Annotated in this window: 98 protein-coding genes, 1 tRNA gene and 1 pseudogene (1 of these 100 running past the window's edge); 49 read left to right on the top strand and 51 right to left on the bottom strand. The window is 33.6% G+C overall.

The annotated features are described in order from the left end of the window. The first annotated feature begins 178 nt into the window (after positions 1-178). The 12 genes from ATE84_RS08450 (at position 179) to ATE84_RS08510 (ending at position 13,105) form a co-directional block, all read left to right on the top strand. Positions 179-1,063: an RDD family protein gene (locus ATE84_RS08450; protein ID WP_101447549.1), complete on the top strand. Its 885-nt coding sequence runs from the start codon at positions 179-181 to the stop codon at positions 1,061-1,063. Positions 1,064-1,196: 133 nt separating this feature from the next. Further along, positions 1,197-1,859 carry a suppressor of fused domain protein gene (locus ATE84_RS08455; RefSeq protein WP_101447550.1) on the top strand — a complete coding sequence of 221 codons (663 nt, stop codon included), beginning with the start codon at positions 1,197-1,199 and terminating at the stop codon, positions 1,857-1,859. A gap of 217 nt (positions 1,860-2,076) precedes the next feature. After that, entirely contained in the window at positions 2,077-3,090 is a 1,014-nt protein-coding gene (locus tag ATE84_RS08460; RefSeq protein WP_101447551.1) for a DUF5700 domain-containing putative Zn-dependent protease, read from the top strand. A 558-nt stretch (positions 3,091-3,648) separates the two neighbouring features. Continuing rightward, positions 3,649-3,789, top strand: a complete 141-nt coding sequence (locus ATE84_RS26085; RefSeq protein WP_158237211.1) for a hypothetical protein — start codon at positions 3,649-3,651, stop codon at positions 3,787-3,789. Positions 3,790-3,845: 56 nt separating this feature from the next. Beyond that, the gene (locus ATE84_RS08470) at positions 3,846-4,103 is read left to right on the top strand and encodes a hypothetical protein (RefSeq protein WP_143273598.1); all 258 of its coding nucleotides are present in this window, start codon (positions 3,846-3,848) and stop codon (positions 4,101-4,103) included. 124 nt (positions 4,104-4,227) lie between these two features. After that, positions 4,228-5,901 carry a peptidase domain-containing ABC transporter gene (locus tag ATE84_RS08475; RefSeq protein WP_101447554.1) on the top strand — a complete coding sequence of 558 codons (1,674 nt, stop codon included), beginning with the start codon at positions 4,228-4,230 and terminating at the stop codon, positions 5,899-5,901. Beyond that, complete coding sequence (locus ATE84_RS08480; RefSeq protein ID WP_101447555.1) at positions 5,894-7,246, top strand: HlyD family secretion protein; 1,353 nt, start codon at positions 5,894-5,896, stop codon at positions 7,244-7,246. The genes ATE84_RS08475 and ATE84_RS08480 overlap by 8 nt, the downstream gene beginning before the upstream one ends. Beyond that, a complete protein-coding gene (locus ATE84_RS08485) occupies positions 7,247-8,659 on the top strand; it encodes a TolC family protein (RefSeq protein ID WP_101447556.1) in 1,413 nt (470 codons plus the stop codon). Positions 8,660-8,936: 277 nt separating this feature from the next. Beyond that, positions 8,937-9,560, top strand: coding sequence for a bifunctional 2-polyprenyl-6-hydroxyphenol methylase/3-demethylubiquinol 3-O-methyltransferase UbiG (locus ATE84_RS08490; RefSeq protein ID WP_101447557.1), 624 nt, complete (start codon positions 8,937-8,939; stop codon positions 9,558-9,560). Between the two features lie 387 nt (positions 9,561-9,947). Beyond that, a complete protein-coding gene (locus ATE84_RS08495) occupies positions 9,948-10,892 on the top strand; it encodes a tryptophan 2,3-dioxygenase family protein (protein WP_101447558.1) in 945 nt (314 codons plus the stop codon). A gap of 574 nt (positions 10,893-11,466) precedes the next feature. Next, positions 11,467-12,333, top strand: a complete 867-nt coding sequence (locus ATE84_RS08505) for a zinc-dependent peptidase (RefSeq protein ID WP_158237212.1) — start codon at positions 11,467-11,469, stop codon at positions 12,331-12,333. 70 nt (positions 12,334-12,403) lie between these two features. Beyond that, on the top strand, positions 12,404-13,105 hold the full coding sequence (locus ATE84_RS08510; RefSeq protein ID WP_025665008.1) for a Bax inhibitor-1 family protein: 702 nt from the start codon (positions 12,404-12,406) through the stop codon (positions 13,103-13,105). Positions 13,106-13,156: 51 nt separating this feature from the next. Here ATE84_RS08510 and ATE84_RS08515 read toward each other — a convergent pair whose 3' ends face one another. From ATE84_RS08515 to rpsO, 11 genes are all read right to left on the bottom strand, one after another. After that, entirely contained in the window at positions 13,157-14,119 is a 963-nt protein-coding gene (locus ATE84_RS08515) for a YpdA family putative bacillithiol disulfide reductase (RefSeq protein ID WP_101447561.1), read from the bottom strand. Positions 14,120-14,269: 150 nt separating this feature from the next. Next, the gene (locus tag ATE84_RS08520) at positions 14,270-16,036 is read right to left on the bottom strand and encodes an FG-GAP-like repeat-containing protein (protein WP_101447562.1); all 1,767 of its coding nucleotides are present in this window, start codon (positions 16,034-16,036) and stop codon (positions 14,270-14,272) included. 95 nt (positions 16,037-16,131) lie between these two features. Further along, positions 16,132-17,262: a helix-turn-helix domain-containing protein gene (locus tag ATE84_RS08525; protein WP_101447563.1), complete on the bottom strand. Its 1,131-nt coding sequence runs from the start codon at positions 17,260-17,262 to the stop codon at positions 16,132-16,134. A 10-nt stretch (positions 17,263-17,272) separates the two neighbouring features. Then, on the bottom strand, positions 17,273-17,935 hold the full coding sequence (gene rpe / locus ATE84_RS08530; RefSeq protein WP_101447564.1) for a ribulose-phosphate 3-epimerase: 663 nt from the start codon (positions 17,933-17,935) through the stop codon (positions 17,273-17,275). Positions 17,936-18,116: 181 nt separating this feature from the next. Beyond that, positions 18,117-18,524, bottom strand: coding sequence for a BLUF domain-containing protein (locus tag ATE84_RS08535; RefSeq protein ID WP_101447565.1), 408 nt, complete (start codon positions 18,522-18,524; stop codon positions 18,117-18,119). A gap of 247 nt (positions 18,525-18,771) precedes the next feature. After that, positions 18,772-19,635, bottom strand: a complete 864-nt coding sequence (locus tag ATE84_RS08540) for an RNA polymerase sigma factor RpoD/SigA (RefSeq protein ID WP_024772554.1) — start codon at positions 19,633-19,635, stop codon at positions 18,772-18,774. Positions 19,636-19,888: 253 nt separating this feature from the next. Continuing rightward, positions 19,889-21,364 carry a hypothetical protein gene (locus ATE84_RS08545; protein WP_101447566.1) on the bottom strand — a complete coding sequence of 492 codons (1,476 nt, stop codon included), beginning with the start codon at positions 21,362-21,364 and terminating at the stop codon, positions 19,889-19,891. Next, positions 21,357-21,911 (bottom strand): RNA polymerase sigma factor, encoded by a 555-nt coding sequence (locus tag ATE84_RS08550; RefSeq protein WP_101447567.1) that lies wholly within the window; start codon positions 21,909-21,911, stop codon positions 21,357-21,359. Before ATE84_RS08550 ends, ATE84_RS08545 begins: the two co-directional genes overlap by 8 nt. A gap of 223 nt (positions 21,912-22,134) precedes the next feature. Beyond that, positions 22,135-23,193 (bottom strand): hypothetical protein, encoded by a 1,059-nt coding sequence (locus tag ATE84_RS08555; RefSeq protein WP_101447568.1) that lies wholly within the window; start codon positions 23,191-23,193, stop codon positions 22,135-22,137. Positions 23,194-23,387: 194 nt separating this feature from the next. Next, positions 23,388-25,574: a polyribonucleotide nucleotidyltransferase gene (locus tag ATE84_RS08560; RefSeq protein WP_233195771.1), complete on the bottom strand. Its 2,187-nt coding sequence runs from the start codon at positions 25,572-25,574 to the stop codon at positions 23,388-23,390. Positions 25,575-25,791: 217 nt separating this feature from the next. Next, positions 25,792-26,061 (bottom strand): 30S ribosomal protein S15, encoded by a 270-nt coding sequence (gene rpsO, locus ATE84_RS08565; RefSeq protein ID WP_024772559.1) that lies wholly within the window; start codon positions 26,059-26,061, stop codon positions 25,792-25,794. 165 nt (positions 26,062-26,226) lie between these two features. On the opposite strand from rpsO, the gene ATE84_RS08570 reads away from it, so the two are divergent. Continuing rightward, positions 26,227-27,054 (top strand): hypothetical protein, encoded by an 828-nt coding sequence (locus ATE84_RS08570; protein ID WP_101447569.1) that lies wholly within the window; start codon positions 26,227-26,229, stop codon positions 27,052-27,054. Positions 27,055-27,144: 90 nt separating this feature from the next. On the opposite strand, the gene accD is transcribed toward ATE84_RS08570, so the two are convergent. From accD to ATE84_RS08585, 3 genes are all read right to left on the bottom strand, one after another. Beyond that, a complete protein-coding gene (gene accD / locus ATE84_RS08575) occupies positions 27,145-28,002 on the bottom strand; it encodes an acetyl-CoA carboxylase, carboxyltransferase subunit beta (RefSeq protein ID WP_101447570.1) in 858 nt (285 codons plus the stop codon). Positions 28,003-28,069: 67 nt separating this feature from the next. After that, on the bottom strand, positions 28,070-29,137 hold the full coding sequence (fbaA, locus tag ATE84_RS08580; RefSeq protein WP_101447571.1) for a class II fructose-bisphosphate aldolase: 1,068 nt from the start codon (positions 29,135-29,137) through the stop codon (positions 28,070-28,072). A gap of 184 nt (positions 29,138-29,321) precedes the next feature. Next, entirely contained in the window at positions 29,322-31,802 is a 2,481-nt protein-coding gene (locus ATE84_RS08585) for a BamA/TamA family outer membrane protein (RefSeq protein ID WP_369828512.1), read from the bottom strand. A gap of 137 nt (positions 31,803-31,939) precedes the next feature. Between ATE84_RS08585 and ATE84_RS08590 the strand changes: the two genes are divergently transcribed. Beyond that, positions 31,940-32,671, top strand: a complete 732-nt coding sequence (locus ATE84_RS08590) for an RNA methyltransferase (protein ID WP_101447572.1) — start codon at positions 31,940-31,942, stop codon at positions 32,669-32,671. Between the two features lie 11 nt (positions 32,672-32,682). Here ATE84_RS08590 and ATE84_RS08595 read toward each other — a convergent pair whose 3' ends face one another. Together ATE84_RS08595 and ubiE are read right to left on the bottom strand one after the other, a co-directional pair. Next, on the bottom strand, positions 32,683-33,390 hold the full coding sequence (locus ATE84_RS08595; RefSeq protein WP_101447573.1) for a porin family protein: 708 nt from the start codon (positions 33,388-33,390) through the stop codon (positions 32,683-32,685). A 54-nt stretch (positions 33,391-33,444) separates the two neighbouring features. Next, positions 33,445-34,173 carry a bifunctional demethylmenaquinone methyltransferase/2-methoxy-6-polyprenyl-1,4-benzoquinol methylase UbiE gene (gene ubiE, locus ATE84_RS08600; protein WP_101447574.1) on the bottom strand — a complete coding sequence of 243 codons (729 nt, stop codon included), beginning with the start codon at positions 34,171-34,173 and terminating at the stop codon, positions 33,445-33,447. A 314-nt stretch (positions 34,174-34,487) separates the two neighbouring features. On the opposite strand from ubiE, the gene trkA reads away from it, so the two are divergent. Both trkA and ATE84_RS08610 read left to right on the top strand, forming a co-directional pair. Then, positions 34,488-35,837: a Trk system potassium transporter TrkA gene (gene trkA / locus ATE84_RS08605; protein ID WP_101447575.1), complete on the top strand. Its 1,350-nt coding sequence runs from the start codon at positions 34,488-34,490 to the stop codon at positions 35,835-35,837. A gap of 1 nt (position 35,838) precedes the next feature. After that, entirely contained in the window at positions 35,839-37,335 is a 1,497-nt protein-coding gene (locus ATE84_RS08610) for a TrkH family potassium uptake protein (RefSeq protein WP_101447576.1), read from the top strand. Between the two features lie 6 nt (positions 37,336-37,341). On the opposite strand, the gene ATE84_RS08615 is transcribed toward ATE84_RS08610, so the two are convergent. The 3 genes from ATE84_RS08615 to ATE84_RS08625 form a co-directional block, all read right to left on the bottom strand. Next, on the bottom strand, positions 37,342-37,629 hold the full coding sequence (locus ATE84_RS08615) for a hypothetical protein (protein ID WP_101447577.1): 288 nt from the start codon (positions 37,627-37,629) through the stop codon (positions 37,342-37,344). A gap of 223 nt (positions 37,630-37,852) precedes the next feature. Beyond that, positions 37,853-39,040, bottom strand: a complete 1,188-nt coding sequence (locus ATE84_RS08620; protein ID WP_101447578.1) for a pyridoxal phosphate-dependent aminotransferase — start codon at positions 39,038-39,040, stop codon at positions 37,853-37,855. A gap of 40 nt (positions 39,041-39,080) precedes the next feature. Beyond that, the gene (locus tag ATE84_RS08625; RefSeq protein ID WP_101447579.1) at positions 39,081-40,181 is read right to left on the bottom strand and encodes an acyl-CoA desaturase; all 1,101 of its coding nucleotides are present in this window, start codon (positions 40,179-40,181) and stop codon (positions 39,081-39,083) included. Positions 40,182-40,319: 138 nt separating this feature from the next. On the opposite strand from ATE84_RS08625, the gene rsmG reads away from it, so the two are divergent. Beyond that, positions 40,320-40,949: a 16S rRNA (guanine(527)-N(7))-methyltransferase RsmG gene (gene rsmG / locus ATE84_RS08630; RefSeq protein WP_101447580.1), complete on the top strand. Its 630-nt coding sequence runs from the start codon at positions 40,320-40,322 to the stop codon at positions 40,947-40,949. A gap of 65 nt (positions 40,950-41,014) precedes the next feature. Here the strand turns inward: rsmG and ATE84_RS08635 are convergent, their stop codons facing one another. After that, a complete protein-coding gene (locus tag ATE84_RS08635; RefSeq protein WP_101447581.1) occupies positions 41,015-42,862 on the bottom strand; it encodes a PQQ-binding-like beta-propeller repeat protein in 1,848 nt (615 codons plus the stop codon). Between the two features lie 184 nt (positions 42,863-43,046). On the opposite strand from ATE84_RS08635, the pseudogene ATE84_RS08640 reads away from it, so the two are divergent. Beyond that, a pseudogene (locus tag ATE84_RS08640) lies at positions 43,047-43,221 on the top strand (16S rRNA (guanine(527)-N(7))-methyltransferase RsmG); the annotation flags it as partial. Positions 43,222-43,284: 63 nt separating this feature from the next. Here ATE84_RS08640 and ATE84_RS08645 read toward each other — a convergent pair. Then, positions 43,285-44,349 carry an alkene reductase gene (locus ATE84_RS08645; RefSeq protein ID WP_101447582.1) on the bottom strand — a complete coding sequence of 355 codons (1,065 nt, stop codon included), beginning with the start codon at positions 44,347-44,349 and terminating at the stop codon, positions 43,285-43,287. A 136-nt stretch (positions 44,350-44,485) separates the two neighbouring features. Here ATE84_RS08645 and ATE84_RS08650 point away from each other — a divergent pair, with 136 nt between their 5' ends. Continuing rightward, positions 44,486-44,851, top strand: a complete 366-nt coding sequence (locus ATE84_RS08650) for a helix-turn-helix domain-containing protein (RefSeq protein WP_101450938.1) — start codon at positions 44,486-44,488, stop codon at positions 44,849-44,851. An 85-nt stretch (positions 44,852-44,936) separates the two neighbouring features. On the opposite strand, the gene ATE84_RS08655 is transcribed toward ATE84_RS08650, so the two are convergent. The 3 genes from ATE84_RS08655 to pruA form a co-directional block, all read right to left on the bottom strand. Continuing rightward, positions 44,937-45,404: a GNAT family N-acetyltransferase gene (locus tag ATE84_RS08655; RefSeq protein ID WP_101447583.1), complete on the bottom strand. Its 468-nt coding sequence runs from the start codon at positions 45,402-45,404 to the stop codon at positions 44,937-44,939. Positions 45,405-45,464: 60 nt separating this feature from the next. Beyond that, the gene (locus tag ATE84_RS08660) at positions 45,465-46,562 is read right to left on the bottom strand and encodes an FAD-dependent monooxygenase (RefSeq protein WP_369828565.1); all 1,098 of its coding nucleotides are present in this window, start codon (positions 46,560-46,562) and stop codon (positions 45,465-45,467) included. A 115-nt stretch (positions 46,563-46,677) separates the two neighbouring features. Continuing rightward, positions 46,678-48,306 (bottom strand): L-glutamate gamma-semialdehyde dehydrogenase, encoded by a 1,629-nt coding sequence (gene pruA / locus ATE84_RS08665; protein ID WP_101447585.1) that lies wholly within the window; start codon positions 48,304-48,306, stop codon positions 46,678-46,680. 311 nt (positions 48,307-48,617) lie between these two features. Here pruA and ATE84_RS08670 point away from each other — a divergent pair, with 311 nt between their 5' ends. Together ATE84_RS08670 and ATE84_RS08675 are read left to right on the top strand one after the other, a co-directional pair. Beyond that, the gene (locus tag ATE84_RS08670) at positions 48,618-49,334 is read left to right on the top strand and encodes an NRDE family protein (RefSeq protein ID WP_101447586.1); all 717 of its coding nucleotides are present in this window, start codon (positions 48,618-48,620) and stop codon (positions 49,332-49,334) included. A 26-nt stretch (positions 49,335-49,360) separates the two neighbouring features. Then, complete coding sequence (locus ATE84_RS08675) at positions 49,361-50,353, top strand: DUF6695 family protein (protein ID WP_101447587.1); 993 nt, start codon at positions 49,361-49,363, stop codon at positions 50,351-50,353. Here the strand turns inward: ATE84_RS08675 and apaG are convergent. The 4 genes from apaG to ATE84_RS08695 all read right to left on the bottom strand — a co-directional run bounded on the left by apaG (position 50,346) and on the right by ATE84_RS08695 (position 57,550). Then, positions 50,346-50,732, bottom strand: a complete 387-nt coding sequence (apaG, locus tag ATE84_RS08680) for a Co2+/Mg2+ efflux protein ApaG (protein WP_024772812.1) — start codon at positions 50,730-50,732, stop codon at positions 50,346-50,348. The two genes, ATE84_RS08675 and apaG, sit on opposite strands and share 8 nt — an antisense overlap. A gap of 1 nt (position 50,733) precedes the next feature. Then, complete coding sequence (locus ATE84_RS08685) at positions 50,734-51,888, bottom strand: DUF3667 domain-containing protein (RefSeq protein ID WP_101447588.1); 1,155 nt, start codon at positions 51,886-51,888, stop codon at positions 50,734-50,736. A gap of 164 nt (positions 51,889-52,052) precedes the next feature. Then, positions 52,053-55,955 (bottom strand): PQQ-dependent sugar dehydrogenase, encoded by a 3,903-nt coding sequence (locus ATE84_RS08690; RefSeq protein WP_101447589.1) that lies wholly within the window; start codon positions 55,953-55,955, stop codon positions 52,053-52,055. A 335-nt stretch (positions 55,956-56,290) separates the two neighbouring features. Further along, positions 56,291-57,550, bottom strand: a complete 1,260-nt coding sequence (locus ATE84_RS08695) for a DUF5103 domain-containing protein (protein ID WP_101447590.1) — start codon at positions 57,548-57,550, stop codon at positions 56,291-56,293. A gap of 187 nt (positions 57,551-57,737) precedes the next feature. Here ATE84_RS08695 and ATE84_RS08700 point away from each other — a divergent pair, with 187 nt between their 5' ends. The 7 genes from ATE84_RS08700 (at position 57,738) to ATE84_RS08730 (ending at position 64,809) form a co-directional block, all read left to right on the top strand. Then, positions 57,738-59,093 (top strand): Na(+)-translocating NADH-quinone reductase subunit A, encoded by a 1,356-nt coding sequence (locus ATE84_RS08700; protein WP_101447591.1) that lies wholly within the window; start codon positions 57,738-57,740, stop codon positions 59,091-59,093. A 4-nt stretch (positions 59,094-59,097) separates the two neighbouring features. Beyond that, the gene (locus tag ATE84_RS08705) at positions 59,098-60,324 is read left to right on the top strand and encodes an NADH:ubiquinone reductase (Na(+)-transporting) subunit B (protein ID WP_101447592.1); all 1,227 of its coding nucleotides are present in this window, start codon (positions 59,098-59,100) and stop codon (positions 60,322-60,324) included. Positions 60,325-60,326: 2 nt separating this feature from the next. Then, entirely contained in the window at positions 60,327-61,082 is a 756-nt protein-coding gene (locus tag ATE84_RS08710) for a Na(+)-translocating NADH-quinone reductase subunit C (protein ID WP_101447593.1), read from the top strand. Positions 61,083-61,085: 3 nt separating this feature from the next. Further along, the gene (locus tag ATE84_RS08715) at positions 61,086-61,778 is read left to right on the top strand and encodes an NADH:ubiquinone reductase (Na(+)-transporting) subunit D (protein ID WP_101447594.1); all 693 of its coding nucleotides are present in this window, start codon (positions 61,086-61,088) and stop codon (positions 61,776-61,778) included. A gap of 11 nt (positions 61,779-61,789) precedes the next feature. Beyond that, a complete protein-coding gene (nqrE, locus tag ATE84_RS08720) occupies positions 61,790-62,506 on the top strand; it encodes an NADH:ubiquinone reductase (Na(+)-transporting) subunit E (RefSeq protein ID WP_101447595.1) in 717 nt (238 codons plus the stop codon). A 1-nt stretch (position 62,507) separates the two neighbouring features. Next, positions 62,508-63,815 carry an NADH:ubiquinone reductase (Na(+)-transporting) subunit F gene (nqrF, locus tag ATE84_RS08725; RefSeq protein WP_101447596.1) on the top strand — a complete coding sequence of 436 codons (1,308 nt, stop codon included), beginning with the start codon at positions 62,508-62,510 and terminating at the stop codon, positions 63,813-63,815. Positions 63,816-63,930: 115 nt separating this feature from the next. Then, positions 63,931-64,809: a DUF4846 domain-containing protein gene (locus tag ATE84_RS08730; RefSeq protein WP_101447597.1), complete on the top strand. Its 879-nt coding sequence runs from the start codon at positions 63,931-63,933 to the stop codon at positions 64,807-64,809. 904 nt (positions 64,810-65,713) lie between these two features. Here the strand turns inward: ATE84_RS08730 and ATE84_RS08735 are convergent. The 3 genes from ATE84_RS08735 to ATE84_RS08745 form a co-directional block, all read right to left on the bottom strand. Continuing rightward, the gene (locus ATE84_RS08735) at positions 65,714-66,457 is read right to left on the bottom strand and encodes a LytTR family DNA-binding domain-containing protein (RefSeq protein WP_101447598.1); all 744 of its coding nucleotides are present in this window, start codon (positions 66,455-66,457) and stop codon (positions 65,714-65,716) included. Positions 66,458-66,554: 97 nt separating this feature from the next. Continuing rightward, positions 66,555-68,282, bottom strand: coding sequence for a tetratricopeptide repeat-containing sensor histidine kinase (locus tag ATE84_RS08740; protein ID WP_101447599.1), 1,728 nt, complete (start codon positions 68,280-68,282; stop codon positions 66,555-66,557). 1 nt (position 68,283) lies between these two features. Beyond that, complete coding sequence (locus ATE84_RS08745; protein WP_101447600.1) at positions 68,284-68,778, bottom strand: hypothetical protein; 495 nt, start codon at positions 68,776-68,778, stop codon at positions 68,284-68,286. Between the two features lie 531 nt (positions 68,779-69,309). Between ATE84_RS08745 and ATE84_RS08750 the strand changes: the two genes are divergently transcribed. Both ATE84_RS08750 and ATE84_RS08755 read left to right on the top strand, forming a co-directional pair. Next, a complete protein-coding gene (locus ATE84_RS08750) occupies positions 69,310-69,687 on the top strand; it encodes a Na(+)-translocating NADH-quinone reductase subunit F (RefSeq protein WP_101447601.1) in 378 nt (125 codons plus the stop codon). 4 nt (positions 69,688-69,691) lie between these two features. Then, positions 69,692-70,687, top strand: a complete 996-nt coding sequence (locus tag ATE84_RS08755; protein ID WP_101447602.1) for an FAD:protein FMN transferase — start codon at positions 69,692-69,694, stop codon at positions 70,685-70,687. Positions 70,688-70,690: 3 nt separating this feature from the next. Here the strand turns inward: ATE84_RS08755 and ATE84_RS08760 are convergent, their stop codons facing one another. From ATE84_RS08760 to ATE84_RS08770, 3 genes are all read right to left on the bottom strand, one after another. Next, positions 70,691-71,458, bottom strand: coding sequence for a class I SAM-dependent methyltransferase (locus ATE84_RS08760; protein WP_101447603.1), 768 nt, complete (start codon positions 71,456-71,458; stop codon positions 70,691-70,693). Positions 71,459-71,505: 47 nt separating this feature from the next. Then, a complete protein-coding gene (gene map / locus ATE84_RS08765; RefSeq protein ID WP_101447604.1) occupies positions 71,506-72,324 on the bottom strand; it encodes a type I methionyl aminopeptidase in 819 nt (272 codons plus the stop codon). A 115-nt stretch (positions 72,325-72,439) separates the two neighbouring features. Beyond that, a complete protein-coding gene (locus ATE84_RS08770; protein WP_101447605.1) occupies positions 72,440-72,901 on the bottom strand; it encodes a RidA family protein in 462 nt (153 codons plus the stop codon). A gap of 304 nt (positions 72,902-73,205) precedes the next feature. Here ATE84_RS08770 and ATE84_RS08775 point away from each other — a divergent pair, with 304 nt between their 5' ends. After that, entirely contained in the window at positions 73,206-74,057 is an 852-nt protein-coding gene (locus ATE84_RS08775; protein ID WP_101447606.1) for a hypothetical protein, read from the top strand. Positions 74,058-74,186: 129 nt separating this feature from the next. Here ATE84_RS08775 and ATE84_RS08780 read toward each other — a convergent pair whose 3' ends face one another. From ATE84_RS08780 to gpmI, 4 genes are all read right to left on the bottom strand, one after another. Continuing rightward, a complete protein-coding gene (locus ATE84_RS08780; RefSeq protein WP_101447607.1) occupies positions 74,187-75,170 on the bottom strand; it encodes an IS110 family transposase in 984 nt (327 codons plus the stop codon). Positions 75,171-75,569: 399 nt separating this feature from the next. Next, entirely contained in the window at positions 75,570-76,664 is a 1,095-nt protein-coding gene (locus ATE84_RS08785; RefSeq protein WP_101447608.1) for a FecR family protein, read from the bottom strand. Positions 76,665-76,689: 25 nt separating this feature from the next. Then, complete coding sequence (locus tag ATE84_RS08790; RefSeq protein WP_101447609.1) at positions 76,690-77,256, bottom strand: RNA polymerase sigma factor; 567 nt, start codon at positions 77,254-77,256, stop codon at positions 76,690-76,692. A gap of 229 nt (positions 77,257-77,485) precedes the next feature. Then, positions 77,486-79,003 carry a 2,3-bisphosphoglycerate-independent phosphoglycerate mutase gene (gene gpmI / locus ATE84_RS08795; RefSeq protein ID WP_101447610.1) on the bottom strand — a complete coding sequence of 506 codons (1,518 nt, stop codon included), beginning with the start codon at positions 79,001-79,003 and terminating at the stop codon, positions 77,486-77,488. 312 nt (positions 79,004-79,315) lie between these two features. Between gpmI and ATE84_RS08800 the strand changes: the two genes are divergently transcribed. Together ATE84_RS08800 and ATE84_RS08805 are read left to right on the top strand one after the other, a co-directional pair. Continuing rightward, on the top strand, positions 79,316-79,699 hold the full coding sequence (locus tag ATE84_RS08800; RefSeq protein WP_101447611.1) for an ankyrin repeat domain-containing protein: 384 nt from the start codon (positions 79,316-79,318) through the stop codon (positions 79,697-79,699). 217 nt (positions 79,700-79,916) lie between these two features. Beyond that, on the top strand, positions 79,917-80,297 hold the full coding sequence (locus tag ATE84_RS08805) for an ankyrin repeat domain-containing protein (protein WP_101447612.1): 381 nt from the start codon (positions 79,917-79,919) through the stop codon (positions 80,295-80,297). A gap of 45 nt (positions 80,298-80,342) precedes the next feature. On the opposite strand, the gene ATE84_RS08810 is transcribed toward ATE84_RS08805, so the two are convergent. From ATE84_RS08810 to ATE84_RS08825, 4 genes are all read right to left on the bottom strand, one after another. Continuing rightward, positions 80,343-81,113 (bottom strand): M48 family metalloprotease, encoded by a 771-nt coding sequence (locus ATE84_RS08810; RefSeq protein WP_101447613.1) that lies wholly within the window; start codon positions 81,111-81,113, stop codon positions 80,343-80,345. Between the two features lie 160 nt (positions 81,114-81,273). Then, on the bottom strand, positions 81,274-81,759 hold the full coding sequence (locus ATE84_RS08815; RefSeq protein ID WP_101447614.1) for a CAP domain-containing protein: 486 nt from the start codon (positions 81,757-81,759) through the stop codon (positions 81,274-81,276). 111 nt (positions 81,760-81,870) lie between these two features. Continuing rightward, positions 81,871-82,596, bottom strand: coding sequence for a M15 family metallopeptidase (locus ATE84_RS08820; RefSeq protein ID WP_101447615.1), 726 nt, complete (start codon positions 82,594-82,596; stop codon positions 81,871-81,873). Positions 82,597-82,632: 36 nt separating this feature from the next. After that, positions 82,633-83,217, bottom strand: a complete 585-nt coding sequence (locus ATE84_RS08825) for a ClpP family protease (RefSeq protein ID WP_255412053.1) — start codon at positions 83,215-83,217, stop codon at positions 82,633-82,635. A gap of 119 nt (positions 83,218-83,336) precedes the next feature. Here ATE84_RS08825 and ATE84_RS08830 point away from each other — a divergent pair, with 119 nt between their 5' ends. After that, positions 83,337-83,762, top strand: a complete 426-nt coding sequence (locus ATE84_RS08830) for a GNAT family N-acetyltransferase (protein ID WP_101447617.1) — start codon at positions 83,337-83,339, stop codon at positions 83,760-83,762. Positions 83,763-83,765: 3 nt separating this feature from the next. Here ATE84_RS08830 and ATE84_RS08835 read toward each other — a convergent pair whose 3' ends face one another. From ATE84_RS08835 to ATE84_RS08855, 5 genes are all read right to left on the bottom strand, one after another. Next, complete coding sequence (locus ATE84_RS08835; RefSeq protein ID WP_101447618.1) at positions 83,766-85,199, bottom strand: hypothetical protein; 1,434 nt, start codon at positions 85,197-85,199, stop codon at positions 83,766-83,768. 181 nt (positions 85,200-85,380) lie between these two features. Continuing rightward, on the bottom strand, positions 85,381-86,526 hold the full coding sequence (locus ATE84_RS08840) for a gliding motility-associated C-terminal domain-containing protein (protein ID WP_101447619.1): 1,146 nt from the start codon (positions 86,524-86,526) through the stop codon (positions 85,381-85,383). A 452-nt stretch (positions 86,527-86,978) separates the two neighbouring features. Continuing rightward, positions 86,979-89,123 carry a Calx-beta domain-containing protein gene (locus ATE84_RS08845; RefSeq protein ID WP_101447620.1) on the bottom strand — a complete coding sequence of 715 codons (2,145 nt, stop codon included), beginning with the start codon at positions 89,121-89,123 and terminating at the stop codon, positions 86,979-86,981. Positions 89,124-89,144: 21 nt separating this feature from the next. Beyond that, positions 89,145-89,795: a hypothetical protein gene (locus ATE84_RS08850; RefSeq protein WP_233195773.1), complete on the bottom strand. Its 651-nt coding sequence runs from the start codon at positions 89,793-89,795 to the stop codon at positions 89,145-89,147. An 84-nt stretch (positions 89,796-89,879) separates the two neighbouring features. Next, positions 89,880-97,061: a hypothetical protein gene (locus ATE84_RS08855; protein WP_199176866.1), complete on the bottom strand. Its 7,182-nt coding sequence runs from the start codon at positions 97,059-97,061 to the stop codon at positions 89,880-89,882. Positions 97,062-97,358: 297 nt separating this feature from the next. Between ATE84_RS08855 and ATE84_RS08860 the strand changes: the two genes are divergently transcribed. From ATE84_RS08860 to ATE84_RS08905, 10 genes are all read left to right on the top strand, one after another. Continuing rightward, a tRNA-Gly gene (locus ATE84_RS08860) sits at positions 97,359-97,431 on the top strand. 122 nt (positions 97,432-97,553) lie between these two features. Next, complete coding sequence (locus ATE84_RS08865) at positions 97,554-98,273, top strand: glycosyltransferase family 2 protein (RefSeq protein ID WP_101447621.1); 720 nt, start codon at positions 97,554-97,556, stop codon at positions 98,271-98,273. Positions 98,274-98,294: 21 nt separating this feature from the next. Then, complete coding sequence (locus tag ATE84_RS08870) at positions 98,295-98,636, top strand: DUF2304 domain-containing protein (RefSeq protein WP_143273599.1); 342 nt, start codon at positions 98,295-98,297, stop codon at positions 98,634-98,636. A 2-nt stretch (positions 98,637-98,638) separates the two neighbouring features. Further along, positions 98,639-99,334 (top strand): WbqC family protein, encoded by a 696-nt coding sequence (locus ATE84_RS08875; protein WP_233195774.1) that lies wholly within the window; start codon positions 98,639-98,641, stop codon positions 99,332-99,334. Continuing rightward, positions 99,331-100,275, top strand: a complete 945-nt coding sequence (locus tag ATE84_RS08880) for a glycosyltransferase family 2 protein (protein WP_101447623.1) — start codon at positions 99,331-99,333, stop codon at positions 100,273-100,275. The genes ATE84_RS08875 and ATE84_RS08880 overlap by 4 nt, the downstream gene beginning before the upstream one ends. Next, positions 100,241-100,855, top strand: a complete 615-nt coding sequence (locus ATE84_RS08885; RefSeq protein WP_101447624.1) for a methyltransferase domain-containing protein — start codon at positions 100,241-100,243, stop codon at positions 100,853-100,855. Before ATE84_RS08880 ends, ATE84_RS08885 begins: the two co-directional genes overlap by 35 nt. A gap of 7 nt (positions 100,856-100,862) precedes the next feature. Next, a complete protein-coding gene (locus ATE84_RS08890; RefSeq protein ID WP_101447625.1) occupies positions 100,863-101,522 on the top strand; it encodes an acetyltransferase in 660 nt (219 codons plus the stop codon). Between the two features lie 195 nt (positions 101,523-101,717). Next, the gene (locus tag ATE84_RS08895) at positions 101,718-103,298 is read left to right on the top strand and encodes an HTTM domain-containing protein (protein ID WP_255412054.1); all 1,581 of its coding nucleotides are present in this window, start codon (positions 101,718-101,720) and stop codon (positions 103,296-103,298) included. Positions 103,299-103,313: 15 nt separating this feature from the next. Next, positions 103,314-104,444 (top strand): dTDP-4-amino-4,6-dideoxygalactose transaminase, encoded by a 1,131-nt coding sequence (gene rffA / locus ATE84_RS08900; protein ID WP_101447627.1) that lies wholly within the window; start codon positions 103,314-103,316, stop codon positions 104,442-104,444. Continuing rightward, positions 104,445-106,676: a tetratricopeptide repeat protein gene (locus tag ATE84_RS08905; protein WP_101447628.1), complete on the top strand. Its 2,232-nt coding sequence runs from the start codon at positions 104,445-104,447 to the stop codon at positions 106,674-106,676. It abuts the gene before it with no gap. 33 nt (positions 106,677-106,709) lie between these two features. Here ATE84_RS08905 and ATE84_RS08910 read toward each other — a convergent pair whose 3' ends face one another. The 4 genes from ATE84_RS08910 to pepE form a co-directional block, all read right to left on the bottom strand. Beyond that, positions 106,710-107,132 (bottom strand): tetratricopeptide repeat protein, encoded by a 423-nt coding sequence (locus tag ATE84_RS08910; protein ID WP_101447629.1) that lies wholly within the window; start codon positions 107,130-107,132, stop codon positions 106,710-106,712. 1 nt (position 107,133) lies between these two features. Continuing rightward, the gene (locus tag ATE84_RS08915) at positions 107,134-109,458 is read right to left on the bottom strand and encodes a tetratricopeptide repeat protein (RefSeq protein ID WP_143273600.1); all 2,325 of its coding nucleotides are present in this window, start codon (positions 109,456-109,458) and stop codon (positions 107,134-107,136) included. 69 nt (positions 109,459-109,527) lie between these two features. After that, entirely contained in the window at positions 109,528-110,442 is a 915-nt protein-coding gene (locus ATE84_RS08920; protein ID WP_101447631.1) for a glutaminase, read from the bottom strand. 10 nt (positions 110,443-110,452) lie between these two features. Then, entirely contained in the window at positions 110,453-111,160 is a 708-nt protein-coding gene (pepE, locus tag ATE84_RS08925) for a dipeptidase PepE (protein ID WP_101447632.1), read from the bottom strand. A 103-nt stretch (positions 111,161-111,263) separates the two neighbouring features. Between pepE and ATE84_RS08930 the strand changes: the two genes are divergently transcribed. The 5 genes from ATE84_RS08930 to ATE84_RS08950 all read left to right on the top strand — a co-directional run. Further along, positions 111,264-112,052: a hypothetical protein gene (locus ATE84_RS08930; protein WP_101447633.1), complete on the top strand. Its 789-nt coding sequence runs from the start codon at positions 111,264-111,266 to the stop codon at positions 112,050-112,052. A 101-nt stretch (positions 112,053-112,153) separates the two neighbouring features. Then, entirely contained in the window at positions 112,154-112,909 is a 756-nt protein-coding gene (locus ATE84_RS08935; protein ID WP_143273601.1) for a hypothetical protein, read from the top strand. Between the two features lie 178 nt (positions 112,910-113,087). Continuing rightward, on the top strand, positions 113,088-113,783 hold the full coding sequence (locus ATE84_RS08940) for a hypothetical protein (protein WP_101447635.1): 696 nt from the start codon (positions 113,088-113,090) through the stop codon (positions 113,781-113,783). A gap of 141 nt (positions 113,784-113,924) precedes the next feature. Continuing rightward, positions 113,925-114,434, top strand: coding sequence for a DUF6702 family protein (locus ATE84_RS08945; protein ID WP_101447636.1), 510 nt, complete (start codon positions 113,925-113,927; stop codon positions 114,432-114,434). A gap of 64 nt (positions 114,435-114,498) precedes the next feature. After that, positions 114,499-115,343: the beginning of a M1 family metallopeptidase gene (locus ATE84_RS08950; protein WP_101447637.1), read on the top strand. 1,462 nt of this gene lie beyond the right edge of the window; the window shows 845 of its 2,307 coding nt (coding positions 1-845); its start codon is at positions 114,499-114,501; the stop codon falls past the right edge of the window.

The raw sequence follows: 115,343 nt of genomic DNA on the forward strand, positions 1-115,343 counted from the left end.
GACTCCCAAATTTTTAAAGCTTGTGCCGAGCTTGTCAAAGTATGGCTTTTAAAATAAAAAAGTAAAAACAAAAGATAAAAATTCGACTCTGTGTTTAACCGAAAAGTCAGCGTCTTTTTACACGCTACGTTTTATACAATAGACGTTGTGTGTAACTAAAAACAGGCAAGAACAGAATATGACAATAGAACTAAAAACTAATGCAGGAACAAGAATTGGCTCAATGGTTCTTGACCATATTGCAATGACATTTATCGCAATGATTTTTTTTATTCCTGGAATGGTTTCTAGATTTTCAACCGCTTTTGAAGTAACTCACGAACAGTCAAATATTGATATTTTTGGTGGTTTAAGTTATGTTGGACTAATTGGACTTGCAATTTATTTCTGCAAAGACTGTATAAACGGACGTAGCATTGGAAAAAGAGCTTTAAAACTTCAAGTAGTTGAAAACTTAAGTGGAAATGTTGCTTCGCCAATTAGATGCTTTATTAGAGATATATTTTGTGTCATTTGGCCTATAGAAGTAATTGTAACCTTAGCAAATCCAAGTAGAAGAATTGGAGATATGGTTGCTGGAACTAAAGTTGTTCCGTTTGACCCTGAGCTTGAACAACCGAAAAGTAACTTTGGACAAATTGGACTTGCACTCATACTCGCTTACGGAATTATGTTTCTATTAATGCTTCCTTTTGAAAGTCTAAAATCAAAATTAAAAAGTAATCAAGTAACTTATATTGAAAGTTCATTAAACGAACAAACAGCAAACGAAACGGAGCAAATTTTCAAAGATAGTTTAAGTGAACACTTAACTTCAGACGTCCTAATTTATGACCAAATAGAGCAGAACAAAGATTTAAAATACGTTTCTGTCATCCTAAGACTTAAAGAAAATTATTTAGAGAATGACGATAATTATGAACAAATCAAATCAGCAACCGTACCACTGCTCTTAACTAAATTTCCAGAAGGAACTTTTGTTGGACAAATAAAATATATCTATCAACAACCAAGAAGTATACATACTAGAACATTATCGCTTGATTGGAGAAAGAAAGAGTAAAAAGGACAGCACATAAAACAGTATAAAAATAATAAGGGTTAAGCGCCAAACCGAAAAGTAAGTACGTTTTAATCCCTTACTACTTTTTATATTAAACGTTGTGTGTAACTTTGAGTCGAACTGAATTTAAAATATGAGTTTTTTTAAAAGATTGTTTGGCAAAAAAGAAACGCCAACTGAAAAAGAATATACCGAAGAAGAACATGAAAAGGACTATGAATTAAAATCCAAAGGACTTGAAGACATTCTTGGGGAAATGCATAATCTGGTTGGACATGCTATTATTCCTTTTGCTGTAGGTGGAGCAGTTGATATGTATTATTTTCCAAACCATATAAAAGGAACTGGATTCGCAACAATGGAATTATTAGACCCAGATGGAAACGGACCGTTGAAAAATCGAATAGGAACCTATGAATTAGTCGCTTTCACCAGGCACAATTATAATACAAGTGAAGAAATTCAAACACCATTCAATCTGATAGAAAGACAAGCTTGTGGATTTTTAACTTCTATTGGGATGTACTCATCACAGGCGGTTCTTAATCCAAAAGAAACGATTGAAGTGCCAAATGGAGAAAATGAAGAAAATACTTGTTTGGTCTTAGACTTATATGAGCCTGACGGAAAGAAATTTAAAATAGGGAATCGAGAGCACCACTTACTGCTTTGTCTACAAGTTTTTAGAAGCGAAATGGATTATGCAAGAGAAAACGGAAGCGATGAACTATTCAAATTATTGAAAGAAAAAGGAGTTTACCCATATAGCGATTTGGATAGAGAACCTTTAATATAAAAAAGGCAATACACGATAATTTGTATAATGTATATGCGCCCTGGGGAATGCAGAGGTGCGAAACGTTAGCAATAATTTATGATAATATTTCTAAATTAATGCTTGAAAGATAAGGAACAAATAACCTTCTGTAAGACTATAATTCGTCAAAGAAACCACAAGGGATATGTAACATACATAAGTTTTATAACACTTATATTCAAAATCAATAAATCAAATGAAAAACTTAAGTATTTATTTCCTTACTCTTATTTCAGTTTTATTAATGAGTTGTAACTCAAACTCAAAAAAAGAAACGCATCCAAAAAACATAATTCGATCAAGTATAAAAGTAAAAAAGAGCTCTTCGATCAATAAAATTGAAGACACCCGAATTATAAAGGTTAAACTAGGTGTTAATTCCAATCGGATATCTAATGAATGGAAAAATGTATTAGGAAGTAGGAAGAGTGCTTCTAAACTTGATTCTCTATCAAATGTGGTTAAACAATTAACAAAGGAAGAACAAGATTGGATAAACTTAATTGAATCCAAAACAAGTAAATGGAATGCATTTAGAGACTCACTAAAAGTACCTTTTCAGAATATCAGACTTAAAGATACCATTTCTGTCCTTTTGGGGTATCAAGGTGGAGATGATGCTTTTACCTATAAAAATAAAACTATTTGTCTCGATGTAAATGCATTGCACAAAGCATACGGTTCTGCAAAAAAATCTGTTAATGACAATCGAATTGACCGTATATTTGCACACGAATTCACACATTTACTTCACAAAGAATGGGCAAAAGAAAATAACTTAAAACTCGATACATTCAAAGATCAGATTTTGTGGGAATGTGTAACGGAAGGCTTTGGGATGTATCGTTCGATGTCAACTAAATGGTTTCCTATAGGAGATTCCTTATCATTGACATCAAAAAAAACTTTCGAAAATTTATATCCAAAATTTACGGAGAGAATCATTAAAGTATGTACCCAATCAAACCTTACAAGTGAAGAAGAAAACAATTTGCATGCAAACCTGTCTAGAGGTTCTATGAAAAAAAAATGGGGTGCTTTGCCAGTTGCGGTATGGCTTGCGTTAGAAGCGAAAGGGAATGATAAGAATCTTGTAAAATGGGTGAACAAAGGACCAGATGCCATAATTCTGTTAGCAGAAAAATATTTAACAAATGAAAGCAAAATAGCATTTGATGAATTCTTGAAAAGTAATAAAAGTTCTAAATAAAAGCAATTGCCAACACCGTATTCTATGTAAAGCCTTTTCCTGAGACTTAAGTTAAAAACACGAAATTTTATTATTTTAATTTTCTACATAATAATCGAACATCGATCTTATTGGTTTTCTAAAACTGTGCCTTTGCAGAACGATGGATATCAACTGGGTTGACCATCAGAGAATGCCAATCAAGGGATTCAGAAAAACGATGATGACTATCATCTGGAACTTGCTGATAGAATCACCTACAGGAAACTTGTTAGTAGAGAAGTAATCTTCAAGTTGAAGGTCACTATAAGTAAAAGACCACACAAATAGTGTGGTCTTTTACTTGCAAAGGTTGTAATTATGGGATATACCCTGTTTTTAATAGAAGCTTGTAATACGAGATTGTTGTTAAACTATTATAAATTATAGTTAAACTCTCTAATATAATAGTAATACTATTATATATTTGCCTTAAGAATGCGAAACTTTCAGATACATATTAAAATAAGTGAGGAGCTTTATATAGTCTATAAATGTGTAGTACGAAGTATAAGTGATATTGCTTTTGAATTTCTACACATGCTTATCTCAACCGTAATTGAAGGAGCGCATCATCAACGTTATTTCTCTAAGTATTTACTTTCACTAACAGATATTGAAGAGAGTAAAAACAATATTATTCGTTTTTACGACGATCTCGCACTAAAAACTATAAAATGAATTTGTGTAGGATAAACATACTAGTGTTTTTTAAAAGCTTCACAATATCAGTAATATTGCTGACTGTAGTTATACAGCCTCTGGCTCAAACCTTTAGCCTTCTCTCAGATTCTCATTATGGGTTAGTAGAAGTAGATGACGAAGAAAATATAGAGAAGGAAGAGCAGCAGGAAGATAAAAAAAATGAATTACAGATTTTAAACTTATGTAATTATCATCTAGAATATGGTATTAGATTTTCTACCTATTCATCTCAAAACATGTATTGTAGTCTTCATATGGAAATTCTCATTCCACCGCCAGATATGGCATAAAATAACCTCAATTATTTCAAATGCTTTTCCTGCATCTTAAGGAGACGCTTCATTCAAATTACATAAAAATAGTAAGGATTAATACATATTGATCCCAAACCTTTAACACCCAATTATTAGTTAAATGGAAAATATAATATCACCCTGGAAGAGATTTTTAAGCCTTCTTGAACTCGATAAGAAAGATATTCGTCAAATTTTTTACTACGCCATATTTGCTGGCTTGGTAGCTTTAACATTGCCACTAGGAATACAGGCCATCATAAACCTTATTCAGGGAGCTCAGGTGTCTACCTCTTGGATTGTACTTGTGGTTCTCGTAACAATGGGAGTAGCATTTCAAGGAATTTTACAATTGATGCAAATACGCATTTTAGAAAATATGCAGCAAAAAATTTTTACCAGAGCCTCTTTTGAATTTGCTTATAGATTTCCTAAAATAAAAATAGAAGAGTTGAGCAACTATTATCCGCCAGAGTTAGCAAATCGTTTTTTTGATGTTTTAACCATTCAAAAAGGATTATCCAAAATATTGATTGATTTTCCAGCTGCAGTCTTACAAATCATATTTGGTTTAATGCTACTTTCGTTTTACCACTCATTTTTTATTATTTATGGTTTCTTGCTAGTATTGCTCATTTACATTGTATTCAAGTTCACCGCAAAGAAAGGTTTAGTAACCAGTCTTGTTGAATCCAAGAGCAAATACAAAGTGGCACATTGGATTCAGGAAATATCGCGTTCACTTATCAGCTTTAAGTTATCTGGTACAACTGGGCTTGCCATGAAGCGCAACGATCATTACACAACAAATTATCTAGAAGCACGAGAAAATCACTTTAAAGTATTGGTAACCCAGTTTATTCAGCTTATAGGGTTTAAGATATTAGTAACTGCAGGACTTTTAATTATAGGTGGTTTGTTAGTACTCAATCAACAGATGAATATAGGACAGTTTGTAGCTGCCGAAATCATCATATTGCTAGTACTTAGTTCTGTAGAAAAATTGATAAAAGGATTAGAACCTTTTTATGATGTATTGACATCACTTGAAAAAATAGGACAGGTAGTAGATAAAAAATTGGAGATTCAAGATGGTGAAAATCCATTTGCAAACGACGATGAATTACATATAGAACTAGATGATTTAAAATATGTAACACCAAGAGGTCTAGAAGTTTTAAGTAATATCAATTTTAACATAGACCATAAAGACAGAATACTTTTTGAAGGAGCTTCTGGGTCTGGTAAAACGACTTTGTTAAAAATATTATCGGGCCTTTTAACACCATCTAATGGTTCTATATATGTTAATGATGTCTCTATAAAAGGAGTTTGGCCCAATAAATATCGCTCATATATAGGACAAGTAATCCCGTCACAGTTACCATTTGAAGGTACTATTCATGAAAATATAACATTTGGCAGAAAAGATATTTCTCAAGAACATTTGCATACAGTACTTAAAGAACTTGGTTTACTTACATTTATTAAACAACAACCTAAAGGAATAAACACAATGCTATATTCTGAAGGACAACAAATACCATTTACAGTTTCTAAGCGTATTGTTTTAGCCAGAGCTATTATACATAACCCTAAACTACTATTACTTAAAGATCCTTTAGAGCATTTTGAAAAGGAGGAAGCAGAACAAATAATCAAATATTTAACCGCCCCAAAAAGACCTTGGGCATTAGTTGTTTCTAGCCGAAACAATTACTGGAAATCTCATTGTAATCAGACGATTAAAATTTCAGAAGGAAAAATAACCTCAAAAAACAAGAACAATGCTTAACGTTTCTCATAATCAGTTAAATAAAAAAGTGTCACTAGAGGGATATACCGCTTTCGCGAAAGCGTTTACCTCAAGGCACAATAAATATTTTAATCGTTTTTTAGGCGTGTTTGCATTTATACTAATCATTGTACTTTTTCTACCCTGGACTCAAAATGTAAGTGGTAATGGTTATGTTACAACACTTACACCTGACCAGCGACCACAAACTATACAATCACCTATTCCTGGTCGTATTGAAAAATGGCACGTAAAAGAAGGTGATTATGTTACCAAAGGGGATACTATTATTTTTATTTCTGAAATTAAAACAGAGTATCAAGACCCTCGTTTGGTAGAGCGAACTAATCAGCAACGTGAAGCAAAAAGTCGTTCGGTAGTTTCATACCAAGAGAAAATTAAAGCACTAAAAGGGCAGGTAACAGCCTTAATAAACGAACGTACATTAAAACTTTCTCAAGCCAAAAATAAACTAAAACAAACACGATTTAAAGTAAAGAGTGATAGTGTTGATTTTCAGGCAGCAAAGACGAATCTTGATATTGCCCAAAAACAGTACAATCGTACCGTAATGCTTCAAAATGAAGGCCTTAAAGCTGTAACGGATGTAGAAGCAAAGCGGTTGAAATTGCAAGAAACACAAGCGAAACTTATATCACAAGAAAATAAACTACTTGCTAGTCAGAATTCTGTAATGAATGCGCAACTAGAAATAAGTCGCATAATGGCAGAGTATTCTAACAAAATTGCAAAATCAAGAAGTGAACGCTTTACAGCTGAGTCAAATCAATTTGAAGCAGAAGCACAGGTATCAAAATTAGACAATCAATCCTCTAGTTATAAAATACGCAATGCGATGTATTATATTACTGCGCCACAGAATGGATACATAAATAAAGCTATAAAAGGAGGTATAGGTGAAACATTTAAAGAAGGAGAAAAGTTGGTAGGCATCATGCCAGCAAACTATGATCTTGCCGTAGAAACTTTTGTAAACCCTATTGATTTACCATTACTGCATATAGGTGAAAATGTTCGTGTCCAGTTTGATGGATGGCCTGCTATTTTCTTTAGTGGTTGGCCTAATGCATCATTTGGAACCTATGCAGGAAAAGTAGTAGCTATTGAAACATTTATTAGCAAAAATGGCAAGTTTAGAGTTCTAATCGCACCAGATAAAGAGGATAACCCCTGGCCAGAAAATGTACGTGTAGGCTCTGGTGCATATACTATTGCTTTATTAGAAGATGTCTCTATTTGGTACGAATTATGGCGACAACTAAATGGTTTTCCTCCCAATTATTACACTCCAGAAGATAAACAAGCTAAAAAAGATAAGAAGTAAATGAAGACACTTTTAAAATATACATTGTTGCTTTTTATTTTTGTTTATTCTGAAATATTAGCAGCTCAAACCAAGCATCTTTCATTAGAGAATGTACTTACTTTTGAAGAATATTTAGGATATGTAAAAAAACATCACCCATTACTGAAACAAGCCGACCTTATACTGAGTGTAGGTGAGGCAAATTTGCTAAAGGCACGTGGTGGATTTGATCCAAAAATTGAAGTAGATTATGACCGAAAGAAATTTAAAAATACAGAATATTACGATCAACTAAGTGCTACCTTTAAAATACCCACTTGGTATGGTGTTGAGTTCAAAGCAAATTTTGAAGAGAATATGGGGGAATTCCTGAATCCAAATCTTACTGTACCTGATAAAGGATTGTATAGTGCTGGTATTTCATTCTCATTAGCTCAGGGCTTTTTGATTAATGAGCGTATGGCTTCACTTAAAAAAGCACGTTTCTTTAGAGAGCAGACCAAAGCTGATAGAGATTTACTTGTTAATTCGCTATTGTTTGAAGCTAGTAGCGCTTATTTAGAGTGGTTAAAGGTTACTAATGAAGAGCTTATTTATATAACTTTTCTAAAAAATGCAAATACGCGTCTTCTAGCCGTAGAGCGTAGTGTTGAAATGGGTGAAAAGGCAGCTATTGACATTACTGAAGCCAGAATTACATTACAAAACCGGCAACTTAATCTAGAGGCAGCTTCTTTAAAAAGAAAAAAGGCAGCTCTGATAGTTAGTAATTATTTGTGGCTAAATGATGTACCAATGGAAATTCGAGAAGAGGTGGTTCCGGTATTACCAAAGCTAGATGCTTTAGAAGCTTCACTTTTATTAGAAGGTATTACAGATACTTCAAGATTACTTCGGAATCACCCCAAGTTATTAAGTCTTGATGCTAAAATTGATGAGCTTACTGTAGAGCGTTCTTTAAAACTAAATAAGTTATTGCCTAAAATAAATATTCAATATAATTTTTTAACACCAAAAATTGACCAAGCACGAACATTAAATACTGCGAACTATAAAGCATTCGTTAATTTTAGTTTCCCATTGTTTTTGCGCAAAGCAAGAGGTGACTTACAATTGGCTAATTTGAAATTACAAGATGTCAATTTTGAACGTGTATCCACTGCAACAACTCTTCAAAATAAAATCGATGCGGTATATGCTGAGATTAATTCACTTTCTAAACAAAACCAATTAATAAGAGATATTGTCATAGATTATAAAGCATTAGTAAAAGCAGAAGAACGCAAATTCTTTTTAGGAGAAAGCTCTTTATTTATTATAAACTCACGTGAACAAAAGCTGATTGATATACAGTTAAAAGAGAATAAATTACGTGTTAAGCAGCTTATGGCAACAGCTAACTTGTATAATACTTTGGGGTTGCCTATCTAAACAAAACTGTGAAAGTAACAATTCATGGTTATGGATTTGGTGGAAAGGGAGAGTGTTATGAGATCATATCAGTTATGATTTCTTCTAGAGAGTGAAGATATTTATATTTTGTCAAATTCTTCAAAAAACATACTGTATGATTTACCTTAGGTATAACTTCATGTAAATCCTGTTAAAATGCAATTTTATCCTATTCTATAGATTGTGATGAGAACTATTTTTGTAGATAGATAATGAGTTGTAATTTATGTATTAGTAAAATGTAAACTGAATCAATATGAATGAGAAATGGGATAAAAGGTATAAAAATCAAGAATTTGCTTATGGCAAAGAACCAAATGTATTTTTTAAAGAATGGCTTCCAAAATTTGAAGCTGGATCTATATTGATGCCAGCAGATGGAGAAGGACGTAATGGAGTATTTGCAGCGCAATTAGGGTGGAAAGTGACTTCGTTTGACCTAAGTATAGAAGGGCAGTTAAAAGCAGTACAACTTGCAAAAGAGAATCGGGTTACTCTTGAATATATTGTTGGAGACTTAGAACAACTCAAGTTTAAAAGAGAAATATTTGATATTATTGGACTTGTATATGCTCATTTTTCTGCTGAAAAGAAGTCAATATTTCACAAGAAATTAGATAACTATCTCAAAGAAGGAGGTATAATTATTTTAGAGGCTTTTAGCAAAAATCATATACATCACAACAACCTTAATCCTAAAGTTGGAGGTCCTAAAGATGTTGATATGCTGTACTCTAAAGAAGAAATAATAGCCGACTTTAAAAATTATGAAATAGTACTGTTAGAAGAAGAAGAAATTCTTTTAAATGAAGGTAAATATCACATAGGGAAGGGGAGTGTGATTAGATTTATAGCAAGAAAATTAGGTAGTAATCATTAACATTTATGATTAACTTTATTACCTTTGATTGTTTATTGGGAAATAATTATTGTTATCAATAAGATGAGTATAGTTTCCTGAAATCTATTTTAGAAAGAAAATGATAGATTCATAAAAAATTCTATAAAATGAGCAAGACTAAAAATTTTATTTCCAATCAGTCTACCTATCTATTACTTAGTGTTGCAAATTACATTAATATAAAATCTCCTTTTTCATAATAATCTCAATTTGATTACTAGTTTATTATCTGCTATTTGAGGTTGAATTTTTTCATAACAACACTCATTTAGTATGATTATCCTTCTTCGAATAATTTTGTAGAGCATTATAAAAACAGAATTAGATCGTGAGTGTATTTAAATCCGTATTAAACAGATAAACATTATGACTAGAAAAGAATTATTAGAAGCTATAGATAAAAAATATACTGCAATGGGGCAAGATCCAGATGTACACCTGTCTGGCTTATTGCATGCCGAACCTATGAAATATTGGGACTTTATTCAGGTAGATGCCTTATTAGGTTTACAAACCCAACGAACACAATTGCCTGATGAGATGGTATTTATCATGTATCATCAAATTAATGAATTATTGTTTAAAATGATTCTTTGGGAAATGAGCCAAATTTCTCACACTGAAAATATAGAGCCTAAAAAATTTGAAATGCATCTTATGCGTGTGAGTAGGTATTTTGATATGCTTTCAAATTCATTTGATATCATGGGAGAGGGAATGGAGATTGATCAGTACATGAAGTTTAGAGATACCTTAACCCCAGCAAGTGGATTTCAATCAGGACAATATCGAAAAATAGAGATTGCTTCGACAGAGTTAATTAATTTAATCGATTTTAGATATAGAAAAACAATCGATAGAAATACTCCATATGAATATGCCTTTGATAATATGTATTGGCAAGCGGCCGGCACAGATCATAAAACAGGTAAGAAGAGTAAATTGATGATCAATTTTGAAACAAAGTATAAAAAGGAATTGATCGAATGGATGAAAGAATACAATACAGTTAATTTATGGACAAAGTTTAAAGAACTTCCTGAAGAGTATCAGAAAAATACAGAGTTGATTAATGCTATGCGCCATTATGATCATACAGTAAACATTAATTGGGTAATGCACCATTATGATGCAGCAGCAAAATACTTGGATCACGGAAAAGTTAATGTAGAAGCAACCGGGGGTAGTGATTGGCATAAATATATGCATCCAAAATATCAAAAGCGTATATTTTTTCCAGAATTATGGAGCAAAGAAGAACTCGAAAATTGGGGAATCACTAATCTTGAAGGATATGAGAAGGTTTCATAACTTCATTTTTACTATCTGTAGTTTTGATATAATTTATGGTAACTTAAAACTAGAGCTTAATTAGTATTCAGTTCTTGCAGTTCTATTTCAGTAGCTTTTAAGAGCTTTTTTAATTTTCTTTTTGTAAATCTACAATTGGAGTTTGATATATCTTCTGTAGTACGATACATTAGAGATTCACAATATTTAATTCGATTAACAATTGGTAGTTTTGAGATAACATTTTTATATAGTTGATCTAAGTTGATTAATGAGTCTGGGGGATTCCTCTTAAATGAAAACATTATTGGTTGTAAATTTAGTCGTGTTAGGTATGCTGGTTTTAAAAATTAAACACCAACTGCCAAAGAGTATCAAATTTCATTCCCAAGTCCATGCAGAATAGTTAAATTTCTGATAAGAATGGATTTTTTAATATTCGCTGTATTTATTGTACGAACTTATATTGTAAAGTTGAAATATAAAAAACTGATAGTGTGTGAAATAGAATGGATTAATGTTAAATTGTTATTTTAATACCATTTTTGCTTCTAAAACGTTATTTTTAGTAACCTTAACCTACATTATCTTTTTTTTGAATCTTTATATAGCGTCTTTGTTATTGTTTGAAGAAGAAACTTCTAATACATTACTCCAAAATATACTTGGGGTATTTGTTACTGTTGGAATTGTTTCAATATGTATATATTATGTTTTACGATATTTAGAATCAATTTATGTAAAGTATAAGAAAAGGCCTTATTTTATTCATTTTTATCTTACTCCAAAGAAATTACCTCCTCATTTACAGGCGTTTCTGGATGAGAATGATTTTTATACTACTCTTGATAAAAGAAGAAAGCGATATTTTGCACATAGAACAGTCAGGTTTCTTGAAGATACTCGTTTTGTAGGTAGAGAAGGGTTAGCTATTGATGATTTTATGCGCATGCAAGTGACTATAATGGTTACACAGCTTACCTTTGGGATGCGCCACTATCTGTTAGAATATTTAGAAACAATAGTTTTATATCCAACATCATTCTATTCAATTTTAAATAAAACAGAAAACATAGGAGAGTTTAATCCTATATCCAGAGCATTGGCTTTATCCTGGAAAGATTTTCAAAAAGGAAATTTACATCTGGATAAAGGGAAAAGTTTAGGGGTTCATGAAATAACACATGCGATTCATCATAACTCTATAAAAAACAACAATATTAGCTGTGAAATTTTTTATGATACTTTTTTATTATTAGAAAAATATTTGGGTGCTGAAGAAATAAGGAAAAGGATAGTGGATTCTAAGATATTGAGAGATTATGCGTATACTGATAAATTTGAATTTATTGCAGTTTTGGTTGAAGTTTTTATGGAATCACCAGAGGAGTTGAAACAACAATTTCCTGAGATATACTATTATGTCGTACAGATGTTCAATTTTAGATATTTTGAGGATTAATTATGATATCATTTTCAAGAAACAATTATATTTATAGCCATCAATAATTTTAATTATATATATATCAGATATGGAAGAATTTCAGCAAATACTACCTGTTAGTTCACTCACCGATGAAAAAAGGGTTGCGTTCTATAAAAAGACCTATACCCATCTTGCTATGGCTGTTTTGCTTTTTGTAATCGTAGAATGGATATTTTTTCAAATAGAACCTATTGTAAACTTTGCATTTTCTATGACGCAAGGATGGAGATGGCTTGTTATGTTAGGCGGTTTTATGCTGGCAACAAATTATGCAGAGAAAATGGCATTTAAGAATCATAATATCAATCAGCAATATTTAGGATTGTTGTTATATGTAGTAGCAGAAGCTTTTATTTTTATTCCGCTTATAGGGATTGCTATGATGATTGCAGAAAGCGGAGGCGCTAATATTCTTAATCAGGCTGCAATTTTGACTCTATCATTATTTACAGGGCTTTCTGCTGTTGTTTTAATTACCAAAAAAGATTTTTCGTTTTTAAAATCTATACTGGCAATTGGATTTTTTATTGCAATAGGACTTATTGCAGCAGGTTTACTATTCGGATTTAATCTAGGTCTTTGGTTTAGTGTAGGGATGGTAATTCTGGCTTCTGGATCGATCCTATATCAAACCTCTAATATGGTACATAAATATTCTGAAGATCAATATGTAGGAGCATCATTAGGATTATTCGCTTCTTTGATGTTGTTATTTTGGTACATATTAAGTATTCTCTCTAGAGATTAAATGATAATTACTATAAAATTGAAGCCAGACCTAGTCTGGCTTTTTTTGTAGCTATTTTTCTGTAATCGAATTTAATATTGTTTTAGCATGAATTCTTGAGTTTTCGATAAACCAAATATGGGTATCCATACCACCACATATTACTCCAGCCAAATAAAGGTTTTTGATATTAGTTTCCATGGTTTCTTCATTATATTGAGGATATAATTTTTCATCGTTAGAGAGTTGAATCCCTATTTTTTGCAGAAATTTAAAATTTGGTTTATAACCCGTTAGTGCCAATACGAAATCATTTGGAATACTAAATTCTCCTTGTGGTGTTTGTATATCGATTTTTTTTGGTAATATTTCTTTTATAGTAACATTGTAGAAGACTTTGATGCTACCTTCTTCAATACGGTTTATAATATCTGGTCTTACCCAATATTTCACACGTTTTCCTATTTCTGGCCCTCGAATCAGCATTGTTACCTCTGCACCCTTTCTATAACATTCTAAAGCAGCATCAACAGCAGAATTACTTGCACCAATAATTGCTAGCTTTTGTTTAGCAAAAAAATGAGGATCCTTATAGTAATGGGAAACTTTAGGCAAATCTTCTCCAGGAACATCTATAGTATTAGGAAGATCGTAAAACCCGGTAGCAATGATTACATAAGAAGAGGTATATTGCTCTTTATCGGTTTTGATATGAAAAGTATCTTGTTTTTTGAGAACTGTATTAACTTTTTCAAACAGATTAATATTTAAATCGTTAGAAGTTACAATCCTACGATAATATTCAAGATCTTCATTACGCTTTGGTTTAGCTTCGTTACTGATAAATGGAATATTATCAATTTCAAGTTTTTCTGAAGACGAGAAAAACTGCATATTAAGAGGGTAATTATATAAGGAATTAGTGATGGGCCCTTTTTCGATAATACAATAATCAATTCCTTTTTTCTTTGCTTCGAGACCGCAGGCTATACCAATAGGTCCACCGCCAACAATTATCAAATCTATATGCTTCATTAAAAAATCATATTGACAAGGCACTAATTCTAGCTTTTAGAACAATACCTTATTCTTACTCTTGTAAAACTAGTGATTTTTGTAATCTCTAATGCAAAAAAAGGTGAGCTTCTGTTATGAGTCTCACCTTTTCTAAGTAGTGGTTAACTACTATTTAACAACTAACTTTTTCACAACTGTTTTTTTTCCTAGTATAATGTTTAAAAAATAATTTCCCGGTGATAAAGAAGCAGTGTTTACTATAATCTCCTGATTGATATTAAAATTGGTTTCCGAAATTTTTAACCCCGAGGCATCTATTATTTTTACCGTAACCGGAATACTTGTTTCCAAATTATCAATTTTGACTTTCACCATGTTCTTAGAAGGGTTTGGATACACGATTACTTTGGAGTTGTCGTCGTTTCTTTTAATAGGTGGATCGATTGGTTTTTTTTCACCTTCTTCTATAGTATAAAATTTATTCACTTTTAGTTTTGTATATGTATCTACATTTCCGGAAGGCCAATACACAATGAGTTTCTCAATTTTTGGTGCTTTACCAAGTCCAAAATGAGCTCGCAAACTGTTTTGTCCCATAAATGCATTTGAGGCAGAGATTTCTCTTTTTTGAGTTACCAATTTCCCTTTTACTTTGGTGATTAATTCTAATCTGGCACCTAGGGCAGCTTTATTAGAAGGATTGCCAATGAGTTTAATATTTACAAAATGATTTTTTACTGTTAAATCATTTCTAAAAAGCCCTTTTACACCTTGACCAACAACAAAGAAATCCAAATCACCATCGTTATCATAATCTCCGATAGTTGCCCCGGTAGAGTTTCCAGAGGTTGCTGTATTAATAAGATTAGCATTGTTTTCTGTAAAAGTCCCATCTCCATTATTAACAAAATACCCACTACCCATTGCACTAGAAGCTGTAATGATAACATCTAAATCACCATCATTATCAAAATCTCCCCAAGCATTGGATAAGTTTTGATTGTTACTGGCAGTAAAAGGGGTATTGGTATTTTGATATACCCCAGAAGTATTAATATAAAACTTGTTTCCGATTCCAGAATAGTTGGTAAGACAAATATCAAGATCCCCATCATTGTCATAATCAATTGCATTATAACATTGTCCATCTTGTGGATCTTCTGCAAATGAGAGATCGGTATTGGTTAATTTTACAAATCCTTCTTTTCCGGTTTCGATTTGTAGATTCTTAAATAAGAAATCATGTTTGATTCCTGTAGGGCCAGTAGCAGGACCACTGGCAATAAATAAATCAGTATCTCCATCTTCGTCATAATCGGTCCAATTAGATACAGTGTAGGCTGCTTTTTCTGTAAGAAAATCGTAGGGTTCTGTTACTTCGGTAAATGTACCATCATTATTTCCTCGGTACAAACGATTAGGAAATCGATTTGATCCAAGAAATAAGTCGGCGAATGTGAGAATAAAATCAATATAGCTATCATTATTATAATCACACCATTGTACACTCCAGGTGGCAGAGTTGATTGTATTTAAAATTGTATTCGTTTCGGTAAATTGGCCAGTACCATCGTTAGCATAAATTCTGGTTTGTAAGGTAGATGGTGCCGTAAATCGCGAATAAATTAGATCCAGATCTCCATCATTTTCGTAGTCTGCCCAACTGCAGCTGTTTAGAGATGTAGCAACAGGTATTGTTGTACTGCCTTCTGCAATTTTAAAATTCCCGTTTCCAAGGTTTTTGTAGATAGTCCCTGCATAGAATAAATCTAAATTATTATCATTATCAATATCTGTCCACCCTGTACCAAAATAGGTTCCTCGAATAGTTGAATCAGATACTATAGGATTAATACTGTCTTTGATTAGTGTAAATTTTTGTGCAAAGACGGTAATAGTAAAACTGTAAAAAATGAATAAAAATAAAGTTCTCATAAGCTCAAGATTTTAAGAGTTATAAGATTAAAGTTCACTAAAACAAGAAGAGAATAGGTTTAGAATTATAATTTTTAACCTTTTTTAATTTGAATTTAGTTGTTCTGAATTTCCATTTTTTTTCTTTTGTATTCAGATGGAGTACAATTGAACTTATTTTTGAAAGCAGTGTTAAAAGTAGCTTTGTTATTAAATCCAACATCAAAATAAATTGTTTTAATACTAGCTTCAGAATTTTCTAGAAGTAGTTTTTGAGCTTCTTCTAACCTATATTCATTAATAAATTGGTTGAAGTTCTTCTTAGATTTTTCGTTTATAAGTTTAGAAAGTATATGGCTAGAAAAACCGATATTATCAGCTAATTGCACTAGACGTAAATCATTGTTTAAATAGGGTTTATTTATTTTAATATATGACAATAACATATCGTAAAACTCATCTTTGGTAGATTCGGTTAACTCTTGATGATTTTCTTCTTTAAAAAATAGATTGGATAATAATTCTCCGTTAAAGATAGAAGGTTCTTTATATACCATATAGCCAATACCATAGATAGCTATAGACATTGAGAAAGAAATTGCATAATCCCAATGAATGTTGAAAAAAGAAAATTTGACCAATACATAATAACTTATGTAGGCGATAATAAAGACTAAGAATAAATTAATGAGAAAATTTGACCATTTTTTTCTGATCACCTCATATTGAGACTTTTTATCGCTTTTATGAAAAGCGATAAAATCTTTTATTATGATTATATAAATTATTAGCGATAAAGCTACCAACCAAGGGGAGCGAAGTGACCAAAAGAGATAAAAAAGAAAATCACCTTTATAATCATTAAGATTTTGAAAACCTTCTGATGTAATAAGATAGTATCCATTAATAATAAATGATAAGATCGCTGGTGCAAAGTGATACCACCTTATTTTGAAATTTTTATTATAAAATCTTGTAATATAAACATACAGTAGAGGCCCAAATGCGAGATACCAACTAGAGTCAAAAAAATAAAAATAAGGATATACAGACCCGTAGTTAGTCCAGAAAAACACATATTGAAGTAGAATAAAAGAAAAACCTAAGATAAGTAAAACAACAGGAAGGTTATTGATCCTTCCTGTTTTACGAATACTTAGAATAATACTTAAGAAGAACCCTAGTGAGCTTACGATTAGGAAAATTGATGTCCAGGTATCAAAAGACGGAATAGGGTTCTGTTCCATTTTTTATTGACTAAGTGTTTATGATCTCCTTCAATTCTTTAATGGTTTGGTTTGGATCAGTACTTTTAAAAACAAAACTTCCGGCAACTAATACATCTGCTCCGGCATCTATAAGTTGTTTTGCATTTTTATTAGTTACTCCTCCATCAATCTCAATTAGTGTACTTGCATTGTTTTTTACAATAATCTCACGAAGTTGTTTTACTTTTTTATAAGTATTTTCTATAAATGATTGACCACCAAAACCAGGATTTACACTCATTATGCATACCAGATCAATATCATTTATCACATCTTCTAGCAAGCTTACATTGGTGTGCGGGTTTATTGCAACACCAGCTTTCATTCCTTCTGCTTTTATAGCTTGTAGTGTTCTGTGTAAATGTGTACAGGCTTCATAATGTACAGTAAGTATATTACTTCCCAAATCTGCAAAAGTTTTAATATATCGATCTGGATCTACAATCATAAGATGTACATCGATGGTCTTGGTTGCATGTTTTACAATATCTCTTAAAACAGGCATCCCGAAAGAAATATTAGGAACAAAAACACCATCCATAATATCGATATGGAACCAATCTGCCTCACTTTTGTTAATCATTTCTACATCACGCTGTAAATTGGCGAAATCTGCAGCTAGTACTGAAGGGGCTATACGTTTTGAAGCCATAAATTTTTGTTGTTTCCCGCAAAAGTACTATTTAAGTTTAAATTATAGAGAACTCTGTTTTGAAATATTTGTATCGATAAAGAATTAAAATTATTTGTAATCATGTTTGATTAACTTAGTTGAAGGATATAGATCTAATTATAAAGTACTGGTATACTATTAATATTTGGATAAATACTAGTTAATTAAGGTTCATGAATTTTTGAGCCAGATATGATATGCTTTTATAATGTTCTGGATTATTTGTTTCCTCTTTTTTTAAGTATTGATGTAATTCATTTTGATTATAATGATTAGATATTACTGTGAATGAAGAATGATATTCAGAGAATGGAGAGGTTACAATTTCTTTATCAAGCATTTTAATGATATTATGATGTCGATGATCTTTTCTTATTTTTTCAAACATCATTTTAACGGTCTGCTCTTCGCCTTCGAGAATTTGAAAAAAGTTTCCCTCAGAATATATTAATATTCCCGTAAGACCAATAGCATTATTATTAAGTCTAACATAGTTCATGAGTGCTTTCATATCAGAATTTGATATGTTGGGATTTACCGTACTAACATAACTTATTATATATCGCATAATGAATTATATATTAGAGGGGTAACTACTTAAAGATACGAATTTTGGGGTGTTTTTGCCAGAATTTGAGGGGTTCTGTTGGAGGAATTTTCAATTTTTATCGAAAAAAATGAGTTTTTTACGGGTTACCGTAAGGGAATTACGGATTACCGTAAGAAAAAACCTCCGGTAATCAGCCGGAGGTCATTCATCAATCAAAAAACGAACAGTTATGTTATAAAACTGTTTGTAACCGCAATTTAGGAATTTATCCTAAATAAGTCTTTAATATTTTACTTCTAGATGTATGTTTTAATCTTCGAATTGCTTTTTCTTTGATTTGACGTACACGTTCACGTGTAAGATCAAAAGTTTCTCCAATTTCTTCAAGAGTCATTGGGTGTTGATCTCCAAGGCCAAAATAAAGTCGTATTACATCTGCTTCTCTAGGAGTAAGTGTTTCTAGAGCGCGTTCTATTTCTGTGCGAAGAGACTCATGTAATAGCGTTCTATCAGGATTTGGTGATTCTCCAGAATTTAATACATCATAAAGGTTAGAATCTTCTCCTTCAACCAGTGGAGCATCCATACTCACATGACGCCCAGAGTTCTTCATTGACTCTTTAACATCATTGATGGTCATGTCTAATTCTTTTGCAATTTCTTCGGCACTTGGTGGGCGCTCATGTGACTGCTCTAAGAATGCATATGTTTTATTGATCTTATTGATCGAACCAATTTTGTTTAATGGTAAACGAACAATACGAGATTGCTCTGCTAAAGCTTGTAGAATAGATTGACGAATCCACCATACGGCATAGGATATAAATTTAAATCCACGAGTTTCATCAAAACGTTTTGCAGCTTTAATTAATCCAAGGTTACCTTCATTAATTAAATCAGGAAGGGTAAGACCTTGATTTTGATATTGTTTTGCAACCGATACTACGAATCTAAGGTTAGCCTTTGTTAGTTTTTCAAGAGCTCTCTCATCACCAGCTTTTATACGTTGAGCTAATTCCACCTCTTCATCTGCAGTAATAAGGTCTACTTTTCCTATTTCTTGCAAATACTTATCCAGCGATGCAGTCTCACGATTCGTTACCTGCTTCGTAATTTTAAGTTGTCTCATCTATAGTTCTCCTTGAAATTTAATTTTGTGAATATTTAGGGCCTTTTACTTATTATACGTAATATGTTATCGAAATGTTACAAAAAGATTGTTTTTTTTTACAGAAAATATTTTTTGAATAGCTTGTTGGACTTCCTCAAGTATCGATATATGGGAGTTTGGTTATTTTTTGTAAAAATATTTTTTTTCAAAAAAAATAAAAAATAATGGATTTTATAAAGAATGTAGAAAACAATGCTGTACAGAACATTATTTAGAACTCATAAGAAACTCCTGTTTGAATTGTAAAGTATAAAGGTCGATAACTTTCAGAATTTTGACTAGCATTTTTTAATTGATACTTAAGTAAAGGCTCAACATTCAAAAACACTTTTTTTGATAGCTTATATCGAAGATTTGTTCCAATATTAATACTGAAATTTGTTTTCAGAATATTAGTATTGCTTCCTAACTTAAAATTGTTAGAAGCAGTGTTTATAGCAATATTATTTTCATCTAGAAACAGAAAACTTAATTCTCCTATTAGTGAAGTGCTAATCTGATTGTCTAAGATTTGATATTGTAACCCAAATGAAATATCGTTGTAAATTGTCTTTTGTATTACATCTACTTTTTCAGAATCTCCTATGATATCATTAATGGGTAAGATTATTCCCAAATCATTAAGTATAATTGGTAATTGATCGGTTTGTACATTTTTTATTTTGTTGCTTAACTTTAATCTATTAAATCCAACTCTTAGTGCTATTTTCTCGGTATAATATGTTTTAAAGAGAATACCATAACTTAAGCTTATTCTGCCACGATTTGTGTTTTTTGTAAGATGGTCGCTTAACAAAGAACCATTAGGGGCTATTATATATGTTGGAGTAATATGTACTCCAACACTAACTTTCTGAAATGGTTTTTTCTTTATTGGGTTCATATAAACTAATGTATCCTTATTCTTACGGTTAGTAATATTCGTATTCTTTTTGGATGCTATTAGAGTTTTTAGAGAATCATCTTTACGTTCTTTGTTTTTAGAGACTTTGTTGTGATTGTTGTTTAAAATATTATCCGTTTTGGTTGTTGTTTGACTGGTAGTTGAGGTTGCAGATATTGAGGTCCCTCTATTTATAGGATTAGTTTTTGTACTAGAAATAGAAGTGTTTGGCTTGTTTTTTATTTCTTCAATATCTCTATTGCTACCTTTTTTTGTGTTAGATGCCTGTTGATTAGTTTTGTGAGTAGGGAGCGGCATTTTATTTGTTGTTAATAGAAGACTAGTATTCGAAACATTTTTATTTGATGATAAACCAATACCATTATTAGTTTCACTATATAATAAAGACCAATTGTTTTCTATCGTACTTGTATGCAAATCATTGATGTCAGGTTTTGATTTGGGTGACATAGATACTGTTGTTATAACTTCATTACCTGATATTTGTAGTTTGTTATTTTCTGGATCTATTTCTTCGCAATTTTCTGGGGTTACTGGTTTTTTTGTTTTAGTATTAATTGAGTTTTCTGTGATACTATTATAGTTAGATGTATTAGCAGCAAAAAGTATTAATAACAAAAGAAATATAAGTACACCTACTACTTTTGCCCAATAAGAAAGCGTGTTATCTTCTTTTTTGGGTAACTTAGGTTCGATATCCTCCCAGGATAAATTACTAGGTGATTGATCAAAACTTTTAAGTTTTTCTTTAAAAGCTTTTCCTATGTCTTTTGGGTCAGCCATTACTTATTGCAATTTTTTTTAAACAATTGTTACTAGATGTTATTTTGGTTTTCAGTATAACTTTTGCTCTATGTAGGTTTGATTTTGAAGTTCCTTCAGAAATATGTAACATCTTGGCTATTTCTTTATGAGAATACTCATCCAGCTCATATAAGTTAAAAACCAATCTATATCTGTCGGGTAATTCTTGTATGTGTTTTAGTAATTCATCTAATGAAAGATTTAATGTTTCAGAATCAATTCTGGTATCTGCGAGATTCTCTTCATTTATATTTATATCAGTAAAAGATGTTTTTTTATATTTGTCTATAGCTTTGTTAATCGTTATTCTTTTCATCCAACCTTCAAAAGAACCTTTAAAACTATATTGATTTATCTTTTTAAAAATTGTAATAAAAGAGTCTTGTAAATTATCTTCTGCTTCATCATAATTTTTGCAATACTTAAGACTCAAAGCAAATAGTATATCCCTATAAAGGTGAAACAATTCACTTTGTGCTTTCCTGTTGTTTTTTTGGCACTTCTTAATTAGCTTTCTTGTGTCCAATTGGTTTTAAGCTTAGCAAAGACTATTTATCGAAATCTGAAATACTTTTAATAAACAAAAAGAACTCAATTTTCACCTTTAATTTTCACTATGTGGTACTTAAAATACTACATAAATTATCACTAGTTTACTTTTTAGACTGAATTGTTTTAGATGGTTGCGTAAAAGATTTAAAAAAAAGCAATCTTTCCTTGTTTTTAGGAAAGATTGCTAAAAGTAACAATTAGCTCTCGTCATTATTATCGCAGGCTTCAGCAAATAAAACTATTCTAATTATTTTAGATTTGTTGGTGTCTGTATTTTTGACGTTAACAAAAACTACTTGAGGATTAGTTGTGTTTTGATAAGCAGATGAGTCTAATATATTTGTTTCTTGTTCTGCATGTTCATAGGTTTGATAAAATGATACTATTAATAAAGAAGTATCTACATTTTCCTGAAAAGAAAGAATACAGTCTTTGTAATCATTAAAAATAAAAATGGCTGTTTCTTCAAAATTTTTCAATTCACATTCCTTAAATTCTACATAATCACATGAGTTTTCAACATTGCATTGTCTTTTGATGATATACTTATCGGTTTCATTAGATATTTCTACAGTTTCATCATCTATTATCACGGCTTTCCAATCAAAATTCCAATCTTTGGCTGTTTCAGAATCCCCTTCAAGGTGAATATTGATATGTAATTTACCTTCAAGAAAAAAGGATACCCACGAGGTTCTGTATGCATTACCCTTATCATAAAAAATACCGGTTCCATCGTCATAAAAATCTAGTAACGCATCATCATAGTTTTGATTATTGGTTGAAGAGGTAATTTTCCAAACGCAATTTTCTTCTAATATTCTATTACAATAAGTAATAATCTCTGATTCGATACAAGCCTCTATGGTTTTTTTTAATTCGGCATTGTTCTGGATGCTAAACGAACTACCATCTTCTAGAATGGTGGTTATGGGATAACTTAGGCCTATTGCACTATTACTTCCTTCGGAGTCTTCCAGAAGACCTACAAAATCTATATTATTGTAGACTATTCTACTATCTACAATTTCAGAATCTTCATCAAAAAGATATACATTGAAAGGATAAACAAAAGTGATACAGACGAGTTTATTATCTTCATTTTTGTTTTCTGAAATACTTTTTAACGAATTGAATAATTCTGAATCTGTTTCTATTTTTTGGATATTATCCGGAAATAGATCGAAGGATTCATTATGGCAGGAAACCATTGAAATTAGTAGGGTGCTAAGCAGTAGGGTTTTAAACGTTGTCATAGTTACATTATTTAAAGTCTTTGTCTTATAGACTGGTAGCCTCTAAATGGTTGCGTAACATTAACTTATTTATCTAAATCAATAATTAGTAAAATTTATAAGAAGGGGATGTGTTTGGAATTTAGATTGTGTGTAGTGAAATAAAAAACGCCTTCAAGATTCTTGAAGGCGTTTTACTAAATAGTATAGAAAAATTAATTTTCTTTTTTATCTCTGTGAGGTTTTCGATCTCCTCTTGGCTTATCACCTTCTGGTCTAGGAGGTCTAGGCAATAATGCTTTTCTAGACACTTTTTCTTTACGAGTTCTAGAATCAATTCCGAAATACTTTACATCAAAGATATCACCCATGTTTACAACATCGCTAACATTCTCTGTGCGTTCCCACGCTAATTCTGAAACGTGAAGTAAAACTTCATTACCCGGAGCTTCCATATATTCTACTACGGCACCAAAATCTAACATTTTGATTACTTTCACTTCATATACACTACCAACAACAGGTTTAAAAGTAATAGAATCGATTTTTGCTAATACTGCATCAATTCCTTCTTGATTTGTACCAAGAATCTCTACATTTCCTTCTTCTGTAACAGGATCTTCATTAATTACTATAGTTGTACCTGTAGTTTTTTGTAATTCTTGAATTACTTTACCTCCTGGGCCAATTAAAGCGCCAATAAAGTCTCCAGGAATTGTTTTAGTTACCATTTTTGGAGCATGAGCTTTTACATCTGCATTTGGCGATGCAATAGTATCTGTTAATTTTCCTAGAATATGTATACGACCATCAGCAGCTTGCTTTAATGCGTTTACCAAAATTTCATAAGAAAGACCTTTTACTTTAATATCCATTTGGCAAGCCGTAATACCATCAGCAGTACCAGTTACTTTAAAGTCCATATCTCCTAAGTGATCTTCATCACCTAAAATATCAGATAAAACTGCATATTTTCCTGTTTCACCATCAGAAATTAATCCCATAGCAATACCAGAAACAGGTTTTACCATTTGTACTCCGGCATCCATCAATGCCATAGTTCCAGAACATACAGTCGCCATAGAAGAAGAACCATTAGATTCTAGTACTTCTGATACTATACGCACAGTATATGGGCAATCAGCAGGAATCATTCCTTTTAAGGCACGTTGTGCCAAGTTACCGTGACCAACTTCTCTACGAGAAGTTCCTCGTATAGGTCGTGCTTCACCAGTACAGAAAGGAGGGAAGTTGTAGTGAAGGTAGAATGTTTCTTCTCCTTCATAAGATGGCATATCAATTTGATTTGCCTCTCTAGAAGTTCCCAAAGTCACTGTTGCTAGTGCTTGAGTTTCTCCTCTTGTAAATATAGAAGACCCGTGAGTTGATGGTAAATAATCAACTTCACACCAAATTGGTCTGATCTCATCAGTTTTACGACCGTCCAGACGTAATCCTTCGTTTAAAGTAAGATCACGAATAGCAGCTTTTTCTGCTTTAGAATAATATTTAGATACTAGATCTCCAAAATCTTCAAGTTCTTCCTCAGAATACGTAGCTTTTATTTCTTCTTTTATTTCAGAAAAAGCTAAACCACGTTCTTTTTTAGAAGATCCTGCTTTTGCAACAGCATATACTTTATCATATGCCATTTCATGAATTTTCTTAGCCAGATCTTCATCTTCTCTTTCCGGATCGTACTCTCTAACCTCTTTTTTTCCAAAGGCTTCGGCTAACTTAAGCTGAGCAGCACATTGTATTTTTATATGATCATGAGCGAATTTGATAGCTTCTACCATTTCTTCTTCGCTAATCTCTTTCATCTCTCCCTCAACCATCATTACAGAATCTGCAGAAGCACCAATCATCATATCGATATCTGATTCTTCTAACTGCGCTCTTGTTGGGTTAATGATAAATTCACCATTTACACGACCTACACGTGCTTCTGAAATGGCACATTCAAAAGGGAAATCAGATAATTGTATCGCTGCAGATGCTGCTAGTCCAGCCATTGCATCAGGCATAACATCATCATCATGAGACATTAACTGGATCATCACCTGAGTTTCTGCGTGATAATCTTTTGGAAATAGTGGTCGTAATACACGATCTACTAATCTCATTGTTAGTACTTCACCATCACTTGGTCTAGCTTCTCTTTTGAAAAAACCACCAGGGTAGCGACCAGATGCTGCGAATTTCTCTCTATAATCTACTGTTAATGGTAGAAAATCGACATCACTTTGTTTGTAATTTGAAACAACTGTACATAATAACATACACTTGCCAGATTGTACAACAACAGAACCATGGGCCTGTTTTGCTAATTTTCCGGTTTCGATAGAAATTTCTCTACCGTCACCAAGGTCAATGACCTCTTTATAAACTTTTGGAATCATAATTTTTTTGATTCTAACGTATCAGTTTTATCATACAGATAAATCCTGATATGTTTAATTAAACATTGGTTTCCGTCTTACTCGGACGGACAAGGTTGTGTTGTTGTAGTAATTGTGCGACCAATGAAAAACTAAGGCATGCATCCGTACTCTAGTGAAGTACAAATGTTTTTTAATTATTTAATATAAAAAAAAGAGGCATGCAGCCTCTTTTTTATTACTTTCTTAATCCTAATTCTTTTACAATTGCACGATATCTCATGATATCCTTTTTAATAAGGTAGTCTAACAGATCTCTACGTTTTCCTACCAGCTTTACTAAAGAACGCTCTGTATTAAAATCTTTACGATTCTTTTTTAAGTGCTCAGTAAGATGAGTAATTCTGTGGGTAAACAATGCAATTTGACCTTCTGCAGAACCACTGTCATTCTTTCCTTTACCGTGCTTTGCGAAGATTTCTTCTTTAACTTCTTTCGTTAAATACATTCCAATATTATTTAAATGATTTTTATGTATAAATAGCTCTTTGCTATTAGCGTGCAAATATAATATTTTTTGGATTAGAAATACATTTTATATGAAAAAACATAATGTAATTAAACGTTTTACATAATATATGGTCTTAGTATCGTAACGTTAAAATTAAATATTATGAAAAGTAACTTATTTAAATTTAGTTTAATCACATTATTTTTTTTGATTTTAGTAGGATGTAATAAAGATGATACTGAAGATCAATTGGTGGCATCTTTTACTACTGAAGAAACAGAACTTAATGCCAAGGTAGATAATGCAACCGAGGTAATAAGTGATACATTTTTACAAGTGTATGAGTATGAGGAAAGCGCTGTAAAAAGTGCAACACATCCTTTTTTACCAGACTGTGCAACTATAACCATTGAGGTTACAGATACTTCTAAAGAAGTGATTGTAGATTTTGGCACTGAAGGATGTGAAGTTAGAGGAGGGCATATTGTAAAAGGAAAGGTGAATATGTCATACGTGGTAGATACCGAAGCAATGACAAAGATTATTAACTATACTCTCGAGGACTTTTTTATTAATGATGTTCAATTTGTTGGGTCTAAAACCATAACCAGACAAAAAGCTAATGATAATGGTAATCCTCAATATACAATGAATCTTGATTTAACGATTGCTTTTGCTGATGGTACGCAGGCATCCAGAACGGGGTCAAAGGTTCGTGAATGGATCGAAGGTTCTTTTAATGGTAATTGGGGAGATAATGTTTTCTTAATTACAGGCATCTGGGAAACTAATTTCAAAAATGGAAGCACACATAGTACTACAATTACAACACCATTACGACGAGAGGCAAGCTGTAGATTTTTGGTGAGTGGTGTTGTTGAGTTAGTAAGAACAAATTATAGTGGTTCATTAGATTATGGTAACGAAGAGTGCGATAATTTAGCTGTATTTACTAATGATAATGGAGAAGAACGTGAGATTCGATTATAGCCTGATAATCTACAAGTCTTTAATGTGATTATATTAAAAAGGCCCGACTTTAAGTCGAGCCTTTTTGTATATAACTAGATACAGGATGTCTTAATTTACTAAAGGACGATTTAGAATTAAACTTAGATATAAGTTTATCTTTTGTTTTAGCTCGTGTCTTGGAGTTATGAAGTCCAGAAACCCATGTTCTTTTAAGAATTCAGCGGTTTGAAAACCTTCAGGTAATTCTTTTCCTGTGGTATCTCTAACAATACGTGGGCCAGCAAATCCAATTAATGCTCCTGGCTCTGCAATATTAATATCTCCTAACATGGCAAAAGAAGCTGTTGTACCTCCAGTAGTAGGATCTGTACATAATGAAATATACGGTATTCCTGCATCGGCTAATTGAGCTAACTTGGCAGATGTTTTTGCTAATTGCATTAAGGATAATGCAGCTTCCATCATACGAGCACCTCCTGATTTGGAAATAATCATAAATGGAATTTTATGCTTTAATGAATAATCAGCAGCTCTTGCGATTTTTTCACCTACAACACTACCCATAGAACCTCCAATAAATGCAAAATCCATACATGCAATAACTAAATCATTACCAGAAGATTTTCCTACTGCTGTTCTTACGGCATCTTTTAAATTTGTTTTTTCTTGTGCGTCTTTAAGACGATCAACATATTTCTTTTTGTCTTCGAATTTAAGAGGATCTTTTGAGGTAACACCTTTATCAAGTTCTTTAAATTTATTATCATCAAATAGGATTTCGAAATATTCTTTACTACCTATTCTCACATGGTATCCATCTTCTGGACTTACATAGAAGTTTTTTTCGAGCTGTTCTGCATCTACAATTTTTCCCGTTGGAGATTTATACCAAAGACCTTTAGGGACATCCTTTTTGTCTTCGGTAGCAGTTTGTATACCTTTTTGTGTTCTCTTAAACCAAGCCATATAATTTTATTATAATTAAAAAAAGCTGAAACTTCTTAAATAAGTTTCAGCTTAAGTTTTCAGTCTTCTATAATGTATTTACATTATTTAAATCCTCGAATGCCTTTTTAAGACGGTTCTTAAAGGTAATTTCTCCTTCTCGCAACCATTTTCTAGGATCATAATACTTTTTATTAGGTTCTTCTGATCCATCAGGATTACCTATTTGCGTCTTTAGATATTCAATATTATTGGTCATGTAATCCCGAATACCTTCATTAAATGCAAATTGCAGATCAGTGTCAATATTCATCTTAATGACTCCATATCCAATTGCTTCTCTTATTTCTTCAATAGTAGAGCCACTTCCTCCATGAAATACAAAATCGATGTGGTTATGTTCGACTCCATACTTTTCTGAGATAAACTCTTGAGAATTTTTAAGTATTTTAGGTGTTAATTTTACATTACCTGGTTTGTATACGCCATGAACGTTACCAAAAGCTGCTGCTACGGTAAATTTATCACTTACTTTACTCAATTCTTCATAGGCATAAGCAACTTCTTCTGGTTGAGTATATAGCTTAGAATCATCTACATCGCTATTGTCTACACCATCTTCTTCACCACCGGTGATTCCCAGTTCGATTTCTAAAGTCATGCCCATTTTGCTCATGCGAGCCAAATATGTAGAACAGATCTCGATGTTTTCTTCGATAGGTTCTTCAGATAAATCGATCATATGAGAACTGTACAATGGTTTTCCGGTTTCTTTATAAAATTCTTCTCCAGCATCTAATAGGCCATCGATCCATGGAAGTAGTTTTTTTGCACAGTGGTCAGTATGCAAAATTACTGGTACTCCATAGGCTTCAGCCATTAAATGTACATGCTTGGCGCCTGCAACTGCTCCTGCGATTGCGGCTTTTTGGTCTTCATTAGATAGGCCTTTTCCAGCATTAAACTGTGCCCCTCCATTAGAGAATTGAATAATTACAGGAGAATTTAGCTCTGCAGCAGTTTCTAAAACGGCATTAATCGAATTAGAACCGATTACATTAACTGCAGGTAATGCAAAAGCTTTCTCTTTTGCATATTTAAAAATTGCCTGGACTTCGTCTCCTACAGCAACTCCTGGTTTGATGTTGTGACTCATAATTTAGTTTTGGTTTATAAGGCTACAAAAATAGTAAAATTATACGGAAACCGATAAGATTAAGATACTCATTAAAACGAGCAGAGTTGTAGTTGTTTTAATTATTAAAGATTATTGATTTTTCTCAAAAATGAGATATATGAATTTTTGATTTTTGAATTAAATTATATGACATAATAGTTGACTAAAAAGGATAATTAATTCCAAAATTATAAACGGCTTCAGAAAAGTTATACCCTTTAAACCAACGTTTATCTTGATCTCTGGCAGGATTAAAAGTTTTAAATCCAATGTCAAGTCTTAAAACGAAGAAATTAAAATCATATCGAAACCCGAAACCACTTCCTACGGTCATTTCCCTTATATCATCTAATTTTGAAAATGTAGCATCTTCTTCTTCTACATTATCCAAAACATTCCATATGTTTCCTGCGTCAATAAATAAGGCTCCATGTAATGACCCCAGAATTTTGTATCGGTATTCTGCATTTAGTGCAATTTTCATATTGGCTTCATTAAATTCATCTCTTCCGCCGGTACTTCCTGGTCCCAGGTCATATACCAACCACGCTCTATTATCATTAGGTCCGCCACCAAAAAAACTTCGTGCAAAAGGAATGCTGTTAGAATTGCCATAAGGAAGAGCAATTCCTCCAAAAGCTCTAAGAGCAACTATACTTTTTCTTCCTAAATCCAAATGTTTTATGTAATCTAACTCTGTTTTTGCATATTGAGAAAATTCTACACCAAATACTTCAAACCGTTTATTAGAGTTCTCCTTTAATCCGGATACCTTTGAAATAGTACTTAACAAATTACCGGCCAATTCAATTTTAGCTCTAAATCTTGAATAACTTTCATCATAAAGATTTTCTCTATTGTTTTTTGTGTAGGTATAACTTGAAGCAAATATTAAGTTGTCTTCGGTTAGTCTTACCTTTCTTTCATTAATATTTCGGATCTCTTGTAATTGATCTGATGTTAGATCCGGATCTGGAGTAGAACTTAAGGATTGCGATATAAATCCATTTGCTCCACTAGGTATGTTTAATACAGCATTGTCTATATTTGGAGTGCCAGTATCTGATTGAGAAAAGAATGGTGAGTCTGCTTCAAGAACTCTTGTGGCAATATTATTTAATCTGTTAAATGAAGTATTATAAATGTTGAAATAATTACTGGTATTTAGATTCCTAACATATTGCACATTAACAAGATCTAGTTGATTGGTTAGGGTATTACTAGGTTTCCATCGGTAATTAAATACTCCTGTAGCATTTTGTTTGTCAAGACCAATATTTTGCTGGACATTCATTCCAAAAATAAGATTAGTAGTCGGAGACATATGTTTTGGAACAATTTTATTAGTTTTAAGGGGGAAAATTATTTTGGGAAAAGATAGTTTTATATCTGTTCCTACTTCTGATATATTAAAGAATTTTTGACCACCATCTACAGCATCACTAGAAGATCCGATACTTCCCCGAGCCGAAATCTCTAAAATTTCTGCACCTCCAAAAACATTTCGTATTAATAGGGATCCTCCAAAACCTATTCCAAAAGCTTGAATGTTTGATGTTGATACATCAAAATCAATATTTGTACTATATTTTTTTCTTGGAGTTAAAAAAATATTGGCGATAAGATCTTTTCCTGTAGGATCTTCGGGATCAACTCCGAAATCTATATTAGGGTATTTAAAAGTTCTTAAATTATTGATTTGATTATAAGTGTTTGTACGATCTTTATCTCTAAAAATCTTGCCAGGAGTAATTAGAACAGAATTTGTAATTGCCTTGCGAGTGTATTTTATTTTGTTATAACCATAAATGTTATATCCTTTGTAAAAGGTACTGTCTTTAGGTTTTTGATTTCGATTTTGATATGAATAATCCGTGAAAATATTCACTTTACTTATTTTGTGAACCTTAAAAGGAATTCTAGCTGTAGAATCTCCAAGTGTGACAGAGCGGTTCTTTATAAGTAAATTTAGGTTTACTTTATGGTTTGTGTTAACAGTGTCGGCATCAAATTTTATGTATTCTTTTTCGAAGTGAAATAGTCCAGAATTTCGATATAAAGCAGTAAGTCGTTCTCGTTCGGTCTCGATATCTAATGTCTTATATTGTTTTCCTGAGATAATTGTAGATTTTTGAGTGTTCAATTTGTAAATAGAATCAACGACTTTGGATTCTATTTTGGTTTTTAATGAATCAATAAAATAAGGTTCATTTGGGTTTACATAATAATCTACAGTTGCGGTTTTGTTATTTTCTCTATTAATTTTATAATCTGCTTTAATGTTAAACCAGCCGTTATTCCAATAATAGGCTTGTAATCTTTTTATAGAACGTTTTACTTTAGATTCATCAATTATTGAAGGAGATTCTCCTGTGCTTTTTATCCACTCATTAATACCTGATAATCCAGCACCTAATCTGTCTACTTGTTTTTTTGAAAGTAACTTAGTAATTCTTTTTTTTCGTTTAGGTCTTCTGGTTAACCAATCTTGATATAAAGAATCTTTGTTTATACTTGCCAGATTATATATGTGAAGTCTAATAGGGATTCCTAATAGTTTAATATTTGGTTTTTGATATAATTGGTTGTAAAGTTTAGGATCCTTAGTTTTGACGCTATCAACATGAATTTGATTTTTTTTCAAAAGATATTCATTCTCAGGAACTCTTTTCACCGCATTACACGAAAATAAAAAGATGCTAGTTAAGGTAATTAATAATATTTTTGTCAGAAAGTGTTTCAACCTGTATTCATTCATTGATTCAAAAATACACTATTTGTATGGTTAGCAAAAACCAAAAGAAACTAATAAAGAGTTTATATCAAAAAAAGTACCGAAAACAACATGGATTGTTTGTTGCTGAAGGTAAAAAAGTAATAAAAGAGTTGCTAGCTGCCAACCTAAAGCTTCATTCTCTTTTTGCTTTAGAGACTGGAATCTTTGATGTTTCTAAGGAATTAGAGCATCATATTACCGAGGAAGAACTAAAACAGATTAGTTTTTTAACTACACCGCAAGTTGCATTAGCAATATTTGGTATTCCAGAAGTAAAAAAACCAAACTCTAACGGTTTGATTTTGGTATTGGATGATGTTAGAGATCCTGGTAATCTGGGAACTATAATTCGTCTTTGTGATTGGTTTGGAATACGGGATTTGGTGTGTTCTTTGCAGACTGTAGATTGCTATAATCCAAAGGTGATACAGGCTACAATGGGGTCTATTACAAGAGTGAATATTAGTTATGTGAATCTGAAGAGCTTTTTAACTTTAGCAACACCAAATTCGAGGATTTTCGGCACGTTTATGAATGGAAATTCTATTTATAACGAGAAATTACCCGAAGACGCTATTGTTATAATGGGTAACGAAGCAAATGGAATTTCTGAAGATATCGAGAATCTTATTAAAGACAGGATAACAATTCCACAATTTGGATCAGATCAAAAAACAGAAAGCTTAAATGTTGCTACCGCAACCGCTATTGTGCTTAGTGAATTTAGAAGATCTTAACGTAAGCTAGATTATTGAAATGTGAAATTTATAAAAATCCCTCTTGTTGACATTTTATCAATGGTTGAAGTATATGGACTGTTAGGATCATTGTCTTTTACCAATTCATCAGACATTGCAAATACTCCTCTTATAGATGGAGTAAATTTAAAATAGTATAAATACAAGTCTATACCAAAACCAATTTCATAATAATTAGTGTTGGTTTTCATCCTAAATTGCCCTGCACTATTATCATCGGGATTGTCTTCATTGCTAGATAAATTTATAGATGTAGAAACACCTCCAACAATAAAAGGTTTAATATTATTGATTCTTTGGGTTGATATTTTTAGTAATAACGGTACATGAACGTACGTTGATTTAACTTCTCTTACCGATTCAAAATCTGAAGTGAATTGAGAATTAGAAAACCTTAGATTTCGTGTGTTAAAAGTAACCATAGGTTCTAATCTAAGATCAAAATAATCATTTAATCTCAGGTTCCCTAAAAGACCTACGCTAAAACCAACAGATTCATCGTGTATAATATCTGTTTGTGGAGCATCTGTTGTGTAATCAAAATTAAAATCATAAAGATTGAATCCAAGAATATAACCATAGCTAAACCTTGGCTTATCAAAGTTTTGAAGGTTTTGAACCTTTTCTTTAGAAAATAACTGAGCGCTCATGTTTTGAGCACATATTAAAACAACTATTAAGATAAATATTCTTTTCATCTAAATTAAAATTAACCTTTTAATGGTTTAAAACCCTTATTTACTTTGGTATTATTATTTTGTAGCTGTATAAATTGTAGCAACACCAAAAGTTTGAGGATTATCTTTGACTTCTATAAACCCGATTTTTTTCAAAATATTGTTGAAGGCTTCTCCATAAGGAAAAGCTGCAGCACTTTCACTTAGGTAAGAATAAGCAGATTTGTCTTTTGAAAATAACTTACCAACAAGAGGTAGTATGGTTGTTGAATAAAACTTGTATCCTTGCCTATATGGGGTTTTTGTGGGTATCGAAGTTTCTAAGATCACAAAAATACCTCCGGGTTTAAGGACTCTAAAAATCTCTGAAAGTCCTTTTTCTAAATTTTCAAAATTTCGTACCCCAAAAGCTACAGTTATTGCATCAAAATAATTTTCATCATAAGATAAATTTTCACTATCTCCTTGAACCATATTAATAATGGTATCCAATTTTTTTATTGCAATCTTTTGTCTTCCTACTTCCAGCATTCCTTTAGAAATGTCAAGACCAATGATTTCTGATGCGCCTGTTTTTGATAGATTTATGGCCAAATCACCAGTTCCGGTAGCAACGTCCAAAATTCTTTTTGGATTTGTTTTACTAACGAGTTGAACTACTTTTTTACGCCATTTTACATCAATACCAAAAGAAATAACACGATTTAGCCCGTCATAGTTCTCTGAGATGGTATCAAACATCTCGGCTACCTGTTCTTTTTTAGATCTGGTTTTATCTTTATATGGAGTTATTTTTTCTGACATTAAAAAAATTTAGGCAAATATACATTTTTGATATTGAACTAATCCTGAGTTTTGTTGATTAAGCAAAAAAATGTGATCTCTCCCCATTAATAAAGAGTTTTTATATATGATATTTTTGATTACAGAATGATAAAAAAATGAAATCATAAGCTATCATAATTGAAGTTGAAGATCATCAAATTTTATCAGTTAGTCAATTTACATTATCTTTGTACGCTTTTTAAATTTCTAAGACATGACTTCTGATTATTTAAAGTATAGTATTTTGTCTTAGTTTGATTTTATCTTTAGATGGAAAACAATAAACAAAACCAATGAAAATCATAATCGCCGGAGCTGGTGAGGTAGGATTTCATTTGGCGAAATTACTCTCGTTTGAATCCCAGGACATTACTCTTATAGATACAGATAAGGAATGCCTTAATTATGCGGATACTCACCTGGATATTAGAGTTATTAAAGGAGATTCTACTTCAATTGCTATTTTAAAAGAAGCAAGAGTAGATAATGTAGATATGGTAATTAGTGTTACCTCTAGCGAAACGACCAATATTACGATATGTGTATTGGCCAAGCAACTAGGAGCTAAACGCACTATTGCCAGAATTTCGAATACAGAGTTTCTGCAAAATAAAGAAGAAGTTGGATTCGTTAAATTTGGTATTGATGAACTGATTTCTCCAGAGGCTTTGGCAGCTAGTGAAATAGAGTTGTTACTTAGTCAATCTGCATTCCACGGTAGTTACGAGTTTGAGAATGGTGCGCTAACGATGGTGGGAACTACCTTGTCTAAAGAAGCATTGTTTGTTGGTAAAACAGTAAGAGAAGCTGCAGAGGTTTTTCCAGAATTGCATTTTATGCCTATTGCAATTCAACGTTCTGGAACTCAATATACATTAATTCCAAGAGGAGATACCACCTTTAAAGAAGGAGATCAAGTGTATTTTGTAACTTCTAAAGGCGGAGTAGAAGAGCTGTATAAGTTAACCGGAAAAGTAAAAGAGCAAATCAAAAATGTAATGATTCTAGGAGGGAGTAAGATTGGTTATAAGACTTCTCGTGACCTTTGTGATCATAAATTTAGAGTGAAGCTTATTGAGAAAGATAGAGAGAAATCTTTTGATCTTGCCGATGAATTGCCTAATGCTTTGATTATTAATGGTGATGGGCGAAATGTAGAACTATTACAAGAAGAAGGTATAGATGGGATGGATGCCTTTATAGCCGTAACTGGTAATTCTGAAACCAATATAATGTCTTGCCTGGTTGCTAAGTCTAAGGGAGTAAGAAAAACTATTGCATTAGTAGAAAATATGGATTATTTCCAGTTATCTCATTCTATAGGCATAGATACTTTAATCAATAAGAAGCTTCTGGCTGCAAATAATATTTTTAGATTTATTAGAAAAGGAGAGGTCGTAGCGATGACCAAACTTAATAATATGAATGCAGAGCTGTTAGAATTTATTGTTAAACCTTCATCAGAAGTAAGTGATAATTTGATTAAAGATTTAGATTTTCCTCGTTCTGCTATTATTGCTGGTGTAATTAGAGATGAAGAAGGAATGATTCCTCTAGGAGATTTTTATATTAAGGCAGGAGATAGGGTAGTAGTATGTTGTTTGCCAAAATCTATTAAGAAAATAGAAAAGCTTTTCCTTTAAGATGTATAGATTAAACTATAAGATTATCTCGCATATTATGGGGCTTTTATTGCTCTGTAACGGAGGCTTTATGCTAGTGGCTACGATAATAAGCTTTATTTATAAAGACGGAGTTACTTTAGAGATTATGATGGCTTCTTTAGCCACAATGTTTATCGGTATTATTTTGATGTTTTTAACTAGAGAACATCAGAAAGAGATTAACAAACGAGAAGGATATATTGTCGTAACTTTTGGTTGGATATTTATGTCCCTTAGTGGTACTTTACCTTACTTATTCTCTGGAGCAATACCATCTTTTACCAATGCTTTTTTTGAAACCATGTCAGGGTATACAACTACTGGGGCATCGATTCTTAATGAAATAGAGATTATTCCCAAAGGAGTTTTGTTTTGGCGTAGTTTAACGCACTGGATTGGCGGTATGGGAATTATTGTATTAGCTATCGCTATTTTGCCATTATTAGGAATAGGAGGTATGCAGTTATTTGCTGCTGAAGCGCCTGGTCCTAGTGCAGATAAATTACACCCCAGAATTACAGATACAGCAAAACGATTATGGTTGATATATTTTGGATATACTGTTGCAGAAACCATACTTTTGAAACTTGCTGGAATGAATTTCTTTGATGCTATAAACCATGCGTTAAGCACATTGTCTACAGGAGGGTTTTCTACAAAAAATGCAAGTGTTGCTTATTGGAATGATCAACCATTAATACAATATATCATTATACTGTTTATGTTTTTGGCAGGAATGAATTTTGTACTTAGCTATTTTGGATTTAAAGGTAAAGTTCAGAAGATTATAAAAGATGAAGAGTTTAAGTTATATGCTCTTTTTGTTATCATATTTACTGTAGTAGCTACTCTTGTGATTTATAGTAAAGCAGATGTGTCTATATCATCTATTGATCATCCTATGGTATGGGGAGAGGCAGAGAGTGCTTTTCGTCATGCACTATTTCAGGTGCTTGCAGTAATTACTACAACGGGTTTTGTGAGTGCTGATTTTACAATGTGGACTCCTTTCTTAACAGTTCTTTTCTTCGGAATTATGTTTTTAGGCGGTTCTGCAGGGTCTACCTCGGGAGGGATAAAGGTGGTAAGGCATTTAATAACGATTCGAAATGGAATTTTAGAATTTAAAAGAACATTACATCCAAGGGCAATACTTCCGGTAAGGTATAATAGAAAATCAGTTTCTAAAGAAATTGTATTTAATATACTGGCATTTTTTATATTATATATGCTTGCCTTTATAATTGGTTCTGTGGTATTAGGAGCATTGGGATTAGATTTTGAAACAGCAATTGGTGGTGCAGCTTCTTCTTTGGGTAATGTTGGCCCTGCATTTGGTAAACTAAGCCCGGTAAATAACTTTGATATGCTTCCTGATTTTGGAAAATGGTGGTGCTGCTTCCTTATGTTAATAGGAAGATTAGAGCTCTTTACAGTGCTGATACTTCTAACTCCGTTTTTCTGGAGAAACAGGTAATTTAGTTTACTGCATTTGCCATTCCCAGGTTGCAGAAGAATTTGGTACAATAGGCCATAATTCAGCAACTTTTTTGATAGTGTCTTTTACAGTTCCTTTTATGCTTTTTAGCTCTCTATCTTCAATTAAAAAAATATCTAATATTGATTCGTAATATCTGATATGATTAGCGCTAAATTCTTTTTCTGGTTTGATGTTTAAGATTTCATCATCTGTGTGGGTTACGTCAAAGTTTTCTTTAAAAATTTCAAGAACATTTTTTTTGACGATACGCTCCTTTTCTAGAGTGTTCATAGCAATTGGTTTTAAGTTGGTTCTTTTTGAATATTCGCTTTTGTGGTAAAACTAATATTCGGGATATAGTTAAAGTATAACTCTAATTTCGTTCATTTAGTGTAGAAGACAATTTTAAAAATTGTAAAATAAGGTTAAAATTTACTTAACGTTTGCTAAAAAAATAAGCCAACGCCTTATTTTAAGGGCATTGGCTTGTTTGTAAAAAGTTAAAATTGTTAAATTAACTTATGGCTTCTTTAATTCTTTTGATAGCTTCTTTAATCTCTTCTGTACTTGCAGCATATGATATTCTAATACAATTGCTGTTTCCAAAAGCTATACCTGTTACTGTAGCAACATTGGCTTTTTCTAATAAGAACATCGAAAAATCTGTAGCATTTTCAATAGTATGCCCTTGTAACGTTTTTCCAAAGTAATATGAGATATCAGGAAAAACATAAAATGCTCCTTCTGGCACATTACATTCGAATCCGGTAATTTCAGATAATAAACCTAATACTAATTTTCTTCGCTCTTTAAACTCGTCAACCATATATTGAATTTTGCTAACAGGAGCTTCTAGAGCTGTAATTACGGCACGTTGAGCAATACAATTAGCTCCACTGGTTACCTGACCTTGCATTTTATTACACGCACGGGCAATTGAGGCAGGTGCCCCAATATATCCTATTCGCCATCCAGTCATAGCAAAAGCTTTAGCAACACCATTAACAGTTACCGTTCTGTTGTACATATCTTCAAATTGAGCCATAGATGCATGACCTCCTACATAATTGATATGCTCATATATTTCATCACTAACTACAATAATATTAGGATATTTCTGTAGTACATCTGCCAATGCTCTTAGTTCTTCTTTGCTATAAATAGATCCACTTGGATTGCAAGGAGAGCTATACCATAGCATTTTGGTTTTTGGAGTAATTGCTTTTTCGAGCTGTTCAGCGGTCATTTTAAAATCCGTATCAATAGAAGTTTTTACTTCTACAGGAACTCCTCCAGAAAGTTTTATAATATCACTATAACTTACCCAGTAAGGGCATGGGAGAATGATTTCATCTCCTGGATTGATGTATACTTGAGCAACATTATAAAGAGACTGTTTTGCTCCGGTAGATACCACAATTTGAGAGCGATCATAAGTAAGGTTATTATCACGTTTAAATTTAGTGATAATTGCATCTTTTAACTCCACGTATCCATCAACTGGTGTATACGAATTGTAGTTGTCATTTACAGCTTGTATAGCAGCTTCTTTAATAAAATCTGGAGTATTAAAATCCGGTTCCCCAAGGCTAAGGCCAATGATGTCTTTCCCTTCGGCTCTTAGTTCACGAGCTTTTGCAGCCATTGCTAATGTAGCTGATGCTTTAAGCGCATTGATTTTGTCTGATAATTGTATACTCATTTCTGGTACTTGTGTGCTCATTTTATCTGGTAAATAAAAATTATGATTGTATGACAGGTTTCATCCCCATTTCTTTAAGGTGTTTAAAATGGGCAATAATAGCTTTGCGCGTAGTTTTGTATTCGTTGTAGGGTAAGTTGAATTCCAAAGCTGTTTGTTTTACAATTTTAGAAATTTTAGTATAATGAATATGACTTATTTGAGGAAAAATATGGTGCTCTACTTGATGATTTAAGCCACCAGTAAACCAATTTACTATCTTGTTTTTTGTAGAAAAATTTACTGTGGTAAATAATTGATGCACGGCCCAGCTATTTTTCATAGTGCCCGTATTATCAGGGATTGGCATTTGTGCTTCTTCTACCATGTGAGCCAATTGAAATACTACACTCAATATTAGTCCTGCAACATAATGCATTATAAAAAATCCAATTAAAATTTTCCACCAAGCTATAGACATAATGATCATAGGGATTACAATCCAGATCACAAGATAAATGATTTTAGTTATTACTACAGTGCTCCATTGTTTTAATGGACTAGGTAGTTTTCCGTATGAAAGTTTACGTGCAAGATAGTTTTTAGTTTGCTTAAAATCTGTAGTCAACGCCCAGTTAAAAGTTAGTAAACCATAAAGAAATATAGAATAATAATGCTGAAACTTATGAAAACGTCTCCATTTCGAATGTTTTGTGAAACGAATCACCCGACCAGCATCCATATCTTCATCATGACCATGGATATTTGTATATGTATGATGTAAAACATTGTGTTGTACCTGCCAGTTATATACATTACCTGCCAGAATATACATGCTGCCGCCCATTAGTTTATTAATCCACTTTTTTGAGGAATATGACCCGTGATTGCCATCATGCATCACATTCATACCCACACCAGCCATTCCTACTCCCATTACTATGGTAAGTAGTAACATCCACCATTGTGAAATATTGAGGGTGAGAATTAAAAAATATGGGGTTAGAAAAAGAGAAAGCATAACGATTGTTTTTATGTGTAATCGCCAGTTTCCTGTTCGTTTAATGTTATTGTCTTTAAAATATTGATTTACGCGTTTGTTCAATGTTTTAAAGAATTTAGCAGAATCTTCTCTGCTGAAACGGATGTTCGGTGCAGTCATGAGTATTGAGGTTTATGATCAAACGATGTTTGTCATAATTATATTGGGTAAAGTTAGGTATTTAAATTTTTTTAAGTTCCTAAAAAGAAGTAAAATATCTCATCTTAAGGTGTATTTTTGTGCTTTAATTACTATTTAATGGATATTCTAATAAAATACTTTCAGAACCTAACTGAAGAACAAAGATTACAGTTTTCAAAACTTGGAGATTTATATATAGAGTGGAATGCTAAAATTAATGTTATCTCTCGTAAAGACATCGAATTGTTGTATGAGCGACACATTTTACATTCTTTAGGAATAGCAAAAATTCTAGAGTTTAAACCGGGTACGCAAGTACTGGATGTTGGAACTGGAGGTGGTTTTCCCGGGATTCCTCTTGCGATTCTATTTCCCGAAACTCAATTTTATTTGGTTGATGTTATTGCCAAAAAAATTAAAGTTGTTAATGAAGTGGCAAAAGCATTAGAATTAGATAATGTTAAAGCAGAACAACGAAGAGCAGGTACATTTGATAATCGTTTTGATTTTATTGTAAGTCGTGCAGTAACCAATATGCCTGATTTTGTAAAGTGGGTACGGAAAAATATTGCCAAAAAGAACAAACACGAATTGCAAAATGGGATTTTATATCTTAAAGGAGGTGACCTTGCAGAAGAACTAGCTCTGTTTCCAAAAGCAATAGAGCACAAATTATCAGATTTTTTTGAAGAGGAATTTTTTGAAACGAAAAAAGTAGTGTATTTACCGCTGAAATATAAAGTGTAAAAACATCAAAGAAGGTGATACGTATCACCTTCTTTGATGTTTTTAATTTAGTGGAAGTATAAACTTTAGTGTTTAAATACTTCAACAGTTTGTCCGTTAATATAATATACAATATCATCAATATTATCTAAAGTATAAACAGGCTTTGCAGTATTAAACAAAAAACTTGCAACTTCGGTACCAGAATCTTTATTGACTTTTATAAGTACTTTATTACCATTGTCGTCTTTAGTAAAGAAAAAACGATAGTCTTTATTGCTTCCCGAAGCATCAAAACGTTTTTTTAAATTACTATTTTGTGCAAAAGCAACATCAGATGCAAATCCAGCAGTAGCACGTTCTCTTTTTCCCATAAAGACACCTTGTTCAGGACCTCCATTAACACTAACAGTAGAAGTGGCTAGACCAGCAACAATTCCTCCAGCAATAAGTCCTATACGAGATAATTTTCTGCCAGCACCACCTACTTCTTTGTAATAATGTTGAAATCGATTAGTTCCATTTTCTTCTATAAAAACAATTTCTCCTGTTCCGGAAATCAAATATCCGCCGTCTCTAACTTCTAGATCGTTTACTTCTTTTTCCTTTTTGATTTTTAATTTAGTGAAAGGATCTGGTCGTTCTGTGGTGTTAATACCGTATTTGTATAATTTTTCATCATTGTATACTAAATATTGATTAGAGTTCTTGTCAAATTCAAAAAAGGTAGGTCTCTTTTCGTCAAATTTTAGGTTTTTCTTCCAGATTTTCTTCCCTGTAGCTTTGTCTATGATGTTAGAGTATGTAGCAGTAATAAAAAATATTTTTCCATTAGTTTCTTTAAGCTCATAAATGGGATCTTCTGGATTATCAGAAATAGGTACACTTCTTTTCCATTTTTTTTGCCCGTCTTGCCCTATGAAATTCATCCAGGTATCCGAGATTAAAATATATCCGCCTTCAGTTTTTACAATACTTTTAGGTTTTCCTTTAGGATCTTTTTTCCATTTTTTTTGCCCGGTTTTATAATTATAAACATTAAACCCTGACCAACTACCTAGAATAAAAGAATCCCCTAGATCTTCGATATATACTACTTTTTTAACCTTCATAGGTTCTTCCCAGATCGGTTCTCCTGTTGCAGAATTTAAGATGTTAACTTTTTCTTTGAGACCCATAAAACCTCCTAACCCACCTGCGCCAAGAAGTACAAGGATAGAAGAGTTGTCTTGATTAAGGTCAAAATTATGGATTGAATATTCTTTGTTCCAAATAATATCTCCTGTATCCCCATTAAATTTAACAAGCCTATCATTAAAAAAGCCAATGATGCTGCCATTTTGATCTATTTTTGGAACAGGTTTAAAAGTTTCATCGGCCGATAACATTTTAAATCCTTTAGAGAAAAGACTTTGAGCTTCCCCTATAGGTGATGACCATTTTAGTAAACCAGATCGAAGGTCAACTAGTGCTATATTCACTTTTTTATTTTGTATATATTCAATAATAAGTGCACTATTGGCTAGAAGTAAATAATGATTAATAGCTGTCCAACCTTCTTTTACTGTACTAAAGAGGATAGCACCTGTTTCTGAGTTGATTAAAGATTTAGAAGCTCCTTTAGTGATAATATTAAAGGGAGTGGTTTCTATGTTTTCTATAATTACGTCATCAGAAAAACTTAAGCTTGATGCAGATTCCATTGCATCCTTTAAGTTCCTGAAATCAGTTTTTGGTATCTTCCATATAGGTTGATCTGTCCCATACTGAAGCCCAAATAAATGGGTTTTTCCTTCTGCTAATACAATTCCTGTACTATTGTTGAGGACAATTTGATCAATGTTTTCGGATAGGTTAAGTACAATGTCAGCTTTTTTCTGACTAAAAACGATGCTTAAAATAAAAAACATCAAGGGGGTAGTGATTTTTCTCATCTGATATTTGAAATGTTAATTTTTTGCTAAAATACAATATTGTTTTGATATCGCCCTGATAAACGAATCAATATTGGATTTGTTTTTTGGACTAAAAATTAGAAAAGAGCAATACAACGCTATCAAAACCAAATCTATGCTAACAAACAACATTGCTCAGATAGAGATCAGCTACTCATCTCATATTGCTAAAAAAAATAATTACGAATTGAAGAATGGGATTTTATATCTTAAAAGAGGTGACCTTACAGAAGAACTAGCTCTATTTCCTAAAGCAATAGAACACAAGTTATCAGATTTTTGAAGAAGAGTTTTACGAGACTAAAAAGGTAGTGTATCTGCCTTTAAAGTATAAAGGAAAAGGAGTTTTAGATGCATTTAAAACTCCTTTTTTGGTAATATGGTTTGACTTGATTTACAAGCTAATAATCTGTATAGCCTACTTCACCAGGAGTGTAGAAAGTATCCATGACAGGTTGGGTTAATGCAATGTTGTTTTTTAATTTTTCAATAAGATTTGGATTTGATATGTATGGTCTTCCTATATAAGCAAGATCACTTCCTTTGTCCAATACAGTTTGCGCTTCTTTTGCGGTATTAATATTTCCGCCTGTGATAATTGTTCCTTTAAAAATATTCTTAAGTGTCGTAACAATATCTGTTGGAAAATCTGGAGCTCCCATACCACGATGATCTACGATATGAATATATGCTATATTAAGTTTCGATAGCTCTTCAACTAAGTAACTATACATTTCTACTAAATCATCATATGTGCCTTGCATATCATTAAAAATACCATAGGGAGAGATTCGGACGCCAATTTTATTTGCCCCAATAGCATCAATAGTTTTTTGTGTTAATTCTAATAAGAAACGAGTTCTGTTTTTATAGGAACCTCCGTACTCATCGTTACGAATATTAGATGCTGGATTTAAAAATTGATCAAGTAAGTAACCATTCGCACTATGAAGCTCTATTCCGTCTATTCCTGCTGATACTAAATCCGATGCTGCTTGTACATATTCGTTTTGAGTTTTTTCTATTTGTTCTATAGACATGGCTTCGGGAATGGCATAAGGACTAATCCCTAATGTATCAGTGTGGATTTCCCCACTTAGTTGTACACTTGACGGGGCTATAGCTTTTTCACCTTCAGGTAAATTTGGAGTTGCAGAAGCCCTTCCACAGTGCATTAATTGTACAAAAATTTTACCGTCTTTGCTATGTACTTTTGAGGCAATGTTTTTCCATCCTTCAATTTGAGCATCTGTAAAAGCTCCGGGAATTCTTGCATATCCTAATCCATTAGCAGAAGGAGAAGTTCCTTCGGTTATAATTAATCCAGCATCAGAGCGTTGTTCATAATATAATGCCATAATATCATTTGGGATGTTTTTGATTGCTCTATTACGGGTCATGGGAGCCATGACAATATGGTTTTTTAAAGTAATTGAACCTAAGGAATATGGTTGAAAAATTTTCATTTTGTATGTTTTTTATATTAAAAGTTTATAAAAGTAATTATTAATAGTTTCTAAAAGAAATATTTGTATTTTTGTGTTATAAAAAATGGTAACCTCGATGTAACTAATGGGGTTGTTTAACGAAAAATTAAGAATTATGAGCAGGAAATTAATTCATAATCCAAATCATTGCCCAATGATTCACGCAACGAATATTATAGGAAATAAATGGGCACCTATTATTATTTATGTTTTAGGAGAACGTAAGTTAAGATTTGGGCAATTAGCGGTTTTTGTAGAAGGAATTAGCAGAAAAGTTTTAACAGAACAACTTAAAGAATTAGAACAAAAAGAGGTTGTGAAACGTGAATCATTTGCAGAAGTCCCACCCAGAGTCGAATATTCTTTAACAGAAAGAGGAAAGGAATTGTTGCCTATATTAAGTCAATTGTGTGTTTGGGGATCTGGGATTAATGAAGATAGAGAAGATGAAAAAATTATTGAAGTAAAAAAGAGTGTTTGATTTGTAAATACTCTTTTGTAGATTAAAATCTCATACATTCATTTTTTGAAGGAAGGATAGTGTATATGCCTTTAAAATATATGCCTTAATTTATGTCCTTTAGGTTAACCCGCATCTCAATAAGATGCTTTTTGAAACCTACTTTTTCATAAGCTCTTATAGCTCTGGGGTTTTGATCATAAACTGTAAGGCGTATTTCTTCTAGATTTTTACTTGCAAACCAATCACACAGGTGTTTTATAATTTCCTGGCTAACACCTTTTCCTCGATGTTGATCTTTTACATACATAAAACCGATATAACCTAATTGTTTTTGTTTAAAGAAGTTTTTTCGGTCACGTATTTGTCCATAGCCGCTTCCAACAATTTCTCCTTCAATCTCGGCAACAACAACCTCTGTGTGATCTGATAAAATATAATCTTCAATACTATAATAGTTTATTTTTTTATCCTGTATCAATGTGGGATCCATTGGGCGTTCTGCTTCGATAATTTTTTGTTCAAAGTCTAGAAGGATGGATAGGTCTTTTGTTGTAGCGGGTCTTATGGTCATGATAGATTATGATGTGTTGTTTTTTTTGTCTAGAGAAAAAGATACATGTATTATTTAAATCTACCAATTTGGAATTTCGGTAAGAGGTCTATAATCTTCAGTCCAATTTTTTTCTCCTACTTTTTTTAATCCTAGTTTGGCAATCCAATAGGGTAATTTAGAGAGTTTTTCTCGTTTTTGATTGCGAGCTCTGGTCCAATCTATGCGATTAATCCTGTTTTTTGAAAATGTAGAAGCCATGTTGCTCCAATCTTCATTTTTTAATAAGCCAGATAATACAACGGCATCTTCAAGTGCCAAAGCACCACCTTGTGCCATAAAAGGAGGCATCCCGTGAGCTGCATCTCCTATGAGAACAACTCTGTCACTGCCCATAATCGGTAATTGAGCAAGCTCTTCTAGATCATTCCAATAGGCATCATCGGGATCCCAGTTGTTAAGAATTTCGGGAACCGGAGAAGCAAATTTTTTAAAAGGCTCCATATATTGCTTTCTGTCATATGTTTTAAAACCTTTTGTTTTTCTATTTACATAGCAATATGCCGAATCCTTATCGGTAGGGATAATGAGAAATTGTCCTACTGAGCTTATAAATAGAGTCCAGGAATTAATGTCTTTTGGTTTTTTAATCATAAAACGACATACCTGTGTGGTTACTTTTCTTAGAGGGATATCTCCCAAAACTAAATTTCTGGTCTTAGAATACAGTCCATCTGCTCCTATAACCAGATCATATTCTTCTTTAGAACCACTAGAAAATTCTATTTCTACAGATTGTGGATTTGTTTTTAAGCTCTCAATAGTAGTGTTAAAAGTAATGTCAATATTGTTTATTCCATCAATAAGAATATCATGAAGTGTTTTTCTTTTTATACCAAGACATGGTTTTTCTCTATCCCATATTTTTTCTAGATCTAAATCTAGTATTGCTTCTGCTTTGGCGTTTTTTATATTGCGATAATCTATAATAAATCCTTGCTCTCGTGCAATAGTACCTAGCCCTATTTTATCTAATGCAACAACTCCGTTAGAAGGTAAATACAATCCAGTTCCAGATATTTGCCATTTGGGTTGTTTTTCTATTAACTTAACTTCATATCCTTGGTTTTGAAGCATCCTTGCGGTTGCAAGACCAGCAATGCCTCCCCAGAAATTAATATTTTTTTCATATTAAGTTGGTGTATGATTTTGAGTAAATTTAGAAGTTTTGAGCGGTATACCCAAACAAAAAAAAGTGCCATTTGGCACTTTTTTTATATATAATTAATTGAGATTATTCTCCTAAAAAAGGGTATCTATAATCTGCTGGAGAAACAAATGTCTCCTTTATCATACGTGGTGATACCCAACGTAATAAGTTGAGGTATGAACCTGCTTTATCATTCGTTCCAGAAGCTCTTGCTCCACCAAATGGTTGCTGCCCTACAACAGCTCCAGTACATTTGTCGTTAATGTAGAAGTTACCCGCACAGTTTTCTAATGCTTTAGTTGCTTCTGCTGCAGCATAACGATCTGTAGAAAATATAGCTCCAGTTAATGCATATTCACTGGTTCCATCTACTAATTTTAATGTCTCACTCCATTGATTATCATCATATACATAAATGGTAATTACAGGACCAAATAGTTCTGTGCACATTGTAGTATATTTTGGATCTTTTGCAACGATCACAGTTGGTTCGATGAAATATCCTTTGGACTTATCATAATTACCACCAGCTATAATTTCTGCATCAGCATCATTTTTTACCTGATCAATATATTTAGCTAATTTGTCAAATGATCCTTCGTGTATCACTGCAGTGATAAAGTTACTCATATCTTCTGGTGATCCCATTTTGAAAGACTTAACATCTTCTTTTAGGTATTTTTCTACATCTGCCCATAGACTCTTTGGTATATAAGCTCTGGATGCTGCGCTACATTTTTGCCCCTGAAACTCAAATGCTCCACGAGAAATGCCAGTGGCAACTTGTTTTGCATTTGCACTAGGGTGTGCCATAATAAAATCTTTACCACCAGTTTCTCCTACAATTCTTGGATAGGTTTTATAGTTGTGAATATTGGTGCCGATTTTTGCCCAAATATCTTTAAATACGTGAGTACTTCCTGTAAAATGTATTCCTGCAAAATCAGGACTTGCTAAAACAGTATCGGTGATCATTACCGGGTCTCCATATACTACATTGATTACACCATCAGGTACACCAGCTTCTTTAAAGATGTCGACGATAACTTTTGCAGAATAGATCTGACTATCACTTGGTTTCCATACTACAGTATTCCCCATTAGTGCAGCACTGGCGGGTAGATTTCCTGCAATTGCTGTAAAATTAAAAGGAGTAATTGCATATACAAAACCTTCTAATGGTCGGTACTCTAATCTGTTCCAGGCTCCAGAAGTAGAATCTGGTTGATCCTCATAGATTTGAGTCATATATTCTACGTTAAAACGTAAAAAATCGATAAACTCACATGCTGCATCAATTTCCGCCTGAAATATATTTTTAGACTGCGCAAGCATAGTAGCTGCGTTGATTTTTGCACGGTATGGTCCAGCAATAAGTTCTGCAGCTCTTAAAAATACGGCAGCACGTTGTTCCCATGCTAAATCAGCCCATTGTTTGCGAGCTTCAAGTGCAGTGTCAATTGCTTTTTGAATGTGTTGTTTTTCTGCTTTGTGATACGTTCCTAAGATATGTTGATGATCGTGCGGAGGCGACATAGTAGCAGTATCTCCTGTTCTTATTTCTTCACCATTAATATATAAAGGTACGTCTACAGTAGTATTATACATTGCTGCATATGCTGCAAGAACTTCCTCTCTTTCCGGTGTTCCGGGAGCATATGACTTTATAGGTTCGTTTATTGCAGTAGGAACTTGAAAAAAACCTTTTCCCATGATGTTATGTGTTAATTTAAATTAGTAAGATGTATTTATCTAATGATATCTGTTATTTAAGATAGCAAAGATAGAAAATTATACAGGCTAAAATCTATTTTAACCTTTTATACCAAAAAAATCTGCAAAATGTTTTAATTCACATTTTACTCCTCGTGTTTTACAGCTGTACTTGTCTTTTCATATTGTAGATTATTTTAAAATAATCACTAGACGTTAAACAGAAAGCTACTTCTCTATTTGGTATTGTAAAGATGTAGAGTATGTAATTTTTTTTGTAAGTTGTGAGATATTTAGCCGACCCAAAATTTATGTGTACAGTAACATTAATCCCAACTCAAGAAAATAATTTCATACTAACCTCTAATCGTGATGAGGCAGTAAATCGAAAAACACTACTTCCTGAATTTTATCAGGTAAATAAGACCAGAATGCTGTTTCCTAAAGATGCTGTAGCTGGTGGAACCTGGATTGGTGTCAGTGATAAAAATACTATGATTTGCTTGCTTAATGGTGGATTCGAAGTTCATGAAAGATCAGCATCATATAGACAAAGTAGAGGTGTAGTGGTGAGAGATTTGTTGGAAGCCGATGATTTAGAAAATGCAATTTTAAATTATAATTATAAGGGGATAGAGCCTTTTACAATTGTAGCTGCAAATTGGCAATCTGATCTTTTATTTTTTGAACTGGTTTGGGATGGAGAACAAAAGCATCTTAGGAGATTAGAAAAGGAAACCCATATATGGTCTTCTTCTACTTTGTATACTAAAGATATGAAAGCAACACGCGAAAAGTGGTTTGCTACTTATGAAAATCAAAACATACTAACTCCTAATACTCTTTTGAACTTTCATAAAAATGCCGGAGTGGGAGATAAAGATATTGATCTGCAAATTGACAGAGGTTTTTTAAAAACCAGAAGTATTACTCAAATTGTGAAGAATGAAGAAGAGATTTCTATGCGATACGAAAATCTGCAAAATAAAGAAGTAAGCACTGTTGTTTTTGAAGCTATAACGGCTTAAGAAAACTATCTAAAATTTATGTAAAATTGAATTATACAGGTAAAATAATTTCACTTGCTTATCCTGATACATTTGTAAAACATTCTGATGAGCCTTCAACCAAAGTGCTTTTAGCTTTAGGGTTAGGGAAACATAGCTATATCAAAGCGGGTCATGCTGCTCTTGTTCTTATTGAAAATGAAACAGGTAAAGCAGAGTATTATGATTTTGGTAGGTATATTACGCCACCAGGGTATGGCAGAGTAAGAAGTGCGGTTACCGATGTAGAATTAGAAATACCATTTAAAGCCACTATAACACCTGATGCGAAGTTGGGTAATGTAGAAGAGTTTTTACTTTGGTTAGAAGCAAATCCAGATAAAACACATGGTGACGGGCGATTAGTAGCTTCTGTGTGTGACTATATTCATTATGAAGAGGCAAGCAACTATGTGTTGTCTGTCCAGGGAAAAGGAAGCTTACCATATAAGGCTTTTGGAAAAGTAGGAAGCAACTGCTCGAGAATTGTTACCGATACTATTTTGGCAAGTACAGATTATACTAAAATCAGAAAACCACTATTGCGTAATAAAATGTTTACACCTAGTCCTTTGGGCAATGTAGAAAAAGGAGCGGCAGGTAATTTAATTTACCAGGTAGAACAAGGAAAGTTGAACGTGTATCCAGGATCTGTTTTTAAAGAAAATCTGACTAATTATTTTGATAAAAATATCCCGGAAATGAAACAGAGTCATATTGTAGACCCCAAAGGGTTTTTAAAAAATGCTCATTTCCTTTCGGGTACAGGTAGTAGTGCTTATTTTACGTTAGAAAAATCTTTAGAAAAAGGTTTATTCGAAATTACGAGGTATACCGAGTATGGTGAAGAGGATTTTGTGGGTCTCTTTATAGTGGTGGAGGGCAGTTTTGATATTTCAAAAACATATAGATTTGTATATGATTCTAATTGTAAATACTGTCATGTAGAACAAAATGGGAAGAAAATCAGATTCGAATTGGTGAGGAGGGTTGTTAGTTAAGTGCAAAAGGTGCGCTTAATTTGAAACCAGGAATCATGACTTGAAATTTTCTTGTAGATGTAAAATTAACCATATTGTAGTGCCCTTTCATTGCACCAAAAGGAGAACTAAGTAAACAGCCGCTATTATACGTATGGGATTCGCCAGGTTTTAAAACCGGCTTTTTGCCAATTACACCTTCACCTTCTACAATTTCAGTATTATTTAAAGCATCCTTGATTTCCCAGAAACGAGAAGTAAGTTGTACAGAATCTTTACTTTGATTTTCTATAGTAATTCGATAACCAAAGGCAAAGTGAATCTTATAGTTCTTATAGAACGTACCTTCAAAAGTCGTATCCACCGAAATTTTTATTCCTCTGGTAATTTGCTGTACCATATCAAAATATAAACACTGACCCTACTATAGTTAATATAGAGCCTATTCCTGCTAAGATAAAAAATAATACGTTCACAAGCAGAAATTTAACAATTGTTTTGACCCTTCCTTGGTTATAAAATTTCCGCATTGCTTTGTATAAGTAAAACAAAAAAATAAGTATTGCAATTCCGAAAAAGGCAGTGGTGTTACTGATTTTCGCAATCAAAAATGAAATACCTATGATTATAAAAAACATAGTCTGTGTGTGAAATATAAATACAAGATGCTCCATATAGTTAAAAGGCCTTCTAATGTATATGAGCCAAATACTTAAAGCAAAAAAGGGAAGAAAGAAGAATATGATGAAAGGTAATTTATTAAATATAAATTCAAAGAATTCTTGTCCATAGTTTTCTTCTATTGATTTGGTTTTTAGAACTCTATGGTAAATGTATTTATTGTATTGGTTTTTCTCATGTTTTAACTCTGATAACGCTCTATAGGTAGATTTCTCTTTTGTTTTATCATAGTAATTTTCATACATGGGCCATAGTTTAAAGCCTCTTTTGAAAAAACCAATACTATCAATCTGTTTTTGTGAATAATAGGTGGTTTCTTTTGGTTCGGTTGGTTTGTCATTCAATAAAGGGAATTCCTCAACTTTTAGAATTCCTTCACTAATTTTTTCTTTGTCTGATTTAGAAATACCATTAGTAGCTAATATTTGATCACTAATTTTCTGCTTTAGCGAATCATCCATTTTGATGTTTTCTTTGATCTCGGTAATTGCATCTTTTCCGAAGTTAGCTTTGTCTTCAATTTCTGTCCTAAATCCATCAAAATCAATAAATAAGCCGTTAATGATAAAAAAGATGATAGAGACACTAAGGTAAAACCGAAATGGGTTAGCATATTTTACTCTTTTACCTTGAGTGTATTCTTTAGAGATTTTTCCGGGTTTAAAAAGTAATGCAATAATGGTGTGTCTTAAGCGAGAATCATAGGAAAAGATACTGGCAAAAAACTCGCTAAAAAAATCTTTAAGAGATAATCTTTTATTGGTGTTAATTTGCCCGCAATTATGACAATATCGATCGATAATATCTAATGGTACATTACAGTTAAGACATTCGCTACCGCGATACTCTTTTAAGAACCTTCCCGTTTCTTTCATTTTTGGTTGATAGTAGTTTGCTTATGAGGCTAAAAGTAATAATATTTTGTTGTAACATAAAAGTTCTGGATTGTTATGATGTTTTCTGGCTAAGAGGTGATTCTAAATAATAAACAAAAAACCACCTTATATAAGGTGGTTTTTTAAAACATATTTGATTTTACTTATTTTAAAATAAGCTTTTTAGTTATGGTTTTAGTTTCTGATTTAACCGAAACAAAATACATTCCTGATTGTAAATTGTTGAGTTCTATTCTATTTTCAGACATTTTACCGTGTCTTACTATTTTACCTGCTTGATTAACGATTTTGTAGGTAGAACCATTAAAATTATTCATTCTGATTATAATAAAATCTTTTGCAGGAATTGGATAAATAACAATATCAGAGTTTTCTATACCTGTTTTTATATCTGTATCAAAGTTACGTATTGTAGTATTACCAACACAGAAGTTTTTAGTATCTTCAGAAGTAAATGATCCTCCTGAGGCTAGAACAGTATTAGTAGCAACATTGGTTAATTCGTACGATCCGTTACCGTATGTGCAGCAAAGCCCATCATTATATGCATCTTTAATTACAAAAGTATAGCACCCTTTATCTAAAGTTTTAGTAATGTTTATAGTAGAATTATCTGCTTGTGATTGGTATGACCCTCCAGAGTGTATTACCTTATCATTAGCATCCTTAATTTCCCAACTGGTATCCTCTGGGTATTCGTCAAAAGTAATACGCAGCTTTACATCATAAGTAGACGATGCTCCAGCGGTAGTTACATTTAGGATGTTACTAGCTGCAGAAACATTTCCTGCTGCATCTTTAGCTTTTACAGTAAATTGGTATGCTGTGTTAGCAGTTAATCCAGTGATGTTTCTTGTAGTTGCTGTTACCGATCCCAGATTAGTAGTTCCTTGATATACATCATATCCTGTAACTCCTACATTATCAGTAGCAGCATTCCAAGATAGTGTAAGAGTTGTTTGAGTCACATTAGAAGCTGTTAACCCGGCAGGAGCAGAAGGAGCTTGAGTATCTGCACCACCAGACCCACCGATCACTACAGTGTAATCTTCTACTTCACCATAATCAAATGATTCACAAGGATTTGGTATTCCATTATATTTCATAGATACCCTCATTCTTGTGTTTCCATCTTTTGCAGTTGCAGGTACAGTAAAGCTTCCACTTACTGGAGTAGTTTTAGAAGCTGCTTTAGTCCATACTTGTTCCCCTGTGTCAGCAAAATCACCATCTTGATTATAATCAATCCATACAGAGTATCCTTCATCATATGTAGTTCCAGGCCATGTAGGAGTAATGGTAATAGTGTTAGCCCCTCCTTTAGAAAGATTAGTAGATTCAGCAGTAAAATCGCTATACCCACCACTTCCTGCGGCAGAAGTTTTATTGATAGTTCCTACTTGAACCTTACCAATATATTCATCATTAGTCTTTTTACCATTAGAAGCACAGTAGTTTAGTTGTACATCGGTGGTTGTAAAGTTTACAGAAGTGCTGTAATCTGAAGTAGTACCATCGGCACACTTACTTCTTACCTGTACTTCGTAAGCAGTAGAAGGGTTTAATCCAGAAATTATTTTAGAAGTTCCATTTTCAGCAGAGGTTGTCCATGTGGTTGTTCCGTTTTTTCTGTACCTCAGGTCATAAGTTGCACCGGCAACTGCGGTCCAGTTAATAGTAGCCGTATCTGATCCTATTGCAGAAGAAGATACTCCTATAGGTACTGTTGCTGTGCATGACGTGTCTGATGAGTTGCTCCATGAAGCGGTGTTTTTAGCATTTATAGCCCCTGCTTTAGAAAAATTACCACCTACAAATATTTCTTTAGTGTCAGAAGAGAATGCCATGGTGTTAACAATGATATCTACCCCAACACTAGTGTTAGTTCCTAAAGCTTTCCATCCAGTGTTTTCAGTCCATTGTGCTATATTGTTGACAATCTTGTTGCTATTGTTATCAGAGGCAGTAGTGAAAGCTCCGGCAGCGTATAAATGAGTTCCGTCATGAAGTAATGAACGAACATTGTTGTTAACTCCATTACCTAGTTTCGACCAACTATTGGTTGCAATGTTCCATTTGGCAATTCTATTTACAGTTGTATTTCCTGCAAGAGCAAAATTACCGCCAATATAGACTGCAGTTGAGGTAGTTGTAATAGCCTCAACAAATCCACTGGTCCCATCTCCTAATGTTCCCCAATTAGATCCGTTCCATGTTGCAATTCTTTTGGCTGTATTACCTCCTGCTTCATCAAAATTACCTCCTACATATAAAGTTCCATCACTCCCTATTGCTAAAGATCGAATTTCATTATTAGTTCCTGATTTTTTATTTGTTACATCTTCTAAAGCTGACCATTGACTACCATTCCATTTAGCAATATTTCTTACTGGAATTCCATTAATGGTTTTAAATACTCCGCCAACAAAAATATTATTGTTACTATCTGTTTCTATTGTGGCAACTGTTCCATCAATTCCAGAGCCTAAAGCAGACCATTGTGAACCATTCCATACAGCAATATTATTCGCATTAATTCCGCCAATTTTGGTGAAAACTCCTCCGGCATATAAGTTTCCGTTCGAAGCAATTTTTAATGTATTGATACTGCCGTTTGCGCCACTACCCAAAGTAGACCAGCCAGTGTTTTTATTCCACACAGCAATATTATTTGCATTTATATTTCCTGCTTTGCTAAAATTGCCTCCGTGGTATACGTTTCCATTAGAGTCTGATGCTATTGCTTGCACAACTCCGTTAACTCCTTGGTTTAAGGAAGTCCAAGATCCGATCCCATTTACTGCAGTGCCAGGAGGAGATGTATTCCCATCGGTGAGTTTGTATATTTTCGCATTACTTCCATAGCTGCTAAAATATAATTCTCCTTCTGTGTCGACGCCAAAAGAAGAAATATATAATCCATCGGTTTTAAATAATAATTCGCTAGAGGCATTTCCTGTAGATGGATTATAGTTTAGCGCCCATACTCTACCGCTTAAATAATCTCCAAAAATATATTTAGATTTTATATCGGGAGTCAGGCTAGTAATTTTAGAGCCTCTATATACATAACCTCCAGTAATTGATACATCGCCTTGGTTATGGTTATGATTAAATATTGGGGATTCTACAGGGCCTGAGATAATTACATTACTGTTGGCTACAGAGGTACCCTCGAACCTACTCCATCCATAATTTTTACCATTTTTGATAAGGTTAATTTCCTCAAATGCATTTTGTCCTACATCTGCTCCCCACATTCTTCCTGTAGGTTTATCAAAAGAAAATTTCCAGGTATTTCTGATGCCATAAGCATAAATTTCATCTAAGCCATCAGTTCCTACAAATGGATTGTCGCTTGGGATTTCATAATTACCATTTGGTAAAATCGGATTGTTTTCTACAGGGTTGCTCCCGTCAAGATCAACATCGATACGGCAAATGCTTCCAAATACAGTATTTTTGTTTTGTCCATTACGTTTAGGGTCATTTGCTCCACCACCATCTCCAAAAGAGATATAAAGATAAGAATCTGGGCCAAACCCTATTTTTCCTCCATTATGATTGCTGTTATCTTGATTTTTGTCAAATTGAAAGAGTATGAGTTCGCTATTGGGATCTGCAAGGTTAGGGTTGTCTGTTTTAACGGTAAAACGGGATAACACCATTCGTGTAGAAATTCCAGAAACAGGACTGTTTTTAGTATAGTACACATATAAATAACCGTTACTAGTATAATTAGGATGAAAAGCAAGACCTAAAAGCCCTAGTTCTTGACCGTTAGAGAATTGAACACGATCCGTAATGTTGAGGAAAGTTTTTACCTGAGATGAGGTTACGTTTTCATTTTTTGGAAATACTTTAATTTTTCCGCTTTGTTCCACAATAAACATTCGATCTGCCCCATTGTTTAAACATTGAATTTCTACAGGGAAATCAAAACTGATATTAGGAAAAATAGATTTGTAAGTGATTTGTGAATAAGTATAACCGCAGGTGAGTATAGCGATCATAATAAATAGATGAATTTTGAATAAAGTTTTCATTGAGAGTAGTTTTAAGAGAGTTATAATAATATAAACAATAAAAAAAGTGGTTTTATTGTATGGTTAATTAGGTTGTGTTTAATGAACTACTTGAAATTAATCTTCAACTAAATATTTGTATGGTGAAGTGTGTTGGAGGTGTCGTTTTTAATAGTTGTTTTATAAGAAGTGTTGATATAATGCAGACGACTCTTGGAAAAGCAAGGTTAAATCTTACTTTTTAAAGAAAAAAAGTGATGATTATAGATAAATTGATTCAAAAAATGAGCAAGTCTCTTGAAATTGATATTTTGACAATAAAAAGAAGTAAAAACTAAAAAATGAATGTAATTATCCTAATTTGTAATGGTAGCAGAGTTCCCAGTTCCTTTTCCGATAACTCTATCATAGCGTGCTCCGGGTGCTCTGTAATACGGTAATACGGTATACTCATTTTCAGTTTCATCAAAATTACCGCTAATAAAACCTGGATCTATAGTTCCGTCTGGTCTTAATAGGACATATTTGTAATTATAAAATCCTTGTTTAAAAAGGCTTTTGTTGTAGTATCCACCACTTTCTTTATCGTATTGAAGAAGTGTTGATTCATCAATAGTATAATTATTGAAATTGCCATAAAGATGAATTTCTCCTCCTTCTAGAGGTTCATAGCACTCTAGAGAAAAATGCATCCATACATAATCTGCTTCAACATTATTATTTTCGGCATCTAGATTTCTGATAACAAAATTACCATTGATATCAGGGTTATATGTGTATCTTCGATTGGCTCTAACTCGATTAGAGTATAGGTAGTTATGGTAGATGTCTTTTAGTTCAATGCTTCGTGTGCTTACGGTAGAGGCTCTAATATCCTTGCTATCAAAAAACAAGTATTCATTTCCTCCCCAAAAACTAGACTCTTGGTCGTATTTATACACTAAACTATTTGCAATAGTGAACTGAGGAACCAAATTAGTAATTGCGTTTTTGAGATCGTTATTTTGCATTACCAAGGTTTTTACTGTTCGTCGAGGATTTCTTAAAATTTCATTAGGTGAGTTTATTTCGAATTGCACAGATTGTTTGGTGTCTATATGTTTTAGGTCTCTAGACCTTTTGGTGTATACTTTTACAGATGTTAAGGGTTCATAAACAATAAACTTTCTGGAGAATACAATTTCGTCATCTTCATCATATATTTCTATGAGGTAGTTCCCACTTACTTTAAGTCTTCTGGTATCTTCGTTTGGGATGCTTAGGCTATAATGACTATACATCTGTAATGTGTTGAAAGAATTTTCATAGGTTACAATTCTAATTTCATCAAAACCGTCCAAATATTCATTTTTATATAAAGAAGAAGGTGTCCAGTCAAAGTTATAATGACTTATTCTGTAATAATAGTCAGATTCGTCACCATTAATATCATCAAAAGTGATTTTAAAAGGAGTTCCAAGTTTAAGTATGGGAATCCCAGAGAATTCTGCACCTGTTAGTAGTTGGATTGTTTTAATGTGATTAGCAGTGTTTGCTTCGCTTACAACAGATTGACTAAAAATACTGTAAGAAATAACAATATTTAGAAGTAGGAATAGTTTAAGTCTTTGTGACATCATGTAAAGAATTATGGTATAAATATAAACAAAATGTGTGCCTAAAGAATAAAGAGTGTTTTTTTAGTTACAAATCATTATTTAGAAACGTTATAAATAATATCTTATAACAGAACCAGCTTTCACTTACGTGTTTTAATTAGTAAATTTGCACGATTTTTTTAGTTAATTAACATAGACTACAAATATGTCAAAAGACATTCGTATCAGTAAAGGCTTAGACATTAAGCTTGTTGGCGAAGCAGAAAAGATTACTGTAGATGCCACCAGAAGCAATGTTTACGCAATTAAGCCTGACGATTTTCACGGTATAGTACCCAAGGTTGTTGCTAAACAAGGTACAGAAGTTAAAGCCGGCGAACCACTTTTTTATTCAAAATCTAATGAAAAAATGCTTTTTCCTTCTCCGGTAAGCGGAGAAGTAACAGAGATTGTACGTGGAGCCAAAAGGAAAATTTTAGCTTTTAAAATTCTTGGAGACAAGGAACAGGAATATGCAGACTTTGGTGTAAAGGATGTGAATTCTATGAGTGGGGATGATATTAAGACCCACCTTTTAGCATCAGGTTGCTGGCCATTTATTAAGCAACGTCCGTATGATGTAATTGCTAATCCCGATGTAGCTCCAAAAGCTATTTTTATTTCAGGATATACAACTGCTCCTTTGGCGGCAGATAGTGATTATGTACTAGTCGGAAAAGAAAAAGAACTTCAAGCTGCAGTTACTGCTTTAAGCAAATTAACTGAAGGTAAAGTCCATATTTCTGTTGGTAAAAAAGGAAACTCACCACTATCTGGTTTAGAGAATAGCACAATTCATAATGTTTCAGGGCCTCACCCTGCAGGAAATGTGAGTGTGCAAATAGCCAAAATAAACCCTATCAATAAAGGAGAAACTGTCTGGGTAGTAAATCCACAAGATCTTGTGGTTATTGGAGAGTTATTATTAACAGGGAAATTTAATGCAGAAAGAACAATAGCTTTGGCAGGTTCTTCTGTTAAAACTCCTAAGTACTTCAAAACTAAAATTGGAGCAGAGGTGTCATCAGTAGTATATGCTTCTGGTGTGCATGATGAAGGAAATATTAGAGTGATTAGTGGAGATGTACTTACAGGAGAAAATGTAAAACCAGATGGTAACCTTGGATATTATCATAATACCATAACTGTTATTCCCGAAGGAGACGATTATGAACTTTTTGGATGGAATAAACCTATTTTTAATAAGATTTCTCCTTCTAGAGCATTTACTTTTTCTTGGCTATTTCCTAATAAAAAGTACGAGCTTAACACCAATACAAATGGTGAACATAGAGCTTTTGTAGTTACAGGAAATTATGAAAATGTATTTCCATTGGATATTTATCCGCTACAATTGCTTAAATCATGTGTGGTAAATGATTTGGATGCAATGGAGCAATTAGGAATGTATGAGGTAGCTCCAGAAGATTTTGCTCTTACAGAGTTTATATGTGTTTCTAAACAACCACATCAACAAATTATAAGAGAAGGTTTAGACCTAATGTTAAAAGAAATAGGATAGTGCTATGGGATTAAAAGATAAATTACATAAACTAAAACTTAAATATAAAGACAAAAAGATGGCTCCTGCATTTAATGCAATCCATACGTTTTTATATTTACCTAATGAGACCACGCATTCTGGTGCTCATGTTCGTGGTGCAGATGATTTGAAACGTACCATGAATACCGTTATCATGGCTTTAGTACCATGTTTGATATTCGGAATGTTTAATGCTGGATACCAGCATCACTTAGCTGCAGGAGAAATAGAAGCCGTAACTAATGGTTTTTTTAGTTCAGAGTTTTGGTCTTTTGATAATCTTACTGTAGGATTATGGAAAGTACTACCATTAGTAATTGTTTCCTATGTAGTAGGGCTTGCGGTAGAAATTTTGTTTGCAGTTATTAAAAAGCATGAAGTAGAAGAAGGATACCTTGTAACGGGAATGCTAGTTCCTTTAGTTGTACCAGTAGATACTCCATTATGGATGTTAGCCGTTGCAGTTATTTTTGGAGTTGTGATTGGTAAAGAAGTATTTGGAGGAACAGGAATGAATATTCTAAACCCTGCCCTTACTATCAGAGCATTTTTATTCTTTGCATATCCAACCTGGATGTCTGGAGATAAAGTATGGGTACACGGTGCGGTAGAAAGATCAAATGAAATAGCAGGAGGAGCACAATTGGATGCTATATCAGGAGAAACAGTTTTAGGTAGTTTGGCACAAGGTAAAGAACTTGCGTATTCAGTTTCAGATATGTTTTTAGGATTTATACCAGGTTCTGTAGGAGAAACTTCTGCAATATTAATCTTGTTAGCTGGGTTATTCTTGGTTTTTACAAAAATTGGAAGTTGGAGAATTATGCTAAGTGCTACGTTAGGTGCTTTAGTAATGGGATTGATCTTTAATGGAGTTGTAAGTGCAGAATGGATTAATGAAGGAAGTAAGTTTTATAGCCTTATGAGTACAGAATTCTGGCACCATTTAATTATTGGAGGATTTGCTTTCGGAGTTGTTTTTATGGCAACTGATCCGGTAACAGCGTCGCAAACCAATAAAGGAAAGTGGATCTATGGATTCCTTATCGGATTTATCTCAATACTTATTCGAGTGTTTAATCCGGCATACCCAGAAGGAGTAATGTTAGCTATTCTATTAATGAATGTATTTGCTCCAACGATTGATCACTATGTGGTTCAAGGAAATATCAAGAAAAGAATGAAACGTTTAAAACTAAAAACGGCTTAATCATGGCGATGAATACAGATAAAAATTCATACACAATCATATTTGCCATTGCAATGGTAGTTGTGGTTGGTTCTTTATTAGCATTTACTGCATCTTCATTGAAAGGTAGAATAGACGCTAATAAACGTACAGAAAAACAGCAGAATATTCTATTTGCTATGGGTGTTGCAGATACCGAAGACCCTAATGAGTTTGTACCCGCAGAGAAAGCTCAAGAGTTATTTGATAAGTATGTAGGTAATGAACAATATATTATTACCGGTAGTACAGCTCAAAAAACAGATAATGCATTTGATATTGAAGTAAAAAAGGAAAATGATAAGGTAAAGCAAGATCCTAATTACGAAAGAAAAATGCCTCTTTTTATTGGTAAAAAAGATGATCAGGAATATTATGTTGTTCCTATGAGAGGTAATGGACTTTGGGATGCAATCTGGGGTTATGTTTCTTTGGATAAAGAATTCAAAACGGTTAAAGGAGCATTTTTTGACCACAAAGGAGAAACACCAGGATTAGGAGCTAATATAAAGGAAGCTTATTTTAGAGATGATTTTATAGGAGAAAGCATATTAGATGCTTCTGGAAACTATAAAGGAATCACTGTGAAAAAAGGAAATTCTGATCCTAAAAATGAAGATAAAAGTGATAATGAAGTAGATGCTATGGCCGGAGCAACAATAACAGGTGATGGTGTTACAGCAATGGTGAAGAAAGGAATAAAGATGTATCAACCTTATTTCGAAACTTTAAAAAAATAACAAATGGCTGAAGTAACAGAAGAAAAAGTTAAAGTAAAAGAGCCTAAAGAGCCTTTGTTTTCGAAGAAAAACAAGAAATTATTAACAGACCCTCTTGCCGATAATAACCCAATTACTATTCAAGTATTAGGAATATGTTCAGCTTTGGCGATTACTGCACAATTGAAACCTTCGATTGTAATGGCAATTTCGGTAATCTTTGTATTAGGAATAGGTAATGTGGTTATTTCTTTGATGAGAAATATTATCCCTTCAAAAATTAGAATTATTGTTCAATTGGTTGTAGTAGCAGCTTTGGTAATCATAGTAGATCAAGTGCTTAAAGCATTTGCCTATACATTAAGTAAAGAGCTTTCTGTATTTATTGGATTGATTATTACCAACTGTATTATCATGGGACGTTTTGAAGCTTTTGCTTTGGGTAACGGACCTTGGAAATCTTTTCTAGACGGAATAGGAAATGCAGCTGGATACGGAGTTTTACTTGTGATTGTAGCGTTCTTTAGAGAGCTTTTGGGATCAGGAACATTATTTGGAGCTAAAGTATTGGGAGACCCTATAGAAAAAACAGGTTTATATGCTTTGGGATATGAAAATAATGGATTTATGGTATTGGCGCCAATGGCATTGATTACCGTAGGAATCATTATCTGGATTCAAAGAAGTAGAAATAAAGCATTAATAGAAGATCATTAAAATATAGAGACATGGAGTATTTAGAATTATTTTTAAAATCGATCTTTATAGATAATATGGTGTTCGCATTCTTCTTAGGAATGTGTTCATACCTTGCGGTATCCAAAAAGGTCTCTACTGCGGTAGGATTAGGAGCTGCAGTAATATTCGTATTAGCAATTACAGTACCGCTAAACTTTTTGTTAGATAAGTACATTCTTAGAGAAGGTGCTTTGGTATGGTTAGGACCAGAATATGCAGATTATGACTTAAGTTTCTTAACTTTTATATTGTTTATCGCAACTATTGCAACGATGGTACAATTGGTAGAGATAGTAGTAGAGAAATTTTCACCATCATTATATAATTCTCTGGGTATATTTTTACCATTGATTGCTGTTAACTGTGCAATCTTAGGTGGATCTTTGTTTATGCAACAAAAAGAATTTGCAACTATTTCCCACGCAGCAGTGTATGGTATAGGATCAGGAATAGGATGGTTTTTAGCTATTCTAGCCATTGCAGCGATCCGTGAAAAAATCAGATACTCTAATGTGCCTGCTCCTTTACGAGGATTAGGAATTACATTTATCCTAACAGGATTAATGGCAATTGGCTTTATGAGTTTTGGAGGAATGTTAACAGGAGGTGATGAAGAAGAAAAGAAAGAGCCTAAAGCTGTTCAGGTTGAAAAAAAAGAGACTACAAAAGAAGTAGCCGAAAATACTAACGTTACAATACTTAAATAATATGATATTTTTAGCATCTACCGGTGGAACAATAGCGATAACCATTATTTCGTTTTTGGTGCTGATTCTTGTTTTGGTAGGAATTTTATTATTTGCAAAAGATAAGTTACTACCATCTGGACCTGTAAAGATTACCATTAATGGTGAAAAAGAAATTGAAGTAGCTTCGGGAGGTACATTGCTATCAACTTTAGGAGCTCAAAAAATATTTTTGCCATCTGCATGTGGTGGTGGTGGAACCTGTATCCAGTGCGAATGTCACGTACTAGAAGGTGGAGGAGAAGCATTACCAACAGAAACGCCACATTTTTCTCGTAAAGAGTTACAACATGGAGCACGTTTAGCTTGCCAGGTAAAGGTAAAGCAAGATATGAATATCGAAATTCCTGAAGAAGTATTCGGAATTAAGAAATGGGAAGCTGAGGTTGTACGTAATTACAACGTAGCATCTTTTATTAAAGAATTTGTAGTTCGTATTCCTGAGGATATGGGATATAAAGCAGGAGGATATATCCAGATTGAAATTCCAGAATGTGAAATTAAATATTCAGATATTGATATCACTGCTCACCCAGAAGAACATGAAACTCCAGATAAGTTTCAGGCAGAATGGGATAAATTTGGTCTATGGCCATTAGTAATGAAGAATGATGAAACTGTAGAGCGTGCTTATTCTATGGCCTCTTATCCTGCAGAAGGAAGAGAGATAATGCTAAATGTACGTATTGCTACGCCACCATGGGATCGATCTAAAAATGGATGGATGGATGTAAACCCAGGAGTTGCTTCATCTTATATTTTTGCTCAAAAACCAGGAGATAAAGTAGTTATTTCTGGTCCTTACGGAGAATTCTTTATCAATGAATCAGAGTCAGAGATGCTTTACGTTGGTGGAGGAGCAGGTATGGCGCCAATGCGTTCTCACTTGTATCACCTATTCAAAACCTTAAAAACAGGTCGTAAAGTAACCTATTGGTATGGTGGTCGTTCTAAACGCGAATTGTTCTACTTAGATCATTTCTATGATTTAGAAAAGAACTTCCCTAACTTTAAATTTTACCTTGCATTATCAGAACCAATGGAAGAAGATAACTGGAAAGTTAAAAGCGATATTGATGCAGAAGGAGATGGATTTGTTGGATTTATACATAATTGTGTAATCGATAACTACCTAAATCATCATGAGTCTCCAGAAGATATAGAGCTATACTTCTGTGGACCACCATTAATGAACAAAGCTGTTCAAAAAATGGGAGAAGATTTTGGTATCCCAGATGAACATATTAGATTCGATGATTTCGGAGGATAAAATCTAGCATTTACTACTATTTTCCGATAATCAGGAAAAATAGTTAGATAATTCACTATAAACCGGTATAAGCAATTATATCGGTTTTTTTATTTTTGGATATAAATGAGGGTTTATGAAGAAATATATAGTATCTCTGGTTATAGTCATTGTTTTGATAGTAGTGTTTAAGAATACTTCTAAAGGCAAAATGGTTAGCAATCATGTAAAAGGTATCATTACAGATGTAGTTACAAAGCCAAATTATATTAATAGTAAAGGAGATTCTATCTCAACTCGGGTTATGATTCCAGAGGGGTATGAAAGGGTTAAATATAAGCAGGGCTCTTTTCAGATATACTTGCGTCACTATCCGTTAAAATCCTATGGAAGCAAGATTATAAATTATGATGACAGCGAATATTTTGCACAGCATTGGCACGATGCCATTCTAGAAGTCCCAGTTCCATCAAATGGATTACAACAATGTGCAGATGCATTGATGAGAATTCGATCAGAGTATTTGTGGGAGCAAAACAGAAAAGACGAAATTGGATTTAATTTTACCTCAGGTCATTATTGCTCATGGAATAAATATGCACAAGGATATCGACCAAAAATAAACGGCAACAAAGTAACATTTCATAAAACAGCAAGTCCTAATCATTCCAAAACAAACTTCTATACATATTTAAACCTCATCTATACCTATGCAGGAACATTGTCTATGCATAGTGAACTAGATAAAGTATTAGTTAAAGATGTTAGAATTGGGGATATGCTCGTTACACCAGGATCACCAGGTCATATTGAGATTGTTGTAGATGAAATTGTAAACGAAAAAGGAAATAAGATGTATCTTCTGGCTCAAGGAAATACACCAGCTCAGAACGTATGTTTACTTAAAAATTTTGAAGATACAGCGATCTCCCCATGGTATAGGTTTGACGAAAATCAACCTGTATACACACCTAGTTATTATTTTGATGAAGCGCAATTTATTAGGTTTAAGTAAATATTTCAATAGTAAATATATTTGATGTTGAAGTAGTGTTAGACCTTACAGGCAATGTCGTTTAGTTAAGCTTGTAGTTGTCAGTCTGAGCCTGTCGAAGACATTTGAAAAAACAGATTTGAAAGCACTTCGACAAGCTCAGTGTGACAAGAAATTTTAAATCTTATCCTTAACTAAACGACATTGGACCTCACAGGTCTCTAAGACCTGTGAGGCCTTGACGATGCTTAATGATATGAATATTGAAGCAAGAATACATATTTGTTTCCATTTTTTAAATGATTTTTTGTAATCCAAGTTCGTGAGTTGTAATGTTTAAGAAAGTGTCAATTCTAGTGGTTTTTCAGAATGACCTCTCGACTACGCTCGAGGTGACGTGGAGAAAAACTGTATCGAGAATAGCTTTTTTCGTAAGTAATACCAGTAACTGGTATAATCACTATTCCTGATAGCTCTGCTGAGTTTGTCGAAGTACAACCTTCCTTCATTTAATCGAATTGATGAGCTTTTCTTACATCGAATGCAGGTTTGTTATACCCAATTTAGATACACTTATGCTTAAGTTTTTAACGCTTATGACATTACTTTCATCAGGTAGTGTATATCTGATTAACTTTATGGTGGAAATGATAATGAAACGAGATTAGAGAGCCAATTAAAAGCGCATGAAGAAGGGAATAGTAGTTTGAAAATGAATTGTAAAGATTGGTTTTTTGTAATTAGTTGAATAAATTAAAATGTTCATAAATTAGTTTTTATAGGAGATATGCTGCTTCTGCAAATGGTAAAATGGGGGTTTATTCCGTTATAGCAGGAGCAGCCATATTTAAAAAAAAGCATAGACTATTTACTTTAGGCTCTTGATGTGCCTTATTATTATGTACCCGTAATACATAAAAATCATTTAGTTGAATATATCGTTATCCTTTATAAATAATGCCTTGTAGCGTTCGCTAAATGGGATTTTGGCATCGCTCATTAATATAATGAGGTTGTCTTCAAAGTAGATTTCTTTAATTTTTTTAATATTAACCAAAAAATTCCGATGTACTTGTGTGAAATTTGGATTCGATAATAGCTCTTTTACTTTTGTTAAGGATAGTTTAATCAAAAAATTACCGTTTTCACTTATCAGATTGCAATATTTTTCTTTTACCTCAATATAATCAATACATTCTATGGCTAATTTCATGACACTTTTATTCTTTTTTACAAAAATATAAGTAGGACTCAATACTGCATTTTCTGGGTTGAAGCTTAGAGTGTTAGATTGCTTATAGTGCTTTTCGATAGCTAATTCTATAGAAAATAAAAGTTCTAATGTATTATAGGGTTTAAGCAAATAAGTAGCAGGTTGTGTGAGTTTGGCCAGATCAAAAAAATGTTTACTCTGCGTACTGGTCAAAAATAAAAAAGGGACGTTAATCTGTTGTTCATTAATCTGTTGTGCCAAAATAATACCATCGGGTTTTCCATCTATCATAATATCCAAAATAATCATGTCAAAAAACAGATCCTGTATTTTTCTTTCAGCGTCTTGCATCGTTGAAGCTCTCGTAACTTCAAAATTATTATTGCCTAAAAATTCTGAAATTTCTTTAGCTTCTTCATCTTCATCTTCTAATAATAATAGTTGTAATGTTTTCAAACGTCTAAATTTTAGTAATTACTTAATGCTCGTTTCATCTATATACATTTCATAAACCATTAGTATTAGTAATGGTATCCATTATAGACTTTCATAGCTAATCAATTCCTTTTGGTAATACAATTTTGATCCTTGTACCTTCGCCAGGCTCACTGTCAAAAATTAATTGTCCATTATTTTTTTTAACGAGTGTATGACATAATAGTAATCCAAGACCTACTCCCTTAGACCGATCAATTTTATCGGTGGTAATGCCGTGTAATGAATTGATCTTCGCTAAAATTTCAGGGGGAATACCTGCACCTGTGTCTCTAATCTCAATAAAACATTCGTTTGCAGTGTGATTACCAGATGTTATTGTGATTTCCCCTTCATTTTTGGTGTATTTAATAGCATTATCAAGAATATTACGAAGGATAATTTTTAAGGATTCCTTGTCGACTGTAACCAAAATAGAGGCATCTAATGAGGTTTGGAGTGTAATTTCCTTGGTTGTTGCCAAATATTCATAATCATCTATAACATGTTCAAGAATAGGTTTTAAAGGATATGTTTCCTGCTCAAAAAATAATTGCTCACTTTGCTCTAGCGACCAGTGCAATACATTGTTTAATAAATGACTGGTGGATTCTGTTAAAGTAATTGCAGTATCCGTAGTTTTTTGAATTCCCAACAAATCTTTTTCAGCTATGTGACCCAACAATTTTTCATGCTGTCGTTTCAATGCGTTGATAGGAGATCGTAAATCATGTGAGACTACAGAGAATAGATAATCTTTGGTTGTGTTTGCGATATCTAATTGCTCTTTCTGTTCTGTAATCAATTTCTTTTTACCAATTAACAATTTATAAAAATATCCCAGAACACCAATAAACAAGAGTAAAAGCGAGCTACCTATAATCAGACCGTTACGTTGCGTTTTTTGTCTTTTTATTTTTTCGTCCTGTAACCATATTTCTTGCTCTTTTTGTGCAATGGCAAGTTGTTTATCTTTTTCGGTAAGCTCCCAGATTTTATCCCTGTTCCAAATAGAATCTTTCCATTTCCCGTATTCTATATAATAAGCAACACTTTCTTGATATCGTTTTCTGTTTTTTTCTACTACCGCCATATTTTTGGCTGTATCCTGTTTTAGTTTGATATCATGAAATAAGGTAGCCAAGCGATAAGCTTCTTCGAATAGTGCGATGGCTTCTTCATCTCTGTATTGACTATAATAGGCATTGGCAAGCTCCATTTTGGTGGCAATTAAAAATAGGGTGTCTTTTTCTTTGATTAAAGCTAACTCTTTAGAAAAGTAATTTTCTGTATTTACATAATCTTTTTTATGTAAATACGATATGCCTAGATTATGATACGCAGTTTTTTTTAAAACTTCATCTTTACCCTCCTTATCTTGCTCCAGCCATTTCTTATAATACTCTATAGATTGATCATAATTTTCTAAAACCAAATATATTTCACCAAGTTTATGATCTTTCAATTCTGAAAATTTAAAATGTTCAGAAATGCTGTTCATGTTCTGGAGTGCTTTGGTATACAGGTTTTTGTTAATTGCACTTACGCCCTGAATATAATTCAGGATGTCTCGTTGCTCTTGACTTATTGCAATCTCTAAAGCTCTGCTCGCATAGATATAACAAGAATCCCGTTTGTGACTACGATAAAACTCTACAGCGCTGCAAAAATCAGTAACCGAAGTCTTTTCATTACAGTGATTCTCTAAATGATCATAAAATAAGCCGAGTTGGCCGGTTTTTTGAGATTGATTATACGCAAAATTAGAAGCAAAGAATATACACAATATAACGCTCCATCGATACATTTTAATCCTGACTTTTTATAGGAGAAGTTACTGTACCTCTATCCGTTTCGGGATCTAGATTTTTATCATGTACTATAATAGCTTCTACACTCTGTGTTCTCAGCGATGTGATTTTATAATCTATCTGAATATGGTACATATTAAATTCTGAGGGGATAGGATCAGTAGAATCATATACAATATTAAAATCCCTGGAAACAACGATGTCATTTTCAGTTTGTATACTGGTCTTTACATCTGTAACACCATTATAATTAAAAAATATGGTTTTTTCTTCATTTAAAAAGATACCACTACTGGTGTTTTTTAAAGGATCTAGTTTAAGTGGTAAAAATGAAATAATATTAACAATATAATGCCTTTCTCCTTTGGGATTAGCATATATATTAGCTAAAGATTGTTGTGGGATTTCTGCCAAAGGAATAGGTTGGGTATTTATTTTGTTACAAAAATTAATCACAAAATCTAATCCGGCCAAAGTAATTTTATTATCCATAGGGTATGCTTATAAAGTTATTATATTAAAAAGGGTTAAGGGTTTTTAATAAACCAAAAAAGATAATTTAACAGTCATGAAAAAGCGTATTAAATTATCACATTAAACATACAATAATTTCTCTGAATGCATAAAATAATGACTGTATTTTATAATATTATTTACAATATATGCAGCAGGTAAATGATATGAATATGTCTGTTCGAGTGATTTTCCGTAATGATAATGGGGGGAATAGTACTTCGGCAGGCTCAGCAGAACTATCGAGAACCGGTTTTAAAAGTGAAAAATGTTAAATGTAAAACCGCAAAATGTAAAACCGCAAAATGTAAAATATTAAAGTGAAAAAATATGAAGCCGGAATGAATGTAGAATATCGAGTAATTAATACAAAATGTAGAAGTGTTTTTGTTTCTTTTTTATGGTTGGGGTGAGCAAAGAAAGATCAACAGGAGGGGTTGAATTAAGGCTACAAATTTACTCGTTGTATAATTCTTAATTATGTTTCCAAAATAATATCTTTGCCACCCTATGACCAGAATACTTACCAGACAAGAATTACATAACCTTGCAATGAATATTGTAGGTGAAGAATTAGAAAAAAAAAGTTTCGAATTTATTGCAATTAATAGCACTCTGGGAAAACATCCGCAGTTTGTGTGTGTTGATGCATCTAATCAAAGATATTTCGTGCTTGTTAAAGTAGTTTCGTATCCAGATAACCCTCATAATTATGATGTCATCTGGATGGAGTCGTTTAAAAAACATGCTATAGAACAAGAAGCAAAAGTATTCTATGCCGGTGTTGGTTTACAAAATTCTGAAAACCCAAATAAACCGGTGTTTTTAAACGAAGAATATGTTTTAGAATATGCAGGATTACAAACAATAGAAACTCATTTGAACTAAAATTATGATTCGAAAAATAGGTATAGTTATATTAATAGGATTGTTTGTCTCATGTAAAAAGGAGGCTAAATTACACCTTAACTACACTAATGGAAAAGCTTTTGGGACTACTTTTTCTGCTCAGTTTATTGATGATAAAGAGTATGATTTTTCAACATCATATGACAGTTTGATTGCTGTTATTAATAGATCAATGTCTACTTATATCAAGGATTCTGATATCTCCAGAATTAACTCTGGTGATACTACAGTAACGATAGATGAGCATTTTGTAAACGTATTTACCACTTCTAAGAAAATATATGAAGAAACCAATGGTGCTTTTGATCCTACTATTGGGATTTTGGTAAATGCATGGGATTTTGGGCCAGAAGGAAAAATCACCTCTTTAGATAGTCTTAAAATAGATAGTTTATTGCTATCAGTTGGTTTACATAAAGTAACATTGAAAGGAGATAGAATTGTAAAAAAAGATCCTAAAACATATATCGATTTTAATGCATTGGCAAAAGGATATGGAGTAGATGTTTTTGCTGAATTTTTTGAAAGCAAAGGATTCAAAAATTACCTGGTTGAAATAGGAGGAGAGATTAGAGGTAAAGGAAGTAATGTAATTAAACAGAAACCTTGGAGGATAGGAGTAGAAGATCCTAATTTTGATGATACACAATCCTATAGCAAGATAATTTCATTACATGATGAAGCGATGGCTACTTCTGGCGGGTATAGAAAATATAAAATTGATGAAAACGGAGAGCGATATATTCATATTTTGAATGCCAAAACAGGATATCCCCTAAAATCAAACCTTCTGGCAGTTTCTATCATTACCAATACCTGTATGGAAGCAGATGCATATGCAACTGCATTAATGTCGATGGGATTAGAAGACTCAAAAAAATTCTTAGAAACACATCAAGAACTCAAAGCATACTTTATTTATGAAGATCAGAATAAGGAATTAAAAACATTATCTGTAAATGGTTTTCCTGAAAAGTAAAAATTAAGACTTATAACAAACAGGAAGGATCTCACCAGGAGCAAGACAGTACTTAGTGACTGACTCTTTTGATAAAATATTGGTGTAGTCTACTTCATCGACTTTAAAACCAATAGATCTTAATTTTTCGAAATAATCCCGACCATAGACCCTTACATGATCATATTGACCAAATATTCTGGCTCGTTCTTGTGGATCGGTGATGCTATTGTCTTCAAAGGTTACATCTCTATTTAGATCCTGAGGGATTTGCAGAATTGCCATTCCACCCGGTTTTAACACCCTGAAAATTTCTTGCATAGCCGTTGTGTCATCTGGGATGTGTTCTAAAACATGATTACAAAAGATAACGTCATATTCGCTATCGGTAAAAGGTAAATTGCAGATATCTGCTTTTACATCTGCCAATGGAGAATTAAGATCAGTAGTAGTATAATCAAGGTGTTTTAAATTTCTAAACCTTTTATAAAAGGCCTGTTCAGGAGCAAAATGTAATACTTTGGTGGGCGTCGTAAAAAATTCGGTTTCATGAGTTAGAAATAACCAGAGTAACCGATGACGTTCTAATGATAAAGTTGATGGAGAAAGCACATTATCTCTTTGTTTACCATATCCATAAGGTAAAAAACGAGAAAAGCTTTTACCATCAATTGGGTCAGTATAGGTGTTTCCCCTTAAAAATAATGATAATATCGGGCGTGCTATATAACTCAACCGAATCAATAGCGGTCTGGGGATCGTATTAAGTATAAATTTAAATAGTTTTTTCATTTTGAAAAGCTACACAAAGAAAACTCTTGAGTACTAAAGAACAGATACTATACAGTCAATACTTCTTGTCTAAATGCATCTTCTTCATTAGATTCGATACCTAATGCCTGATAGATATATTTAAAAGTTGAGAGGATTTCTGGTTTTCCATCAATTATCGCTACATCATGTTCAAAATGAGCACTTGGTTTCCCATCAGCCGTAAGAATAGTCCACCCATCTTGTAATTGTTTAATACGGTGAGTTCCCATGTTTGTCATAGGCTCAATTGCAACGACCATACCTTCGATAAATTTTTTCCCTTTTCCACGTCTTCCATAATTAGGCATTTCAGGATCTTCATGCATTTTTCGACCCAAACCATGCCCTACTAATTCTCTAACTACACCATAACCTGCTTCTTCAGTAAATTTTTGGATAGCATACCCAACATCACCTACTCGCTTTCCAACTTTAAGTTCTGCAATCCCAACGTATAAAGATTCTTTAGTAACGCGAAGTAAGCGCTCTACTTCTTCAGATACTTCGCCTACAGGAAATGTATACGCATGATCTCCATAGAAATCATTTTTAATCGCACCACAATCAATAGATATAATATCACCTTCTTCTAAGGGGGTATTATTCGGAATCCCATGAACTACTTGAGCATTAGGACTCATACATAAGGTGTTTGGGAAATCATACAATCCCAAAAATCCGGGAATTGCACCATGATCTCTAATAAACTCTTCTGCAAGTTTATCCAAATGTAGCGTAGTTACCCCAGGTTTAACTTCGGAGGCTAACATCCCTAATGTCTTTGATACGATTAATGCACTTTCGCGCATTAATTCTATTTCTTCACGTGTTTTGGTAATAATCATATGTAAACAATTCCTTGGTAAAAGAAGGCAAATTTACAAAGAATAATGCATGTTCTACCTAACAGTACCTTCTATTTTATGATTTCACTTTTTTACTATAGTGATTAACGTATTTTTAAGTAGTTTTTAATGTAAATGAAGTAGTTAGACCCACACTAAAATTTCGAGGGAGTTTATCGACTCCAAAAATTGCTCTGGTGTGTGTGCCTTTTTCTTCTAGTACTTCAATAAATAAGTCAGAAGCACCATTTACCACAATAGGAGAATCATCCCAATGCATACTTGACTGGAAGTAAGCATCAATATGATTGAGTCCTTCGATAGTATCAAAGCCAATTTTTTCATCAATTTGGGCAAGAACATTAAGAGCACATAATTTCATAGCTTCATACCCTTGATCTGTAGTTATGGTGTCACCCAATCTACCTTGATATAAATACGCTCCATTGCGAATAGGAAATTGAATAGCTATATAGGCTATATTTCCCCTTGTATTTACAGATACGTAAGATCCTCCTGGAGTTGATATTTCTGGTAATTGGAGTCCGAGTGCGTTTAATTTTTCTTTTGGTGTCATCGTATTATTTAATCCTCGTAAGAATGTTTATAGGGTTGTTTAGAAACAATGGCTAACATACCTTTTTCGAGAGTTTCTTTTGCAAACTTTACGCAAGAAAAAGAGAACTGGTAATAGCTAAAAAAAATGTTTTTCTGATTTTGATCCATAATTGTTTCCCCTGCCAATATATACAAAAGCTAATGCCTGATCCAATGATTTGACGCTAGTTTAACAAATAATGAAGTATCGACGCAGCGTTTTTATTTTTTTAAGGTTTAATAGATAGAAAACAAAGATAATATTCACTTAAAAAAAGAAAACCATGAAAAAACTATTGATTTGTGCCCTGATTTTTGGCCTAGTAGTGAGTTGTACTAAAAATGATGTTGATGATAGTGTTTCTGAACAAAATAATAAAGAAACATTTGAATTGAGTAAAACAATGAACTTCGCTATGGATGATTTTGGAAAAATCTCAGAACAAGCTTCTTTAAATCTTAAAAACTCATCCAAAAATAGTAAAGAAACTTGTTTCTCTATTGAATTATTGATTTCTTATCAGGAAAAACCCATTCCAGGTTTTTCAGGATATGATTACTACAGCAAATTGATTTTGAATGATGCAGGAGATCAATGTCAATTTGACGATTGGACAGGTGGCTTAGAATACTATGTAGCCGAAAATTTACTATCTAAATTTAAAGATTCTGCGGTGTTTAAAAATGTACAATATGATCAAGGGTATATTTTTAATGGGTACAGAGTTGCTCAAAAAAATGAAGAACAAAGCACTGATGATATTCCTGTATTTGATGTGAAAATAGATGGGGTTATTTCAGCTCCCGATGGAGAAACGTATCAATATACGACGAATAGAAATTTTTCTTTTGAAAACCGTTTTACAGAGCAGGAGGTTATTACCTTGAAAGAATCCTCTTCATTAGAAAATTTAAAAGAACCTTTCTTTATAAAAACAAAATCTGTTGATGGATCTCCAATAGTATATAAAGCAGCCTGTTTTGAAGGATTAAGCTTTCTTAAATATCCTGTGCAGGGATTACAAGAATATTCTAGTAATTATGGAGTTAATTTTAATATTGATTTTGGTGATGGAACCTGTGATCGTAAGGTTGTACTTACTTCAGTAGAAGGAACGATAACTTTTGATCTATAGAACTTATATCAAATCAAAAAAAAACCGGTCTATAAAACATCTTATAGACCAGTTTTTATATATAAATAATGTATTTATAACCTGTTGTGTATTTAAGCTTTTTTAATTCGAAATTCGTCAATTCGATTTCTATGACAATACCAAACGGTTTTCATAAAAAGATTTGTTTTTTATTAATGCCATTGCGATATGTATTAGTTTGTTTCTAACAGCATTGAGTACACTCATTTTGTTCTTACCTTCTTCTACTTTTCTCAAGTAAAAGTGTTTAAGATCGTTATCCATTCTTACTGCTCTCATAGCTGCCATTTGGAGCACGGATTTAAGTTGCATATCCGCCATTTTTGATACTCTTGGTTTTGTCTTTAGACTTGTTCCACTTTGTTGTTCGAATGGAACAACGCCAGCAAAACAAGCTAGTTTTCTCGGATTAGTCAATCGCACAAAACCATCAGTTTTCACAGCTAAAGTCCAAGCTGTAACTGATCCTATTCCTGGTATAGTTCTGATACGTTCTATGTCCTTTTTCAAAACAGAATCATTAGCTATCTCCTCTTTAATCAATTTTTCTATAGCCGCTATATGTTTATTAATCTGCTCAATTTCTTTTAAATTGATTTTCATTGAGGAACTTATTATTTTAGTCCTTTTAATTGTTTTAAGCTCCTTATTTTGTTGTTTAATAGCCTGTCTAGTTTTTACCTTATGTCTACGTTGGCTCATCAGTATTTTTATATTTTGTACAGCCTCACTTGTGGGCTTCCAGCAATCAAAATCTTGATAGTTCCTTTCAATAAAAGTAGCAATGCGCTTAGCATCAACTTTATCATTCTTACCACGAACTAAACCGATGCTTCGTTTAATGTGCTTAGGATCGATCACATAAACATTAAATGAATAATCCTTCAAAACTTCATATAAATTATAATTATAAAGACCAGTATTTTCCATTGCAATAAAGATCTCAGCATCTAAAGTAGTTATCTCCTTAAAGAGTTTTTTAATCGCTTTGATTTTATTTTCAATCTTAAAGAATGCTTCTGATTTCTGATCAACTAAACAAATATCTAATGTTTTTTTACTAATGTCAATTCCTAAATAAATACTTTTCATAATTTTACCTCTCTGAATGAAAAGAGCATTTTCATCATAACTCGACTCCTTGATAATGGGCTTAAAATCCCGAATTTCTATTAGAGATTGTTGATGAAAGAAAGAACTTAAGTCTAAATCGAACTATGAAGTTTACCCTTCTGAGTGTTATTAGTGTACTTAAGTTCTGCTCTTTTTTATTTCAATAAATATAATTATGCAAGTCTAAAGGAGTGCTTCGGCCAAAGGAAGATTGTACTTCATTCTATTTCGAAAAACCACTCGAATTGACGCTTTTTTATGCTATTAATTTCTAAATGCACAACAGGTTGTATTTATCGTAAGAAGTACTAAAAGAATCAAATGTGTTAAAATATTTTTTTAGAGTTTACAAAGAAGATATTTACGATACGCTAATTTTTAATTAGCACAATTACCTTCTCCTATAATTATAAAAATCTCGCCTTCCTTTTCTATTTTTATATTCAACTTCTTTGCCAATTCACCGAGGACTTTTTCGGTAGTTGCATTGCTAAAAGATCCATTGTATTTACAATCAAGTAAAGGGCTGCGTTTTAATCTGATTTTGGCATCAAAGTTTTCTCCTAAATCGTGAATGATTTGACTTACACTAGTGTTTTCATAATGTAGAGCACCAGTTTTCCGGGCAAATTGATTAGGAGATCTTTTAAGGAGAATAATTTCCTGGCTATTGATACTAAAACTTTGTCCCGATACTACATTTTGTTTTTTACCGGTTTTACGATGAATTATTTCTGCAGAACCTTCAATAAGGGTGATGTAATCAGCATCTTTTTCGGTAGCTATAGCAAAAGAATTTCCGCTTACCTGAACATTACAATGTTTTCCGTGTATAACGAATGGTTTTGATTCATTTTTCTGTATTGAAAAGAATATAGTACCAATGAGATCAACTCTTCGATAACTTTGAATTGAAGTATGGAAATTAACTTTACTGTTTTTTCTCATCACCATCATACTCGAATCAGGAAGTTTAATGTACTTAGTGCTTTTTGTTGAAGCATATTTTTCTGAAGCGATATAGGATACTCCAATAAATCCTTTTTCTTTACTTTCTTCGTCTGGTTCTAAAATGGTAGCGTCGATAGAAAAAATTTCTGTTTTGACTGTTTTTATAGGTTTAGAATCGGTATTGGATTCTACAGGCTTGATTTCAATAGTTTTTGGCTGCTCTTTTGTTTGGATTATGGTTTGATCATTTTTTGACTCAATAGAATCGATATTTTCTTTATGTGACGGAGTGATATCTGTTTTTTCTGAAGTAGTATCGTTCATTACATAATACAGTATAAATACTGCACAAAGTAATATGGCAATTACAGTTATTTCATACCAAGGAACATAATTACGTTTAACCTTTTGCTCCTGTACTGCATTGTATATGTCATCAAACCTATCCTTCGATGGTATAATCGAATCACTTTTAAATTTTGCTTGTAAAAGCGATTTTAAAAGGTCTTTATCATCTTTCATTTGTTACTCATTTAGGTTTTAAACGTTAAAACTTTACAACTCCATTATTCCTCATACGCTCTAATAGCTTTTTTCTTGCTCTGGTATAGTTAGATCTTGATGTGCTTTCTTTAATGCTAAGCATTTCACCTATTTCTTTATGAGAATACCCTTCTATGGCATAAAGATTCAGAACATAGCGATACTGATCTGGTAAATCATTAATCAAGATTCTTAGTTTCTCTATTGATATTTCTTGAGATAGATCCTCTTTTTCGGGTTCTTCTAGTTCCTGTATTTCATTTTTATTGATGAAATTTTCATGACCTACATGAATCGTTTTTTTCATTTTATGCCAATGATCAATGGCACAATTCACAACAATTCTTTCAATCCAACTTCCCAATGTTCCTTTATGGCGATACTTTTTAATGCCTTTAAACACTTTGATGAAAGCTTCTTGTACAATGTCCTCTGCATCAGATTGATTTATACAATAGCGAAGCCCCACCGCGATCATTCGCGGCGCAAAAGTATTGTATATTTTTTCCATGGCATCCCGATTACCCTTTTTACAGGCTTTTACTAGTCTGTCTTGTTCTTTTATATTCATGAATAAGGGTTAGTGCTTAACTCATATAATGTATAACCAAGAATATCGGGTTTCGCTGCGTATTAATTACACTTTTTTTATTAGTTGTATAAATAAAGTATAATCTAGGTTAAGGTAACAAAAGAATTTTGAAAAATAAAAACACTCTTTATACAACTATAATAAAGAGTGTTTTTTATTCGATTTACTTCTATAAAATGTGAAATTGTTCTATAAAATCCTATGGATATTATTTTAATAATGAATTTTGTGTCATCGCTTTGGGTTTTTCTATTCCCATAAGATCAAGAATTGTAGGAGCAATATCCCCTAAAACTCCATCATTCACTTTTATCTGATCGTTATCTATTAAAATAAAAGGAACGGGGTTAGTCGTATGAGCTGTATGTGGCGTACCATCTGGATTAATCATAGTTTCGCAATTACCGTGATCTGCAATCATAATAGTAGAATATTGATTTTCTAACCCGGCGGTTATTACATCTTTTACACATTGATCTACAGCTTCACAAGCTTTAATAGCAGCTTCCATTACTCCTGTATGTCCTACCATATCACCATTTGCAAAATTTAGACACACAAAATCGACATCGCCTTTTTGTAACTCTGGTATAAGGGCATCTCTCAGTTCATATGCACTCATTTCAGGTTTAAGATCATAGGTTGCTACCTTCGGAGAATTTCTTAATATTCTTGATTCTCCTTCAAAAGGTTCTTCTTGCCCTCCAGAAAAAAAGAAAGTTACATGTGGGTATTTTTCTGTTTCTGCAATACGAATTTGAGTTTTACCTGCTTTAGAAATGATTTCTCCTAGAGTTTCAGTAATATTATCTTTATTATAAATAACATTAACACCTTCAAAGTTTTCATCATAGTTAGTCATTGTAACATAATGTAAAGAAAGCTTGTGTGTATTATACTCGTGCATATCTTTTTGAGAAAGCATTTCGGTTAATTCTCTGCCTCGGTCTGTTCTGAAATTAAAGAAAATTACAACATCATCATCATGTATTGTGGCTACCGAAGTTCCGTTTTCTTGCAATATAATTGGTTTGATAAATTCATCTGTAATGTCATTATCATAACTATTTTGAATACTATCTATGGCATTGGTGCTGGTTTCACCAATTCCATTTACCAACAGGTCATAGGCTAATTTAACACGTTCCCACCTTTTGTCTCTATCCATGGCATAGTACCTCCCTACGATAGAAGCTAGTTTACCTGTAGTTTTGGACATATAATCCTGGATGTTTTTAATGTGAGTTTTACCAGATTTTGGATCTACATCACGACCGTCGGTAAATGCGTGAAGGAAAACATTTTTTAAATCATAAGAATGAGCTGCATCAAGTAGTCCTTTAATATGATTGATGTGAGAGTGAACTCCACCGTCACTTACCAGGCCAAGTAAATGAACATTTTTATTTTTTTCTTTAGCATATCGAAAAGCATCTAGAAGAACAGATTCATCTTTTAAAGTGTTGTTTTTGACAGCCATATTGATTTTGGCCAAATCCTGATATACAATTCTACCAGCCCCAAGGTTCATATGACCAACCTCACTATTCCCCATTTGCCCATCTGGTAAGCCAACATGAAGACCATCGGTACGCAATGAAGCATTAGGATAGTGAGTGTATAAACTATCGATATACGGAGTGTTTGCGTGATCGATGGCAGATACTTTGGGGTCAGGTGAGGTTCCCCACCCATCTAAGATCATCAGGATTACTTTTTTATTCATAATGTATTCTTAATTATGGTTTTTGGTTGGTTATTTTTTGAACTTATATCTCAAAAAAATGAAATAAGAAACAAAGTTACAACTTCGCTTACAAGCACACAAAAAGCCTATGTTATTCTTATGTAATTTATACCTTTTTGTAATATTAACTGACGTGCCGTTTTTATGAAATCATTAACGAATTTGTGTAGGGAAGGTTAAAAGTAAGTTATTCTTAAAATTATACTATTTTTTATGAGAATAATGTAATTCATTTGCGCCGTCAAATTTTGACATACCACAAATCAATAATGAATTTATAAAAATAAAAAAATGAAAAAGCTATCAATTTTAGTAATGTGTATGACGGTTGGTCTAGTTTTAGCAAATGATCCCGTAAAAAACCTTAAAACATATAAGGTTGCGAAAACAGAAATCATTAAAGTATCTCCTTTTTGTATTTCAATCGCTAAAGGCGACTATGAAATGGTGAAAAAAATGGTTGAGTTGGGAAGTGAAGTAAATAAATTTTCAGATGATATGACGCCTCTTATGTATGCAGCTCGTTATAATCGACTAGAGATCATAAAGCTTTTAGTTGCTAATGGAGCAAAAATCAATGTTAGAAATACAAAAGGTTATAACGCAATGAAATATGCAGAATTATCAGGAGCGAAAGAAGCTAAGACCTTGTTATTAGAGCTTAAGAAGAAATAATTAACTCAGAATTAGTTTTAAACCTATATAAACCCGTTTATCATTTTTATAATGGTAGACGGGTTTGTTCAATCAAAATGCATCGCTTTTATTAGAATATTTTGTTATGATAAAGTTAAAGTGATGTTATTTAGTATAGGGAGATGTAACAAAATATTGATTCTAGTGTCATACTATATAAATAAGTCAATCAAATAACTTAAAAATCAATTTTATCATGAAAAAAACAGTTTTAGCAACCCTATTAATTATGTGTATTACTTCTGTAAGTTTAGCTACAGAAACAAATGTGACTACTACTAGTCATAGTTATGATCTTACTGTATATAAAACAAGTCCGTTTTGTATGGCAATTGTAAAAGGAGATTTAGAAACCGTAAAAAAATTGATAGAACTCGGCAGCGATGTTAATAAAAAATCTGACGGGATGACACCTCTTATGTATGCCGCACGATATAATCGTACAGATATTATTGAAGTACTTGTGAAGAATGGAGCAAAAATCAAGACTAAAGATAGTAAAGGCTATACAGCAATGAAATTTGCAAAATTATCTAATGCCCAGGATGCAATAGATCTTTTGAAAAAATTATCATAAATTTTTGAAGCCATTGCTTGTTGATATCAACAGGCAATGGTTTTTTTATTGTGTACTACTATATTCTCGTATTGCGTCTTTGATTTTTTCTATACGATTTTCGGGATCAGGGTGGGAGCTTTGAAACTCAGGAACACGGTTAGGTCCAGCAGCGGCTTTTAGGATTTTCATCACGCCAATCATTTCTTCAGGATTGTAGCCCGAATTGATCATAAACAAAACGCCTAGTTTATCACTTTCTAATTCATCACCACGCCCATTTTTTAATAAAACATTTTGTCCAATACCGTTTACAATTCCTCCTGCATCTGCACCAACTGACGCTCCAGTAGATATAGTTTTCCAGAATTCATGCTCTGCTATTCTTTCTGCAGAATGTCGACCCAATACATGACCAATTTCATGACCTAATACACCTGCAACCTGATCTTCATTTTCTAATTTAGACAACAAAGCATAGGTTATAAATATTTGTCCTCCTGGAAGAGCAAAAGCATTAACAATATTTGGATCAGCTAATAAATGAAACTCATATTGGTAAGGAGTTTGTTTTGCCATACTCGAATTGACCAGTTTGTTTCCAATCATATCAATATAGCTTTGTAATTTTTGATCAGGGTATAATCCTCCATGTTGCTGGGCCATTTCAGGAGCACTTTGTAATCCAATTGCTATTTCCTGATCACTAGTCATATTAATGTTTTGTACTCTATCTGTGTAAGGATTTAGTGTTTTATTATTGCACTTTTTGAAAAATGCAAAGGCTATAATTGCTAAACCTATTAATATTCTGATTTTTAAGCCTCCACGTCTCATTATAAATTAATTTTAATATCAAAAACCTTAAAGTTAATAAATATAAAAGTTGCTTACTAATAAAATGAAAAAACACTTCTTAGCAAGCAACTACTAGAGGTACCGTTCTTAGTTAGAGAACGAGATTAGTGCTAACAATGCATAGTTGAGTTTGCAGAGTTTAACGGTAAAAAATTTGTGTATAATAGTATCTACCACTTTCATCTTTTATTGCGGCAATACCAGTATGAGTATAGTTACCTTCGATATTTTTTCTATGTCCATCACTATTTATCCATCCTGTTACAACACTCTGTGCATCGGGATAAAAGTTAGCTACATTTTCTGCCATTCCAGTGGCATTTTCTTTTTCTTGTAAAGTTTTAAATTTAGCATCAAAATTGTCATGATTAATAACACCTTTAGAAATCATATATCGCGTATGATCAGCCGCCAACTGCTCTGCAGTAGTATTTTTTGTCAATGCAGCTAATCCTTTGTTTTGTCGATATTCATTTACCAATTTTAAGATTTCGTCTGTAATCGAAATTTCATTTGGAGTTTCTGTACCTGGAGTCTCTGTACTTGGATTGTCATCATCCTTAGTACACGATAAAACTGTGCATAAAAGAATAAAAGCACAGCATTTAATCAAAGAAGTTTTCATTAGTATGGGGTCTTTATTTTAATAAATAACTAAAATAGTATAATTTTAGTATATAGAAGTCATCTTGACTTTTTGATTCGATTTGAAAAATCAAGATAACTTCTATTATATCTATAGTAGTTCTGGGTTAATATCAGATATGTTCTCTGTGATATATTGCTTAATAAAGTCTTCTGAGAAAAAGTTACTACCAAGTAAATTTACCTTTTTTAACTCTTTAGCGATATCTAGTTTTTGATATGCTTTTAACATAGGAATTGAGAGTGGTGCGTATGAATAATGCCAGGGTTCATATTTAAAACCTTTTCTATTTTCCTTATTTGTATATACAAGATAGAAACCAAAAGAGTTGGCATGTTTATCCATCCATTCTTTAAACTTGCAAAATGGGCCATCACCTTCAAAATTTTCGGCAAGAAGCAACCCTTTGGGTTGTGGAGCGTTACCATCTACAATATCTAAATCGGTACCCCAGTGATGTCTGGATGTACCGGGAATGGTAGAATATTCTATAATCTTTTGTATTGCCTTAATAGGGGATAATCCTTGTGTTGTGAATTTTTTGTATTTACGTTCCCAGATTCGGTTCTGGTGTGCATAGTTTCTGTAGCTGGAAACAACTTTTATTTTAAACCCACTTTTTAGTGCTTCAGTCTTCATTTTAAGAAAAGCTTCATAAGCGTCTTTACGAAGCTTATATCCATCACCAAAAAGTGATGGATTACTTTTTCCCATTAAATCATCTTTAGAGAATTCTGACTGAAGCATAGAAAATGATGATAATGAAACTCCAATCACCCCCAAGGCACTAATACTAATAAAATCTCTTCTTACCATAGGTGTCTGATTAGAATTATATGATTTCTGGATACATTATTCCAGAATTCCATCTATAATACCGTACTCTAGTGATTCTTGAGCGTCCATCCAATAATCACGATTAAAGTCCTTAAGCACTTTCTCAACATCTTGCCCACAGTTATCAGCAAGGATTTGAGCACTTAGCTCTTTAGTCTTAAGAATTTCTGCTGCCTGAATTTCTATATTAGAAGCTTGCCCTCTAGCACCACCACTTGGTTGGTGGATCATAACTTTTGCATGAGGTTGAATAAATCTACGACCTTTTTCACCTACACTTAGAAGAATTGATCCCATAGACGCAGCTAATCCAGTACAAATAGTAGAAACTGGGCTTTTTAAGCTTTTAATAGTATCATACATTGCAAATCCTGATGTAACATATCCTCCGGGACTATTAATATATAACTTGATTTCTTTGTTACTTATCATATCCAGATACATAAGCCTATCGATTACATGTTTAGCCGACTTATCATCTACCTGTCCCCAAAGAAATACACTACGTTCTTCCAGAAATTTTTTATCGATCAGATCTTGTGTTTTTCCTGATTTTGCTTTCATCTTTATATTTTTTATTCTTTTAGACTTGTTTGTAATACTTAATAAAGATGTTATAAATAGCCAAGAAAATAATATAATTGGCAGATTATTTCTTTTTTAAGGATTCTTTACATCTTTGAGATAAAAGTATAATTATTTTTGCAGAAAAGCATCATATGGATTTAGCATTTCACAAAATTTTAGAAGAGGACTTTGATATCGTTTTACCATTACTTCAGAAATTGATGAATAATCAATTTTCTGATATTGTTTTAACACAAAGGTTTAGTGAAATGTTTGAACAGAATTATGAGTGTTGGGGAGTATATTTAGATAAAAAAATAATTGGCTTTTTTGGGTTATGGTTTATGACGCGTCATTATGTAGGTAGATCATGTGAGCCTGATCATGTATATATTGATGAAGAGAATAGAGGTGAAGGGATAGGGAGGAAGGTATTTAATTGGATATATGAATATGCAAAGAGTAGGGGATGTGAAGCTTCTGAACTAAATAGTTATGTAGTGAATTATCCTTCACATAAATTCTACCTTAATGAAGGATATGAAATATGGGCACATCATTTTGTGAAAAAGTTATAAATGCTAAAAATCTATTACAGTGAAATAGAATATGCGATCTATTCTATCTCCTAAATAATCCGTAATGTTAACATCAAAACGATTTGTTGTCTGATTTAATACTGTTGCTGCCATATCACGATCATTTTGACGACCTATTGTTAATTGTACAATATAGTTGGCAGTAGATCTGGTTGTTCCAAGTGTAACTCTGTACCTTCCAAGATTAATTCTCGTAACTGTAGCTCCATTAATTCTTAAAGCATTACCGTTTGCTGCAACTTTACCCATTGCTTTTACAGGACTATCGAAAAAAGCTCCACTATCGGTGCCTACTGTAATATCATTATTAGTGTCTGTGCTTACAATTCCTCCTGCACTAGATCCAGCACTATTATTTATTTGTTGCCAATTGGTACCATCACTTTTTATCCATAATACAGATTCACTTCCGATAATAGTCTGGTTTGAATTGGTAAGATCACGATACGTACTAATAGTTCTGTTTGCATTGGTACTATTTTTGAGAATGTAAATTCTACCCTCACAAGTATTGGCATTTGGTAGTGTTATGTTATGCGCTCCTGTGATGTGAATAGTATGATGATTTTCGGTTAAGGTTAGATTTCCGGTAGTACTGGTTATCGAAGTTGAAAAAGACCCTTCAAGTTGTAAAGTAGAGTTTGCTATATTAAACCCAGTGTTAGATGGATCATCATAGCCAGTGTCGACAGGAACTTCTTGCGGGTTTAAGTTAATACCAAACCTTGTGGTGGCATCTGCAGTGTTGTTACTTCCTTGTACTCTAAAAAACTCTCGATGAAACTGGCCACGGCTATAATGGTATCTTTTAAATACAATAGGTTCATTACCATCATCACCAATAATAAATTCTAATTTCCCATCATTTGCAGGGCCTGCAGAACCTATTTCAAACAGGTCCGTTCCTCCAGTACTTCCTTTTAGACGAAAACTTCCATTTGTTGTTGTAAAGAACATTGGTTTATAAAAATCAGCTCCTGAAGCAGCAAACTGAAGTGCAGATGTAGTACCGTCTCCATTAATATGTACCATGGGTTGATCATTATCGGTATAGTCAGGGTAGGCTTGCGTTAACCCTAAAGTTTGCCTTCTGCCAAATTGTAATAATGGTAGGTTGTTGGATCGGATTTCCATTTTTACATCATCAGTATGACCTAAAAAGGAGGTAGCGGGTAATCCAGTATTACCATCTACTAACCAATTATCATTAGTGGTAGATACCCAATTAGTACCATCAAAAACAAATATTTTACTTTCTTCTAAGTTGTATAAAATTGCTCCTGTAGCGGCAGCGGTTACGCCATTCATTTCTACATTAGTAGCAGCTGTCGGAAGACCCATTACAGAAAATTCATCGATCTGAGAAAAAATAATTCTAGGTAGAATTAGTAAGAGAATAAGTACTGTTTTCTTCATATAACACTAGTTTTTAGGTGGTAATGTCATAAAAAAATGACTTTACTTGATCTGAAGTTAACCATTTATTATTTTATAGGTACAGTGAGTTTGTACTTTTTTTTAGAATAGACCTTTTTTATTTTGAGAAAGTGGTGTTGTATTGGTCGGTTAAAATTAAGACTCTTAGAGAAACATAATCTTATACATTAATATATAAGTATCCAGAACGATCTTTTTGACCTTCAATTTTTAAGATATAATAATATGTACCTACCGGTAATTGTTCATCCTGTGCAATTGTAGTTCTACCTTCAGAATAACCTCCCCATGAGTTATCATATCCTTTTTTACGGTATACTTCAACTCCCCATCTATTAAAGATTATTACTTCATTGTTAGAAAATTGTTCAATACCTTGAATGATAAAAGTATCATTAACTCCATCACCATTCGGAGAAACTGCTGTAAATATTTCCAGATCACCGTCTAATATGATATCAGAAGAACCAAACGTAAGAATAACATAATTATCAGGAATCATTAGTTCTGAAGTGATTTCTCCATTATTTAAATCCCCAGAAGCTGTAAAGTTCCCTAAACTAACCCACTGTTGTAGATTTCTATCCCATCCTACAACTCTAAGGTCCTCTAGCTCATCAACAAGAGTAGGGATATTACTGTTGTCATCCCAGGTAAGAGTTACTCTAGTTTCTACATCTCCATCAAGATCCCAAAATTCAAAAGAGCTCACACCAAATAATACATTACTAAAATTATCAGTATTAAAACTAGTAGAGAAAAAATTAGGAGTATTTGGGTTTTCAAAGAAATATGCACCTCGCGCTGTGTTTACAGCTGCTTGATTTTCGATACGCATAGGACGTAATCTATAATCATCTCCAATAGGGAAAGTAAAATCTAATATTCCGGTGATAGAAGAATATCCATCTACATATCGATCATCATTTTCACCCAAATATGGAGCGTCATTTATGTAATCTAAAGAAACATTAAGTCTATCTCTCGGAGTTTGTACTCTTCCGTTTATAAATTCCTGAAAATTGGTCACACCAACAGCAACATCCAACAGCAAATCGTCTACAACATCAATTTCCATATTGTGAAATATGGGGCGATTATCACCTGATACATTAAGGCTACCTGTAGGATTATAAAATCCTGCTAGACCTAAATTTTGGTCAAACGTACCATCGTTAATTAAATCAGTGTGGAAACCAACTTCACCTTGATCGTGAATTTGAATATTCCCATAGTTATGAAAAGCTTGCTGGGCTATAGTAACTTGGGCCAGAAAGCATACGATAATAAAAATTATTCTATCCATAGTTATATTGGGGTAATACTGTTGTTACGGTTTAACAGTAAATATGTTATGGCAAATATATTCTTTTTTAGCAAAAAAACACTACTTTTTCACGACAAAATGCAATTATTTATCGGTGAAATGCATTTTTAGTTCGGTAAACGGTATGATTTTGTTGAAAAGTTACATATTCTTAAAAAATAAACATTTTGACAAAGCAAACATAAGAAAATAAATAGACTGATGTGTAGATTTTATTGAATTAATATAAATTATGATAATATGGTACGAATTATATGTTCTTTATCATAATTTTGTGATATTTTCCTTTAACAATTGATGGTGGATTTGATTGATTTTCTTTGAAGTACTTAAGTTGATTCTTTAGATATCGGTATTACATTTCAAAATAAGTCAAATACAAAGTGAAATGAATCTATTTCTCTTAAAATTATTCTATTTTTTTACTGATATTAATTTGGCTTTATTCGATATGTGATTTTCCTATTGGTTATTACTGTTTTGACAATCACATTAAGTGTTCCAGTAGTTGTTCCTGCTAGAGGAATATTCTGATCATTCGAAATATCACCAGACGATACAGTGTTGTCAAAAGTTCCTACCGCGGTTCCTATTACATCAAATGTAAAAGTACAAGAATTACCTGCCGGTAGACTTACTCCTGAAATAGAAAAATTATCAGAACCAGGTACAGAGGTTATGGTTCCACCACAAGATGAGGTTCCATCTGGCGAAGTTGATATTGCCATTCCTGAGGGTAAATTATCTGTTAGTGACAAATTTGTAAGATCTACTCCGGTAGTAGGATTTTCTATAGTTATAGTTACTGTCGATTCCTCACCATATCCAATTGTTGCAGGAGAAAAATCTTTACTTGCTACTGCAGGAAAAGCAACTTCTGTAGAAAGTGCAAAAACTCCTCCCCAAATACCTTCGTTAGCACTCCCAAGGTCTACATTTAAAGTTGTTGCATTGTTCGGAACCAAACCAGTAGCATCAAAAATATCAATATCCATTCCCCAGTTAAAATTCAAATTAGGGTTTCTTCCACCAATATCTACTCCAAATTTAGAGATTGTACTATTCAATGTATTGTTGGCAGGATTTAGAACGTTAGAAAGAACGGTTCCATTTATAGATACAAAATCTCCTGCTAGATTTGCTTCACCATCAAAAGCGAAATATCCCGCATCTGTATCAAAAGCTCCTATAGATGGAGTTAGTAAACCCGTAACCGTAAAAGTGTCATTAGCTCCAAATCCAAAAAAATCAAAACCATCCCATATACTTACACTCCGTGTGATATCTGAAGGGTCTTCATAAATAATTACCATGGTCCATCCACCAAAAGGCCCGGTGAAGGCACTACCGGTGATTAATGGAATATCCGCAACAGTATAAGTTCCTGATCCTGCTGTTTGCACAACCGAGGTCACATCTGCAAAAGACATAAATGTATTCCATCCTGCAAATGAACCAGTTTCAATATTTGTTACTCCAGCGTTAACCGATGTATATGCCCCTGCTCCAGGTTCTCTAAACTGTACTTGCTGTAGATTCAAAGAAGGATCTGGGTTTGTTATTCCACCAAAGGTTGAGTTATATGAACCACCCCAATACAATCCAGCCCAAGCTACAGTTGCTCCCGGGGGTAAAGTGAAATTTGCACTACTTGAATTTATGGTAGTACCATCTACACTGGCATAACCCATAACCACACTAGGATTATTAGATGTAGGAGTTCCTGGGCAATTTGCTGTACAAATAAGATTTGTATTTCCAATCATATCAAAATTACCTCTGACATTGATCGTAATTCGTTCTTCATAAGGTCTAGGATTGTCTATTTCAACATCGACAATAGTACCTATTCCTTGATCTGTAATGTTAACCGAAGGATCACTTACATTAGAAAAATTAATGAAATAGGTTTCATCTCCCTCTGTACTAATGTCATCCAATATTGGAACAGTTATACTTTCTGTATCACCAATAGTTCCCGAAAATGATAAGGTCCCACTTGTTGTTGTGTAATCTGCTCCAGCAGTTGCAGAGTTATTAGCAGTAGTAAAATCAACAGTAAAACCACTTGCTGTATCTATGCCTGTATGTGTAATCGTAAATGTTGCTGTTCCTGCATTTTCATCAACTGAAACATCATTTATAGATATTTCAGGTATTGGTTGGATAATATCAAATGTAAGAGTGGTATTTGTTATAAAATTTGGGAATGACTCTAGAATTAATACTCCATCTTGATATACTCGTATATAACTACCAGCTCCATTCCATCCATCACCAAACCAATCCTCTAATAGCAATGTGTATCCAGTTCCATATGGTACACTTACATAAGCTTGCGGAGTACCAATATTATTATAAGATGTATTTGAAGCTCCATTAAAACAATCAGCAGGATTACAAATTGTAGGTGCTATTGTAGTACTTGAAGGATCTCTAAAAGTAACTCTGTTTTCAGAAGACCATGCTTGCCAGTTAACCTCAATTTCTATCAATGCTTGAGAATAGGAAACATAACTACCAAATACTAACGTACATAGTAAGGTAAGAAATCTGATATGTAGATGTTTTTTCATTAAGGTTTTAGTGATATAGGTTTATTTAACAACAAATACTACATTGATTAATGAATTAAAATCTAACGGCTGACCAATAACAGTATAAGTTAAAACTCCATTAGCATCTATACTCATGGTCCCAGTGTTAAAAACAGCTGGATCGGCAAAAGTAACATAGTAATGCAATTCATTTGCAGCATATACAGGTATATCCGGAGCTGCAGGGCTAGTTGCAGTAGGAGAAGAAAACTGTGCAGTATATTGATTATAAAGATTTAATGTAAATGTACCATTCGTTGCCACAGGAACCTCAATAGATGGAGGGTAAAATACTCTTGCAGCTCCTGATGTAATAGGGGCAATAGCTTGTATAACTTGCTGCACATTAGTTTCAAGAGTTGGAGTGGTTTCGCCACTTTCATCAACATCAATAGGAGTTGTCAGATTTACTTCAGAATCTAATTGGTCATCAGTACTTCTTTGCCACCCTGTGCTAGTAAATCGATAAATCTCTTGATCATTCAAATTAAAAACTACAGAGCCTATACTAGGGCCAATAATTGCATTTATTTCAGCTAAATCAGTAGCGGTGGGTAATCCTATTAATGCACCAGCATCACCTGTACCAATTTGTGCAAACATGCCAGTAGATAATATGAATGAGAAAGCTATTAGGGGTAATTTTTTCATTTTTAATAGTATTACGCTTTTCCTTACTTTAATTTGTTTAGATACTTGATCTAGTTTTATTAAATGATGAGTAAAACAATTAAGTTAAAAATCAAGTACAGTAAACATGAATTCTAGATCTATATCATCTTTTTGATTAGTCCCATTGTCGCTATCTCCTATATTAACTCTAAATCCGGCCGTAGTTTGACTATAATATGTGATACCAGGATCATCATAGTCTGCTCCGGTATTACCAGGGCAATCACCTCCACAATCTATGATTGCTAATTGAATGATATAATTATCATCCGGCATTGGAGTTGTAAATGTTATCTGATAATCACCTTCATTTATTCTAGAAACGGTTGCATTTGATATTTTAGCAGCAGTTCCATTACCAGCGACTTTCCCCATCGCTTTTACAGGACTAATAAAGAACGCTCCACCATCAGTTCCTGCTGTTACTTGATTATTGGCATCTGTACTTACAACACTTAGGTTAATTGTATTTCCACCACTTATAGAGACATTACCTGGAGTCCCATCGGTAGAAAGTGTTTGATCATCTGTTGCAGGGTCACCTTGCGCACCAGTTGCTCCAGTAGCACCTGTATTACCAGTAGGTCCTTGCGCACCGGTTGCTCCAGTTGCACCTGTATTACCTGTTGGTCCTTGTGCACCGGTTGCACCAGTGGCACCTGTATTACCTGTTGGTCCTTGTGCACCGGTTGCTCCAGTGGCACCTGTATTACCAGTAGGTCCTTGCGCACCGGTTGCTCCAGTGGCACCTGTATTACCAGTTGCTCCTTGCGCACCGGTTGCTCCAGTGGCACCTGTATTCCCTGTTGGTCCTTGTGCACCGGTTGCTCCAGTGGCACCCGTGTTTCCTGTAGGTCCTTGCGCACCGGTTGCTCCAGTGGCACCCGTGTTTCCTGTTGGTCCTTGCGCTCCTGTTGCTCCAGTGGCACCTGTATTACCAGTTGCTCCTTGCGCACCAGTTGCTCCAGTGGCACCCGTGTTTCCTGTAGGTCCTTGCGCACCGGTTGCTCCAGTGGCACCCGTGTTTCCTGTTGGTCCTTGTGCTCCAGTATTTCCTTGTGCACCGGTTGCTCCAGTGGCACCTGTATTTCCTGTTGGTCCTTGCGCTCCTGTTGCACCAGTAGCACCTGTATTACCAGTAGGTCCTTGCGCTCCTGTTGCTCCAGTGGCACCTGTATTACCTGTAGGTCCTTGCGCTCCTGTTGCTCCAGTGGCACCCGTGTTTCCTGTTGGTCCTTGTGCTCCAGTATTTCCTTGTGCACCAGTTGCTCCAGTAGCACCTGTATTACCAGTAGGTCCTTGTGCACCGGTTGCTCCAGTGGCACCTGTATTTCCTGTTGGTCCTTGCGCTCCTGTTGCACCAGTAGCACCTGTATTTCCTGTTGGTCCTTGTGCACCGGTTGCTCCAGTAGCACCTGTATTTCCTGTTGGTCCTTGTGCACCGGTTGCTCCAGTGGCACCTGTATTACCTGTTGGTCCTTGTGCACCGGTTGCTCCAGTAGCACCTGTATTACCAGTAGGTCCTTGTGCACCAGTTGCTCCAGTTGCACCTGTGTTTCCTGTTGGTCCTTGTGCTCCTGTTGCTCCAGTGGCACCTGTATTTCCAGTAGGTCCTTGTGCACCGGTTGCTCCAGTAGCACCTGTATTTCCTGTTGGTCCTTGTGCTCCTGTTGCTCCAGTTGCACCTGTATTTCCTGTAGGTCCTTGTGCACCGGTTGCTCCAGTGGCACCTGTGTTTCCTGTTGATCCTTGTGCACCGGTTGCTCCAGTGGCACCTGTATTTCCTGTTGGTCCTTGTGCACCTGTTGCTCCAGTTACACCTGTATTACCAGTAGGTCCTTGTGCACCGGTTGCTCCAGTGGCACCTGTATTCCCTGTTGGTCCTTGCGCTCCTGTTGCACCAGTAGCACCTGTGTTTCCTGTTGGTCCTTGTGCACCGGTTGCTCCAGTGGCACCTGTATTTCCTGTTGCTCCTTGTGCTCCAGTTGCTCCAGTGGCACCTGTATTTCCAGTAGGTCCTTGTGCTCCTGTTGCACCAGTAGCACCTGTATTACCAGTTGGTCCTTGTGCACCGGTTGCTCCAGTGGCACCTGTATTTCCTGTTGGTCCTTGTGCTCCTGTTGCTCCAGTGGCACCTGTATTTCCTGTTGGTCCTTGTGCACCGGTTGCTCCAGTGGCACCTGTATTACCTGTTGGTCCTTGTGCACCGGTTGCTCCAGTGGCACCTGTATTACCAGTTGGTCCTTGTGCACCGGTTGCTCCAGTGGCACCTGTATTTCCTGTTGCTCCAGTGGCACCTGTATTTCCTGTTGGTCCTTGCGCTCCTGTTGCACCAGTAGCACCTGTATTACCAGTTGGTCCTTGCGCTCCGGTTGCTCCAGTGGCACCTGTATTACCAGTTGGTCCTTGTGCACCGGTTGCTCCAGTTGCACCTGTATTACCTGTAGGTCCTTGCGCTCCTGTTGCTCCAGTGGCACCTGTGTTTCCTGTTGGTCCTTGTGCACCAGTTGCTCCAGTGGCACCTGTATTACCAGTAGGTCCTTGTGCTCCTGTTGCTCCTGTTGCTCCAGTGGCACCTGTATTTCCTGTTGGTCCTTGTGCACCGGTTGCTCCAGTGGCACCAGTATTACCAGTTGGTCCTTGTGCACCGGTTGCTCCAGTGGCACCTGTATTTCCTGTTGGTCCTTGTGCACCGGTTGCTCCAGTGGCACCTGTGTTTCCTGTTGGTCCTTGTGCACCAGTTGCTCCAGTGGCACCTGTGTTTCCTGTTGGTCCTTGTGCACCAGTTGCTCCAGTGGCACCTGTATTTCCTGTTGGTCCTTGTGCACCGGTTGCTCCAGTGGCACCTGTATTTCCTGTTGCTCCAGTGGCACCTGTATTTCCTGTTGGTCCTTGCGCTCCTGTTGCACCAGTAGCACCTGTATTACCTGTTGGTCCTTGTGCACCTGTTGCTCCAGTAGCACCTGTATTTCCTGTTGGTCCTTGTGCACCGGTTGCTCCAGTGGCACCTGTGTTTCCTGTTGCTCCTTGTGCTCCAGTTGCTCCAGTGGCACCTGTATTTCCAGTAGGTCCTTGTGCTCCTGTTGCTCCAGTGGCACCCGTGTTTCCTGTTGGTCCTTGTGCTCCAGTATTTCCTTGTGCACCAGTTGCTCCAGTAGCACCTGTATTTCCTGTAGGTCCTTGTGCACCAGTTGCTCCAGTGGCACCTGTATTTCCTGTTGGTCCTTGCGCACCAGTATTTCCTTGCACACCAGTTGCTCCAGTAGCACCTGTATTACCTGTTGGTCCTTGTGCACCTGTTGCTCCAGTGGCACCTGTATTTCCTGTTGGTCCTTGTGCACCGGTTGCTCCAGTGGCACCCGTGTTTCCTGTAGGTCCTTGCGCTCCTGTTGCACCAGTAGCACCTGTGTTTCCTGTTGGTCCTTGTGCACCGGTTGCTCCAGTGGCACCTGTATTTCCTGTTGGTCCTTGTGCTCCAGTTGCTCCAGTGGCACCTGTATTTCCAGTAGGTCCTTGTGCTCCTGTTGCTCCAGTGGCACCCGTGTTTCCTGTTGGTCCTTGTGCTCCAGTATTTCCTTGTGCACCAGTTGCTCCAGTAGCACCTGTATTTCCTGTAGGTCCTTGTGCACCAGTTGCTCCAGTGGCACCTGTATTTCCTGTTGGTCCTTGCGCACCAGTATTTCCTTGCACACCAGTTGCTCCAGTAGCACCTGTATTACCTGTTGGTCCTTGTGCACCTGTTGCTCCAGTGGCACCTGTATTTCCTGTTGGTCCTTGTGCACCGGTTGCTCCAGTGGCACCCGTGTTTCCTGTAGGTCCTTGCGCTCCTGTTGCACCAGTAGCACCTGTGTTTCCTGTTGGTCCTTGTGCACCGGTTGCTCCAGTGGCACCTGTATTTCCTGTTGGTCCTTGTGCTCCAGTTGCTCCAGTGGCACCTGTGTTTCCTGTTGGTCCTTGTGCACCTGTCGCTCCAGTAGCACCTGTATTCCCTGTTGGTCCTTGTGCACCTGTTGCTCCAGTGGCACCTGTATTTCCTGTTGGTCCTTGTGCACCAGTAGCACCTGTATTTCCAGTAGGTCCTTGTGCACCAGTTGCTCCAGTGGCACCTGTATTTCCAGTAGGTCCTTGTGCTCCAGTTGCTCCAGTGGCACCTGTATTCCCTGTTGGTCCTTGTGCACCAGTTGCTCCAGTGGCACCTGTATTTCCAGTAGGTCCTTGTGCTCCAGTTGCTCCAGTGGCACCTGTGTTTCCTGTTGGTCCTTGTGCACCGGTTGCTCCAGTGGCACCTGTATTTCCTGTTGGTCCTTGTGTTCCTGTTGCTCCAGTGGCACCTGTATTCCCTGTTGGTCCTTGTGTTCCTGTTGCTCCAGTGGCACCTGTATTCCCTGTTGGTCCTTGCGCACCGGTTGCTCCAGTGGCACCTGTATTTCCTGTTGGTCCTTGTGCACCGGTTGCTCCAGTGGCACCTGTGTTTCCTGTTGGTCCTTGTGCACCGGTTGCTCCAGTGGCACCCGTGTTTCCTGTAGGTCCTTGTGCTCCAGTATTTCCTTGTGCACCGGTTGCTCCAGTGGCACCTGTATTTCCTGTTGGTCCTTGTGCTCCAGTTGCTCCAGTGGCACCCGTGTTTCCTGTAGGTCCTTGTGCTCCAGTATTTCCTTGCGCACCAGTTGCTCCAGTGGCACCTGTATTTCCTGTTGGTCCTTGCGCACCAGTATTTCCTTGCACACCAGTTGCTCCAGTAGCACCTGTATTACCTGTTGGTCCTTGTGCACCGGTTGCTCCAGTGGCACCCGTGTTTCCTGTAGGTCCTTGCGCTCCTGTTGCACCAGTAGCACCTGTGTTTCCTGTTGCTCCTTGTGCACCGGTTGCTCCAGTGGCACCTGTATTTCCTGTTGGTCCTTGCGCACCAGTTGCTCCAGTGGCACCTGTATTTCCTGTTGGTCCTTGCGCACCAGTATTTCCTTGCACACCAGTTGCTCCAGTAGCACCTGTATTACCTGTTGGTCCTTGTGCACCGGTTGCTCCAGTGGCACCCGTGTTTCCTGTAGGTCCTTGCGCTCCTGTTGCACCAGTAGCACCTGTGTTTCCTGTTGCTCCTTGTGCACCGGTTGCTCCAGTGGCACCTGTATTTCCTGTTGGTCCTTGTGCTCCAGTTGCTCCAGTGGCACCTGTGTTTCCTGTTGCTCCTTGTGCACCTGTCGCTCCAGTAGCACCTGTATTTCCTGTTGCTCCAGTGGCACCTGTATTTCCTGTTGGTCCTTGTGCACCAGTTGCTCCAGTGGCACCTGTATTTCCTGTTGGTCCTTGTGCTCCAGTGGCACCTGTATTCCCTGTTGGTCCTTGTGCACCAGTTGCTCCAGTGGCACCTGTATTTCCAGTAGGTCCTTGTGCACCAGTTGCTCCAGTGGCACCTGTGTTTCCTGTTGGTCCTTGTGCACCGGTTGCTCCAGTGGCACCTATATTTCCTGTTGGTCCTTGTGTTCCTGTTGCTCCAGTGGCACCTGTATTCCCTGTTGGTCCTTGCGCACCGGTTGCTCCAGTGGCACCTGTATTTCCTGTTGGTCCTTGTGCACCGGTTGCTCCAGTGGCACCTGTATTTCCTGTTGGTCCTTGTGCACCGGTTGCTCCAGTGGCACCCGTGTTTCCTGTAGGTCCTTGTGCTCCAGTATTTCCTTGTGCACCGGTTGCTCCAATGGCACCTGTATTTCCTGTTGGTCCTTGTGCTCCAGTTGCTCCAGTGGCACCCGTGTTTCCTGTAGGTCCTTGCGCTCCTGTTGCACCAGTAGCACCTGTGTTTCCTGTTGGTCCTTGTGCACCAGTTGCTCCAGTGGCACCTGTATTTCCTGTTGGTCCTTGCGCACCAGTTGCTCCAGTAGCACCTGTGTTTCCTGTTGGTCCTTGTGCACCAGTTGCTCCAGTGGCACCTGTATTTCCTGTTGGTCCTTGCGCACCAGTTGCTCCAGTGGCACCTGTATTTCCTGTTGCTCCAGTTGCACCTGTATTTCCTGTTGGTCCTTGTGCACCGGTTGCTCCAGTAGCACCTGTATTACCAGTAGGTCCTTGTGCACCAGTTGCTCCAGTTACACCTGTATTACCAGTAGGTCCTTGTGCACCGGTTGCTCCAGTGGCACCTGTATTTCCTGTTGGTCCTTGTGCTCCAGTTGCTCCAGTGGCACCTGTATTTCCAGTAGGTCCTTGTGCTCCAGTTGCTCCAGTGGCACCCGTGTTTCCTGTAGGTCCTTGCGCTCCTGTTGCACCAGTAGCACCTGTGTTTCCTGTTGGTCCTTGTGCACCGGTTGCTCCAGTGGCACCTGTATTACCTGTTGGTCCTTGTGCACCGGTTGCTCCAGTGGCACCTGTATTTCCTGTTGGTCCTTGTGCACCTGTGTTTCCTGTTGGTCCTTGCGCACCAGTATTTCCTTGTGCTCCAGTGGCACCCGTGTTTCCTGTTGGTCCTTGTGCACCGGTTGCTCCAGTGGCACCTGTATTTCCAGTAGGTCCTTGTGCACCTGTTGCTCCAGTAGCACCTGTATTTCCTGTTGGTCCTTGTGCACCTGTTGCTCCAGTAGCACCTGTATTCCCTGTTGGTCCTTGCGCTCCAGTTGCTCCAGTGGCACCTGTATTTCCAGTAGGTCCTTGTGCACCTGTTGCTCCAGTGGCACCTGTATTTCCTGTTGGTCCTTGTGCTCCTGTTGCTCCTGTTGCTCCAGTAGCACCTGTGTTACCAGTAGATCCTTGTGCACCAGTTGCACCTGTATTTCCTGTTGGTCCTTGTGCACCAGTTGCTCCAGTAGCACCTGTATTTCCTGTTGCTCCTTGCGCACCGGTTGCTCCAGTGGCACCTGTATTTCCTGTTGGTCCTTGTGCACCGGTCGGTCCTATAGGGCCTGCTGATATTAGAGAAGATAAATCAACAGATCCTCCATCTTCCAAACTTAAAATGTTTGTCGTAGGGTTAAAAGATAGTTGTTGATCATCATTGCCGGTACATAGACTAGACCAGCTATTATTGTTATATTGAAAGACGCAATTGACAGTTGTGTTGTATGCTAATGCTCCATTTAATGGAGTCATTGCATTCATTTGAGTTGTAGTAACTCTAGTGAGAACGAATGTCTTATTACTACTTTCCAATTCTAAAATAGAAAAAGAATCTATTTGATTGGGGTTATCACCAACTTTGACCTGAGCCTGAGCAGTTGCTAAAGATAAAAATAAGATTATGAGGGGTAATTTTATCTTCATATTTTACGTTTTATTTATAATTAAAACTCAAATAAATTACTGTTTAACCATAATCGGTATATGGTTAAAACAGCTTTCATTTTTTTTTGGCATAAATATAAATTGATATTTTCTTAAAATGTTATCAATTAGGCAAATATACTATTTTTTCGACAAAAAACAATTTTTACCGTTAAAATGCACATAAAAAAATGTTTAGAATCATTTTTTGTTAAAAATTAACTTGAATTTATCATAAATAAATATTTATTTATTTTCTAGTTTAGAAGAAATCTAATACATTTGTCGCTGCAAAAGGCGGGAGTAGCTCAGTTGGTAGAGCGTCAGCCTTCCAAGCTGAATGTCGCCAGTTCGAACCTGGTCTCCCGCTCTCTATAAAAAGATCTAATTGTTTTCAGTTAGATCTTTTTTCATTTTTTTTGTTTCCTTAACTTAGCTTCTGAATTTTTATATTCTCTAATTTAGGGAAAATAAAAGAATGTTTTGAATTCTATGATCAAAATTGCCGCTATTATACCTGCTTTTAATGAAGAAGAGAATATTGAAGCTGTTGTTGATAGTATTATTGATATTAAAAGCCTACAGTTTGGGATTGACCCTATTGTTGTTAATGACTGTTCGAGAGATAGAACTGTTGAGATTGTAAAATCTTTAAACTGTACAGTTCTTGACTTACCTGTAAACCTTGGAATTGGAGGGGCTGTTCAAACGGGGTTTAAATATGCTTATGAAAATAAATATGATTATGCGATACAGGTAGATGGTGATGGTCAGCATCCTGCTAATGAAATAGAGAAACTATTTTTAAATATGATTAAGGATAATTGTGATGTAATTATAGGTTCTCGTTTTATTCTTAATGAAGGTTTTCAATCTACTGCTTTAAGACGTTTTGGGATTCAATATTTTATGTGGCTAAATAAGGTATTGTTAGGAATTAAAATTACTGATTGTACATCGGGATTTAGATTGGTTAATTGTAAAGTTCTTAAGTTGGTATGTGATTATTATCCTGATGAATATCCCGAACCAGAGTCTATTGTGTTTTTTCGATTGAATAATTTAAAGATTAAAGAAGTTCCTGTTGAGATGAAAGAGAGGTTAGGAGGGGTTTCTTCTATAGGGTTTGTTTCATCTGTATATTATATGATTAAGGTTACATTAGGAATTTTTTTTACTTTTATTCGTGTTAAGTTTCAAAAAAACACTTAATTGTTTCTTAAATCTATTGAAATGGAAAAAATTCAAATTATTGCTATTATTGCGAGCTTGCTTTTTACATTTTTTGTAATTAGACTGATTGTAAGAGGGAAGTTAAGAGAGGAATATTCGATTATATGGATTTGTTGCACGTTTTTCTTAATTCTTTTTTCATTTTGGCGAGAAGGGTTAGACTATGTTTCTAATATTTTAGGGATATATGAACCTCCAAATTTTGTTTTTACAGTAAGTGTTTTTATGATTTTCATGTATTTGCTACATATTAGTATTGTTGTGTCTAGACTTTATGAACAAAATAAGAAACTTGCACAAGAGATAGCATTATTAAAAAACAAAGAGGATAAAAAACAATAGGTTTGAATAAAAAAATTGCAATTTCACAATCAAATTATATTCCTTGGAAGGGATATTTTGACATGATCAACATGGTTGATGTGTTTGTGATTTATGATGAAGTTCAGTATACAAAAAATGATTGGCGTAATCGAAATATTGTAAAGACTAAAAAAGGTACTGAATGGATTACGATTCCCGTTAAGCATAAAAGTTTGGATCAAAGAATCGATGAAATAGAGGTTTTTTTACCTAAATGGAATGTGAAACATTGGAAGACTATACAGGCAATATATGGTAGAGCTCCTTTTTTTAAAAATTATAAAGAACGGTTCGAGAAATTGTATTTAGAAATAGATACTTTAATGTTGAGTGAAATCAACAAGAAGTTTATTTTAGAGATTTGTGATATTTTAAATATAAAAACTCAGATAATTGATAGTAAAGAACTTTTTCTTGTTGGAGATGCAAATGAAAGATTAATCGATGCTTGTAACAAATTGGAAGCAAAAGTTTATGTTTCAGGACCAGCTGCAAAATCTTATATCAAAAATGAACTCTTTCATGAGAACTCAATAGAGATAGAATGGATAAATTATTCTGGATATAAAGAATATAATCAGATGTCGATTCCTTTTGAACATGGAGTAAGTGTTTTAGATTTGATTTTTAATGAAGGCGAAAAAGCAAATTTATTTTTGAAAAGTTTTAATTCATGAAGTTATCAATAGTTACAACTTTATACAAATCTGAACGGTTTGTTAAAGAGTTTTATGAAAGAGTTCAAAAAGTAGCTAGAGAGCTTACGGAGGATTATGAAATTGTATTTGTTAATGACGGTTCTCCTGATCATTCTAGCCTAAAAGTTCTGGAAATTAGAAATTCTGATCCCAAAGTTAAGTTAATAGAATTATCTAGGAATTTTGGACACCATAAGGCTGTTATGACTGGATTAAAATATACAAAAGGAGATTATGTTTTTTTATTAGATTCAGATCTAGAAGAAGAGCCAGAGTTGCTTACAATCTTTTATAAAGAAATGAGTGAGCAAAATGTTGATGTAGTTTTTGGAGTGCAAAAAACTAGGAAAGGCGGGTTTGTAGAAAGAATAACAGGAAAGATATTTTATAAAATATTCAATAACTTAGCAGATGTCCCTATTGAGGAAAATATTTTAATGGCTAGATTAATGAATAAACAATATATAGAGGCCTTAAAAGATTTTTCTGAAAGAGAATTATTTCTTGGAGGTGTTTTTGCACTTGTTGGATATACTCAACTACCAATTGAAGTCAAAAAATTGGGGAAAGGTACATCGACCTATAGTACCAGAAGAAAGTTAGCTCTATTAGTTAATGCAATAACATCTTCAACTAAAAATTTATTAATATATGTTTTTTATTTAGGATTAATAATCAGTTTTGTGTCATTCCTTTTTATAATGTATTATCTAATATCTAGCCTTTTTTATAAAGATTATTTAAGCGGCTGGCCATCGTTAATTTTGTCTATTTGGTTTTTGAGTGGCTTAATAATCTTAAGTGTTGGTATATTAGGGATATATTTATCTAAAATTTTTGAAGAAACTAAGCAACGACCATTAACTATTATCAAGAAGATTTACGATGAAAAAAATACCAAACAAGGAAAAAATAGTTAACTATTATAAAAATCAGGTAGAAGAATATGGGTTTGGAGCCAAAGGAATGGATTGGAAAAATGAAGAGACTCAGGATTTGAGATTTGAAATAATTAATAAATATATAGATTTCTCTAATAAACCTTCTGTTTTGGATGTTGGCTGTGGGGGGGGTGGCTATTTAGGATATTGTCAAAAAAAAGAATTTCATTTTACCTATAAAGGAATCGATATAGTTCCTGATATGATTGATCAGGTTACAAATATTTATGGTGATGATAAGGCTCAACTAACTAGTATTGAAAATATCTCTGAAAATTTTGATTATGTAATTGCTTCTGGTACTTATAATGCAAGATTGGATTCGAAAATAAATGATTGGGAAGCCTATGTTTTTGAATCCATAGAAAATATGTTTAAAGTTAGTAATGAGAAAGTTATTTTAAATCTAATGACTCCACATGTAGATTATGAATATGATCGATTGTATTATCCTGATTTAAATAGATTAACTTCTTTTGTTGTAGAAAAAATGACGAGGAATTTTATTATTGATCATGCTTATGATCTTTATGAATTAACCCTCGTTATATATAAATAGGCAATATATGAAATCTATTGTTATTGTTGGAACTGGTGATTATGCTGAAATGGCATATCACTATTTGAAAAGAGATAATTATAATGAAGTTATAGCTTTTTCTGTTGAGAAAGCGTTCAAGACTGTAGAAGAGTTTTGTGGTTTGCCAGTTGTTGATTTTGAAGATATAATAAATAACTTCTCTCCACAAACACATGAACTATTAATAGCCATTGGGCCTAATAAAGTTAATACTGTTAGAGAGCGTTTATATCTTGAAGCAAAAAATATCGGTTACAATTTTGTTACATATATAAGCCCAAGAGCTAATGTTTGGGATGCCAGAATGATAGGCGAAAATAGTTTTATTTTTGATGGTTGTGTTGTAGAACCAGGTGTTACGATAGGTTGTAATACTGTCTTGTGGTCGGGAACAGTGATAGCACATCATTCTACAATTGGAGATCATTGTTTTCTGGCACCATCGGTTGCTGTTTCTGGAAAAATTACAATTAAGAATAATTGCTTTATAGGAATAAACGCTACAATAAGAGATCATGTTACCATTGCTGAATATTGTATTGTTGGATGTGGAGCTGTAATTAAAAAGAATACCATAAAAAATGGTGTATACTCTACAAAAGGTACAGACCTATTACGTAATGATAGTATAGAAACCCATGTTTAATTATTTTAATACTCTAGATTGAATAGTATAATTAACATATTTACTAAAAAAATTTCGGCAAAAGGTCTGGCTATTTTTAGAATAGCTTATAGCCTTAATTTTTTGTTTGAAATCATCAAAATATTCAATTATCGTCAACTTTATTTTGATAAATTACCCTACCTTGATACTCATTTCCCTGATACCAAGTTATTATTGTTATTATGGATGATAATTCTTATTTTTATCATTATAGGTTTTTATACCAGATTAGCTACAATTATTAATTATTTGTTTACCCTAATATTTATTTCTAGTAGTACCAATTATGCATATCATATGTTTTATGTATATATAGGGATGAACTTTTTACTTATATTTTTACCTATACAAAAATCTTTATCTATTGATGTAATATTTAAGAAATTAAAGTATTTAGGTCTGGGCTTAATATATGTTCCTTCTAAAATATCAAAGATTAATTATTTATTGCCTGTCTTTGTTGGGCTTGGAATTGTTTATTTAGATTCGGTTATCTTTTATAAAATACAGTCTCCGATGTGGCTTCGAGGTTTAGGTATGTGGTTACCTTCATCACTTTCACATGTCTCTATTGCAAATAATCAATGGATACTAAACCAAGAATTGTTGACTAAGTTTTTATCCTATTTGACAATGACATTTGAGTTTATGTTTGTTTTTTTATTTTGGAATAAAAAATTCAGAATACCGTTATTAATTATTGGTTTTGGACTACATTTAGGGATATATATTGAATATCCAATACCTTATTTTGCCTTTGGTTGTATTGCAATTTATTTACTTTTAGTTCCGGTTTCATGGTGGGATAAAATTTGGAATAAACTAAAGAATACTAAAGAAAGCCTTACAGTTTTTTATGATAGTTCAGATATATTCTGTCAGAGATTAAAAGTTATAATTCAAAGTTTGGATGTTCTTAATCGGATTAAATTTATTGAGTATTTTGATGTTAAAGAATCAATTGATAAACTACCCGAGGGTAAGAAAGAAAAAATATATGCAGTAGATACAGAAAATGTAAGTTATGCCAAACAAAATTTGTTAAAAAAGGTTGTTAAGATTTCTCCTTTATGCTTTCCAATACTGTTTGGTAATAAAATAAATCTTTACAAAGAGTCTATTAATAAAAATTCAGGAGCTACCTTCAAAAAAATAAAATTAATAGAAGTAACTGATGATAATCCGTACAATCGAAAGCAAGATAAACTAAGAAATAGTATACTAGGATCATTTTTCTTTTTAGTAATTGTTTTTCAACTGCAGGTACACTATAGTTTTTTCGATTCTAATTCTACAACTTATTTTGTTAACCAAAATTTAGTGAAATATTTAGGAATATGTGAACACCCTGTATTTATGGATGACCATTTTAAAGGATATAATAATGTTTACGGTTTAAAATATAATAATAAATTCCTGCCAATTCTAAATGAAAAAGGTATGCCTGATGATTATTTAACTGGTGGTGTTTATGTAAATTGGTTGTGGAGGGTAAATAAACCATATGTGACAAAGGATACCTATTCTTTGAAAAAAGGACTAATGGATTATTCTTTATTTTGGGCACACCGAAATGAAATCGATTTATCCTTGAAACAAGAGTTCGAAATTGTAAGGAAAAAGATTAATGTCTCATTTAAATGGGAAAAAGATCTATTACGTAAAAATATAGATTCTCCCTGGGAAAAGACAGGCATATTAATATGGAAAAATAAAAATCCACAGTTCTTTTGGGATTCTAATTCTAAACAATAAATATAAGAATACGATATGATACCTTTTAATAAGCCTTATATGACTGGAGACGAATTGTATTATATCAAAGATGCTGTAGCTCGCGGTAAAATCTCTGGAAATGGATATTATACTGAAAAATGTCATTCTTATTTCGAAGAAAAGATGGGGTTTCGCAATTGCTTACTTACATCTTCCTGTACTGATGCTTTGGAGATGGCTGCAATTTTAATTGATATAGAACCAGGCGACGAAGTTATAATGCCATCTTATACTTTTGTTTCTACGGCTAACGCTTTTGTTTTACGGGGAGCAAAAATAATTTTTGCTGATAGTGCTGCTCAAAATCCAAATATGGATGCAAATGGTTTAGAAGAGTTAATTACGTCAAAAACAAAAGCAATTGTTGTGGTTCATTATGCTGGAATAGCATGTGATATGGATAAAATTATGCGTCTTGCAGATACACATAATCTATATGTTATAGAAGATGCTGCGCAGGCGATAGATTCATATTATAAAGATAAACCATTAGGAACTATAGGTCATTTGGCAGCATTTTCATTTCATGAAACCAAAAATATAATCTCAGGAGAAGGAGGAATGCTAGTCATTAATGATGAACGTTTTGATAATCGGGCAGAAATAATATGGGAAAAAGGGACCAATCGTTCTGCTTTTTTTAGAGGAGAAGTAGATAAATATTCGTGGGTTGATATTGGATCTTCTTTTCTCCCTTCTGATGTAACAGCAGCTTTTTTGTATGCGCAATTAGAAAATTTAGAAAAGATTCAAGCCAGAAGGAAAAAATTATGGAATTTCTATTACAAAGGATTACAAAATCTTAAAAAAGAAGGTTTTTTAGAACTCCCTGATGTTCCAGAGTATGCTACTGTTAATGGCCATTTGTTTTATATAACCTGTAATAGTATACAAGAAAGAACAGATCTTATTTCTTTCTTGAAGGGATACGATATTCATAGTGTTTTTCACTATTTATCTCTTCACAAAAGCCCATTCTATGTTAAAGAAAATGAATCTTTAGAGCTTGTAAATTGTGATACCTTTTCAAATACATTATTACGATTGCCATTGTATTATGAATTGGATACAGAGAGTCAAAATAAGATTATAACTTTGATTGATCAATTTAAAAAAAGTAGATAAATGAAATTTGAGCTGCCCTTTAAAATGAACTATAAAAAAGGCTTTATAATCTTAGCAATTATGATAGGCTTCTTAATGCCTTTTTTAAGTTTTGATTATGGGATAACAGAGGATGCTAGATTGCATAACGAACATGGAAAACGTATTCTTGATTACTTTAAAGGTTTAGATGATACAGCAGCACTAAGCCCTATAGATGAAAATGGAGCACTTATTAATATTTCTACAAGTGAGCTAAATCAAAAAAGAGGAATGAATGGATTTGGAGGCGTTTTTGATTTGCTATCTAATTTTTTGTATCAATATTTTTCATTTGTAGGAGAGTATGAATTGAGAAATATTATCAATTCTATTTTTGGACTGTTATTATTTCTGTTTTGCGGCTTATTGGGTAAAGAATTAGGAGGGTGGAGAACAGGATTATTGTGTTTTGTTTTTGTAATATTAACTCCAACTCTATTTGGGCAGGCTATGTATAACCCAAAAGATATTCCTTTTGCAGCATTTTATATTTTCTCTACCTTTCATATTGTAAAATTGCTAAAGGAACTTCCTAAAGTGACTCTAAAAAGAGCTTTTTATTTAATTCTTAATATCTCCTTGCTTATAAATATTAGACTTCTGGGACTTGTGGCTTTCGGCTATATTTTTATTGCTTTTGGTGCCTGGTGGCTTTTTAAGAGCTATAAACAAAAAATCAATAAAACTTCAATAAAAAATGATTTGATTGTAGTGGTCAAAATCACTGCAATATGTATCTTGGCTTATATAGCAACAAGTGTTTTCTGGCCATACCTTCATACTAACCCTGTTACTGCTCCGATTGAATTGTTCTTTGTGCTTAAAGAATTTAAGGGGTTTATAAGTATTCAATTATTTGAGGGTGAATGGCATAGTAGTTTTGAGATGCCATGGTATTATACCATAAAAAGTTTATTTATTATTTCTACGCCACTGCATTTGATTTTAGGTGTTATTTTAATTCCGTTATTGTTTTTTAAAGAAAAGAAAGAAAAAATAGTACATATTTCTATAATTTTATTTGCTTCACTTTTTCCAATATTACTAGTTGTTTTAGGAGGACCAAATAGTTATGATAATGGCAGGCATTTTTTATTTGCTTTGCCACCTTTGATTGTAATATGTGGATTGTCATGGGATAAATTACTGTCCATTAAAATAGGAAAGAATATTAAATGGGGGATATATATAATTCTTGCTTTGTTATTAGTACAACCTTTAAAATTTATGGTGACCAATCACCCTTTTCAATCCATGTATTTTAGCCCAATTATTGGTGGGGTAAAAGGCGCTTATGGAAATTATGAAATTGATTATTGGGGAGTTGCTATAAAACCTGCTATAGAGTGGTTAGAGGAAAATGCTGAAGATATTAGTAAGGAGAAACCAGCAAGGGTTCGAATGTACTATGGTGAACAATTAAAAGCTAAATATTATTTGGATAAAACCTCAAAATTAGAGTATGTTTTAGCAGGGGAGAATACTTCTGATTGGGATTATGGTATCGTTATGCTTACTGAAGCAAAGTTTGATAAAAATTTGAAGGAAAATTGGCCACCTCTCAATACGATACATGAGATAAAAGTTGGTGATGTACCTGTTTGTTTTATAGTAAAAAATGATTTTAAGCCTAATGATATCCATTCATTAAAACAACAGTTGTCTAAAAAACCGACCGTGGATGGATATATTGAACTCAGTTTGTTATATTATAATGAACAAAATTATTTTAAATGCATTGAAGCTTCTGAAAAAGTTATTCAATTAGACTCGAATAATAGTATAGCATATAATAACATATGTTCATCATACAATATGTTATTTATGTATGATGAGGCAAAGGCGGCTTGTGAGAAATCTTTGGAGCTAAGACCAGATGTATTATTAACTCAGAATAATTTAAATGCAGCAAATGATGGCGTTAAAAAGATGAAAAGTAAAACTTTTACGGTTAAGGAATACTTAACACTTGGGTATAATTATTATCAAAAAAAGGACTATGAAAATTGCATTAGAGTGAGCAAAGAAGTTTTGGAAATAGATCCAAATAATGCAATAGCTTATAATAATATTTGTACTTCTTATAATGCTTTGGGAGAATATGATAAGGCTATTGAAGCTTGTAACAGAGCTATAGAAATAGCTCCTGATTTTAAATTAGCTAAGAATAATATAAAATTTGCAAAAGATCGACTAAGCAGAGAAGAATAAGTGTTAATGACAGTTAATAGGTTCTGAAGTAAGTTATTTTTTACTTTTCATCCAATTCAAGTTGTTTTTTGCAAGCTTAAAATTTGGATCTAATTCAATTGCTTTAGAACAATATTCTATTCCTATATCCCATTGTTTTAAACTTCCATATGCGAAACCAATATTGTTATAGGCATATTTATTATTAGGATTTAGAGATAATACTTCTAAATTTATATCAATGCTTTCTTTGTATTTTTTTTGATTAATACATTCAATAGCCTTATTAATTAGTTTGTTTTCTTGGGCAAGATTTTTTTGATCAATTATAGTTGTAGAATTGTTAGATGTTGCTTCTTCAATCTTATTTTTATTTTTTATAGTGATAACAAAGAATATTGTTAATGGGATAACCAGAAAAATCATATATTCTAGTAATGTGTGGATCCTTTTTTTAGTTGCTTTTTTTTCTTGCATACTAGTTTTTTATATTCTTTAAGGTAACATTGTAATTGTTTCTAAGAAGCTGATTGTTGGGATTGATAGCTAGTCCTTTTTTACCAGCTTCGAAGGCTTTATTCCATTCTTTTAATGCATTATAAGAAGTGCAAATATTATTGTACAATTTATCAGAATTTGGATGCTTTAGTACACCTTCTTCTGCTATTTTTATACATTTTTCAAATAGTTTATTGTTATAATATAATAGGCTTAGATTAAGATAATTTGCTTCGGTAGGATCTTTTTTTAATAGATTGATTTGGTATTCTGTTTTTGCTTTGTGATTATGTGCATTTTTCAGATTGTTTTTGGCAAGCTGATAATTAGGGTTTAATTTAAGTGCTTTGTTACAAGCTTCGATTGCTTTGTTGTAATCTCCTAGAATAGTATATGCACTGCAAATATTATTGTAAGCTTCAGTGTAATTAGAGTTTAGGGTTATTGCTTTTTCTGCAATAGAAATAGATTTAGAATATTGTTTTTTTTGATAATATTTAAAACTTAAATTAAAATATTTTGTGGCTGTTGGTTGATTTGCAATTCTTTTTTCTTCTGCTTCAAGTTTACTGGTTTTTTCAATACTAGCCAATAAAAATAATTGAACTCTGTTATTGTTTCTATCTATCTCGAGAGTACTAGAAGCTATTTTATTCAAATTTCTCCAATCTTCTAATTCTAGATAATTTTCCATAAGTATGATTCGTGTTTCAATACTATTAGGAGATAATTCTAATGATTTGGATAGTTTTTCAATTGATTCTTGATTTCGGTTTTCCTGCCATAAAAATTTACCATAATAGAACCAAGAACTGTAATATTTTACTCCATATTCTGTTGCTTTTTTATAATACTCTTCAGCAATTGTTTTGTTTCCTTTTGAGCTATATAATATCCCTAGATTTATATGTAAAAACGGATAATACGGTTTTATTATAAGCGCTTTTTTGAAATACACCTCTGCACTATCATAATCTCCTTTTTCCATTTTTGTAATACCATAATTCATTAATCCTCTAGCATTTTTTGGGCTTTTAATGGTGACATCTTTCCATAAATTTTCATCATTATGCCATACTTCGTTTCTTTGGTATGTTCCAAATGCATATACTGATATTAATATAAATATAGGTGTTATGATATACCACTTATTAAGTTGATACTTTTTTTGAACGTATTTAATTAATAATAAAAAACTCCAGCCAACACTTATTATTAATCCAACATAAGGAAAAAACATTCTGTGGTCATTCATTACTTCTGCTAAGGGGATAAAACTAGAAGTTGGGGCTAATGAAATAAAGAACCATAAAATTCCAAAACTAATCGGACGATATTTTTTTTGTTTAGAAGTAATTAAAGCTATATAGAGTAGAATTATAATGAATACGAACCCTATAAGAAAATTATATGACCAAATATTTTCAAGCAAAATCCAATCTGTATCAGCACTTAAGTGGATCGGTAAGAAAAGGCTTCCAAAATAATAAAGAATTACAAATGGTTGAGAAATCAGATATCTGAAAACTTCAGTTGATCCTGTACTAAATGTTTTTGGAGTCATATAATCAGTAAATAAATATATGAGTAAGCAACTAACAAATATGGGAGTTACTTTTTTGATAAGAGTTAAGATATTTTTAAGCGAAAAGACTTTAAGGATACTTATCTTTTGATCAAATAAGATAGTGTAAAACAAAAATAGAGGAGCAAACATTACAGCAGTAGGTTTTGCTAGAGCGCCTAATATAATTGGTAATATATATAAATATGTTTTTCGCGAAAAATTAGAGTATTGATACAATACAAAAGCTAAAAGAACAAAAAAAGTTGACTGTAAATCTGATCTAGCAATAATGTAGTTTATAGTTTCAGCCATTACAGGATGAAGCATGTACCACAGTGTTAGGATTGCGGTAATATAAAAGTTATTGGGGTTCGGATAAGAAATATCAAGAATTTTATAAGTAAAAAGAAAAATAAGGAAACCTTGAAGCAGGAAAAGTATAAAAGAAGTTAGATGAAAATAAAACATGTTATATCCGTTTCCCAACCAATAATCTAATGCCAAAGAGGTTGAAACTATTGGGCGATAAGATTGATTCTGAGGTAAAGAACTAAATGTTGTTCCATCTGAAAAAAAAACAGGAATGTTTTTTAAACTTCTAATATTAGGGTTTTGAGTAATGGTGTGAATATCATCAAAATGAAAAGAATTGTTAAAATGATTTAGATAGGTTATCGTAGTGATTATGATCATAACAATAACAAAGTATAATGTTTTCTTTTTTTTGGATGTATTCAAAAAAATAAGTTTTAGTAGTTAGTCTTTTATAAAGTTAAGTGTTTTACCAGATAGAACAAATTTTGTTCCCTAAAAAATAGACAATCCGGTTAAAGTTGTTAATCGTTCTAGGGTATACATTCCAAGTTCTGAGTTTCCTTTAGGGTTTAATGGTGGGCTCCATACTGCTACAGTATACTGCCCGGGGTGTACCGCTACAATTCCCCCACCAACGCCACTTTTTCCGGGTAAACCTACTCTATAACTAAACTCTCCGGCTTCATCATAAAAACCACAGGTCTGCATTATTGCATTAATACGTTTTACCTTTCTGGGTGATAGTATTAGTTCATTGTCCCATAATCGTTTTCCGCCGTTGGTGTATATCATAAATGCAGTAGAAAGTTCTTTACAAGACATTTCTATAGCACATTGATAAATATAGAAATCAAGAACGGTTTCAATATCATTTTTAATATTGCCAAAAGATTTCATTAGGTTTAATAGGGCAGCATTGCGATAACTATACGTTTTTTCGGATTGAAAAACTTTTGGGTTGATTTCAAGATCGGTATTGCCTGTAATCTTATGTATAAAATTAAGAAAATCTTTTTTTGGATCCTTTAGTAGTGATATTAAAACATCACATATCACAAGAGCACCTGCATTAATAAATGGGTTTCTGGGAATCCCATTCTCATATTCTAATTGCACTAAAGAATTAAATGGATCTCCAGAAGGCTCGACATCCACGCGTTTAAATAACTCATCATCAAGTAGAGACATTGCCATAGTTAATGCAAATACCTTTGATATACTCTGAATAGAAAATCGTTCATTGTTATCACCAAAACTATAATGACCAGAATTAATACAATGTAGATGCATTCCAAATTTGTCAGGTCTAATTTTTGCTAATTCCGGAATGTACGAAGCTACTTTTCCTGTATAAGATATTAAAGGGAGCTCAGATCTTATTTCGTTAAGTATTTGTTGATAATCCAAAGTATGATTATTAATTTAATCCAGATAACGAGCTGCCCGTTTCTATTTCGTAAGGCTCTTTGCCTTTCTCAAAAATTCTAGCACTTAAATTTCCTTCCAGAGTTATTTTGTTGTCATACAACTTTAACCAGCTTCCTTCTCGTATGCCTACTACGGGTTGTGGGTTTAGATTATGAAACTCTTTGATTCGAGTTTCTCGGGTTTCTCCTTTATGTGTTGAATTAGGGTCAGGATCAAGATAATGTGGATTAATATTAAATGGCACAACACCCAACGTTGCAAAGTTTGGAGGGTAAACAATAGGCATATCATTTGTAGTTTTCATGTTAAGACCACAAATATTACTTCCTGCACTTGTTCCAAGGTAAGGTACTCCCGAAAGAACAGCTTCTTTTAATGGTTCTATAACTCCATTTCGATATAATTGATCCACCAATAGAAACGTATTTCCACCTCCGGTATAAATACCTTTAGCATTTTTTATAGCTTCAATGGGATCTGGAAACATATGTATGCCAACTACTCTTTTATTTATTTTTTTAAAAATATTATTAACACCTATAGTATATTCATCATGAGAAATTCCACCTGGACGAGCATATGGTATAAAAAGTATTTCCTCAATGCCTGAGTATAAGTTTGTTAAGGCGTCTTGTAAATATGCCAAAGGTTCGCTTCCATGAAGTGTTGATGTACTTGCAATTATACAGTTTGTCATTGGATTTTTTTTATAAAAGTAGTTTAACGTTTTCTTATCTAGAAATCTTCTGTGAAAATAAAAAAATGTAGTATCTTAAAAAATAAAATTAAGCTTGTTTATTATGAAGATTAAATTGTCTGTTCTTTTTGTTTGTTTTATAGTTAGTGTATCAATGGCCCAAATCACTTCTAGAGTTATGATCAATGGAAAAATTAACGCACCTATTGGTGATGATGTAGAAGGGGTGGTGGTCTATAATCGTAGTACCGATAAGGGTACAATAACTACTAAAGAAGGAAAGTTTAAAATTAGTGCAGGAATTAACGACAGAATTGAAGTTGTAGCTATGCAATATCAAAATTTTGTAATACTAGTAGATAAAGGAATAGTAGATACCAAGAGATTAAATATTTTTCTTAATGAATCTGTGAATCAACTTGAAGAAGTCGTGGTAACCCCGTATGATTTAGTAGGTAACATATCTGTAGATGTGAAAAAAATAGGATTTAGTCAAAGTGGGATAGGAGACGTGGCTGAAGAAACTTCATCAAGAATCAATGATACTGATTATGATTTTAGACCAGATGAGTTATCTACATTAGAAAATAAAGTGTTCTTAGAAGATAGAATGATTAATGGATTAAATTTTGTTAATCTTTTTAAGTTAGTTTATAATACTAAGAAAGCCTCTAAAAAGAAGAAACGCTCTTCTGATATTGATGTTAAGGTTAGAGATTTATACAATGATGATTTTTTTAAAGATTACCTGGCAGTAGAAATAGATCAAATCAATGATTTTATCTTTTTTGCTGAAGAAAATGGCTTAAATAAAAAATATTTTGAACCAGGAAAAGAACTTGATCTTTTGCAGTTTTTAGCATATCAAAGTAAATTGTATCATAAGAAATAAGTTAGGCTAAAGAAGCTTTTGTAATTTTATTGTAGTTATATCGTCTTTGGTAGAGAAGATCTTTATATGGGATAATAAAGGTCATTTCTGATGATATTTATATGATAAGACTTATACTATTTCTATTCTTAATTATTTCATTGCAAACTTTTGGTCAATCTGAAACACTTCAAGGAAAAATTATGGCTGATTCACTGCAAGGGTACGCCATTAATATTGTAAATTTTACTAAAGAAATTGGTACAACAAATGATGAACAGGGATTTTTTGAAATACCTGCAAGTCCAGGAGATTCAATTGTTTTTTCTTCTGTTCAATATCAAATACGATCAATTATAGTTAAGCAGGACCAGATTGAAGATAAGAAGATTACAATTGTATTGTATCCTATTGTACAACAATTAGAACAAGTAAAAATAAGCAATATAGAGCTTTCGGGTAACCTCGATAAAGATCTAGGCGCTGTGGAGTTACAACCTTTTGTAGATAATAGAACATTAGGCCTTCCATTTAGTGATAAACCACAGCCAACAAAAGCCGAAAGAAGAATCTATACAGCAAGAAGTGGGATAATTGATAGGCCCATTAATTATCTAAGCGGTAAATTAAAAAAACTAAAGAGAATTAAAGCATTAGAAGATCTTGATGTCATAGTGCAAAAAGGAGAAACGACTTTTAATACTACCTTTTTTATAGATGAGCTAAAATTACCAGAAGATTTAATAACAGACTTTATGTATTACTGCGCAAAAGATGATTATTTCAAAAATCTACTGACAAACTCTAAAAGGTTAACACTGGTAGAGTTTTTTCAGAATAAAGTAATATCATACAAAGAACATAAAGAGCTGGATTAGTTACTTTTTATTATGACCAGAAGCTTGATTTCTAAAAACTATAAAAATGATATCTGTGTAACATGATTGGATATAGTTTGTCTTTAATAATGAATTTTTACAACCATAAGTGCAGAAAAAATACTTAACTATAATTTTATTTCATTTCTTCTTTCTTTCGGTTTTCTGCCAAAGAAAAATGATAAAGGGGGTAATAGAAAATGAGAGTTCAGAAGGAATTCATATCATTAATAAAACAGCCAATTTATTTACTATTACAAACAAAGAAGGAGTTTTCTTTATAGAAGGAACTATTGGAGATGTATTTGTTATTTCATCTGTTCAATATGATCTAAAGGTTGTTGTAGTGAATAAAAACATGTATGAGAATAAAGAATTTAGTTTTACGCTTAAAGAAAACCTTAATGAATTAGATGAAGTAATTGTAGGAGTACAATTATCGGGTAATTTGAATACCGATATTAAGGATATAAAGACCGAAGAATTGTTAAATCCTGAGGATGTTGGAATACCTGTTTATGACGGAATTCAGATGGAGGAAATTATACCAATGCATAAAGCTGTTATGTTTTATGGTATAGGATTTCGACTAGATATTGAAGCAACTTATAAAAATCTATCTGGATATTATAAAACCTTAAAAACAACAAGAAAATTAGATAAAGAAAATAATAGTTTAGAGATTATTCAGGATTTTTATGGAAAACAATTTTTATCCTCGGTATATAACCTTCCAAAAGAGAAAATATATGACTTTTTATTATTCTGTATTCAGACGAGTAATATTCAATATGAATTTAGTAAAGAAAATCACAATGTTGTATTAAAAATATTCTCAGATAAACGAAAAGAATTTATGGTGAACAAACAATGAATATATTTCTGGGGATAACTAAATTTTATTAATATGAAAACAGATTTTAACTCTTTATTTCTAATGATTTGAAGTTTGGCATAATTTTTTAATGCATAACATTAAAATTAGTTACATTTAACGCTTTACAAATTTCAAATAATGAATAAAATCATACTGCTCTTACTTTTTGTGATGTCTGCTCCACTAAGCTCTTTTGAAACAGTACATAAATTTTATGTAAGTGTAACTCAAGTAGATTATAATGCAAAACAGCAGTCATTACAGATTATTTCTAGGATTTTTGTTGATGATATAGAAGAACTTCTAAAACAACGATACGATGAGTCTACTAATTTGGATAAAGATGAAGAAAGCCCGGGAGTAGATAAAAATTTGACAACATATCTTAATCAAAAACTACGATTTGTAGTGAATGGAAAGGAAGTTTCTTTTACATTTTTAGGAAAGGAATATGAAGATGATCTTATCATTTGTTATCTGGAAATAGAAAATATTACATCTTTAGAAACTATAGAAATCACAAATCAAGTTTTGATGGATCTTTTTGAAGAGCAACAGAATATTGTTCATGTTAAAAAAGGAAATCAACGCAAAAGCCTTATAATTGAGAAGGAAAAAGGCATAGAGGTGTTAAAATTTAGTGAATAAATCACTAAACTTTAAAAAAACAATTATTTTGCGAAATCATAACATTAAATTCAAAACCATTACGATGAAAAAAATACTTTTAGTCCTTTCGGTGACTTTTTTGATATCAGGTATTTCATATGCTCAAAATCAAGAAGAGGCTAAAAATGTTCGTGAATTAGGACATACTAATCAGAACAAATTTAAACAAATGTATGACGAGTTTGCAACTCCGAATATGTATAGAACAGGTTCTGGGGCTCCAGGTCCAGCATATTATCAGCAACAAGCTGATTATAAAATGGATATTGAACTTGATGATAAAAACAAGAAACTTTCTGGAAAAGAGACAATTACATATACTAATAATTCACCTGATAATTTAGAATTTCTTTGGGTGCAATTAGATCAGAATATGCGAGCTAAAGACTCTAAGACTCCTTTAATTCAAGCAAATGGAGTTGATCCAGCAACTACCCCTGAAGGTTTTTTAACTAAATTCCTTGCAGAACCTTTTGATGGTGGATTTAATATTACTGCTGTAAAAGGTAGCAATGGAAGTCCACTTAAATATACAATCAATAGAACGATGATGCGTATAGAGATGCCTAAAGATTTGGCATCTGGTGAGAAGTTTGTATTCTCAATTGATTGGTGGTATAACATTAATGATCATGTAAATGGTAGAGGTAGATCTGGATATGAAGAATTCGAAGATGGAAACAGAGCATATGTTATCGCTCAATTTTACCCTCGTATGGCTGTATATAATGATGTTGAAGGATGGCAAAACCACCAGTTTTGGGGTAGAGGAGAATTTGCATTACCATTTGGTAACTTCGAAGTAAATATTACCGTTCCTGCAGATCATATTTTGGATGGAACCGGAGTATTAGTGAATAGAAAAGAAGTATTTACAAAAGATATGAT

It is taken from the genome of Aquimarina sp. MAR_2010_214 (assembly GCF_002846555.1).
Taxonomy (GTDB): Bacteria; Bacteroidota; Bacteroidia; order Flavobacteriales; family Flavobacteriaceae; genus Aquimarina.

Bases quoted from the DNA above. Each gene is read 5' to 3' on its own strand.
- ATE84_RS08450 (WP_101447549.1), top strand. From the start codon at position 179: ATGACAATAGAACTAAAAACTAATGCAGGAACAAGAATTGGCTCAATG.
- ATE84_RS08455 (WP_101447550.1), top strand. From the start codon at position 1,197: ATGAGTTTTTTTAAAAGATTGTTTGGCAAAAAAGAAACGCCAACTGAA.
- ATE84_RS08460 (WP_101447551.1), top strand. From the start codon at position 2,077: ATGAAAAACTTAAGTATTTATTTCCTTACTCTTATTTCAGTTTTATTA.
- ATE84_RS26085 (WP_158237211.1), top strand. From the start codon at position 3,649: ATGCTTATCTCAACCGTAATTGAAGGAGCGCATCATCAACGTTATTTC.
- ATE84_RS08475 (WP_101447554.1), top strand. From the start codon at position 4,228: ATGGAAAATATAATATCACCCTGGAAGAGATTTTTAAGCCTTCTTGAA.
- ATE84_RS08480 (WP_101447555.1), top strand. From the start codon at position 5,894: ATGCTTAACGTTTCTCATAATCAGTTAAATAAAAAAGTGTCACTAGAG.
- ATE84_RS08485 (WP_101447556.1), top strand. From the start codon at position 7,247: ATGAAGACACTTTTAAAATATACATTGTTGCTTTTTATTTTTGTTTAT.
- ATE84_RS08490 (WP_101447557.1), top strand. From the start codon at position 8,937: ATGAATGAGAAATGGGATAAAAGGTATAAAAATCAAGAATTTGCTTAT.
- ATE84_RS08495 (WP_101447558.1), top strand. From the start codon at position 9,948: ATGACTAGAAAAGAATTATTAGAAGCTATAGATAAAAAATATACTGCA.
- ATE84_RS08510 (WP_025665008.1), top strand. From the start codon at position 12,404: ATGGAAGAATTTCAGCAAATACTACCTGTTAGTTCACTCACCGATGAA.
- ATE84_RS08515 (WP_101447561.1), bottom strand. From the start codon at position 14,119: ATGAAGCATATAGATTTGATAATTGTTGGCGGTGGACCTATTGGTATA.
- ATE84_RS08520 (WP_101447562.1), bottom strand. From the start codon at position 16,036: ATGAGAACTTTATTTTTATTCATTTTTTACAGTTTTACTATTACCGTC.
- ATE84_RS08525 (WP_101447563.1), bottom strand. From the start codon at position 17,262: ATGGAACAGAACCCTATTCCGTCTTTTGATACCTGGACATCAATTTTC.
- rpe (WP_101447564.1), bottom strand. From the start codon at position 17,935: ATGGCTTCAAAACGTATAGCCCCTTCAGTACTAGCTGCAGATTTCGCC.
- ATE84_RS08535 (WP_101447565.1), bottom strand. From the start codon at position 18,524: ATGCGATATATAATAAGTTATGTTAGTACGGTAAATCCCAACATATCA.
- ATE84_RS08540 (WP_024772554.1), bottom strand. From the start codon at position 19,635: ATGAGACAACTTAAAATTACGAAGCAGGTAACGAATCGTGAGACTGCA.
- ATE84_RS08545 (WP_101447566.1), bottom strand. From the start codon at position 21,364: ATGGCTGACCCAAAAGACATAGGAAAAGCTTTTAAAGAAAAACTTAAA.
- ATE84_RS08555 (WP_101447568.1), bottom strand. From the start codon at position 23,193: ATGACAACGTTTAAAACCCTACTGCTTAGCACCCTACTAATTTCAATG.
- ATE84_RS08560 (WP_233195771.1), bottom strand. From the start codon at position 25,574: ATGATTCCAAAAGTTTATAAAGAGGTCATTGACCTTGGTGACGGTAGA.
- rpsO (WP_024772559.1), bottom strand. From the start codon at position 26,061: ATGTATTTAACGAAAGAAGTTAAAGAAGAAATCTTCGCAAAGCACGGT.
- ATE84_RS08570 (WP_101447569.1), top strand. From the start codon at position 26,227: ATGAAAAGTAACTTATTTAAATTTAGTTTAATCACATTATTTTTTTTG.
- accD (WP_101447570.1), bottom strand. From the start codon at position 28,002: ATGGCTTGGTTTAAGAGAACACAAAAAGGTATACAAACTGCTACCGAA.
- fbaA (WP_101447571.1), bottom strand. From the start codon at position 29,137: ATGAGTCACAACATCAAACCAGGAGTTGCTGTAGGAGACGAAGTCCAG.
- ATE84_RS08590 (WP_101447572.1), top strand. From the start codon at position 31,940: ATGGTTAGCAAAAACCAAAAGAAACTAATAAAGAGTTTATATCAAAAA.
- ATE84_RS08595 (WP_101447573.1), bottom strand. From the start codon at position 33,390: ATGAAAAGAATATTTATCTTAATAGTTGTTTTAATATGTGCTCAAAAC.
- ubiE (WP_101447574.1), bottom strand. From the start codon at position 34,173: ATGTCAGAAAAAATAACTCCATATAAAGATAAAACCAGATCTAAAAAA.
- trkA (WP_101447575.1), top strand. From the start codon at position 34,488: ATGAAAATCATAATCGCCGGAGCTGGTGAGGTAGGATTTCATTTGGCG.
- ATE84_RS08610 (WP_101447576.1), top strand. From the start codon at position 35,839: ATGTATAGATTAAACTATAAGATTATCTCGCATATTATGGGGCTTTTA.
- ATE84_RS08615 (WP_101447577.1), bottom strand. From the start codon at position 37,629: ATGAACACTCTAGAAAAGGAGCGTATCGTCAAAAAAAATGTTCTTGAA.
- ATE84_RS08620 (WP_101447578.1), bottom strand. From the start codon at position 39,040: ATGAGTATACAATTATCAGACAAAATCAATGCGCTTAAAGCATCAGCT.
- ATE84_RS08625 (WP_101447579.1), bottom strand. From the start codon at position 40,181: ATGACTGCACCGAACATCCGTTTCAGCAGAGAAGATTCTGCTAAATTC.
- rsmG (WP_101447580.1), top strand. From the start codon at position 40,320: ATGGATATTCTAATAAAATACTTTCAGAACCTAACTGAAGAACAAAGA.
- ATE84_RS08635 (WP_101447581.1), bottom strand. From the start codon at position 42,862: ATGAGAAAAATCACTACCCCCTTGATGTTTTTTATTTTAAGCATCGTT.
- ATE84_RS08645 (WP_101447582.1), bottom strand. From the start codon at position 44,349: ATGAAAATTTTTCAACCATATTCCTTAGGTTCAATTACTTTAAAAAAC.
- ATE84_RS08650 (WP_101450938.1), top strand. From the start codon at position 44,486: ATGAGCAGGAAATTAATTCATAATCCAAATCATTGCCCAATGATTCAC.
- ATE84_RS08655 (WP_101447583.1), bottom strand. From the start codon at position 45,404: ATGACCATAAGACCCGCTACAACAAAAGACCTATCCATCCTTCTAGAC.
- pruA (WP_101447585.1), bottom strand. From the start codon at position 48,306: ATGGGAAAAGGTTTTTTTCAAGTTCCTACTGCAATAAACGAACCTATA.
- ATE84_RS08670 (WP_101447586.1), top strand. From the start codon at position 48,618: ATGTGTACAGTAACATTAATCCCAACTCAAGAAAATAATTTCATACTA.
- apaG (WP_024772812.1), bottom strand. From the start codon at position 50,732: ATGGTACAGCAAATTACCAGAGGAATAAAAATTTCGGTGGATACGACT.
- ATE84_RS08685 (WP_101447588.1), bottom strand. From the start codon at position 51,888: ATGAAAGAAACGGGAAGGTTCTTAAAAGAGTATCGCGGTAGCGAATGT.
- ATE84_RS08690 (WP_101447589.1), bottom strand. From the start codon at position 55,955: ATGAAAACTTTATTCAAAATTCATCTATTTATTATGATCGCTATACTC.
- ATE84_RS08695 (WP_101447590.1), bottom strand. From the start codon at position 57,550: ATGTCACAAAGACTTAAACTATTCCTACTTCTAAATATTGTTATTTCT.
- ATE84_RS08700 (WP_101447591.1), top strand. From the start codon at position 57,738: ATGTCAAAAGACATTCGTATCAGTAAAGGCTTAGACATTAAGCTTGTT.
- ATE84_RS08705 (WP_101447592.1), top strand. From the start codon at position 59,098: ATGGGATTAAAAGATAAATTACATAAACTAAAACTTAAATATAAAGAC.
- ATE84_RS08710 (WP_101447593.1), top strand. From the start codon at position 60,327: ATGGCGATGAATACAGATAAAAATTCATACACAATCATATTTGCCATT.
- ATE84_RS08715 (WP_101447594.1), top strand. From the start codon at position 61,086: ATGGCTGAAGTAACAGAAGAAAAAGTTAAAGTAAAAGAGCCTAAAGAG.
- nqrE (WP_101447595.1), top strand. From the start codon at position 61,790: ATGGAGTATTTAGAATTATTTTTAAAATCGATCTTTATAGATAATATG.
- nqrF (WP_101447596.1), top strand. From the start codon at position 62,508: ATGATATTTTTAGCATCTACCGGTGGAACAATAGCGATAACCATTATT.
- ATE84_RS08730 (WP_101447597.1), top strand. From the start codon at position 63,931: ATGAAGAAATATATAGTATCTCTGGTTATAGTCATTGTTTTGATAGTA.
- ATE84_RS08740 (WP_101447599.1), bottom strand. From the start codon at position 68,282: ATGTATCGATGGAGCGTTATATTGTGTATATTCTTTGCTTCTAATTTT.
- ATE84_RS08745 (WP_101447600.1), bottom strand. From the start codon at position 68,778: ATGGATAATAAAATTACTTTGGCCGGATTAGATTTTGTGATTAATTTT.
- ATE84_RS08750 (WP_101447601.1), top strand. From the start codon at position 69,310: ATGACCAGAATACTTACCAGACAAGAATTACATAACCTTGCAATGAAT.
- ATE84_RS08755 (WP_101447602.1), top strand. From the start codon at position 69,692: ATGATTCGAAAAATAGGTATAGTTATATTAATAGGATTGTTTGTCTCA.
- ATE84_RS08760 (WP_101447603.1), bottom strand. From the start codon at position 71,458: ATGAAAAAACTATTTAAATTTATACTTAATACGATCCCCAGACCGCTA.
- map (WP_101447604.1), bottom strand. From the start codon at position 72,324: ATGATTATTACCAAAACACGTGAAGAAATAGAATTAATGCGCGAAAGT.
- ATE84_RS08770 (WP_101447605.1), bottom strand. From the start codon at position 72,901: ATGACACCAAAAGAAAAATTAAACGCACTCGGACTCCAATTACCAGAA.
- ATE84_RS08775 (WP_101447606.1), top strand. From the start codon at position 73,206: ATGAAAAAACTATTGATTTGTGCCCTGATTTTTGGCCTAGTAGTGAGT.
- ATE84_RS08780 (WP_101447607.1), bottom strand. From the start codon at position 75,170: ATGAAAAGTATTTATTTAGGAATTGACATTAGTAAAAAAACATTAGAT.
- ATE84_RS08785 (WP_101447608.1), bottom strand. From the start codon at position 76,664: ATGAAAGATGATAAAGACCTTTTAAAATCGCTTTTACAAGCAAAATTT.
- ATE84_RS08790 (WP_101447609.1), bottom strand. From the start codon at position 77,256: ATGAATATAAAAGAACAAGACAGACTAGTAAAAGCCTGTAAAAAGGGT.
- gpmI (WP_101447610.1), bottom strand. From the start codon at position 79,003: ATGAATAAAAAAGTAATCCTGATGATCTTAGATGGGTGGGGAACCTCA.
- ATE84_RS08800 (WP_101447611.1), top strand. From the start codon at position 79,316: ATGAAAAAGCTATCAATTTTAGTAATGTGTATGACGGTTGGTCTAGTT.
- ATE84_RS08805 (WP_101447612.1), top strand. From the start codon at position 79,917: ATGAAAAAAACAGTTTTAGCAACCCTATTAATTATGTGTATTACTTCT.
- ATE84_RS08810 (WP_101447613.1), bottom strand. From the start codon at position 81,113: ATGAGACGTGGAGGCTTAAAAATCAGAATATTAATAGGTTTAGCAATT.
- ATE84_RS08815 (WP_101447614.1), bottom strand. From the start codon at position 81,759: ATGAAAACTTCTTTGATTAAATGCTGTGCTTTTATTCTTTTATGCACA.
- ATE84_RS08820 (WP_101447615.1), bottom strand. From the start codon at position 82,596: ATGGTAAGAAGAGATTTTATTAGTATTAGTGCCTTGGGGGTGATTGGA.
- ATE84_RS08830 (WP_101447617.1), top strand. From the start codon at position 83,337: ATGGATTTAGCATTTCACAAAATTTTAGAAGAGGACTTTGATATCGTT.
- ATE84_RS08835 (WP_101447618.1), bottom strand. From the start codon at position 85,199: ATGAAGAAAACAGTACTTATTCTCTTACTAATTCTACCTAGAATTATT.
- ATE84_RS08840 (WP_101447619.1), bottom strand. From the start codon at position 86,526: ATGGATAGAATAATTTTTATTATCGTATGCTTTCTGGCCCAAGTTACT.
- ATE84_RS08845 (WP_101447620.1), bottom strand. From the start codon at position 89,123: ATGAAAAAACATCTACATATCAGATTTCTTACCTTACTATGTACGTTA.
- ATE84_RS08850 (WP_233195773.1), bottom strand. From the start codon at position 89,795: ATGAAAAAATTACCCCTAATAGCTTTCTCATTCATATTATCTACTGGC.
- ATE84_RS08855 (WP_199176866.1), bottom strand. From the start codon at position 97,061: ATGAAGATAAAATTACCCCTCATAATCTTATTTTTATCTTTAGCAACT.
- ATE84_RS08865 (WP_101447621.1), top strand. From the start codon at position 97,554: ATGATCAAAATTGCCGCTATTATACCTGCTTTTAATGAAGAAGAGAAT.
- ATE84_RS08870 (WP_143273599.1), top strand. From the start codon at position 98,295: ATGGAAAAAATTCAAATTATTGCTATTATTGCGAGCTTGCTTTTTACA.
- ATE84_RS08880 (WP_101447623.1), top strand. From the start codon at position 99,331: ATGAAGTTATCAATAGTTACAACTTTATACAAATCTGAACGGTTTGTT.
- ATE84_RS08885 (WP_101447624.1), top strand. From the start codon at position 100,241: ATGAAAAAAATACCAAACAAGGAAAAAATAGTTAACTATTATAAAAAT.
- ATE84_RS08890 (WP_101447625.1), top strand. From the start codon at position 100,863: ATGAAATCTATTGTTATTGTTGGAACTGGTGATTATGCTGAAATGGCA.
- rffA (WP_101447627.1), top strand. From the start codon at position 103,314: ATGATACCTTTTAATAAGCCTTATATGACTGGAGACGAATTGTATTAT.
- ATE84_RS08905 (WP_101447628.1), top strand. From the start codon at position 104,445: ATGAAATTTGAGCTGCCCTTTAAAATGAACTATAAAAAAGGCTTTATA.
- ATE84_RS08910 (WP_101447629.1), bottom strand. From the start codon at position 107,132: ATGCAAGAAAAAAAAGCAACTAAAAAAAGGATCCACACATTACTAGAA.
- pepE (WP_101447632.1), bottom strand. From the start codon at position 111,160: ATGACAAACTGTATAATTGCAAGTACATCAACACTTCATGGAAGCGAA.
- ATE84_RS08930 (WP_101447633.1), top strand. From the start codon at position 111,264: ATGAAGATTAAATTGTCTGTTCTTTTTGTTTGTTTTATAGTTAGTGTA.
- ATE84_RS08935 (WP_143273601.1), top strand. From the start codon at position 112,154: ATGATAAGACTTATACTATTTCTATTCTTAATTATTTCATTGCAAACT.
- ATE84_RS08940 (WP_101447635.1), top strand. From the start codon at position 113,088: ATGATAAAGGGGGTAATAGAAAATGAGAGTTCAGAAGGAATTCATATC.
- ATE84_RS08945 (WP_101447636.1), top strand. From the start codon at position 113,925: ATGAATAAAATCATACTGCTCTTACTTTTTGTGATGTCTGCTCCACTA.